This is a genomic window from Staphylococcus arlettae, assembly GCF_002902345.1.
Lineage (GTDB): Bacteria > Bacillota > Bacilli > Staphylococcales > Staphylococcaceae > Staphylococcus > Staphylococcus arlettae.
Genome location: NZ_PPQB01000005.1, coordinates 58,800 through 169,536, shown reverse-complemented (window position 1 = coordinate 169,536; position 110,737 = coordinate 58,800). Strand labels below are relative to the sequence as shown.

Sequence of the window (110,737 nt, the reverse complement as noted above, 5' to 3'; positions counted from 1 at the left end):
AGCAAAAGCAGAAGTTGATACTTCTTTAGCTCCGTCCATTAAACGTGCAAAGTCGTATGTTACAACTTTAGATGCAATTGTTTTTTCAATTGAATCTGTAATCTTATCTGCTGCTTCTTGCCAACCTAAATGTTCTAACATTAATACTGCACTTAATAATTCAGATGATGGATTTACTTTATTTAAATCTGCATATTTTGGTGCTGTACCGTGTGTTGCTTCGAAAATAGCATGTCCAGTTTCATAGTTAATGTTTGCACCAGGTGCAATACCAATTCCGCCTACTTGTGCAGCTAATGCATCTGATACATAATCACCATTAAGGTTCATTGTAGCTACTACGTCATGATCTGCAGGACGTGTTAGGATTTGTTGTAAGAAAATATCAGCAATTGAATCTTTAATAATAATCTTACCAGCTTTTTCAGCTTCTTCTTGAGCTGCATTTGCTTTATCTTTGCCTTCATCTTCAACGATTTGGTCATATTGTTGCCAAGTAAATACTTTATCAGCAAATTCATTATGTGCAACATCATAACCCCATTGTTTGAAAGCACCTTCTGTAAATTTCATGATATTACCTTTATGAACTAAAGTAACTGATTTACGGTTATTGTCTAAAGCATACTGAATAGCAGCTCTAACTAAACGTTCTGTACCTTCTTTTGAAACTGGTTTAACACCAAGACCTGATGTTTCTGGGAAACGAATATTAGTAGCACCCATTTCATTTTGTAAGAAATCTACAAGTTTTTTAACTTCAGGAGTACCTTCTTTAAATTCAATACCAGCATAAATATCTTCAGTATTTTCACGGAAAATAACCATATCTGTATCTTCAGGACGTTTAACAGGTGATGGTACACCTTTAAACCAACGTACTGGACGTAAACAAGTAAATAGATCTAATTCTTGACGTAATGCTACATTAAGAGAGCGAATCCCACCACCAATTGGTGTAGTTAATGGCCCTTTAATAGCAATTAAGTATTCGTTAATAGTATCTAACGTTTCTTTAGGTAACCATTCACCTGTTTCATCATAAGCTTTTTGACCAGCTAATACTTCTTTCCATTCGATTTGTTTTTCGCCATTGTATGCTTTCTCAACGGCTGCATCAATAACACGACTTGCCGCTTTCCAAATGTCTGGTCCAATACCGTCACCTATGATATATGGAATGATTGGTTGGTTAGGTACTGATAACCCGTCGTTATTTTTTACAATTTTGTCTCCTGCCATGTCAAAAAACCTCCAAATTTAGTGTGTATAATTTATTTTTATTATCGTTCTTCTATCGGTAAGTATGTTCTGTTTGTTTCTCCAATATATTGTGCACGTGGACGCATGATTCTATTATCTTGATACTGTTCAAGAATGTGTGCAATCCAGCCTGATGTTCTGCTTACCGCAAATATTGGTGTAAATAAATCATGATCGATATTTAAACTGTGGTACACTGTCGCACTATAAAAATCAACATTAGCAATTAAGTTCTTTTCTTGTTTCATTTTATCGGCGATTTTCACAGAAATATCAAACAATTCACTTTGGCCTGTTTCAGAAGTGATTTTTTTACTCATTTCTTTAAGGAATTTCGCTCTTGGGTCGCCATCTTTATATACACGATGACCGAAGCCCATTATTTTTTCTTTGTTTTGAATCTTTTTATCAATATATGAATCAACTTCATCCACTGATTTTACTTCAGATAACATACTCATTACACGTTCATTTGCCCCACCGTGTAATGGTCCTTTTAATGATCCTACTGCAGCAACGATACCAGAATACATATCTGATAATGATGATACAGCACATCTTGCTGTAAATGTAGAAGCATTAAATTCATGATCCGCGTGTAAAACTAACGCTTTGTTAAATGCTTCAACTTCGATATCAGTTGGAAGTTCTCCTCTTAACATGTATAGGAAATTGCCCGCATAATTTAAGTCTTCACTTGGTTTTACAGGTTCTTTTCCTTCTCGTACTCTTGCAAAAGCTGTGACTAAAGAAGCAATTTTTGCTTGAATTCGAATCGCACGCTCCATTGTTTGGCTTTCATCTTCCTCTTCAGCATGCTCATCAAAATGCGCAATATATGAAACAGAAGTTCTTAAAGCTGTCATAGGATGTACATCATCAGTCGCGTACTCTTGGAAATGATTATACACTCTAGGATTTAATGTCATATATTCAAATAATTTAGATTTTAGTTCACTAAGCTCTTCTTTATTTGGTAACCTATAGTGCCATAATAAGAATACAACTTCTTCAAATTCGGCATGATTAGCTAAATCATCGATGTCATAGCCCGCATATGTTAATTGACTATCAATGATTGAACTTACTTTTGTTTCGGCAGCAAGTACCCCTTCCAAGCCTCTTTGTATGTTTGCCATATTAAAATTCCCCTTTTCTATTTCATTATGAAATGGCTTACAAACATTATTATATCCAATCAAATACAATTTGTGAATACCCATGTTTGTATACTTGAGTAATTTCATAAGAAATTAGTTTTACATACTTACATCTTCAACTTTCCACAAAATAGTAGATTGCTATATCTCCATTTTAATAGTAATTACTGGTTTCTTCAATTTTTATAGGTTTTTAAATAGTTATCATCTTTGATAACAATAAAAAATGATTTACTAAAATGTAATTGCTACATACTTATAAAAACAGTTGTATTATTCGCTTTTGAGTAGCATAATTATAAACACAAATAAACTAAGGGAGTTTAAACTATGGCACAACAACTAAATAGAGAATTAAATAGCCGACATGTCCAACTTATTGCTATCGGGGGAGCGATAGGTACAGGCTTGTTTCTTGGCGCAGGTCAAACCATAGCATTAACCGGTCCATCAATTTTATTGACTTATATTATTATTGGTTTCATGCTTTTCATGTTTATGAGAGGCTTAGGCGAAATTTTAGTTTCAAATACCGGCTTTAAATCTTTTGCTGATGTTACGAATGAATACATAGGACCTTTTGCTGGGTTCGTCACTGGATGGACATATTGGCTATGCTGGATTATTACTGGAATGGCTGAAGTTACTGCAGTTGCTCAATATGTAAGTTTCTGGTTTCCTGAAATACCGAACTGGGTGAGTGCTTTATTCTGTGTCCTTGTGTTAATGGTTTTCAACTTATTAAGCGCTCGTTTATTCGGTGAACTTGAATTTTGGTTTGCCATTATCAAAATTGTGACCATTATTGCATTAATTATTGTTGGTATAGTGATGATTGTTATGGCTTATAAAACAGAATTCGGACATGCATCGCTGACAAACCTTTATAATAATGGGATTTTCCCTAAAGGTATTAGCGGTTTTATGATGTCTTTCCAAATGGCGGTATTCTCATTTGTTGGAATAGAGTTAATTGGTGTGACTGCAGGTGAAACAAAGGATCCAACTAAAACAATACCCAAAGCGATCAACAGTGTTCCATTACGAATTTTAGTCTTTTATGTAGGAGCATTAGCTGTCATCATGTCAATTATTCCTTGGGCGCAAGTTAATCCTGAAGAAAGTCCATTCGTTAGATTATTTGCTATCGTAGGTATTCCTTTCGCAGCGGGTATTATTAATTTTGTTGTCTTAACAGCTGCAGCTTCATCTTGTAATAGTGGAATATTTTCAAATAGTCGTATGTTATTCGGTCTATCTAATCAAGAACAAGCACCACCTATTTTCACTAAGACGAATAAAAACGGTGTTCCACACATCGCAATTATTGTTTCTTCAGCGTTATTACTAATTGCAGCGTTATTGAATTATATTGTTCCAAATGCAACAACAGTATTTACTTATGTAACAACCGTTTCAACCGTACTATTTATTGTTGTATGGGCATTGATTACTATCGCTTATATTAATTATCATCGTCACAACCCAGAACAACATAAAACAGCACAATATAAATTAAAAGGTGGTAAATATATGGGCTATGCAATATTACTGTTCTTTTTCCTTGTATTTTGCCTATTATTTGTCAATGTTGATACTAGAATAGCCGTATTCTTAACACCAATTTGGTTTATCATACTTGCATTAATGTATTTACGTTACAAACGAATGCTAAATCAATCTGCAAAATAAATTATAATTTGTCCCCTATACTTAGATCTTATGTTTGGTCTAAGTATAGGGGGTTTTTGTACAGTCCCTACTTTAATTAATAAGTCTATGTACATGTGCAACAAGACAATTTTCAACATAAATATAATATTTAATAAAAAAACGACTAATCCGCATTTAAACGGATTAGTCGTTTTTCAGTATGAGCTTTCAACTCAATTTTTCTCTTAATTAATTGTTAATTATAGTACGTTTGCGTAACCTTCAAAAAGTTTACCTTGGTTCGCATCTACAGTAACAAATGCATCATCTTGAATTTCAGTAGTTGCATTGTCAACACCTACAATTGTTGGGATTCCTTTTTCTAAACCAATAATCGCACTAGGTGAAGTAATACCATTTTCTTCTGTAATTAAACCAATAGCATTCTCTATATAAGGTACTAATGTTTCATCTACAGATTTCGTTACAATGATTTTATCAGACAAATCTTTACCTTCTAAATCACTTGCACTATTAACTACCAATGTATGTCCAACTACTGAGTTTCTACCAATACCTTGACCACTTGCAATTTCATCGCCTATTAAGTGTAATTTCATCATATTAGTAGTACCTTGTTCACCAGTTGGTACACCTGCAGTAATAATAATTAAGTCACCATTATTTACGCGTTCAGTTTCAACTGCAGTAGCAACTGCATTATTTAATAATGCATCAGTTGTTTTACGTCCTTCTTTAACTACAGGATAAACGCCCCATACTAAAGCACACTGACGAGCTGTAGATCCTTTTGGAGTTACAGCAATAATGTCTGATTTAGGACGATATTTAGAAATTGTACGTGCTGTTGAACCACTTTCAGTTGCAGCAACAATTGCTTTTACATTTAAGTTTAAAGCAGTGTGTGCCACAGAAACACCGATAGCATTAACTAATGACGTTTGTACTAATTTGGTACGGTCAGAAAGTAATTTTTTGTAGTCTTGTGCTGCTTCAGCTGAAACCGCAATATTTCTCATTGTTTTAACAGCTTCTTCTGGATAAGAACCAGCTGCAGTTTCTCCAGATAACATTACTGCATCTGTACCATCATAGATAGCATTTGCTACGTCACTAGCTTCTGCTCTTGTAGCACGTGGGTTACGTTGCATTGAATCTAACATTTGCGTTGCAGTAATAACTGGTTTACCTAATTTATTACATTTTCTAATTAAGTCTTTTTGCACCATTGGTACTGATTCAGGTGGGATTTCAACACCCATATCACCACGTGCAACCATTAAACCATCAGAAACTTCAAGAATCGCTTCGATATTATCGATACCTTCTTGGTTTTCAATTTTTGGAATAATGCTGATTGTTTCATTGTTATTATCTTCAAGTAATTTACGGATATCTAATACATCACTTGGACGGCGCACAAAACTTGCAGCGATAAAGTCAACTTCTTGTTGGATACCGAATACAATGTCTTCTGCATCTTTGTCTGTAATACCTGGTAAATTAACTTTAACACCTGGTAAGTTAACGCCTTTTTTATTTTTAAGTTCGCCAGTGTTTAACACATCACAAACTACTTCATTTTGATCTTTATTAATTTGTTTTACCTGTAATTCAATTAAACCATCATCTAATAGAATATATGAACCTTCGTCGACATCATTAATAAGATTATCATACGTTACTGAGAATTTTTCTGGTGTACCTTCTACTTCAGTCATACTAACAATAACTTCAGTACCTTTTTCTAATTCGATGCCACCATTCTTCATGTTGTGTGTACGGATTTCAGGACCTTTTGTGTCTAATAAAATTGCTACAGTTTTACCTAAACGTTTTGATACTCTGCGAATTGAATCGATTCTAGCTTGATGCTCTGCGTGATCACCATGTGAAAAGTTCAGTCTTGCAACGTTCATTCCTGCTTTCATTAGTTTTTCTAACATCTCTTCTGATTCAGATGCTGGTCCAATAGTACAAACAATTTTTGTTTTTCTCATTGTAAATGCCTCCCAAATAGTTAAATAGATAATTCTTTTGTTAGTTCATAAATATTATAGTCAAATTGATGTTCGTCCGCTCTGAAAATCTCATCAAACGGAGTACTTCTTAGTACGTTATCTCTAATACCTACGCCTCTTGCTGTTTCTCCTTGCATAAGTAAATCAATTGCATGACCACCTAAACGTGATGCCAATACTCTATCTTGCCCAGTTGGGCTTCCACCACGTTGGATATGTCCTAATACAGAAACACGTGCATCCACATTAACATATTTAGATAATTCTTGCGCACATGCTTCACCAGTCATACAACCTTCCGCAACCATAACAATGGAATGCTTTTTACCACGTTTTATACCATGGTCGATACGTTCTGCTACTTCTTTAATATCTGTTTCAACTTCTGGCACGATAATTGTTTCTGCACCAACTGACAAACCTGCCCACAGTGCTAGATCTCCACAATCTCGTCCCATAACTTCAATAATAAATGTTCGCGCGTGACTAGATGCTGTATCACGAATTTTATCTACTGATTCAATAATTGTGTTTAACGCTGTATCAAAACCAATAGTAAAATCTGTGCCATTGATATCATTGTCAATTGTACCTGGAATTCCTACTGTTTGAATTTCAGTGCATTCCTCACTTATACGTTGTGCACCTCGGTAACTTCCGTCTCCACCAATTACTACTAGACCTTCAATACCGTGTTTACGTAAATTAGCAATACCCTTTTGACGTACTTCAGGTTCTTTAAATTCTGGACAGCGGGCTGAGTACAAGAAAGTGCCTCCGCGCTGGATTGTATCCCCGACTGAACCTAATTCTAGTTTATGAATATCATCGTTAATTAAACCTTGATAACCTTGGTAAACTCCATAAACTTCGATGTTATTATATATCGCTTTACGCACAACAGCTCTAACTGCCGCGTTCATCCCGGGTGAATCTCCACCACTTGTTAAAACCGCAATTTTTTTCATGACGACATACCTTTCTAACTTAATTTCTTACTTTAAAAATACCATAATTTCACATAAGTCGCCATTAAAATAAGGTGTATCAATAAATGTAAACGTTTTAGTTACAATACCGTTGTCCAAAACAGAAGGAAGCGTTTTAAAAACAAATATAAAATTCATTTTTAAATTAATCAAATTGACCCTTATACACTTTACCATTAATTTAAAATTTTGAAACAATAAATTTAAAATTTTTACAATTAAAGCGCTATCTTTTTAATAAAACGCTTTCTTCGCACTAAAACGCTCTATGACAGTGCATAGAGCGTTTTAGTATACAATATTCTATTCATTAAACGAACCAATATTTCTAAATTTTTCATAGCGATCTTGCACTAAAGCTTGTTCATCTAAGTTACTTAATGCAGCTAAATGATTTTCAAATTTAGCTTTAATATTTGCTGCTTGCGTTGATACATCATGATGTGCACCACCAAGTGGTTCTGCCACAACATCATCAGCAATATTTAACTCTTGTAAATCTTTGGCAGTAATTTTCATTGTCTCTGCTGCAATTTTAGCTAAGTTGCTATCTTTCCATAATAATGCTGAAGCACCCTCTGGTGAAATAACGGAGTACGTACTGTTTTCAAGCATGAGCACTCGATTAGAAATACCTAATCCTAAAGCACCTCCACTACCACCTTCACCAATGACAATTGATATTACTGGAACTGTTAATGCTGCCATTTCAACTAAATTTTTAGCAATAGATTCACTTTGACCACGTTCTTCTGCAGCTTTACCAGGATAAGCTCCTTTTGTATCGATAAAAGTTATAATTGGTCTATTGAACTTTTCTGCTTGCTTCATTAAGCGTAATGCTTTTCGATAACCTTCTGGATGAGCCATGCCAAAGTTGCGATAAATATTATCTTTTGTGTCTTTCCCACGTTGTTGACCAACAATTGTTACTGCTTGCCCGTTTAAATAACCTATACCACCTATCATGGCTGGGTCATCTCTAAAATTACGATCACCATGTAACTCGATAAATGAATCAAAGATTAAAGGTATATAATCTAAAGATGTCGGGCGTTCTTGTAAACGTGCTAACTGCACACGATCCCAAGGCTTCAAATTTGTATATACTTTTTCTGTTTCTCGCTCAAGTGATGCTTCCAACATTTCGATTTCTTCAGATAAGTCGACATCGTTTTTCTCTTGCGATTCCTTTAATGAATCTATCTTATTTCTAATTTCAAAAAGTGGCTTTTCAAAATCAAGCATTCGTTTTCACCTCTTGATGCATTTTTAATATCGTGGTAAGTGTATCTTTCATTTCTTTTCGATGCACCACTTTATCTAATTGACCGTGCTCTAATAAAAATTCTGCTGTTTGGAAATCATCCGGTAATTTTTCATTAATCGTTTGTTCAATTACTCGTCTACCTGCGAATCCAATGAGTGCTTTAGGTTCTCCTATATTAATGTCACCAACAGATGCAAAACTCGCCGACACACCACCAGTTGTTGGATTAGTAATATAAGAAATGTATAACAATCCAGCTTCTGAATGACGTTTTAAGGATACACTTGTTTTACCCATTTGCATTAAAGAAATGATACCTTCTTGCATTCTTGCTCCGCCGCTTGCAGAGAACAAAATAAATGGCATACGATGTTCAGTACAATATTCAATAATTCGGCATATTTTTTCACCAACTACTGATCCCATACTGCCCATTCTAAATCTTGCGTCCATCACTGCAACGCCAAATGGCATACCATCTAATTCAGCTGTTCCGGTAACAACTGCTTCATTTAATTCTGTTTTTTGCTGGTCTTTTTGCAATTTTTCTTCATAGCTTGGAAAATCAAGCGGATTTGCAGAGGTCATACCTTTGTCAAATTCCGTAAATGTGCCTTCATCCGAAATTGCATCTATTCTTTTATATGCAGTTAGTGCAATATGATGGTCACAATTAAAACATACATTTAAATTTTCTGATAGTTCTTTTGTATACATGATTTTTTTACATTGCGGGCACTTAGTCATAATACCTGCAGGCACATCATTTTGTTTAGAATCAGATACTGTTACATACTTTTTCTTTTTACTACTTCTATTGAAAAAATCCTTAAACATTGGTAAACCTCCACTTAACCAGTGTTAATTACACTCCATTTATACTTCAATTTATGTCTACTTTGATTTAATTTAAATCCGTTAGCGACATTGTTTTGTTATATATATCGTCTGGGTCAACTTCAGTTCTAGCAACGCCAGATTCCATAGCAGCAACTGCAACTTCTCTTGCCACTGATGGCGCAACACGCTTATCAAATGGGCCAGGAATACAATAATCTGGGTTTAATTCATTTGGTTGAATTAAGTTCGCAATCGCCTCAACAGCAGCTTGCTTCATTTTTTCGTTGATATGTGTTGCTTCGACATCTAAAGCACCTCTAAATATACCTGGGAACGCTAATACATTATTAATTTGATTTGGGAAATCAGAACGGCCTGTACCTATAACTTTGGCACCAGCTGCTTTGGCATCATCAGGGTTGATTTCAGGATTTGGATTCGCCATAGCAAAAATAATAGGATCTTTTGCCATAGATTCAACCATCTCTTTAGATAATAAATCTGCTACTGATACACCAATAAAGACGTCTGCATCTTCTATTACATCTTCTAATTTACCGTCAGTTTTATCTCTATTTGTCCATTTAGCGACATATTCTTTCGTATCATTCATGCCATATGTTCTACCTTCATATATAGCACCTCTTGAATCACACATTACCATATTATGCACGCCATAAGAGTATAATAATTTTACTATTGCAATACCTGCTGCACCAGCACCATTTAATACTACTTTAATATCTGAAAGATCTTTTTCAACAATGCGTAAAGCATTAATTAATCCTGCAACTGTTACTATCGCAGTACCATGTTGGTCATCGTGAAATACTGGAATCTTCGTTTCTTTTTTTAAACGTTCTTCAATTTCAAAGCAACGTGGCGCTGAAATATCTTCTAAGTTAATACCTCCATAGTTTGGCTCTAATAACTTTACAGTATTAATAATTTCTTCAGTATCGGTAGTATTTAAAGCAATTGGAACGCCATCTACACCAGAAAAACTTTTAAACAATACAGCTTTTCCTTCCATAACTGGAATGCTAGCTTCAGCGCCGATATCACCTAAACCTAACACTGCTGTACCATCAGTCACCACCGCTACGGTGTTACTTTTCATTGTATAATCAAATACTTTGCGTGGATCCTCGTGTATTTCTTTACAAGGTTCAGCAACACCAGGTGAATATGCTAAACTAAGTTCTTCTTTATTAGTAACTTTGACTTTAGATTTAACTTCTAATTTCCCTTTATTACGCTTGTGCATTTCTAATGCTTCATCTCTTAATGTCATGTAATATCGTCCCCTTACATTTATGTAATTTATAAAGATATTATATATATTTTTATTATACTATATACTATATTACAACTAATTACTCTTTAAAAAAACAGTTTATTTGCAAATGCTCAAATTTGGAAATGCTTTAACATTACCTTTTACGTTCTAATAGCAAAAACTGATGATAACATTCCATATATCATCAGTTCACTATACCATAATTCAAGGTTGTATAAAAGCTATATAATACGGACATCATTTGGCGAAAAACTATCTATGAATGTTTCTATACTTTGTTTATCAATATAACCAAGGTTATTCATGCTTGATTGGGCTTCATTATAGTAGTTCACTGGTAGCATATTATTCGACTCATGTAATTTTAATTGTGCTTTGAGTTCGTCAATATCATACTGACCTCTTATCACGATTTGAGTAGCTTGAGCGATAACCGTTTGTTCATAGTTCACTACATCTAGCACTTCATTAACAATCAATTGTTGCTTATTGTTTCTTGTATCAAATTTACCATTGACGATAAACATTTGGTCTTCTACTAAATCAAATTCATACTTTTTAAATGTATCGGGAAACATTACACCATCAATAGTTGTAACACCATCATTTAATGTTAGAAATGCCATATTTTGACCATTTTTTGTACGTATTTTTTTAATAGTATCTACTTGAATTAAAATTGGTGATCTATTGCTCGCATTTCTCAATTTATAAATACCTAAATATTGCTTTTGCTCAAAGTATTTTTCAACTGGATGTTGCGACACATAGAAACCTAAATATTCTTTTTCATAATCACTTAATACCTTATCAGCAAGTTCTTCCGTTTCTTCATATGACGTTTTAGGTGTAAGTACATCAAAAATAAAATCGTCTTGTTCTATACTAGAAGAGCTATCAATCACATGATCAATCGTTTGTAGCAACGTCGCTCTATTTTTACCAAATTCATCAAATGCGCCTACTAATATAAGTGCTTCAAGTAGTTTGCGTGATTTAATTCTTTGCGGTATGCGTCGAGCAAAATCTATGAAGTCTTTAAAATTACCACGCTGTTTTCTTTCTTCAACAATCAACTTAACACTCTGATAACCCACGCCTTTAATAGCGCCAAGTGATAAATAAATACCTTCAGAAGTAGCTTTATAAAACCAGTGACTCAAATTAATGTGTGGTGGCTTAATGTTCAAACGTTGGTGTTTTGCTTCATCAATAATTGAGGCGGTCTTATTTTCACTGCCAATTGTATTACTTAAAATATTAGCATAAAAATAAGTAGGATAATGGGCTTTTAAATAAGTCATAATATAGGCAATTTTTGAGTAACTGACTGCGTGCGCACGAGCAAATCCATAATCCGCAAACTTTAATATTAAATCAAATATTTGTGTACTAAGTTCTTGTGGGTAACCTTTTTGCAGTGCCCCTTCGATAAAATGCTGTCTCTCATTTTCCAGTACTGCACGATTCTTTTTACTCATAGCACGTCGTAAAATGTCCGCTTCACCATAATTAAACCCAGCGAATTTACTAGCTATTTGCATAATCTGTTCCTGATATATTATAACACCATAAGTATTTTGTAATATGGGCTGTAAGTCCGGATGTAAATATTGTACCTTGGCAGGATTATGCCGACGTGAGATATATGTTGGTATTTCTTCCATTGGTCCTGGACGATATAATGATGTCACTGCAACTATATCTTCAAAATGCTCCGGTTGTAATTTTTTTAATACATTACGAATACCATCTGACTCTAGTTGGAAAATTCCTGTTGTATCCCCACTTGAAAGCAATTTAAATACAGCACTATCATTAAAAGGAAGTGCTTCAATATTAATATCAATATTTAAATCATACTTAACTTGCTTTGTAATTTGGTGAATAATAGACAAGTTTCTTAACCCTAAAAAGTCAATTTTAAGTAAACCTATACGTTCGACTTCGGTCATTGTCCATTGAGTCAATACTCCAGTATCCCCCATAGTTAATGGTGCAAAATCATAAAGGGGTTGATCATTAATAATAATACCAGCAGCATGCGTTGAAGTATGGCGAGGTAAACCTTCTAGTTTTTTACAAATGTCAAACCATTGTTCATGTCTATGATTTCTATGGACAAATGATTTAAAATCACTATTCTGATACGCCTCATCCAATGTAATACCTAATTTATGAGGTATTAATTTAGATACTTCATTTAATGTGACATCTTCAAAGCCCATTATTCTTCCAACATCTCTAGCCACTGCCCGAGCTAATAAATGACCGAACGTAACTATACCTGCAACGTGCATTTCTCCATACTTTTCTTGAACATATTGTATAACACGTTCACGTTTAGTATCTTCAAAATCAATATCAATATCAGGCATAGTCACACGTTCAGGATTTAAAAATCGTTCGAATAATAAATTATACTTAATCGGATCAATGTTAGTAATTCCTAACAAATAACTAACTAAAGAGCCCGCTGCAGAACCACGACCTGGTCCTACTAAGACATCATTATTTTTCGCAAATTGTATCAAATCACTCACAATTAAAAAATAATCTTCAAATCCCATGTTGGTAATAATGTCGTATTCATAGTGCAATCGTTCAACATAAGCGGTTTGATGTGTTAAGTCATACGCAGCTAAATTTTCTTGTAATTGTTGCAGTAAATATGCTTTAGAATCCATACCATTTGGCGTTTTAAATTTGGGCAACAATGATTGATGATACGATAGATTAGCTGTACATTGCTGGGCGATTTCTTCAGTTCTTTCTAATTGTTCAGTTGTCACATCAAGCTCAAGATGTTCAGAAGTACTAAACAAATGTGAGTGATAATTTGGCGCTTCATTTACTAAGTCTAACTTTGTATTATCACGAATTGCGTGTAAGGCACGAATAGTTGAAGCGTCTTCTTCGTTTAAGTAATTAGCACTTTGTATCCATACTGCAGGGATATCAGTAACCTGTTCACTTTGATGATCAACATAAACCATATCATGGTCAGCAAAAGCTTCCAACAACACCTGATGCTCATCGGTAATGCTTTTAAAAATAATAACTAAATCAGCTGCATATTTTTGTAGCCATTCAATTGTAGTTTCAGTTCTTTCTTTCATCTTAACAGCAGATGACAGTTTTAATAAGTCAGTTAGCCCTTGGTTATTGCGTGCTAACAATACCGTTTCCGTAGTAGTTAATCCATCAGTTAACCAAATGGTCATACCAAATATAGGTTTAATGTTTGCTTTTACACAGGCATCGTAAAATTGAGGGTACGCATACAATACATTCGTATCAGTAATTGCTAAAGCCGAATACCCTTCTTTAGTTGCCTTTGATACGGCATCGGATATTTTTAAACTCGAATTTAATAAATCATATGCCGAATGAATATTTAAATGCGCAACCATTTGATTTCACCTCTACTCCTACAGTTTTTTATTTAGCGCATTTGCCAAGTGTTCGAATGTCTCCCAACTATCTACAGATACTCCAGATGCATTGGGATGGCCGCCACCGCCAAAATCACTAGCGACATCATTAATCACAATGCCTTTCGAGCGAATGCGACATCTTATTTCCTCACCTTCATCTACCGCAAACAACCAAATTTTCAAACCTTTTATATCTGCAATAGTATTAACAAATAGAGAGGCTTCATTCGGTGCAATGTCGAATGTTTCTAACACGTCACTAGTAATTATTACCTTACAAAATCCTTTATCATTCAACTGAAAATTTTGTAAGACATAACCTTGGAATGGTAATAAACTTGGTTCTTTTTCTGCAAGTTGATTTAATTCATCATTATGATTAAATGGGAATTTCAATAATTCACTAGCAATCTCAAGCGTATGAGGCGTCGTATTATTGAATAAAAAGCGCCCCGTGTCTCCAACAATTCCAATGTATAATAGTCTTGCTACAGTCTCATCTATAATGGTTAAATCGTTAAAATGTATAATAAAATCAGTAATAATTTCACTCGTTGATGATGCTTGCACATTAACGAAATTAATATCACCATATTGGTCAATTGCTGGATGGTGATCAATTTTGATGAGTTTTTCACCTAAACTGAAACGTGAATCACTAATGCGTGGTGAATTTGCTGTATCACATACTATAACTAGCGCACCTTCATATGTACTATCATTAATGTCATCAAATGTACCGATAAAGTCTAATGATGGCTCGCTTTCACCAACGGCATATATTTGTTTAGTTGGAAACTTAGCTTGTAAATATCCTTTTAATCCTAACTGGGAACCATAAGCATCTGGATCTGGTCTTACATGTCGATGTATGATAACTGTTTCATATTTCTCTATTTCATTCATAATTTCGTTTTTAATTGCTTCCATATGCTATCTATTCCTTTCATTTTCAAACGTCGTAATAGTTATATATTAATCTATAATTTGGCACATAATCATCGCTTTAGCGACATTTTGAGCGCCGTTTTTCATAGTTACTTCTAATTTTGCAAAATTTCTACCCACATCTAACATATCATAATGCACGTCAATTTCAGATTCAATTTGAACAGTTTTGATATAAAAAATATTCAAGCTCTCTATCATTACTTCAATTTTTTTATACTTACGCATTTCATAACGCACAGTTTCTTCTATTATTGCAACGAATACAGCTTTACTTAACATGCCAAATTGATCAGTCAGTAAAGGTGTAGTTGTTACTTGTATAATATCATTTGAAATCGTTATATGTTTGGCAATTTGATCGTTAATGGTTTCCCCGACTTGTGGTTGTCTTCCAATTAATTGCATTGATTTTAGTACATCTTCTCTAGTTATAACACCAATAAGCTTTTTACTTATTGTCGTTACTGGTAATAATTCAATACCTTCCCAAATCATGATATGTGCACAGTTAGCGATTGTAGTTGATAATTGCACATTAATTGGGGACTTTGTCATAAATGTTGCTAACGTATCTTCATCCTGCATATTGATGATTTCTTTGCTTGTTACAATGCCTACAAGTTTCCATTCTTCATCAATTATCGGAAATCTTGAATGTCCAGTAGCTTGCGCTTTGATTTTATATTCAGTCAATGTCATATCATCAAAAAGTACAGTAGTATCATCGATAGGTTTAACAATGTCATCTACTACTAAGATCTCTTTACGTATCATTTGGTTGTACATTGCCCTATTAATAATATTAGCAACTAAATATGAGTCATAATTTGAAGAAATAATTGGTAAATCATGCTCATCTGCATATTTAATAATGTCATTAGTAGTAGTAAAGCCGCCTGTAATTAATACAGCACTACCTCGTTTTAATGCTTCTAATTGTACATCTTTACGGTTACCTACTATAAGTAAAGTGTGGGGACTCAAATATTTCACAACATCATTTAACTCCATAGCGCCTATAGCAAATTTAGTTAATGTCTTAATTAAGCCATTTCTCCCACCTAATACTTGTCCATCTATAATTTTAACAATCTCACTAAATGTAAGTTGTTCAATTTCTTCTCTATTCTTTTTTTCAATTCTTACAGTGCCTACACGGTCAATTGTAGCTACCAATCCAATTTGACCAGCATCTTTAATCGCTCTATAGGCTGTGCCTTCAGAAACTTCTAGATCTTTAGCAATTTTACGTACAGATATTTTTTGGCCCACAGATAAAGATTCAATATATGATAAAATTTGTTCATGTTTTGTCATACTACTGCCCTCATTTATTTGATAGTTTCTTAAATATTATAACTTTTTATGCGACAAAATGCGATGCAACAAATTCATTACTTTCTATAAATATTAGTTTTACTATACTTACTTAAGTAAATAATATTAAAAATTTTTTCATTAAACATTTAGATATCATTGCAAAATGCGCATATTATTGATTAAAATAGGAATGAAGGAGGGTGTAAAATGTATAAAAATATTTTACTAGGTGTGGATACAACACTTGAAAACGAAAAAGCTTTGGAGCAAGTTTCAAAAATTGCAGGTGAAGGTACTGTAGTTACAATTTTCAACGCAATCAATGAACAAGATGCACAAGCTTCTATTAAATCGGGCGTTCATTTAGACAAATTGATTGAAAAAAGAAGTAAGGGTTTAGCCAGTACACGCGAAGCTTTAGATGGTTATGGTATTAAATATGATGAAATTATTGTACGAGGAAACGCTAAAGTTGAATTAGTCAAACAAGCTAACAGTGGTAAATTCGACATTATCGTCTTAAGTAACCGTAAAGCTTCTGATAAGAAAAAAATTGTGCTTGGTAGCGTGAGCCATAAAATCGCTAAAAGAGCTGAGATACCAGTCCTAATTGTTAAGTAATTTCAAATTAGCGCTGGTATTAATAATGTATGTCTTAATATTTTTATTTACGTTCATAATAAAAAGTCTGGAACAACAATGTGTCCAGACTTTTGTTAACTAAAGTGATACTTCCTCACCCGGTTTTAATATTTGTACTTCCCCTACACTAACAGCTTCCTTGAAATCGTTCGGATCTTGTTCGATATATGGGAAAGTATCGTAGTGGATAGGTATACTAATTTGTGGTTTTATAAATTGGTTAATGGCGTAACTTGCATCATCAATCCCCATCGTAAAGTTATCGCCAATCGGTACGAAACAAATATCTACTGGGTGTCTATCAGCAATTAATTTCATATCGCTGAATAATCCTGTATCTCCTGTATGATAAATTGTTTTTCCTTCCAATTCTAAAATTGCTCCCATTGGCATACCTAAATAAACTGGAATACCATTATCATCTGTAAGACTTGAACTGTGGAATGCTTGTACAAATTTCAACGTTCCAAAATCAAAACTTACTTTTCCACCTATATTCATTGGTCGCACATTATCATAGCCTACATGAGTTGTTAAATAATCTGCTAATTCAGCTGTACCTATTACTGTTGCATTATTTTTTTGTGCGATTTCCACAGTATCACCAAAGTGATCACCATGTCCATGTGTTAAAATAATATAATCTACTTCCAAATTTGATACATCTAAATCAGACAATTCATTACCAGTAATAAAAGGATCGATTATCCCTTTTTTACCATTTGCTTCAAAATAAACTGTTGATTGTCCATGAAATGATAGTTTCATTAATAGTGCCTCCCATTTGCTATGTTTACTGTTATATATACCACATCTTTCTTTATCTATAACACTTATTCATTAAGAAATCCAAGTTTTCCACTAAAAAAGCGCATTAAATTCCAACATTAAAGTAGTTTATTTTTGAATATTAGAGTTAACTAACCTAAAATTAATATAAATGTATTTACTTACTAGGAGGCAATAACAAATGAAAACAGAGCAAATAATTACTGAAATTAAACATCAACAAGCTGATGCAGCTTGGATTACAACACCACTTAATATATTTTATTTTACGGGTTATTTAAGTGATCCACACGAACGTTTACTTGCATTATTAATCAAAGCTGATGGTACACAGGTTTTATTTTGTCCTCAACTAGAAGTTGAGGAAGTAAAAGCATCACCTTTTACAGGGGAAATTATCGGCTATTTAGATACTGAAAATGCTTTGGATAAATATCAATTCAGTGCAAATAATTTATTAGTTGAAGCGGAACACCTCACTTTGAAACGTCAACGTGAATTAACTGCGGCATTTGGAGTCCAACAATTTAATGACATTGATGCAACAGTTAAGTCCTTACGTAACATTAAATCTGCAGACGAAATTGCTACTATTCAAAAAGCATGTGAATTGGCAGATAAATGTATTGAAATTGGTGTTTCATACTTATCAGAAGGTGTAACCGAACGCCAAGTAGTTAATCATATTGAAAATGAAATCAAAGCTTATGGTGTACATGAAATGAGTTTTGATACTATGGTTCTATTTGGAGATCATGCTGCATCACCTCACGGTACACCAGGCGACCGAAAATTACAAAATAATGAATTTGTCCTATTCGACTTAGGCGTTATTTATAATAACTATTGCAGTGATATGACTCGAACGGTGAAATTTGGTACACCAAATGCTAAGGCACAAGAAATTTACGATGTTGTGTTAAAAGCTGAAACAGAAGCTATTGCAGCAATTAAACCTGGCGTGACAATTAGCGACGTTGATCACATTGCTAGAAACATTATCGCTGAAGCGGGTTACGGTGAATACTTCCCACATCGCCTCGGCCATGGTTTAGGTTTAGAAGAACATGAATATCAAGATGTTTCTAGCAGTAATCACAATCAATTTGAAGCTGGTATGGTCATAACCATTGAACCTGGAATATACGTACCAGAAGTAGCAGGTGTACGTATAGAAGATGATATTGTAGTTACTGAAGATGGACATAAAATAATGACAGGATATGACAAATGATTAAAGAAGCAGTTGTAGAAACGATCGAAGAAGTAGAAAGCGCCATCGCAAATGGTGCGGACCGTCTTGAATTATGTGATAACTTAGCTGTCGGTGGTACTACACCTAGTTACGGTATGGTCGAAATTACCGCAGAAATCTGTAAAGCCCATAAAGTTGAACTTGCTGTTATGATTCGTCCTCGTGGTGGGGATTTTGTTTACAATTTATATGATTTTGAAATTATGCAACGTGACATTAAACACTTTAAAGCGCTTCAAGTGGACTATTTTGTCTTTGGTTGTTTAACAGTGGACCATGTGTTGAATGAATGGCAAATGAAAACGTTGCGCAATCTCTCAGCACCTATACCTGTCGTATGTCACATGGCATTTGACCTTATTCATCAACATGGTCAAATTAAAGCTTTGCATCAATTGATTGATCTTGGCTTCACTCGTTTATTAACACATGGTGGCCCTAAAGAAAGTAATCTTTTTAATAATCTCAATCACCTAGGTAAATTAGTTGTCAATTCAGGTGGCAAAATTGAAATTATGCCGGGCGGCGGTTTAACTAAAGATAATTTGCCAGAACTATTGGAAGCTTTCCCTTTTCAAGAAGTACATGGCACAAAAATTGTTTAATATAGTTTACATTAAAACAGGACGATGCTTAAGCATCGTCCTGTTTATTATTTATTTTAATTGCTCTGCAATTGATGTATAAGGTATATTTAATGATTCTCCTACACCTTTATTAGTCAATTTACCATTAACTGTATTCAAACCTAGTGATAAAGGTTCATTATCTTGTAACGCTTTTAAATATCCTTTATTGGCGATTTGAATCGCATATGGTAACGTTGCATTGTTTAGTGCAATAGTTGAAGTTCTTGGAACTGCACCCGGCATATTGGCAACAGCATAATGCACAACACCATGCTTCGTATAAGTCGGGTTATCATGAGTAGTAATTTGATCGGTTGTCTCAAAGATACCACCTTGATCTATCGCAATGTCTACTATTACTGAGCCATCTTTCATTTGTTTGATCATTGCTTCACTTACAAGGTTTGGCGCTTTTGCACCAGGGATAAGTACTGCCCCTATAACTAAATCACTTTCTTTGACTGTACTTTCGATGTTCAATGGATTTGACATAATAGTATGTACGCGTCCTCCAAATTGATCATCTAATTGCTGTAAACGTTTTGGATTAACATCTAATATGGTAACATCTGCCCCTAAACCTAAAGCTATTTTAGCAGCATTTGTACCAGCTTGCCCGCCTCCAATAATTGCAACACGGCCTTTGGCAACACCAGGTACACCACCTAATAGTATACCCATTCCTCCTTTATATTTTTGAAGAAATTCTGCGCCAATTTGTGTAGACATTCGACCTGCCACTTCACTCATTGGAGTTAATAAAGGTAATGAACGGTCAGGCATCTGCACTGTTTCATAGGCAATACTCACTACATTTTTCTCTAATAAAGCCTCTGTTAATTTTTGTTCATTAGCCAAATGTAGATATGTAAATAATATTAGACCTTCTTTGAAGAATTTAAATTCTTCTTCTAATGGTTCTTTAACTTTCATTACCATATCCACATTCCATACTTCTTGTTGTGTTTTAACAATTTGTGCCCCAGCTTCTTGGTAATCAACATCTTCAAAATAAGAACCATATCCTGCAGCTGTTTCTACCAAAACAGTATGCCCTTGCTCGACCAAAGCGTGTACCCCACTTGGTGATAAACTTACTCTGTTTTCATTATTTTTAATCTCTTTTGGAATACCAATATTCATTCCATCCACCTCCATAAACATCGTAACGCGAAAGCAATGAAAGCGCAATCACAAAATTTACATATTTGTAGATAGTTAAATTGTACAAATATTCTGTTAATAATGGTATAATAAAATTAATTAAAAGTAAGGAGGTAATTGCGATGCTAACATATAAAAATATTTTAATCGCAGTTGACGGATCACATGAAGCAGAATGGGCTTTTAACAAAGCTGTAGATGTTGCAAAACGTAATGATGCACAATTAACAGTGGTAAATGTAATTGATTCTAGAACTTACTCATCTTATGAAGTATACGATGCACAATTCACTGAGAAATCTAAAAATTTCTCTGAAGATTTACTAAATGGTTATAAAGAAGTGGCAGCAAATGCAGGTGTTAAAGATGTTGTTACTCGCTTAGAATTTGGTTCTCCAAAAGCAATTATTCCTAAAAAATTAGCCACTGATGTTGGCGCTGATTTAATTATGTGTGGTACTTCTGGTCTTAATGCTGTAGAAAGATTTATTGTAGGTTCTGTATCAGAAGCTATTGTACGTCACTCACCATGTGATGTTCTAGTTGTTCGTACTGAAGAACTTCCAGAAGACTTCCAACCACAAGTTGCTACAGAAAAATTAAGATCACACTATAGTGCTCGCTAATCAGATAACGTGAAGCACGAAATTAAAAATACTTTATTAGTATAATATTTGATGAGAGATAGCATACCATAATATATGTATGCTATCTCTTTAAATACATAAAAGTTTAATCTCCGTACCCACCCTTTTACAAAAAATATAGCTCTAATTTAAACTCAATTCATATCTAACCTTTATCCTTAATATAGCATTTTAAAAAGGAGAAGATGACTCATGAACAAGCTTAAACAAACTGGCATCACATGCATAATTGCATTTAGTTTAACTACTTTCACCACTCTACATACAAACAATACTGACGCTGCCAACAATCAGTCAGACAAGCCTAAAACTGTAAATAATATCAAACTCATCGACAGCGAAACCATTCCACACAATACAAAATATAAAAATACTGTTGTCGGTGGATTGTCGGGAATTAGTTACAATCCTCAGAATAATAAGTGGTTACTTATTAGTGATGATCGTTCAGAACATAGTCCCTCTCGTTATTACGAAGCCAACATTAATTACAATCAACAAGGTTTTAACAACATTAACTTCAAAGACGTCAACACATTAAAACAACCAAATGGTTCAACTTATACTAATAAAAAGCAATATGATAAATCTTCAAAGAATATTGTGGCAGATCCAGAATCAATACGCTTCGATCCACTGAGCAACCATCTATGGTACACGAGTGAAGGTGATCGAACTCTAGGTTTAAACCCATTTATTCGCCAAGCTACATCTAACGGCACATTTATATCAGAATTACCTATACATAAACCGTTTAAAATGTCTGCCAATGACAAGCAAGGCTTTCGCAATAATATGGCACTAGAAGGCAGTACATTTTCTGCTGACGGTCAATCTTATTGGACTGCTATGGAAGGCCCATTATTACAAGATGATACTGTACCTACAATTAATTCTGGGTCAACTTCACGTATTACGCAGTATGATAGACAAGGTAATGTGTTAGCAGAATATGCTTATCCACTTGATGCCATACCTGAAAAACCAGGCAAAAATAAAGACGCCAATAACGGAATTACAGAAATTTTAGCAATTAATGATCACGAATTTTTAGCACTAGAACGTGCCAGCGTTCAAGCAGAAGATAATTCCTATACTAACCATGTTAAAGTCTATAAATATAGTACAGAGAATGCCACAAATATTAAAAATATGTCATCTTTAAAAAATCACAAAGTTCAACCATTAAAAAAGCAATTAGTGACTTCTCTCAATAAAACTGATCTTAAGCATATAGATAATGTTGAAGGTATTACATTCGGCAAAAAGTTGCCAAATGGTCATGACACACTTGTTCTTGTTGCAGATAATAACTTTAACAAAGAACAACAAACACAAATTATTGCTTTTGAAGTATTGCCATAAAATAGACAATATACTTACTATAACTAGCATTTATTTTGTTATGTTGTACATCAATGTAAAAAAGTGTCATAGTCGTAAAATAGCATTGACTATAAAAGATAATTGTCCCGATTTTGTAACGTGCTGACGCCCGTGGACTAGTATGAGTGAGAGACTACAGGCTCGAACCATACCCCAGGCAAGCATGCACGGTCAAAATCGAATACTTTTAAATATAAAGAGGACTAATCCTTATTAAAGATTAGCCCTCTTTTTTGAGTATAGGGAGTTATATCCCTATCTCTTTTAATTATTTTTATTAATCAACATTACCAAATTCAATAACATCACGTGCAATCATTACTTCTTCGTTCGTTGGAATAACAATTACTTTAACTGGTGAATGTGGATAGTTTATAAATCCTTCTTCGCCATGGATAGATTCATTTTTCTTAGCATCCCAATAAACACCCATAAATTCTAATCCTTCAAGTACTTTAGCGCGTACTGGATCAGAGTTCTCACCGACACCTGCAGTGAAGACGATAACATCAACGCCATGCATACGTGTAGCATAAGAACCAATATATTTGTGAATACGTGACGCAAAGACATCTAATGCAAGTTGCGCACGTTCTTTACCTTCTTTACTGTCTTCTATAATATCTCTTAAATCACTTGATGTACCTGAGATACCTAGTAAACCAGATTCTTTATTTAATGTATTTAATACTTCTTCTGCTGTTTTGCTTGTTTTTTCCATTAAAAATGGTATTAATGCTGGATCAATATTACCTGAACGTGTGCCCATTGTTACACCTGCTAAAGGTGTGAAGCCCATTGATGTATCAACAGATTCTCCTCCATCAATTGCTGCTATAGATGCACCATTACCAATATGACAAGAAATAATACGTAATTCTTCTATTGGCTTACCTAAGATTTCAGCTGCACGTTGAGAAACATATTTATGACTTGTTCCATGGAAACCATACTTACGGATTCCATAATCTTCATAATATTGATAAGGCAAACTATACAGATATGATTTTTCTGGCATCGTTTGATGGAATGAAGTATCAAACACTGCTACGTGTGGAATTTCAGGTAATAATTTACGGAAAGCACGAATCCCCATTAAGTTTGCAGGGTTGTGTAGTGGTGCTAATTCACTTAATGCTTCTATTTGTGATTCAACTTCATCCGTAACATATACTGATGTTGGGAACGTCTCGCCACCATGTACAACACGGTGTCCAGTTCCTTGTATATCATAAATACTATCAATAATACCGTGATGTTTAAAACTATCTAACATAATATTTACTGCATCTTCATGGTTTGCAATATCCGTTACTTCTTTAATTTTCTCGCCATTTACTTCTATAGTAAAGACTGAGTCTTTTAATCCTATTCTTTCGATTAAACCTTTAGTAATTATTTTTTCTTCAGGCATTTCAATAAGTTGAAATTTCAAAGATGAACTACCAGCGTTAATCGCCAAAATTAATTTTGACATAAGCTTTGGCCTCCATTTTCAATATAAGTTTATCCTTATCTATTTAACCATTAATACAGTTTAAATTCAAGAGTAATACAGTTTAAATTTCTGGGTGATTCTCTGTCATCCAAGTATTTAAGTCAGCTAAAAACCCTTGGAATTGCTGTGGATTTTTAAAGTCAGGAATATTTGCTAGCAAGACTTCTACAGGTTTTGTTACATTCACTTCTTTTTTCTGCACAATTAATATAGATTTTCTAGCTTTTTCATTTTTAAATAACGTTGCGGGTAAATTTAAAAATGCTTGCATTTCGGTTTCTGTAGCAATATAGTTTTGTAACTGTTTTACATTATCCCCTTCGAACAGATTACTTGGCACAATTAAAAATGCATAGCCTGATGGTTTTAATGCTGTAATCGCTTGTTCTATTAATAAATGATGAGAATAACTATGGCCTTCTTCAAACCCTAAACTCATTTCATGACTACGTTCATCAACAGGATAATAACCTATTGGTAAATCTCCAATTATGACATCCGCTTCTTCAAATGCTAGCGGCATTATGGCATCTTGTGGATATACATCAAAAGGAATCTCTAAAAAGTTTGCTAAATGTACGCTCACTCTTGATAGTACTGGGTCAACTTCTACTAAGTGATGCATGAGTGTAACATCAGTCATTACTTCATGTACTGAAGCACTTAAATGGCCTGCGCCACTAGCAATATCAGCAATATGCAATTCTGTTTGATTGGCCATAAATTGTTTCACTAAAAAACCTAATATTAAGCCTATTGAATCTGGTGTAATTTGATGATTTGCTTGAATTTCTTCATTTTGCAAAAGACTTAAATATGCAAATTGAAATGCTTTTCTTCTATCTTGTAAAGTCGCTTGCTCTAATAATTCTCGCTCATTTTTATATACATGCTCCATTGCTAGACCCAAGTTTTCAATAAAACTTTGCCCATTCTCTTCATTGAAAGCTTTTGCTTTTTCATCTAGCGTTTGGAATAAACGTTCCATAACTGTTTTTTCTTGAGTCATGATAATAATCCTTTCTAAAAAAACTGTTCATAATTTTTTTCAATAAGATACATTTTTATCTTAAATCACCAAATTATTATGAACAGTTTCATTTACAATGTCAACGATACTGTTTGTAGTATGATGACATTACCAATATATTTATTTTACTAAAATTAAATACTTCTATATGCTTCTAAGGCTTTTTCAAAATCTGGGAAATCAGTGCCTTCTGATACTATTTCTGTATATATTACTTTATCATTTTTATCTAAAACAAAAACTGAACGTGCTAATAAACGTAAACCTTCCATAACAACACCATAGTTTTTACCAAATGATAAATCTTTATGGTCACTTAGTGTAATAACATTATCTAAACCATTTGAAGCGCACCATCTTTTTTGTGCAAATGGTAAGTCTGCTGAGATAGTTAACACAACGCCGTCTTCTTGACTTGCTTCTTCATTAAATTTACGTGTTTGTTGATCGCACACGCCAGTATCAATTGATGGTACAACACTTATTAATTTCTTTTGACCTTCATATGTTGATAATGTAACTTCAGCCGTTGAATTATCTAACACTGTAAAGTCTGGTGCTTCTTGTCCTTCTTTAACTTGTTCGCCTAGTAATGTCACTGGCTCTTGTTTAAAAGTTATTTGTGTCATTGTTGACCCTCCTAAATATATGCTTCCATAGAAATTATAACGGTTTAGCTGTTAGAAATAAAATATTACATCTTAGCAAAATCACTATATTTACTTTTTGTAATATAAATATGCATATTTATTACGTATAACAACAGTATCTGCAAAGTAATCGTGTATTCCTTTATGCTTCACTGTGAACAAGGTAACTAAATAAGGTAAGTTACCGAAAGTACCACTAATGATGCGACCTATCCATTCACGAAATAGCACATCTTTCCATGTTAACGCTAATCTATCATCACGTTCTACCCGAATATTACAAATCATTTTACCCAACGTTTGTCTGAAGAATTTCGTCATTAATACAAAGTATAAATAAAATATTAGGGCGTCCAATAAATGAGCTACACTAAAATAATCAATCCATAATTTCTGTTTATCAATTTGTGCAAAGGCAAATATAGGTTTTAATAATAAACTATGAATACCAAATAAGATAAGTAAATCAATTATAAAGCTGACAAAACGTATGCCAAATCCCGCATATATCACCTTCATTATTTGTTTATGCACTAAATCATCAGTCTTTGGTGTATTGTCATTGTTTTCATTATTCATAGTTGGGCGAGCTGTTGTTTCATCCTCATTATATTGTCTGTTGTAGTTTGAGTCGTCATTCATCATTACTTATCACCTACCCTTCATACAAGTACATTGGACGAGCATCTGTATTATTCGTAAATATAGCTTTAACATCTTCGAGTTGATTACTTAATTGTGATGCTGCTGTCTTAGCACTATATAAAGAACCAAAGACACCTGACTGTCCATTATATTTAAATACTTCTGCATCTTTAGCTTTGATATCCTTTTTCAATGCTTTAATCGTTTCATCTTCGTACGCTATGTCGTCAATCAAACCATTTTTTTCTGCTTGTTGTGCACTATATAAACGTCCATCTGCAAGTTTACGGACTTTCTCCTCTGACATGTTTCTACCGTCTTTTACTATATTGACAAAACGATCGAAACTATCATCTAACATGGATTGCATAATATCTTTCTCTTCGTCCGTCATCTCACGAGAACCACTCATAATATCTTTGTGTGCACCTGATTTAATAACATTTTCTTTAATGCCTAAATTCTCTTGTAACTCAGAATAATCAATATTAGACATTATAACACCTATAGATCCCGTCATCGTTTGAGGTCCAGCATATATTTTGTCAGCTGGTGCCGAGATATAGTAGCCCCCTGAAGCAGCCATGCTTTCCATATGTACATATACCTTTTTACCACTTTGCTTTAGTTGTTGAATTTTTTTATAAATTTCATCACTAGGATATGTGCCACCACCCGGTGTATTCACAGTTAATAATACACCTTTAACCGTATTATCCTCTTTTACTGAATCTAGCTCTTTTAAAAACAAATCATGATTATAGCCCTCTTCACCAGAAAATAGGCCACCACCTGAACCTTCCATAATTTGACCATTCAATGTTAAATGAGCAATACGTTTAGCACTATCACCTTCTGATTCTACTTCTTCAGACATTAAGTTCATGTCTGCTGAATCAGATACAAATGATCCAACTACAGCTGCTATTGAGCTCATCACAATACCGCCTATAACGATAACTGCTGCTAAAATTATCGCAACTATTCTTTTTTTGGACATCTTCCACACTCCATTCCATTTAAAATTTATTGCTATAAATACTTTCTTGTTATCAATACTATAATAAATAAAACACAAAAAATAGAGGTAGTGTTAAATTTACAGTATTTGCCATATACAATACTGTAAATTTATACTACAACCTCTATATTACTTGATTGTTATAAAATATTTTGTAAATAATCATAAGCACTTTTCACAATTAAAATAGCAGTGACACTAACAAATAACACCTTAACATACCCAACACCTTTTTTAATCGCAAACATAGCACCAATATAAGAACCAACAATCATACTAGCTGCCATGATAAAACCATAAAAATAATCTACATGACCTAAGCTAATAAATAATACTAACGCACCTAAATTAGAACCAAAATTTAATACTTTAGCATTGCCAGCAGCGCTTAAAAAATCAAAACCAAACATCAATAATACAAATAGCATAAACGAGCCAGTTCCGCCACCTAAAAAGCCATCATAAAAACCGATTAAACTCATAAAGGCTGTAAATATAATCGCTTTCGGCACTGTTAATTTACTATACGTGCGTATACTACCCCAATCTTTTTTTATCAAAGTATAAATCATAACTATTGTTAAAACTACAATCACAATAGGCTTCAATAATTCAGCAGGCAAAAATGTAGCGAGGCTAGCGCCAATAATCGAAAAGATAAAAACAAATGGAAATAGCTTTGCAACTACTGCCAAATCTACTTTACCTGAACGCAAAAATCTAAAAGCACTCGTTGCTGAACCAAAAACACTCGCTAATTTATTCGTTCCTAAAGCAACAGCTGGAGGCATACCAATTGCTAATAAAGCTGGAATTGATATTAAACCTCCTCCCCCAACTACTGCGTCAATAAATGCCGCTAAAAATCCTAGTAAAATAATTATCAGTATAAGTGATATATCCCATTCCACCATTGTTTTAACCCCTTTTTATCTAGTCGTATTTCAATGTATTATTTAAAACAATTCATCTGCTAATTCACTCGTAGCTTTATCTTTTTCACTTTGATAATCTTTAGTAATTGTCAACGTTTCAATATTATCAACAGCGCGATCTATCATATCAGTGAAATCATATGCACTTTCATAATTCACAACTTTTTCTAAATCCGGTTCGGTAATTGGATTTTTGGGTGTGAAAATAGTACAGCAATCTTCAAATGGTTGAATTGAAATATCAAATGTACCGATTGTTTTAGCTTTAGTTACAATTTCTTCTTTATCTAATGTTAATAATGGTCTTAGTATCGGAGTAGAAGTTACATGGTTGATAGCATACATACTTTTTAGCGTCTGACTTGCCACTTGTCCTAGATTTTCACCATTAACAATAGCATGCGCTCCAATTTTATGCGCTAATTTATCCCCAACTTGCATCATCATTCTACGTGTTGATGTCATTGTATAGCGTTCATTTACTACTTTATTTACTTGTTTTTGTAATTCCGTAAATGGCACGATATGCAATTTAATTGGACCAACATGTTGTGACAAAATACGCGTTAATTCAATAACTTTTTCTTTTGCTTTTTCACTCGTGAATGGTGGACTATGAAAATGAATAGCTTCGATAGTTACGCCACGGCGCATAACTTCCATTCCTGCAACAGGTGAATCAATCCCACCAGATAACATAAGTAGCGTTTTACCACCTGTTCCAACTGGCAAACCACCTGCACCATATATTGTACGATCATAAACATATACTGCATCTAATCGCACTTCTACTTTAATAACATGATCAGGATTTTTAACATTTACTACAACCTGTTCATTATTTTTAAGTACAGCTCCGCCTACTTCCTTTTGTAATTGATACGTATCATACGGAAATTGTTTATCCGAACGTTTTACGTCAATTTTAAATGTTTCACCGGCATTATAACTTTGGGCAAATTGAATCGCTTGCGCATTAATAGCTTCTATTGTTTTATCTATTTTCAGTACTGGACTTATTGAATGGATGCCAAACACATGGCTCAATCGTTCCATAATTTCTTCTATCTCAGCATTGTCATCTAATTCAATATACATTCTATCTCTATTTGCTTTGACTTTATAACCCTGTAACGGCATTAAGGCACGTTTCACATTACTGCGTAATTGACTTACAAATACTTTGCGGTTGGCACCCTTTAACGTTAACTCACCATACCTTACTAAAATATGATCGTATATCATTTTAACAACTCCTTAATTTCTTCATACACTTTTATAAATTGCGCTTTAAAATCTTCAATATCTTCAACTGTCGTATGACTGCCTAATGAAAGACGGATACTACCTTCAATTCGTTTTTCAGTTATTCCCATAGCTAGTAATACTTCATTTAAGCTCGCTTTTTTGGACGAACATGCACTCGTCGTCGACAGCATAACATCATACTTGGAAAAGGCATTAACCAATACTTCTCCTTTAACTCCCGGGAAAGCAATATTAATTATGTGAGGAGAACTACCTTCCGGAGAATTCAAATAAACACCTTGAAACTCTTCTATAAATGAAATCAATTGTGTTTTTAATGTTTGTAGCATATTAAATGTTGATGCTTGATTTAATACAGCTGATTTCATTGCTTTTACTATGGCAATATTCGTTGGTAGATTGACTGTACCACTACGAATACCGAATTCTTGTCCGCCACCATACATTATTGGAGCGAGTTGATGTATATTTCTAACAAATAGTACTCCTTGGCCTTTCAAACCATTAAATTTATGACCACTCAGGCTAATACTATCTACTTGATTAAAATATAATGGTATTTTACCAATTGCTTGCACTGCATCAACATGAAAATGTGCCTTTGGATACTGTGACACTATTTCTGCAATTTCTGGGATGGGTTGTATTTGTCCCATGATATTATTTACGTGCATACATGTAACCAAACCAACCCTATCAGACATCATTGAAGCTAAATGGTTTACATCTACTTGCCCTTCAGCAGTAATGTTTACATACTTCACACAAAAACCTTCGTCTGCTAAAGCTCTGACAACTTCTAATACTGATGGATGTTCAAGTACTGAGGTAATAATTTCTGGAGCAAACGCTTTTTTCTTACGTGCAATACCTTGTAATGCAATATTATTTGATTCTGTCGCACCACTAGTAAACAACACTTCAAAAGCATTATTTAACTGCAATAACTCCTTTATTTCACGTTTCGTTTGTTGTAATAGTTGTTCTGCTTGTAATCCTGCTTTATGAGGACTATTAGGGTTAAAATATAAGCTTTGATTCACCTTCACAAATGTATCTAACACATCTTGGTTAGGTTTAGTAGTCGCCGCGTTATCTAGGTAAATCATTTTGACACTCCTTTAGTTTCCTTCATATTTCATATACATGTTAGATATATCAATGACTTAATTATTAATAGTGCATTTCGTATTATAATCTACTAAAGCATTATACTATTTTTTGACAAAAATGAAAGATGAGAGTAAGAATGACCTCAAATAATTTTAATTTGAGGTCATATCTCACTCTCACCTTAGTTCTATACAATATCAAATAGCATATTTTTTGGCGGTTTTACAACTAAATTGTTAGCTAATGTTTAACTAACGATTAAACACTTTCTTTAGTAACATTATCTTCAATTTGTTGTGTAATTCCCGGCTCAACACTTTCTAGTGCTTGCTCAGCAATTTCGATTGAGCGTTTATATCTATTGTTTTTAAATAAACGTTCTGCTTCATTTAAGCTTTTATCAACGTTAGAATAATCTTTTCTATAACGATTACCATATTGAATAAGTCTTTCTGCATATACTGCGTTTACGAGCACATCAGTAGCTTCATCTTCAAATTTGTTCATTTGTAATACTACTTTAGACACTTTGTCTTTCAAGTGTTTGACGTGAATTGGTCGTGATTCAAATTTATCATTTACTTCACGAACTTCATTGTCAATTTCATTTTTCATAATAATGAAGCGTTCTGGTACACTTGGCAAGTTGGAAGCTAATAATTTTCTATAAACTTCTTCTTTTTTGCTTTGTATACGAAGGATATTATCTTCTGCTTCCGCTTCATCTTCTCGTAGTTGAATTAAATGATTTTGTAGTTTCTCTTGTTTGTCATTAATAACAGTTACGTGTTCTTCAATATATTTCAAATTGTCTTCAACTTCACTATATCGAACTGCTGATTTTGAAGTTTCACGTAAAATATCATCATATACTGTAATTAAATTTTGGATTTCATTTTCAAATTGTCTTATGTTTTGAACATCACTTTCATTGATATAGTAGTTTTCACGCACATAATCAATTTCAGTTTGAATCGTATAGTTCATATCTTTCGCTCTGAATAAATTATCAGTAATCGTTTCTTTTGTTTCTTCAACTGTATTTTTTGCTTTCACTTCATGTTCAATCAAATCATACATTTCATCTAAACGATCGTTAATACTGATTAATTTTTCATTAGCTTCATCTAACTCTAAACGACTAATCATTGGCTCAACAAAACTTAATTCCGTTTTCAATGTTTGTAAAGAACTATCGATTTTAACATGATCTAAATCATAACCTTCAACTTTTAAATCTCTACAACCATATTTCAAATCTTGGAATTGTCCCGGTAATTCTTTTTGTGCTTCACGAATTAAATCAGGAATTTCTGACATATCCTTTTTCAAGAAGTTCATATCTTCATGTAATGTATTGATATGTTGATATGCTTGGTTATAATTACCTTCTTCTTTCATCGTCTCATACGTTTGCATTTCAGGTTCAAAAGACTCGATTTCATTTTCTAAAGGTGTTGCAGCCTCGCCAAATTGATGTCTATTCGCAAGTACATCTCGTTTCATTTCACGATAATCATTCTTGCATTCTTCATACAATTTATCACTTTTCTTATGTATGTTTACAATTTCATCTACTTGCGTATTAGTTTTTTCATAATTTTGCTCATATTGATCCATTAACTCATGCGCTTCATCAATTTCTGATTGAGCTTGAGCAAATTTAAATTTGCCAAGTAAACCTTCAGCATTATGAATTTTCTCATCTACTGGTGCGAGGTATTGGTTATTACTTTGTTGTGATGATGCCTTTAAGTCGTCATATGTACTTTTTGTTTCACCTGTTAATTTTAAATCTGATAGTTTTGATAAACTCTCATTATAAGGTAATTGCTCTACTTTTAATTTTCGTTCTTCAGCTTTTTCAATGATGTGGCTTTTATTTGAACGCATATAGAATAATACACCGATTATTATCAGTATAATGACAATAATTGCTAAAATAATATATAGTGCCATATATTTTCTCCTCCTATTTTATCATTTCAATTATAACGTAATTTGGTTTGACATTAAAATAGAAATCAGTTAAATTTGCAGATTAATTTTACATTTTTCAACTTACCTACCAAAAAACACATTATTCCAAGTTCAAGCACTTGAATCTTTTAATTACTTACTATACCATTTGTCATTATATTATTCACAATATTTGAAGCGAGGTTTATAAAATATGGTAGAAATAAAACAAACAAATTACAATATGGCTCAAAAACAACTTAAATCGTTAATTGAAGATGAGCATAACTTAATTGCTATCTTAAGCAATGCCTCTGCATTAATCAATGATAATTTAGATCAAGTCAATTGGGTAGGTTTTTACTTAATGGAGCAAGATGAATTGATTTTAGGACCATTTCAAGGCCATCCGGCATGTGTACATATAGCGGTTGGAAGTGGTGTTTGTGGTACAGCCGTTGCTGAAAATCAAACACAAGTAGTAGCAGATGTAAATGCCTTCCCAGGTCATATTGCCTGTGATGCAAACAGTAAATCTGAAATCGTTGTACCTATACATCAAAATGGGAAAGTTATTGGTGTGCTTGATATAGATGCACCAATTCATAATCGTTTTACTGCTGATGATAAAATCGAACTTGAAGAAATGGTTAAAATTATAGAAGAACAACTAAACTAATCAATTACTTTCAATTTCTGAGAAGAAAGTATTGACACTTCGTAATATGATGTTACAATGAACTTTGTGTGAATAAACGAAAGTAGCAGTTACATATTAGTTGGCTCTATGTTATTCCCAACGAGGACGTGTCGCGTAACCAGCGCTATGAGGTGAAGACACATAAAATAATATATCCAAATAAGCATGTAACACTCTTTTTTGTTTTTTCATAACTACAAAAAAGAAAAAGGAGGAGTCTTAATATGGCTCGATTCAGAGGTTCAAACTGGAAAAAATCTCGTCGTTTAGGTATCTCTTTAAGTGGTACTGGTAAAGAATTAGAAAAACGTCCTTACGCACCAGGACAACATGGTCCTAACCAACGTAAAAAATTATCAGAATATGGTTTACAATTACGTGAGAAACAAAAATTACGTTACTTATATGGCATGACTGAAAGACAATTCCGTAATACTTTCGAAATTGCTGGTAACCAACACGGTGTACACGGTGAAAACTTCATGCAATTATTAGCAGCTCGTTTAGATGCTGTTGTTTATAGCTTAGGTTTAGCTCGTACTCGTCGTCAAGCACGTCAATTAGTTAACCACGGTCACGTTGAAGTAGATGGCAAACGTGTTGACATCCCTTCATACACTTTAAAACCTGGTCAAGAAATTTCAATTCGTGAAAAATCTCAAAAATTAGATATTATCGCTGAATCTGTAGAAATTAATAACTTCGTACCAGATTATTTAGAATTCGACGCTGATAACTTACAAGGTAAATTTGTTCGTATCCCTGAGCGTAGTGAATTACCAGCTGAAATCAATGAACAACTTATCGTTGAGTACTACTCAAGATAATAGCTTTATTGTTACTAAACCAAGAAGATCTCTTAGTAGACTTCTTGGTTTTTTTTACTTTATTTCCAATTTTATATAAAATATAGGAAAGGAGTGGGAAAATGATTATCCGAGCATTAGAAGCTACTGATTTAAAATTTGTCCATCATTTAAACAATGAATATTCTATTATGTCTTATTGGTTTGAAGAACCCTATCAATCTTTAAGTGAATTACAATCTTTGTATCAAAAACATATTTTAGATGAATCCGAACGTCGTTTCATTATCGAAGAAGATTCTAAACGCATCGGGGTTGTCGAACTTGTAGAAATTAACTTTATACATCGTACATGTGAGATTCAAATCATAGTAGATCCACAATACAATGGTAAAGGTTATGCAAAATCCGCGTTTAAGATGGCTATTGATTATGCATTTTTAGTATTAAACTTAAACAAAATATATTTATTCGTTGATACTACCAATGATAAAGCGGTACATATCTATAGCAGTCAAAATTTTGAAATTGAAGGTACTTTAAAAGAACATTTTTATACTCGCGGTCAATATAGTGACTGTTACGTTATGGGGTTACTCAAACGAAATTGGTTACACTAGACTAATAATGATGTAACTAACATTAATATCACAAAAATATGCTATTCAATATCAAATTACTCGATATTGAATAGCATATTTGGTGCGTCAGAAATAATACCGTCAACACCTGCAGTTAATAGTTGGTCTTTAGTTGTTAAGTCATTCACAGTGTATGGAGCAACTAAAAGCTTATGTTCATGTGCTTGTTGCACAAATTCTGCAGTTGCCAACTTAAAGTCTGGGTTTGCAAAAGTAGCATATTCGGCCAGTGCCTTGAAGTCAGGTTTTTGATACCAGTATCTTTTTCTACTTAACAACACACCTAATTGATGTCCTATTGTAAGTGAGGCAATATACTTCATACTTTTTTTATCGAAAGACTGAATTACTACATCTTCTGTAGCTATTTTGTGTTCTGTTAACATTGATATTAACAAATCCTCTATGCCGGGATATTGTTTAGGCTTTTTCACTTCAATAAGTAACTTTTGATTATATTGCACAACCATATCTAAAACTTCCGTCAACGTTGGAATAGTTAAACCTGCAAATTCCTCCCCTTTCCAACTTCCAAAATCATACTTTTTTAACTCCGCTAATGTATAATCTTGTATTCGACCACTACCATTAGAAGTACGATCAATTGTATCATCATGGATCACTACCAACTCATTGTCTTTCGTTTTATGTACATCTATTTCTAAAAAATCGATATTTAATTGCAACGCTGCTTCAATGCCTTTTAAAGTGTTTTCAGGATAAGTTGCCGCCAAACCACGATGGGCAATTACTAAACATTCATTAGACCCCATGTTTCAAGTCACTCCTCTTTCTTTCTATTCATTTATCGCCTACACTAAAAATATCATATCTTTTATGGAGGTAACATCAATATGGTTAAACATGATTTTAAAGTCACTACTACTTGGGAAGGCGGAAGAGAATCAGTTGGTAATACTGAGGGAGATGTCATCAATGCCCCTATCTCTATTCCAGCTGGATTAGGTGGTAATGGAACAGGTACTAATCCTGACGAATTACTAGTTTCTGCAGCTTCATCTTGTTATATCATTTCTTTGGCTGCTGTATTAGAACGTTCCGGTTTTCATCAAATCGCCATAACTCAAGAATCAATAGGCACTGCCATTTTCGAACAAGGAAAATTCAAAATGGATACAATTACACATTATCCTATTATTGATATTGATGATTCAGAAAAAGAAATGTTGAACAATAAATTATCGAAATTACTAAAGATTGCAGACAATAATTGTATGATTTCAAACTCAATACGAGGGAACGTTGCTGTGAAAATAGAATGTTCCGTCAAATAAAATAAAAAAATATTTTTAATTTCACAAACGTGTAAACCATCACAATGTAACCCCTTTCAAAGCCTCTTTTTTAGGGGTTCTTTTCTATTAATGTTCACTTTTGCACTTTTATATTGTCTGAAAATTTGCTAAACTTGAAAAATCTTGAGTATTGGGGGAATTTGAAATGAAACAATATCATCCATTGTTACTAACACCAGGTCCTACACCTGTACCTGATGAAATACTACATGCAACACAAGAACCAATGGTCGGTCACCGATCAAGTGATTTCGAAGCAATTGCACAAGAAGCATTTCAAGCAATCAAACCTGTTTTTGGCACAGAGAACGAAGTGATGATTTTAACATCAAGCGGAACGAGTTCATTAGAGGCAAGTATGTTAAATATTGCTAATCCTGATGATCACATCGTTATTATTGTTTCTGGTGCATTTGGCAACCGCTTTAAACAAATTGCCGAAACATATTACCAAAACGTACATATCTTTGATGTTGAATGGGGACAGGCTGTTGATGTTCCTGCATTCATCGATTTCATAACAGAACTAAACGTCGATATTACTGCTGTTTATTGTCAATACTGTGAAACATCTACCGCGGTATTACATCCAGTCGGTGAACTGGGCGCAGCACTTAAATCATTTGACGAGAACATTTATTACATTGTTGATGGTGTCAGTTGTATTGGTGCTGTTGATGCTAATATTGCTCGTGACAATATCGACGTCTTAATATCAGGTAGTCAAAAAGCCATAATGTTACCTCCGGGACTAGCATTTGTTGCATATAATAACAGAGCAAAACAACGATTCAGTGAAGTGACAACACCTAGATTTTATTTAGACTTTAATAAGTATTTGAAATCTTTGGCCGACAACTCCACACCTTTCACACCTAATGTTGCATTATTCAGAGGCGTTAACGCATATGCACAACTTGTTGAACAAGAAGGCTTTGATAATGTAATTGCTCGTCATTATGCCATTAGAGACGGTTTAAGAAGTGCGCTTAAGGCATTAGATTTAGACTTACTAGTAGAAGATCAATATGCTTCCCCTACTGTCACAGCTTTTGTACCACAAAGCAAAGATGAATTAGCATATATTAAAAATGAATTGAAATCTCGTTTCTCAATTACTATTGCAGGCGGACAAGGCCATTTAAAAGGACAAATATTACGTATCGGTCACATGGGTAAAATTTCACCTTTCGATATTTTACAAGTTGTCTCTGCATTAGAAATTATCATTTCTGAATATAGAAATACATCATTAATTGGTAAAGCATTAACACAATATATGGAGGTAGTAAAAGCATATGTATAAAATTTTAGTATCTGATCCAATCTCACCAGAAGGTTTAGCTAGTTTACATGAACACTCTAATTTTGATTTAACTACTGCAACAGATTTAACTGAAGCACAGTTAATAGATGAAATTGGAAATTATGAAGCTTTAATTGTACGTAGTCAGACTCAAGTCAATGCACAAGTAATTGAAGCTGCCAAAAATTTAAAAGTTATTGCACGTGCAGGTGTCGGTGTAGATAACATAGATATTGATGCTGCAACAAAAAATGGGATTATTGTAATCAATGCTCCTGATGGTAATACTATCTCAGCTACTGAACATTCCATGGCAATGATTTTATCAATGGCTAGAAATATCCCTCAAGCTCATAAATCATTGCAAGAAGGTAAATGGGATCGTAAAGCGTATCGCGGTACAGAATTATACACAAAAACTTTAGGTGTTATAGGTGCTGGTAGAATAGGAATAGGTGTGGCCAAACGTGCTCAAAGCTTTGGTATGAAAATTTTAGCTTTTGATCCATACTTATCTGAAGAAAAAGCTAAAGAGTTAGAAGTTACGCGTGCTTCTGTTGATGAAATAGCCGAACAAGCCGATTTTGTTACGGTGCATACTCCACTTACGCCTAAAACAAAAGGTATCGTTGGTAAAGCATTCTTTGATAAAGCTAAGCCGAATTTACAAATTATCAATGTTGCTCGTGGTGGTATCATTGATGAAGCAGCTTTATTAGATGCACTAAATAATGATCAAATTCAAAGTGCAGCACTAGACGTATTTGAAACAGAACCTGCTACAGAGTCACCTTTCGCAAATCATGATAAAGTTATTGTTACACCTCATTTAGGTGCTTCAACAGTCGAAGCGCAAGAAAAAGTTGCAGTATCAGTAGCTAATGAAATTATTGATATTTTTGAAAATGGTAATGTCTTACATGCTGTAAATGCACCACGCATGACATTTGATGAAACACATGAAGAAGTAAAACCATTTATTGAATTAAGTAAATTAACTGGAGAAGTTGGTATTCAATTATTAGATAAAGCTCCACGTGAATTACACATTAAATATGAAGGTGATATAGCTTTAGATGATACTAGTCTAATCACGCGTACTTTAGTAAGTTCAGTATTAAGTCAAGACTTAGCAGAACGTGTTAACTTAATCAATGCTCTTGTTTTATTAAATGAACAAGGTGTCTCATATAATATAGAAAAAAATACCAAACGTCATGGCTTTAGTAACTATATAGAATTAACTTTAACTAATAATGATACTCAAATAAAAATTGGTGCCACAGTGTTAAATGGTTATGGCCCACGCATAGTTAGAATTAACGACTATCCTGTCGACTTTAAACCTGAAAAAAATCAATTAATTGTTAATCACACAGACCGTCCAGGTATTGTCGGTAAAACTGGTCAAATTCTAGGTGAATATGGCATAAATATTGCTTCAATGCATTTAGGCCGTACAAACCAAGGTGGAAATGCTTTAATGATTTTATCAGTAGACCATCCAGTCAATGAAGAAATAATTAATGATTTATACCAAATTGAAGGATTTAATTTAATCCGTAACGTACAATTAGATTTGCAACACAGCACTAATTATTCTATTTAATCATTATATTTCGGTAATCAAAAAACTATTTAAATAAGTTATTCCACTAAAAAGACTGTGACATAAATACGCATTCTCAAAATAAGAGGACTAATCCTTAATCTGGATTGGTCCTCTTTATATTTGAATGCTAAAGATTTAGACTTTGCATACTTGTCTGATGTATAGTTCCAGACTGTAGACCCTTACATTTACTATTCCCCTGGGCGACAGCACATTACAAAATCAGTATACTTTTGAAAGTAAAATAAGACCCTTCATATAATTAATGAAGGGTCATTTTTCTTGAGTTTATATTCACACTATCACTATAAAGTTCGTACTTATATTTACACTTTATAATAAAATATTTCTAACTTCACCTACATGGTTAATAATATAATCCGCTTCATAAGCTTCTAACTCTTCACGTGCATTTTGGCCTTTCAACCCTGTAAGTGGCCCAATAAATGTCGCGCCAATTTTTTTAGCACTCAGTAAATCTGCCAAGGAATCCCCTACTATATAAACATCATCTTTATTTACGCGATTCTCTTGATTAGAAGCATAATGTTGATATTTAGATTGATCGTTACCTTCTAGTGTTGCTAAATAACTAAATGGATTGGGTTTACCTAATGGTTTTAATTCTGGATATAAATCTTCTGCGATTAGTACTTCACTCGCAGTTACAATATGTTCATCATCAAATAATTCCTTTATGTGAATTGTTTCAAAGGGAACGATAGTTTCAGTGCGTGGACGTCCTGTAGCAATTGCAATTTGATAGCCCGCCGTTTTTAAATCCTCTAATAATGTTTTAATCTCATCGAGAGGGCGTAAAACGACTTCATTATAAATATACCCTTGCTTGTAGTCCGTACGATTAGTTTTTTGTTCAACTTCAGCAAATAACTTATAACCGAGATACCATTCTTGATAGACTTCTTGTGCTAATGTCCAAAACGCACTTTTTAATTCAAATAAAGCAGTTTTAGACGTATGTAAAGTAGTAGCAGCATGTTCTATTAATGCTTGATAAATAAAATCTTTTCCTGGTTGCACCTTATCTAAAAATGTGAGTGGTGCTGAATAATCTAGTGTGACGTCAGAAACAGCAGAACCAATACTTTGTAATGTAGTTTGGTTAAATTTTTGATCATCTAGCACTTCTGCTAATTGTATACTTGTTAACTGTTTGCAGACATCAATAAAATGTAATGCAGTTACAACAAAAAGCATATCCCAATTTGAATTAAGTCCTAATGATTTCAACTTTTCTAGAATCTTGTCGTTATCAAATATTTTACTTCTTATGTCTTGAATATTATCGTCAGTTAATGTCTTAAAATCAACTGATGGATCAAGACCTAAAAACGCGTCATCCATTAATATTTCATATACAGTTAACGCTGAAACATCAAAGCACCTTTCTTCACTTAGAAAGACGCCATCAACATCAAACAATACTGATTTCATCTTACTCACTCTCCTAATTCAGAAAATTCTGATACCACACAATTTTACTATTTTATACATAGAAGAGCAAATGAATTTAATCATTTGCTCTTCTTTAAATTATGCTATTTATTGTTCCATCTTCATTTCAATTTCATCTGCGACTTGCTGCACATGAGTACCGATAATGACTTGTACATTATGCTTTCCACTTTTTGTAACACCTACTGCACCTGCAGCTTTAATTTTAGATTCATCAAGTACATCATTATCATTTAGTTCCATACGTAAACGTGTTGCACAGTTTGTTAAAGAAGTAATATTTTCTTTACCACCAAGTCCTTCAATTATTTGTATAGCTGTTTGACTATATTTACGGTCATTTGAGTTTGTGTTTTCATCTGCTTGCTTTGCATCTGTTTCACTCGTTGGATCTGCTAAAAGATTATCTCCTCTACCAGGTGTATTAAGTTTCAATACTTTAATTGCTACTCTAAAGACAACATAATAAATAACAAAAAATACAATACCTTGTACTAACAACATCCATGGTTGATTAGCATTCGGATTAATTAACGATAAAACATAGTCTATTAATCCTGCACTAAAGGTGAAGCCGGCAGTCCATTGGAATAATGCTGCAATAAATAATGACAGTCCTGTTAAAAAGGCATGTATAACAAATAATATCGGAGCAACAAACATAAATGAAAATTCAATTGGTTCTGTCACACCTACAAAAAACGCTGATATGGCCCCTGCGAACATCAAGCCATACACACGCTTTTTCTGCTTACTTTCAGCAGTATGGTACATAGCTAATGCAGCGGCAGGCACACCGAACATCATAACTGGGAAGAAACCAGCCATATATCGTCCTGTTTCACCTTTTACTGCACCTTCACCCGTTTGGAACTTAGCCATATCATTGATACCTGCTAGATCAAACCAAAATACTGAATTTAAAGCATGATGTAGTCCTGTAGGTATTAATAATCTATTAAAGAAGCCGTAAATAAATGCACCAGTAGGACCAAAGCCCATAATCCACATACCAAATGCTACGATTGCATTATAAATATATGGCCATGCAAACAACAACACTACAGCTAAAATAATACTAAAGAAAGCTGTCATAATTGGCACCAAACGTTTACCACTAAAGAACGATAAAGCTGTAGGTAATTCTGTTTGGCTAAATTTATTATAAGCATATGCTGCAACTAGTCCTACAATTAATCCTATAAAAACATTCGCATTATTCATTTGCTCAAACGCTTTATCAACGCCCGTTTCTTTAACACCTAATAATGGTGCCAATTTGGCAGGACTTAATACGACTGTCGTTAAAAAGAAACCTACGACAGCTGCTAAAGCTACTGCTCCATCATTTTTCTTAGCCATTCCTAATGCTACACCGACCGCAAATAAAATACCCAATTGTTCAAGTATCGTCGACCCTGCATTCGTAAAAAATGTGGCAACATGTGGTAAGATGCCAATTGCCGCTAGCGCATTCCCTATACCTGTTATTATTGCAGCTGCCGGTAACACAGCAACAGGTAACATTAACGACCTACCTAAACGCTGGAAGAAATTGTACATAAAATCCCCTCATTCCTCTATAATTATCTTTTCCCCAAAAAAGACCACGTGTACAAATTTAACACGTGGTCATGATGCATTTAATACATAATTGTACAATTTCATAATAACACAATTAAATTCAAAATCGCACCATCTTCATAATTTTAATTTTATTAATGAAAATTATAACTTACTTTTGGTTTACATATTCATTTAATTCATTTTGTAATTGTCTTGTTCTATTTTCTAATTCTTTTGTTAAATATTCTAATTTTTCATTACGTTTCATTGATTTAGGTAAATTTTTCGTTTCAATAGGTTCACCAAATTTAATATGTGCTGTATCCGTAATCAGCCCTTTAATTTTTTTAGGTCCTACATAAGCAGCTGGTAATATAGGTGCTCCACCCATCATAGCAATTGTCACTGCACCTCGCTTTAAGGGAGCGTCTTCAGTAAACTCTGCACGTTGTCCTGTTGGAAAAATACCTACTGTTTTATTTTCTTTTAATAGTTTAATCGGTCGTTTTAACGTACTTGGTCCTGGATTTTCTCTATCTACAGGAAATGCATTTAGTGATTTTAAAAACTTTCCAAACCATTTATTTATAAATAATTCTTTTTTTGCCATATAATGAATTTGATTTGGGTAAATAGACATACCTAACATAATTACTTCATTATAGCTTTCATGCGTACAAGTGACTACATATCTATGTAATTGTGGTATATGTTCTTTACCTTGTACAACAAGTGATTTACTAATTTTCACTATAATCCAATATAAAATTGAACTAATAAATTTATACATGCTTTCACCTACTCTTTTTGCCTTATACTTCCTTATAGATTTTATCACTTAGTTATGTTTCAAACAAGAAAATATCTAAATCAGTCTAAAGTACGATAGCAATATACTAGAAAAAAAGCAATATACCTTTCATAATATAGTTATAGTGTATGATTCAGGAGGTAAAATATGTCAGATTTTTATAACAGTCATGAGCAAAAAAATAATAATAATCAAACTAATTCATCAGCAGAACATAATAACTATAATTATCAACAAATACAGCCAAGAAAACCAAAATTCCCATGGTTCAAAACAATTATAGTAGCATTAATCGCTGGTGTTTTAGGCGCTTTATTAGTCCTTGGTATTGGAAAGATTTTTAATGGGACAATTACTAATCATGATGGTGCAACTGTAGAAGAAACATCTAACAGTAAAGGTGGCAATACCTTAGATGGTAAAAGCGATAAATATAATTCTGTTAATCAAATGATTAATAATGTGTCGCCAGCAATCGTAGGTGTAATCAATATGCAGAAAGCACAAAACCTCAATGATTTGTTACAAGGTAAATCATCTAAATCACAAGAAGCTGGTGTAGGTTCTGGGGTTATTTATCAAAAAAGTAATGGTTCTGCATATATAGTAACTAATAATCACGTTATTGATGGTGCCAGTGATATCAAAGTCCAACTACATAATTCCAAACAAGTTAATGCGAAATTAGTAGGTAAAGATGCACTTACAGATATCGCAGTGTTAAAAATCAATGACACTGAAGGCACAAAAGCAATAAAATTCGCTAATTCCTCAAAAGTAAAAACAGGTGATAGCGTATTCGCAATGGGTAACCCACTTGGCCTAGAATTTGCTAATTCGGTTACGTCAGGTATCATTTCTGCAAGCGAACGCACAATTGATACACAAACTTCTGCTGGTAATAACAAAGTAAATGTACTACAAACAGACGCCGCTATTAATCCAGGTAATTCAGGTGGTGCCTTAGTCGATATCAACGGTAATCTTGTAGGAATTAACTCAATGAAGATTGCTAGCGAACAAGTTGAAGGTATTGGCTTTGCTATACCAAGTAATGAAGTCAAAGTAACAATTAAAGAGTTAGTCGAAAAAGGAGAAGTTGAACGCCCATCAATTGGTATTGGCTTGCTCAATTTAAGTGATATTCCAGAAGAATACAAAAAAGAATTAGAAACCAATCGTAAAGATGGTGTCTATGTTGCAAAAGTCGATGGAGATAACGGTCTAAAAGAAGGCGATATTATTACTAAAATCGATGATCAAGACGTCAAAGAAGATACTGATTTAAAATCTTACTTATATCAACATAAAAAACCTGGAGACGAAGTAACAATTACCATCGAACGTAAAGGTAAGACACAAACTGTAGATATTACATTAAAAGAACTTAACACTTCTAAAGATTCTTCAAAAGAGTCCAATTCAAGTCAAAGTGGCGACAGTAGTTTAATGCCATAAATATAAACAGGCTCAAACCTATATATAGGTTTGAGCCTTATTTAATGTCTATAAAATAATATGTTAGAGAGAAATTTTATTTGTAATTTACCATAAAGTATTTCTTTTTGCCTCGACGTATAATAGTGAATTCATTATCAATTTTATCTGCTGCTGTAAATGTATATCCTACATCTTGTTGACGTTCCCCATTTATATAAATGGCACCATTCGTAACATCTTCACGAGCTTGACGTTTTGAAGATGAAATACCACTTTCTACAATAGCTTCTACGATATTTGTTGTATCATGGCTCAATGTTACTTGTGGCACATCTTTAAAGCCTTCTTTTAATTCTTGTGATGATAAAGATTTTAAATCGCCACTGAATAATGCTTGTGAAATACGAATGGCATCATTTAATGCATCTTCACCGTGAATAAATGCTGTCACATTTTCAGCTAAGGCTTTTTGTGCTTCTCTTAAATGCGGTGCTTCTTGCAATGATTGCTCCAGACGTTCGATTTCAGAGTGCTCTAAAAATGTAAAGTATTTTAAGAACTTAATGACATCATCATCTGAAGTATTGATCCAAAATTGGTAAAACTCGTAAGGACTTGTTTTAGCTGAGTCTAACCAAATAGCTCCTCCTTCAGATTTACCAAACTTTTTACCATCAGATTTAACAACTAATGGAATTGTTAAACCATATGCTTCTGTTTGACCATACATACGTCTCATTAATTCGATACCACTAGTTATATTGCCCCATTGATCAGATCCCCCTACTTGCACTTTACAGTTGTAAGTTTGATTTAAATGACCAAAATCAATGGCTTGTAATATAGTATATGTGAATTCGGTAAATGATATACCATTTTCTAAGCGTGATTGAATTGAATCTTTTGCTAACATATAATTGACGCCGACATGTTTACCGTAGTCTCTTAAAAAGTCGATTAAAGAAATCTTTCCTAACCAATCTTTGTTATTTACGAGTTGCGCACCTTTTTCTGTCTCAAATTCAAATAATTTGTGCATTTGTTGTGCAATGCCAGCAACGTTTTGCTCCACCTGTTCTTCTGTTTGTAAAACACGTTCTTCGGATTTACCTGACGGGTCTCCAATCATTCCAGTACCACCACCAAGTAAAACTATTGGTCGATGACCATGATTTTGGAAACGGCGTAACGTTAAAAATGGTAATAAATGACCAATGTGTAGACTATCAGCCGTTGGGTCAGCGCCACAATATAATGATACTTGCTCTTTATTTAATAACGCTTCTAAATTTGCTTCATCAGTCTGTTGGTATATTAGACCTCGCCATTGTAAATCTTCAATTAATGCATTTGCCATGATAAACCCTCCTATTAATATCTTATTATTTTTGAATTAAGTTTTATAACCAAAAAAATACGCCCTTACGAAATGTAAGGGCGCATATGCACGGTACCACCAAACTTTAAGTCCATCAACTTTATTAATGATACGTTCATTAACTCAAACGTTGGATTATGTTTGTAAACAAGCAAGGTGTATTCACTCAATAACAAACGATAGTTCACAGCGACCACTATCTCTCTGAAGATTATTAATCAGCTACTTCTCCTTTAATCCAAAAATAATATCGAATTGAATCTTATTATAAGTAACTCAATTTTAAAAGTCAATAATATTCTATGTTATAATGTATACAATATAAGGAGGTAGCTAATGAAACAGAGTCACACAGATCATAAAGTAAATACACATAATGATCATGTTCATAAAATGGAACAGTTCGAAAAACTTTATAAAAAACTCAAGTATTTGTTTATAGGTACTTTTATTATCATGGCTTCAATTTCAATCATTTTATTAGCTGCCTCAGTCATTTATTTTGATCATATTACCAAAGAAGCATCACATATGACGGACCACGAATTAAAAACACAATTACTTGATTTTCCTGGTAGTGAAGCACTAGATTTTAAGAATGATTCTGTGTTAGCTGCATATAATAATACAACTAATACTTTGATCGTTGGCCCAGCTCATGTCAATGAAAATGTCATTAAAGCTTTAACATCATCAGAAGATAGTTTATATTTTAAACATAATGGTATTTTACCTAAAGCATTATTACGTGCGGTGGGTCAAGATATTTTCAATACAGAAATATCATCTGGTGGAAGTACCATTACCCAACAATTAGTAAAAAATCAAATCTTATCCAATCAAAAAACTTACAATAGAAAAGCGAATGAGTTAGTACTGGCAATGCGCACAGAACAACTATTAAGTAAACAAGAAATCTTGTATACCTATCTTAATATCGTTCCATTTGGCAGAGATAGCCACGGTGCTAATATAACTGGTATAGCGTCTGCGTCTTTTAGTTTATTTGGTAAATCTTCAAATAATTTAACTGTGGCAGAATCAGCTTACATTGTAGGTTTGTTACAAAGTCCATACTTATACACGCCCTATCAAGAAAATGGCCAGTTAAAGTCCAATGACGAATTACAAATAGGTTTAGACCGTCAACACTATGTGTTAAAACGAATGCTTGTTGAAGACAAAATTTCAAAAGCAACGTTTAATAAAGCAGAACAAGAGAATTTAAAACAGAAATTACAAAGCTCTGAATAAGAATTAAAGTAAAAGGTAGAACTGAACCTACATTGTGTAGTGTTCAGTTCTACCTTTATTATGAATAACATATAACAAGTTATAGCTTATCGTTAGAATAAGCCTTGGGCATGTCCATCGTCTGTAACATCCATATTTAATGCTGCTGGTTTTTTAGGTAAACCTGGCATAGTCATAATTGCACCAGTTAGTGCAACAATAAATCCAGCACCAGTTTTGGCTTCTAATTCACGAATCGTAATTTCAAAGTCAGATGGTGCACCTAATTGTGTTTGATCATCTGTAAATGAATATTGTGTTTTTGCCATACAAATTGGATAATTATCCCAACCATTATCTTTAAATGATTGTAATTGTTTTTGGGCTTTAGATGTAAATGTCACTTTACTACCACCATAAATTTCTTTCACAATTGTTTCAACTTTTTCTTCTAATGGTAAGTCTAAATCATACAAATGTTTAAATGATTGAGGCTCTTCGATAACCTCTAAGACATTTTGTGCTAAGTCAATTCCACCTTGACCGCCTTTTTCCCATACCTCTGTTAATGATAAGCGTACGCCTTTCTCTTTCGCCCAGTTAATAACAAACTCTGTTTCAGCTTCGGTATCATGAACAAATGCATTTAATGCAATAACAGGTTCCAGACCATATTTTTTCACATTATCTACATGTCGTTCTAAATTGACAATACCGTCTTGAAGCGCTGATACATTTTCATTTTTCAACTGATCTTTAGCTACACCACCATGCATTTTTAACGCTCTTATTGTAGCTACTACTACTACTGCTGACGGTTCGAAACCTGCTTCGCGTGCTTTAATATCGATAAATTTCTCTGCACCTAAGTCTGAACCAAATCCAGCTTCAGTTACTACAATATCCGCTAAATCTCGAGCTGTTTCTGTTGCTAAGATTGAATTACATCCATGTGCAATATTAGCAAATGGTCCACCATGTACAAGTGCTGGTGTACCTTCAATTGTTTGTACTAAGTTTGGTTTAATGGCATCTTTAAGAATCATAGCTAAGGCACCTTCAACTTTTAAATCAGCTACTGATACAGGTTTACGGTCTTTAGTATAGCCTATTGTAATTTTGCTAATTTTTTCTTTAAGATCCTTAATGCCAGTCGCTAAACATAATATTGCCATAATTTCAGATGCAACAGTTATATTAAAGCCATCTTCACGTGGTACACCTTGTGTTGGTCCACCTAGACCGACGATAATTTGACGTAGTGCTCGATCATTCATGTCTAAGACACGTTTCCATTCGATTCTACGTTGGTCAATATCTAATTCATTTCCCTGATGGATATGATTGTCTATAAATGCAGATAATGCATTATTTGCTGTTGTAATTGCGTGAAAATCACCATTAAAGTGTAAGTTAATATCTTCCATAGGTAAGACTTGAGCATATCCGCCGCCAGTAGCGCCACCCTTAATACCAAATGTTGGACCTAACGCTGGCTCTCTTAATGCCACCATTACATTCTTTTTCAATTGGTTAAATGCATCTGATAGACCAACAGTCACTGTTGATTTACCTTCTCCTGCAGGTGTTGGGCTCATCGCTGTAACTAGTACAACTTTGCCTTTGTCTTTTTTATCAATCTTGTTAATATCAACTTTCGCTTTGTAATGACCATATTGCTCTAAAGCGTCAGCAGGTATACCTGCCTTTTCAGCAATATCACCAATTGGTTTTAATGTTGATTGATTTGCAATTTCTAAATCAGATAAATGTGCCAACTAAATTCGCCCCTTTTAACAAATTAATTCGATGGTATCACAAATGAGTATCATCTAAAAAGTTCTTCCATATTTATATTAACGAACTTAAGCAATATTGTCGACAATTTAAGATAGCGCTTACATTAATTTCCTTTTTAACACCTAATGTACAACATGACAAAAGACTAGAACAGCAATGCCATTCTAGTCTTTTTTATTAAAAATAATTGCCACTTTTTTATTTAAAAAGCGATGTCAATTTTAATCTTCCATTGTGCTTAAATCACCAGCTGGTAAATCTAATTCCCAAGCTTTTAATACACGTCTCATAATTTTACCAGAACGTGTTTTTGGTAATTTATCTTTAAATTCAATTTCTCTAGGCGCCGCATGTGCTGCTAATCCTTCTTTGACAAATACGCGAATATCTTCTTTTAGTTCATCTGAAGGTTCTTGACCTGGAATTAATGCAACAAATGCTTTAATAATTTCGCCCCTTACAGGGTCAGGTTTGCCGATTACACCAGCTTCTGCTACAGCTTCATGTTCTACTAATTTTGATTCAACTTCAAATGGTCCGACACGTTCACCTGCTGTCATAATTACATCATCAACACGACCTTGGAACCAAAAGTAACCATCTTCATCCATATAAGCTGAGTCACCAGATACATACCAATCTCCAATGAAATAAGATTCATATTTTTCCGGATTCTTCCAGACAGCCGTCATCATTGATGGCCAGCCTTTTTTAATCGCTAAATTCCCCATTCTGTTCACAGGCAATTCATTACCTTGATCATCAATAATAGATGCTTCAATTCCTGGCAATGGTTTTCCCATAGAACCTAATTTAATATCCATTGATGGGTAATTTACAATCATATGGCCACCTGTTTCAGTCATCCACCATGTATCCAATACGCGTTTACCAAATACATCATAAGCCCATTTAATAACTTCTGGGTTCAATGGTTCACCGACAGATAAAATACTTTTCAGCGATGACAAATCGTATTTTTTAATTACATCATCACCTGCACTCATTAACATACGTAATGCTGTAGGCGCTGTATACCAAATTGTGACCTTAAATTCATCAATCATGCTATACCATGCTTCAGGAGAAAAACGTCCCCCTGCTATACAGTTTGTAACACCATTTAGCCATGGACTAAAGATACCATAAGATGTACCCGTCACCCATCCAGGGTCAGCTGTACACCAATATACATCATCTTCTTGCATATCTAATACGTATTTACCTGAAATATAATGTACTAGCATAGCTCTTTGTACGTGTAACACGCCTTTAGGCTGACCAGTTGAACCAGATGTGTAGTGTAAAATAAGACCATCATCTAAGTCTAACCACTCTGTTTCTATTTGATCACTTGCTGATTTTAATTCCTTATTAAAGTCAACATAACCATTTTCTACTTCTTCATCCACAACAATAATAGTTTCAAGATTAGGTAACTTTTCTTGCGGGATTCTAGGTAACAACGCATTCGTGGTTACAATTACTTTGGCATCACTATTATCTAAACGATCAGCCACTGCCTTTTCCATAAATGCTTCGAATAATGGACCAACAATTGCACCTAATTTTAAAATACCAAACAATGCAAAGTATAACTCAGGTGTTCTAGGCATAAAGATAAACACTCTGTCCCCTTTTTCTACATTAGCTTTATCTTTAAGCACATTAGCTGCCTTATTTACATTTGATTTCATTTCGTTAAAAGTATAACTTTCTTTTCTCTTATCGTCCTTATAATGTAGAGCAATTTTGTCGCCCTTGCCATTATCAACATGGCGGTCTATACATTCATGCGCCATATTTACTTTACCAGAGTCATACCAAGAAAACTCTTTTTCAACATCTTTCCAGTCAAAATTGTTGTACACTTTGTCATAGTCTGTAAGGTTAAAGTTTCCTTGATCCCCTTTATATACTTCTACTTTCATTGTAAATCCCCCTCTAAATGAAATCGCTTTCTAATACTGTAGTGTAATTATATCTAATATAGACACAATTTTCAAAAATATCTGACATAAAAATAATTACTGTGTTAATTTATGTTATTTTCAATTATAATCAATATAAATAATGCCTTAAATCTATTTTAAGTTTGAAGGTGGAGTGAGTTATGGAACACAAAAAAACTTATATCTCAAAACAGTACTCAATTGATGATGTTGAATATATCATTGAAGGTCCTGTCTCGAAAGCACAACTGGATTTAATGAGTTTTGACCAAGGTTTAACTGCTTTCCGATATCCAGATGAACAATTTGAAGCTATCAAGGAAATATGCACACTAGATGAAGGCCGCATCTTTATCTTAAAGCAGCAGTCACATATTATTGGTTATGTCACTTTTCACTATCCAGATCCATTGGAACGTTGGTCTACAGGGGAGCTAGAATATTTAATCGAATTAGGGGCGATTGAAATTAGTTTACCTTATCGCAAACTGCATTTAGGTAAGGAGCTTATTCAAACTAGTCTTGCGAGCGATGAAATTGAAGATTATATCATACTCACAACAGAATATTATTGGCACTGGGATTTGAAAAATTCTGGTCTCGATGTATACGAGTACAAAAAACTCATGCAAAAATTGATGGGATACGGGAACTTAGAAATTTTCGCAACAGATGATCCTGAAATTACTAGTCATCCAGCTAACTGCTTAATGGCAAGAATTGGCAGTAGAATTACTATCGATCAATTACAAGCTTTTGATGACATACGTTTTATGAATCGCTTTTTCTTTTAAAGGGGAGAATTTTATGATTACTGAAAACAAAACGGGATATGTGTATGCACATGAATTATTACAATATCGTTTTAAAAATGACCATCCATTCAATCAAATGCGTTTAAAATTAACAACAGAATTACTCGTTGATTTAAACGCATTACATAACCATCATCTTATACAACCGAGACTTGCATCAGACGAAGAAATTGCCCTAATACATAGTTATGATTATATACAAGCTATGCACCATGCATCACATGGTATTTTAAGCGATGTTGAAGCCCGAAAATATGGTTTAGATGGTGAAGATACTATGCAGTTTAAGCATATGCATCAACACAGTGCTCGTATTGTGGGAGGAGCTTTGAATTTAGCTGATGCAATTATGACTAATAAAGTTACTAATGGATGCCATTTAGGTGGAGGCTTACATCATGCTCTGCCTGGTAGAGCAAATGGATTTTGTGTATATAACGATGTGGCAATTACTATTGCTCATCTAATACAAAAATATAATAGTAGAGTATTATGTATCGATACAGATGCGCATCACGGAGACGGTACACAATGGAGTTTTTATACGAATGATCATGTGTTAAATTATTCAATACATGAAACTGGTAAATTTCTCTTTCCGGGTTCTGGACACTATACAGAACGAGGTAGTGAACAAGGATTCGGCTACACCGTTAATTTGCCTTTAGAACCATTTACGGAAAACGATTCATACTTAGAATCTTTTAAACAAACGATTGAACCGGTAATTAAAACATTTAAACCTGATATTATTATTAGCGTCCATGGGGTCGATATTCATTATTTAGACCCACTGACACATATGAGTTGTACACTTGATGCGCTATATGAAATCCCATACTATATTAAAATGCTAGCGGATAAGTATACAGATGGGAAAGTACTGATGTTTGGTGGCGGAGGATATAATATATGGAAAGTTGTACCTCTTGCTTGGTCACACGTATTTTTAGCACTTATTGGTGAGCCAAAACAACAAGGTCCTTTACCACAAAAATGGCTTACTAAATGGCAACAATATGCACCCTGTTCCTTACCAAAAACTTGGTCCGATGAATGTACAGATTATCCTTATATTCCTAGAACAAAAGAAATATCAGCACTAAATACGAAACATGCAAAACAAGTAGCTTCATGGTTTGAATAACAATTAAAGTATAATTTGACTCAAGACCGTCATTTACAATGCTTTGAATTCTACTTATATATAATAAAAAAGCTGTCACATGTTGAATGTGTCAGCTTTTTATAGTGTCTTATTTTGTTGTACCACGATATTCAATTCTATGAGGTAAAATAACATTCGGTTCTTCGATTTCTTCCTCATTCATGTATTTTGTAAGCAATCTCATGCCTACTGCACCAATATCATATAATGGTTGAATTACACTTGATAATTGTGGTCTTACCATTTCCACTAGACGTGTGTTATTAAAACTAACTATTTGCAAGTCATCAGGAATACTCACACCTTCGTCTTGTGCACTGTGCACTAAACCAATGGCTTGTTCATCACTGATTGATAAAATTGCATCTGGTTTTGTTTTATTTAATGCTTCAAAAGCACGTACCCCATCTTTATACGTTTCATTACCATTAAAGATGTTGTCTTCATTTAAATTTAATTGGTGTTTTGCCAATACTGTTTTTAAACCTGCTAATACGTCATCTTGTGCTTTTTTAGAATAATTACCGCCAACAAAAGCGAATTCTTTTGCACCATTTAAAATTAACTGCTCTGTAATTTCTTGTGCAGCTGTTTCAAAATCAATATTAACTGAAGCGATACCTGCATCTTTACCGTTTGTACCTGAAACTACAACCGGCACAGACGACTTAGTAATTAAATCTTTAATTTCTTCAGAGATAGTACCTCCTAAGAAAATAATTCCATCTACTTGCTTACTTAATAAATTATTAAAGATTTCTTTTTCTTTGACTGGATCATTGTCAGAATTTGAAATAATTGAATGATATTTGTACATTGTCGCAATATCTTCTAATCCACGTGCAAGTTGCGAATAATAAACGTTAGAAATATCTGGTATGATTACTCCTACTGTTGTTGTACGTTTACTTGCTAAACCTCGTGCTACTGCATTCGGTCTATAGTTTAATTTCTTGATTACTTCGTTAACTTTATCTCGCGTTTCTGGTTTCACGTTTTGGTTGCCATTCACAACACGTGATACTGTTGCCATTGATACTCTAGCCTCACGCGCTACGTCATAAATTGTAACAGTCATAGTTTCCTCCTTGTAAGCGGTTTATTTGTCATTATAACCCGTTTTCATTACATTTTCAAAGTTTATCATATTTTATTGTCTAGGAAAATAATTTTGTTTCAATGTCACAATTATGTCATATATCACAAGCGTAGCGAGCTATGTTATTGCTTTAAAAATCATAAAAAACCTCTTATGTTCACTACTATAGATATCGATATCCCATGGATAATACAATATCTAATTTCTGTAGTTAAAAACACAAGAGGTTTTTATCATATAACTACTATTATTTTATTTTTTTGCTATTGTACATTTGTGCTAAAGGATTTATTTCATTGTAGAACTTATCAAATTCGTTTAAATCCATTTGTTGTCCACTATCACTTAATGCTACAGATGGATCTGGATGTACTTCAGCCATAATACCGTCAGCGCCTACTGCTAAACCAGCTTTTGCTGTTGGTAACATAATATCTTTACGTCCAGTACTGTGTGTAACATCAACCATGACTGGTAAATGTGTACCTTGTTTTAAGATTGGTACTGCTGAAATATCTAAAGTATTACGTGTAGCTTTTTCATAAGTACGAATACCGCGTTCACATAAAATGATATTATTATTACCTTGTGAAGCAATGTATTCTGCTGCATAAATAAATTCTTCAATTGTTGCAGATAAACCACGTTTTAATAATACTGGTTTGTTAGAACGTCCTGCTTCTTTTAATAATTCAAAGTTTTGCATGTTACGTGCACCAATTTGGAATACGTCTAAGTATTCATCAGCTACTTCAAAGTCTGCTGGATTAACGATTTCACTAACAACGTTTAAGTTGTATTTATCTTTAGTATTTTTTAATATTTTTAAGCCTTCAACACCCAATCCTTGGAAATCATATGGAGATGTACGTGGTTTGAATGCACCACCACGAATAAATTTTTCACCTTTGGCATGTAAATCAGCAGCCACTGCATCTACTTGTTCTTGAGACTCTACAGAACATGGGCCAAACACGAATGATTTATTGCCATCACCAATTATGCCACCGTTATCAAATTGTACAATTGTATCTTCAGGTTTTAATTTTCTAGACACATATAAATGTTTTTCATTTTCTGATTTTTGTAAATCGGTAGAGGCTTTAAAAATTTCTTTGAATAATTGCTTAATGACATTATCATTAAACGGTCCCTCATTTTTATCTAAAAGAATGTTGATCATTTCTTTTTCACGTTGTGGATCATAAACCGTAGTACCTTGTTTACTTTTTTCTTCTCCAATTTGTTGTGCTAATTCGCCTCTTTTAGATAATAATTTTAAAATTTCATCATTAATTTCAACTATTTCATCTCTGTACGCTTGTAATTTATCCGTCATTTTATTCACCTCTATGAAGATTTTAAAAACTTATATTTTATTCTGCTTTAAAGCGATAAAATATTTGTTAAAAGTAATTCTAACAATAACTGACGTTAAGTTCAAGTCATGAATGTAAATTTATCTTGTTTAAAATAGAATAACTCTAATACTAACTGAATTTTCTGTCATTTGCTAGGGTAAATTTCACACTATTCTAAAATTAAAGTTAATTAAAAATTAAACAGGATAGAAATCAAGACGTTAGTTTGACTTCTATCCTGCGCTTAACATATGTGACTAGTTTTAACTTTAAACAATTAATTTTTTATTTTAAGTTTTACTTGTCGAAGGTTCTTTTTTCAATTTTACTTTTAGCTTTTTCTTCACTTGTTCTTTGTGAAGTTCTATTTTTTTTATAGTTCACTGTTGAAGTTGAATCTTCCGTGTTTTGATCATTAGTTAAATTATTCGTAGCTTTATCATGAACAATGTGACCATTTTCAAATGATACTGATTCATGAGTTTGCGTAACTCTCTTTTCAGCTGATGGCTGTTCAGTTGAAGTTGATTGCTCTGAAGTTGATTTGTTTTCTGTATGTGCTTTCTCATTCTCACTAGTACTTGCAACTGCTCCACCAGCTAATACAGTACCTCCTGTCACTGCGCCTGCAATGTTCGCATTGTCTTTATCACTTTGCTTAGTAACAAGGTTAGGTACAGTGTTAAATTTTTGAGTAGTTTGCGGTGCTTCTGGTTCAAGCAAGTTAGCTGTGTTTTGTGCGCGTGTGTCGTCGTTTTGTAAAGCATGGTTTTTATTCTGTGCAGCTTGTGCTAAACCTTCAGCAGTTACTTTGTTAGAAGTATCTTTAGTATTTTGTACTTCTGCTGATGCTTCTTCTGATGAGCTAGCATTATCCCCATCATTATTTGTAGCTGCTGCACCCGTTGCCGCTACTGCACCCGCGCCAGCTACACCTGCAGCTCCAACTGCTGCTTTACCATTTTGGGAACCATTTTCATTTGATTGTCCAGGTTCAGCTAAATTATTTTCTGAAGCCTCTTCTTTAATTGCTTCTTGTTGTGCTGCTCTTTCTTTTTGAGTAGGCTCTACATCATTACTAGATAAAGTGCTTTGCTCTGTGTCAGCATTATTGTTATCGTCTTGTGCAAAAGTTGCTGCTCCTGCTGCTCCTGTTACTGCACCTACGCCAGCTGCACCAGCAACACCTGCTGTATTACTCTTATTCGCATCGTCATTATCTGTTTGATCTGACGTATTATTCTCTAATGATGTATCTGCTTCTTGAGCTTTTGGAGACGTATTTGCTAAATCATGAGACGCAGACTCTTGTTGGATAGCGACTTTTTGTGCATCACGCTCAGATTGACTCACAGTAGATTTAATATTATTTACTTCTGTGTCTGCTTGTTGTTTAGCATTTTGGGATTGTGACGTAATACTGGATTTAAAATCACTAGTTGTTTCTTTTTTAGTGTTTTTAGATTTAGATTTAGTAGTAACTAGGCCGACTGCTGTACCAATTACTGCTCCAACAACAAAACCATAGACAAAATTATTTCTTTCTTCATTATTGTTATACTCTTCAGGAACTTCATAACTTTCTAAGTTTTTTTCATAGTTATCACGATTATAATACGCCATAATATTTGCCTCCTATAGCAAATGCACTTAAATAAAGTAACAACCCCATTTAAGTGCATTTGTGTAAGTATATTTATTAATTATTTATTATCTACACGTGTAGTATAGCTATGATTTGTGTCACCAGCTACACTGCTCGTTTTGTAGTTTGCACTTTCTCTACGACCTCTTCTATTTTGCCATTTGTCAGCAATTTCCATTGCCACATTTGACCATTGTACAACTTGAGAAATTTTGTCTTCATTTTGAGAAATATTGTGCGTAATTGAATTAGTCACGCGGTCAACTGAACCGTTTAATGTTTGTACTGAATCACCAATACCTTTAACAGCATCAACCACTGAATTCAATCGATCAGATTTACCTTGAATATCTTCAGTTAAGCGGTTTGCTTTATGAAGTAAATCTGTTGATTCACGTGTAATACCTTGAATTTGTCCTTCAACACCATCAAGAGTTTTAGCTACGTGATCTAAATTTTTCTTCACTGAAATTAAAACCACAACGATTCCAATAACTAAGATAAGAAAAGCTATCGCTGCAATAATCCCAGCAATGGGTAAAATCCATTCCATTAAAAACGCCTCCTAATAAACATATGTTGTTATTTTATTTAAATACCCAACTCATTTTAACATAAACATACTAAAATTCGTTAACAACGCCAAGATTATCCATATATGCACGTTGAACTTTTTGAATATCACCTGCACCCATGAATAAAATAACTGCATCGCTATGTTTTTCTAATATGTCTACACTTTCTTCATCTATCAGTGTAGCACCATTTATTCTTTGAAGTAAATCTTGAATTGTTAAATTTCCAGTATTTTCTCTAATTGAGCCAAAGATTTCACATAAATACGTGTGGTCTGCTTTATTTAAACAATCTGCAAATTCTTCAAGAAAGGCTTTTGTTCTACTAAATGTATGTGGTTGAAATACAGCAATAACCTCTTTGTTCGGGTATTTTTTTCTTGCTGTTTCAATCGTAGCACTAATTTCTCTTGGATGATGCGCATAATCATCAACTAACACTTGATTGGCTACTTTAGTTTCATTAAAACGACGTTTAACGCCACCAAATGTTTCTAATGCTTCTTTAATATTGTCGACATTAAGAGATTCTAAATAGCTTATAGTAATTACTGCTAAACTATTTAAAATATTATGGTCGCCATATTGTGGTGATAAGAATGTGTCATAGTACGTGTTATTGATATACACATCAAATGTAGTGCCATTTTCATTGAATTGTACATTAGCTGCATATACATCATCATCTTGTGAAAAACCATAATAATAAACAGGTACATCTGCTTTAATATTACGTAAATGTTCATCATCACCCCAAGCAATGATTGCTTTTTTGACATTGCGAGACATTTCTTGGAATGCATCAAAAACATCATTGATGTCTTTGAAATAGTCTGGATGATCAAAATCAATGTTAGTCATAATAGCATAATCTGGATGATAACTTAAAAAGTGTCTTCGGTATTCACACGCTTCAAAAGCAAAATATTCGCTAGCTGGTATACCTAAACCAGTACCATCACCAATTAAAAATGACGTTTTTTTATCGCCGTTCATTACATGTGATAATAATCCAGTAGTTGACGTTTTACCATGAGCTCCTGTTACTGCTACAGAAGTATACTGATTAATGACATGCCCTAAAAAGTCATGGTAACGAATTACTTCTAAATTTAAATCATGCGCTTTTGTAACTTCTTCATGTGTGTCTGGAAAGGCATTGCCTTGAATTACTACCATATCTTTCTTGATATTATTGGCATCAAACGGAAGTATGTTTATACCTTTATTTTTTAATGCAACCTCTGTAAAAACATAACTTTCGATATCAGAGCCTTGTACTTCATGGCCAAGATCATGCATGATTTGTGCTAGTGAACTCATACCAGCGCCTTTTATACCGACAAAATGATAATGTGTCATACGAACACTCCCTTTTATATATATTAAATTTCATTTAAATCAGTTTCTGTTAAATAAACATCTCTAGGTTTAGAACCATTAGCTTCTGATATATATCCAAGTTGTTCTAATTGATCAACTATTCGAGCCGCACGATTATAACCTATTTGGAAATGTCTTTGTATTAATGATGTTGAAATATGGCCTTCTTGCACCATAAATTGACATACATCATCAAATAAATCATCTTGTGGTGGACTTTCTGTTTTTTTCAATAATTCATTTTCTTCAAATAAATATTCTGGTGGACGTTGTTGTTTAATATAATCTACAACATCATCGATTTCTTCGTCTGAAACAAAAGTACCTTGTACTCGGATAGGTTTATTCATACCGCTACCAAGATACAACATGTCGCCGTAGCCTAATAATCTCTCAGCACCACCGCTATCAAGAATAGTTCTTGAATCAACGCTTGAAGATACCATAAAGGCAATTCTTGTCGGTATATTCGCTTTAATTAAACCTGTAATTACGTTAACAGATGGTCGCTGTGTTGCTACTAACATATGAATACCACAAGCACGTGCTTTTTGAGCAATACGCGCTATAGATTGTTCTACATCTTGTGGTGCCATCATCATTAAATCGGCTAACTCATCAATAACTATAACAATTTTAGGTAACCTATCTTCATATGCTGCTTTCTTGTTAAAAGCAGTAATGTTTCTAACGTGATATTGTGCAAATAATTTATATCTGCGCTCCATCTCTTCAACAGCCCATTTAAGACTTTGTGTTGCTGCTTTGACATCGGTAATAACTGGCGACACTAAATGAGGTAAATCATTATATGGTGCTAATTCTACCATTTTTGGATCAATTAAGAGTAATTTTAGCTCTTCCGGATGATTTTTATATAAAAGTGATAACAATATGCTATTTATGCATACCGATTTTCCTGAACCAGTTGCCCCTGCAATTAGCGCATGTGGTGTTTTAGCTATATCCATTAATAATGGTTGATTATTAATTCTGTAACCCATAGCTACAGTTAATTTTGATTCGGCATCATTAAACTGCTCACTGTCAATTATTGATTTTATATTCACTTTAGTTGGAGATTGGTTTGGTACTTCAATTCCAACCAAGCTGGTACCCGGAATTGGTGCTTCAATTCGAATATCTTTAGCTGCAAGTGCCATTTTAATATCATCTTGTAATGCTGTAATTCTAGAAACCTTGACTCCTTTTTCAACAGAAAGTTCAAAACGAGTTACACTTGGTCCTTCAGTAACAGTTTGTACTTCGGCAGGTACGTTAAAGTAGTAAAAAGCATCGTTTAATTCTTGCTTTTTCTCCTCGATCCATGCATCATCTACTTCTTGTTCCTCTGGTGATTCTAGTAAAGCCACATCAGGTAATTTTACGCTTGGCCCTCTACGAATTGTACGTGTTGCTTGTGGTTGCTCTTTACTTTCATGTTGTTCTGTATCTTGTGTCGTTTCAGTTACATCATTTTGTTGAGTGCTATGCTCTATTGTTTGGTCATGTGTTGCACCCTGCTTAGTATGATGTTCACTCGTCGAATCTACCGCACTTGCAATATTATTTGTTTCATTTGTAACTGTGGCACTATCTGAATTTTCCTTCGTCTGATTAGATTGGTCAGATGTAGGTTTAAGTTCAGGTACATTTACTGATTTTGAAGAAGTTGTTGTACTAGTACTTACTTTTTTTGCTTTATTAGCATCCATCATACGTTTTTTATCAGAAGGTGTCATAACTACATTAAATGGTTTACTACCTTTAGCAATAGGACGTTTTACTGTAGATTGCGATTGCTGAACAGTTTTCGTTTGTTGTTCCGCCTTTTCATCCACATTGTTTTCTATTGCTGTGTTACTAGCCGTATTTTGTGCTTCAGATGAATTATTGTGTACTGAATCATCTGTTTCGGCATCTTCTTCTGTATTTAACGTAGCAGCTTCATACTGTACATTTTCCTGATTAATTGTCGTGTCCTCATCGTTAACGTGTTCAGTAGCATCATTCGAGTCTAAATCATTATGTTGATTTTCATTAAATTCTGTAGTTGCATCATCGTGATCGTCAGAGCTATCTTCAACATTTGTAGTTACATTAGCTGTAGAAGCGTCTTCTGATAATTCTTCTTGTTCATTTTCATTAATGGCTTCCGTTGTTTCTTCAACTTCCGCTTCTTCATTTAGAATATCTTGGTCAAAATTTTGTTCATGTGATGTTTCTTCGAGGTCATTCGTAGACGCTTCCGATATTTCTCTATAAGTTGCATCTGCTATTGCTTCATCAGCTGCTGATTGCTCTACTGAATCTTCATATGTACTTTCTGTAGTACTTGGTTCTATAGTAGATGCTTGTTGTTCTGTATCTTCAATAGACGTTTGGTCATCATCTACATACTGTACATCACTAATATTATCTAAATTTACTTCTTCATACATAAAGTTTTCTGATTCAGTAATATCAGTAGCGCTACTCTCATTATCAAATGCATGCTCTGTGTCTTGTTGATGCTGTTGTTCGGTATTTGATTGGTCTTTTGACAAATCATCACTATCTACTTCATCTAGCGAACTTTCTCCAACATATTGTTGTGCTTGTTTGGCATACATTTCATCGATAGCTTTTTGGATATTATCTTTAGGACTATCTTCATGTGATTGGCGTTTTTGTTGTAAAGCTTTTTTAAATTGTTTCTTTTGTAAAACTTTACGTTCTCTTTCACGTCGAATCTCTTCGACAATTTGTGATGCATAAAAGTTTTCAATATTAACAGTGTTATCCTTTTTCACTTGCTTTTGCTCAGCTGTGTTTTGTTGGTCTTGGCGCTTATCACCTTTTCTAAGCAAATCATCATTGTAATAACTTTCATTATCTTTAACATTGTTTTCAATTGAAGTTTGATGTTGCGCAGAATCTGACTGCTTCACTTCATGAGCATTCATCATTGTTTGGTTTGAATTTGATAACTCATTTGTATCTGTATCAGATGTTAGTTCTTTATTTGTGATAACACCATTTTCTAATTTGTGTCTCTTTTGAGTACCAAAAATTGCCGAAGGTACTTCACTCGCTTTAAAATCGCTTTTATGATAATGCGGTTTTTCTGAAGATGGTGTTGAATATTGTGCTCTCAAGACCTCTGTTTGAATACGAATTCTCTTATTATTTTGCTTATTATCTGGTCTTTCTGCTTGCTTATATGAATGAGTCGTTGATGTTGATTCTGGTTGTCTATCAATATTTTGTTCATAGGCAGAATTTCTGCGTCTTCGAGAACGCTGTCTCCCATCATTTGTAACTTCATTAAATTGTTGCTCATTAGAAGATGACTTGTGCTCATTGCTAGTTGAATGATTGGCGTCGGTATCTTCTATACCACTCATTGGAAACCTAAATTTACCTCTAGGTCGCTCGTATACATCATTATTTTGAGGAAGTAATGAGTCTTTATCATTTTGATTTTGTTTGGCTTTGTGACGACGTTGATTTCTTTTAGCTAAATAATCGTCTTGTGAGTCGTTCTCTTCACCAAATAATTTATCGAACCAGCTCATACGCTCATCCTCCTTTTTTATTCTTCAAAAAATGCTTGTCCAACCGTATAACTATCATCTAACACCATGATACCTTTTTCGGCTGGCGCGTTCGGTAAGTCTAATTCTTTCATTGAGCACACCATTCCACTAGAAGCTACTCCACGCAGTTCCGCATCTTTTATTACCATTCCGCTAGGCATAACCGCACCAACTTTTGCAATCACTACTTTTTGACCTGCTTCTACGTTTGGTGCTCCGCACACAATTTGTAATTTTTCAGTAGCTACATCTACAGTTAATACACTCAATTTGTCCGCATCAGGATGTTTATCTTTACTTTCAACGTAACCTACAACGAATTTTGGAGACAAGTCCGCGTTCAACTGTTGAGTGAACCCTGCCTCAACAATAGCGTTTTGTAACGCATCGATAATAGATTCAGTCAATTTAACATGACCATTATCTGTAATTGTTACTTTATCTGCTATTTTGAAAACATTGTATCCTACTACTTTATTATCCGCAGTAATTTCTACAACATTCCCCTTTGTTTCATAAGAGAACGGCCCTTCATGTGGCTCGATTTGTAAAAATGCTACATCTCCAACTTTTTCTTTATTGTAAAAAAGGTTCATACTTAAAACTCCTTATTTTTTATCTTTATTTTCATATTGCTTTCTTGTTGCTTCTAATCTTTGAATAACGTTTGGATCACGTTTTTGTTTATTATTTTTACCCAAAATGAATATTGGTTCAAAGTGACCACTTTCGTAACCGAAGGATAATGAAGTAATTGGCACTAGTCCTTTAGTAAAAAACTCCATAGTTAAATGGGCCATTACATCATAACCCGTTTTGTTTCTTATATCTGCGACAATCAACACATCCTGATGTGGAATTGCTACTAGCATTTCGCCTTCACATTGTTTTTCAAATTCATTTAAAAATGAAGTGTTTAAAATTCTACTAGCATCATAACCATCATTGGAATTAATAAAGTAAAATAAATTACCTTTTACTTCATCTGTTGTATATTTGTTTTCTAATTTTCGGACATTAAATAATGCCATTTCTTTTAATTGTTGTTTAGAAATATTTAGTTGTTGAAACAGTTTTTCATCTATTAAGCGATATGATTTTCCCAAATCAACTGCATAATAAATATTAGTTTCAGCTGTATGCTCATCTATCACAAATGGTACGCCATCTTTGTTTTCTTTTGCAAAACTTGGTGCACGTAACACCGGCATAACATTAACTTGCTCTAAATCTGCTAATGAGTCATCCTTCATTTGGCCGATTGCTTCTTCAACATAATAAACGATTTCATCTACAATTTTTTCTTGTTGTTGTTTGTATTTTGCAACAATCGCGTTCAATTTAATTGTTACGCCTTTTCCATTATCAACTCTATATATACGTAACGTTTCATCGTCACGATTAAAACTAAATTTTACATCTAATTGCTTTAAACGTTCTTTTAATTTATCTCTCATTTGAAAGACATTCATTGATTAACACTCCTATATTCGTGCCTTTATACAGTTTACAATAAATATACCCTTTAGAACAGAAAAAATATACGTTCAAAGGGTATAGTTTTATCATTTTACAATACTCGTTCTCACTATCTATTTATAGTGAAGCAATAAAGTCATCAATTTGTTCAATTGATTTACGTTCTTTTCCAATATAACTACCCAATAATTCACCGTCGTTATAAACTAAAAAACTTGGAATACCCATAATACCATGGTCAACACAAATATCCATAAATTGATCTCTATCAACAGAAATAAAATTAAAATCATTATATTTTTCTTCTAACTGTGGCAAATCAGGTTCGATGACTTTGCAATCAGGACACCAATCTGCGGTAAATAAAAATACAGTTTTGGCTTGTTTTAATTCTTCAAATTGTTTTTCACTTTCTAAACTTTTCATGTTTATATGCTCCTTAATTAACTATATTGTAAATGTTCGATTTGTGAACTAGTCAAATCCTTAATTGAAGTAAATAACAACGCTCTGGCAGCTGTATAATCTCGAATATCAAATACAGCATTGGTACTATGAATGTAACGTGCACAAACACCGATAACAGCAGTTGGTACACCTTGGTTAGCTTTATGAATTTCTCCTCCATCTGTGCCACCGGGTGAAATGTAATATTGATGTTTAATATTATGTTCTTGTGCTTTATTTAATAAAAAATCTCTAAATGTAGGTTTGAGAATCATAGTACCATCTTTAATACGAATTAGAGTCCCCTCCCCTAGTTCGCCTGAAAGGTTTTGTTTACCTTTCATATCGTTAGCTGGTGAGCAATCGACGACAAAAGCTACATCTGGCTCAATTAATTCAGCTGCTGATCTTGCACCACGTAATCCAACTTCTTCTTGAACATTTGCGCCAACATATAAATCCACATCTAACTCCATATCTTGTACTAATTCTAATAACTCTATGCCAATAAGACAACCATAACGATTATCCCATGCTTTACTCACAAAACGATGTTCAGATAATTGTGTAAATGGCGTTTCTGGTACGATAGTATCACCAATTTCTATCCTTCTTGACGATACTTGCTCAGAATTTTCACAACCAATATCTAGCAGCAAGTCTTCAATTTTAGGGGCACCTTCATTACCAGTGCGAAAATGTTTCGGTATATTTGCAACAATGCCTAATATTTCTTCACCATTTCGTGTTTTAACTTTTAAACGTTGGCCTTGCCAAATGTCATTAGCTATTCCGCCTAGATTAGTAAATTGGAGTAAACCGTTTGAAGTAATATTGGTAATCATAAAACCAACTTCATCCATATGTGCTGCAACCATCACTCTTTTGGCATCAGCTGATTTTGAACGTTTCACACCGTATATTGCTCCCATGCGATCTTGTACAAATTCGTCGACAAATGGTGCCATCTCTTCTTTAAGATAATTTCGTACATCACTTTCAAATCCTGGAGCACCGTGTAACTCCGTTAATATTTTCATTCGTTCTAAAGTCTTATTTTGATCTAAATTCAAGTTTACTCACTCCTTAATAGTTATTATATCATCATCATTATGGTAAACTAATAATATGAATTCGTTGGGGGTAGATGATATGATGTTTAACAAAAAAAATTGGTGTATTATTGCAGCAATATCATTTATTGTAAGTATTGGGATGTTTTATTTAATTAAACGACTCTATAATAAGCGCACTGTAAATCCAGATAAAATACTTAGTGAAGTAAAAACGTATTTCATGCACGTTGCTGGTTCATATATTGTTCAGCAACCATTACAGTATAATAAAGCTGGTCATGATTATATTGTTTATCAAGGTGGTATCACTACAATTAAAAATGATACATGTACATATTATGATTTTTATGCAGATGCACGTACTGGTGAAATTTTAGATATAATTGAGAATTAAATAACATCAAAGAGGCTGGGACAATATAGATTGTCCTAGTCTTTTTTCATATGGGCAGTAGCTGACTGCATTGAAAATGCGCTTTAAACCAAGCTTGTTTCAACGCTAGTCATCCTTGCCGGGGTGGGACGACGAAATCTTTTTTTCAAAATCAGATTTCTGTCCCACTCCCTATTTTCTCGATACAGAATCGACAATATTCTTTTTGTTATCATATTTTACCGCGAAGTAATTTTCATCATGATAAAATAAAAACCAATAATTTTGATGAATAAAATACGGAAATAAGCGCTCTTTTTCTCTAATAGACTGCATAGGATAGTCATCATAAGCTGTCACCCAAAGTGGATTCGTATGTGCCGTCGTTGGGAAAATATCTCCTAAATGCACCGCTTTTTCCCCTTCACTTTCTATAATTATAATGGAATGTCCAAAACTATGACCTCCAGTATGTTGCATACGTATGCCTGGACATATTGCTATTTCTCCATCAAACAAAATAAGTTGGTCTTTAAATGTTCCATTATTCTTTTCCCAGTAGGTTGATTTACTTCTAATATTTGGACTTTGAAATTCATGCCATTCATCTTGTTGTATATAATGTACAGCATTACTAAAAATTGCATTTCCTGCATTGTCAGTTAAACCAGAAGCGTGATCAAAATGCATATGAGTCATCAAGACGATATCGATATCTGTCAGTTGTAAATTCAATTTGTTCAATTCTACTTCGATTTGACTTTCATAATCCACACCAAAATTACGTCGCTCTTTTTCCGTCAATTTACTATTTCCGATACCCGTATCTATTAAAATATGTTGATTATTTGTTTGAATTAAAATTGGATGCGTAGGTAAGGCAATTTGATTTTTATCATTTACATTATAACGTTTTGTCCATAATGCTTTTGGTACAACACCAAACATTGCGCCACCATCGATATTAGTAATGCCTCCATTGAGTTGATGAATCGTAAATTGTCCTAATTGCATAATATTCCTCCTTGATATGGAACTCTTATTATCATTATAAACATTTTACAAATAAATATAAATTTTCACAAAAAAACGTTGCTCAGTATATGAACAACGTTAGTTTGAATGAAATTGTGCTTCCATGCGATAAATTCTCGAACCTTTATCCGAAAATTTTCTTTCATATTCTGTTTCAATATTATCTTCATCGTCTTCTTGATGAAGATTTAAATTTATTTTTGTAAAATACATACCGAATTGCGACATACTTTCAAGACTATAAGCAAACAAGCCTCTATTATCAGTTTTGAAATGAATTGCGCCATCATCTTTTAAGATTTCTTTATACAACTTTAAAAATGATGCATATGTTAATCTGCGCTTTGTATGTCTACGCTTTGGCCACGGATCTGAGAAATTCAAATAAATTCGTGATACCTCATTTGGCATGAAATATTCGGTTAGCTCACCCGCTTCGTTACATATTAGCTTGATGTTAGTTAAATTGTGTTCTAAAACTTTATCTAAAACTTTGACCATGACATTTTTTTCTCGTTCTATAGAGATAAAATTAATGTCAGGATTTTGTATAGCTAATGTTGTAATAAATTGCCCCATGCCAGATCCAATTTCGATATGAATGGGTGCATCATTATCGAACCACGCTTGCATTTTACCATTATGCGTACCATCAACATCTACAATACTTGGGTGAGATTTCAAATAATCTTCTGCCCAAGGTTTATATCGCATTCTCATTACTTATACTCCTTAAATAAATGCATTATTCGTCATAACTTCATTTAAAAATTTCAACCACGTATTCATATCTTTATAACGCTTTTGTTCTTCGTACCATTGTACCATACCGATTGATTGAATGACTGTATACCACTTCATTCGCTTCTGCAATTCGATAGTGTCATTCGCACCATAAATATTTAGCCACTCTGACCATTGTTGCTCAGGAACGTAGTTATATAGGAGCATACCTATGTCAATCGCAGGGTCGGCAATCATAGCACCTTCCCAATCAACTAAATAAAGTTCATCCCGATCTGACAATAACCAATTATTGTGATTTACATCGCCGTGAACAACAGTAAAGAACCGAGAATCTAGTATTGGTAAATGCTCTTCTAAATACGTTAACGCTTTTCGTACAACATGATGTGTTAGAACTTCTCGAGATAATGAGGCATTGATTTTGCGTAACATAATTGTAGGAGTTATAGGTTCCATTTCCATACGCTTCAACATATTAAGTAGCGTTTTAGAATTATGAATTTTCTTCAATAACTGTGCAACTCTTTTTTGATGCATTTCCTTGAATGACAATTCACGACCATTTTTCCAATGCTGAGCTGTTACCACTTCACCAGTTTCAATGCGTTTCGTCCAAACTAGTTTAGGCACAATACCTTCTGCAGATAATGCAGCTATAAAAGGATTCGAATTACGCTTTAAAAATAATTTTTGGCCATCTTGTTCAGCCATATATGCTTCACCTGAAGCACCGCCTGCAGAATCTAGCGTCCACCCTAATTGATAAAATTGCTCCACCACGTTCACCTCACTTTCAATAGAAAATGGCTCTAGAAAGTTATTTTCAAGAGCCATATATAACAATTGTTAACAAAAAATGTACGAAACCTCGTAATTAAACGTAATTATTTACGTATTTGTCCCATTACGTTTTAAGTTCATACTATGTACTTATTAGCTTTTTTATATAATCGTCCACGTCTCTCTTGCTAATAAGAATATCGTTTCTGTTTTATGAAATTGCTTGTTCAATTTCAAGACTCATAAAAGATTTTATAATGTTTGGGTATTTATTTCAACCAAAAATGAGAAACAAAAAGTCACTTTTTACTTCCTATGTAAGATATGATTCATAAAATAGCGTCAGTTGAAATTATACCACATTTCAACTGACATAAATATGTTAAATTATCTTTCAGCTTCTAAAGGAACTGCACTTTCATTCTCAATATAATGTGTAAAACCTTCTTGTAATTTTCGTGTAATTGGGCCAACTTTACCGTTTCCAATAGCTTCACCATTTAAATTAACAACTGGCATAACCTCAATTGAAGTACTTGAAACAATAACTTCATCCGCATTTTTCAAGAAATCTACGGTAAATGCTTCCTCTTTAAAAGGAATATTATTTTGTTCAGCAATTTCTTTAATTACTTGTCTTGTAATACCATTCAAAATCAAATTATTAATTGGATGCGTATAAATTGCACCGTCTTTTATAGCGTATGCATTACTAGATGATCCTTCAGTAACTTGTTCGCCTCGGTGTTGAATCGCTTCTTGTGCATTATATTTAACTGCGTATTCTTTAGCCAAAACATTACCTAATAAATTCAAACTTTTAATATCACAACGTAACCAACGAATATCTTCAGTTGTAATTGCATTAATACCTTCATCTAAGGATTTATATGGTCGGTCATAACTTTTTGTGAATCCCATAATATTTGCTTTTACAGAAGGTGTCGGAAAGGCATGATCACGAGGAGCAGCACCACGTGTCACTTGTATGTACACGCCACCATTAATAATTTTGTTTGCGACAATTAATTCTTGTACTAAATCAATAAGACCGTTAACTGTGTAGTTAAGTTCTAAACCAATTTCTTTGGCACTTCTTAATAAACGTTCAAAATGTGGTTTCGCAGTAAATAATTTATTATTATACACACGTACATATTCATAAATACCGTCTCCAAAAGTATACCCTCTGTCGTTATATGGTACGTTTGCGTCATGTTCTTCAACTAACTGTTCATTAATTAAAACTTTAGTCATAGTTATCCCTCCACACATAATTTATATAATGCCTCTAAGTAAATACTAGTTGCATCAAGTAATTGCTTTTTAGTCATATATTCATTTTTTTGGTGCATTAAGTCTTCAGTGTCTTTGAACATAGCACCAAATGCTACGCCTTTATCTAAGTTGCGCGCATAAGTGCCACCACCAATAACATATGGTTCACTATGATCACCTGTTTGGTTTCTATAAGTTTCCACTAAACTTTGCACAAATGGGTCATTTTTATCTACATAATGCGGTGACTGATTTTTACCTAATTCGATATCAAATCCAAGTGCATTAATTTCTTCTTCAAAACGTGTCAGTGCTTTAGTAAATTCAAACCCTTCAGGATAACGTAAATTAATACCGAAACTACCACCTTCTTGGTTATTATAATTAATAACACCAATATTAGTAGTGACGTCTCCCATCACATCAGTATGGAATTTCATACCCATTTTTTCTCCAAAGTCTGATTTAAACAAATAGCGTTCGCTAAATGCTACAAAGTTAGATGCTGTTTTATCTAATTTTAAGTTTGCTAAAAAGTTTAATAAATATAACCCTGCATTCGTACCTTTTGATGGATCCATACCATGAACTGCTTTACCAAAAACTTTTAATTCTAAAACACCACTATCAACTGTGCTTGTACCATCTAGTTGATTTTGCTGTAAGTAATTTTCAAAGCTTTGAATGACATCAGTCATATTTTCTTTCACTAAAACTTTGGCAATTGCCTCATCTGGTACCATATTATATCGCTGACCTGATACAAAGCTATACAATTCATAATCAGGTTCATCAATGTCTTCAGCTTTTACTGTTTGGATGACATCAAACGTACTTATACCTTTTTCACCGTGTATCGCTGGAAACTCTGCATCAGGTGCAAATCCTAATGTTGGCATTTCTTCTGTTTCAAAATAACGATCAGTACATTTCCAATCAGATTCTTCGTCGGTTCCAATAATGATATGTATACGTTTTTTCCAGTCAACGTTCATTTCATTTAAAATTTTAACTGCATAATAAGCAGCAATTGTTGGTCCTTTATCGTCTAATGTGCCACGTGCTATTATTTTATCGCTCGTTACAACTGGATCAAAAGGATCTGTGTCCCAGCCATCACCAGCTGGAACGACATCAACGTGACATAAGATGCCAAACACATCTTCGCCAGCACCTGCTTCTATTCTTCCAGCAATATGATCAACATCATGTGTCCCAAAACCATCACGTTCAGCAATTTCATACATATAATCTAATGCCTTGCGTGGCCCAGGGCCAACAGGATATGCATCTGATGCTTTACTATCATCTCTAACACTCTCTATTGCTAATAAGCCTTTTAAATCATCAATAATTTGTGATTCATAAGCTAGAACTTTGTCTTTCCACATTTACGATCCACTTCTTTCTTAAATACTAGTTTAAAATATATTTTACATGATGTTACGCATAAACTACAGCGAGATGACAATATTATTTTGATTTTTTTACTGTAACATTAATACAAAAACAGTTGAGTCTTGTTATAGCAAGTAATATCGCAACTGTTATATTTTAATTAATATATTAAAAAAACCTAACTCATTTATACGTGAGTTAGGCTTTTAGTTAATAACTGTTATTTTTCATCGTTGTCAAATTTATTTTTGTTGTTTTTTAATTCTTCTTCAGTGACAACTCTTAAGTTGTTAGATGGATCAGCTGCACCTTCATCCGTGAAACGAGCTTCATCAATTTGATCTTCATCTGAAGATTTTACATTTTTAAAACGATTTTTTTGGTCATTGATATAGCCTTTAGGATCTTGTTTCACTTTGTTGACATATCCTTTAGGGTCTTGTTTTACTTCATTAACAGTTTCACCTGCTTTACTGCTAATTTGACTTGCTATATCTTTAGCATTTTGTTTGTAAGATTCTGGGTTTGACTTATATTTGTCGTATTCACCTTTCAACTTATCTCTATTTTCTTTTTTAGAAAGTACGACAGCTGCTGCTGCGCCCCCAATACCTACAACTGCTTTTAATAATCTTGACATAAAATTACACCTTCTTTAATTATTTTATTCCTAATTGTTCAAAATCTTGCTCTTTTAAATGACGATATTCGCCGACAGCTAACTGTTCATCAAGTTGTAAATCTCCTATTGAGATTCTCTTTAACGCAAGTACTTCATTGTTTATAGCATGAAACATGCGCTTAACTTGATGATACCTTCCTTCGGTAATAGTTACAAATGATTTCCTTTCTTCTTGTGCTTTTACCAAAGTAGCAGGCTTAGCTAATCCATCATGTAACTCAATACCCGTTTTAAATAATTCTATATCATTATTTGTAATACTTTTTTCTGATAAGACTTCATAAGTTTTGGACACATGTTTATTAGGACTCATTAACTGGTGGCTAAAATCACCATCGTTTGTAATAAGAAGTAGACCTTCAGTATCTTTATCTAATCTTCCTACTGGAAAAATATGAAAATCTTTATAGTCTTTAAATAAATCTATTACAGTTTGATGTTGATTATCTTCAGTAGCGCACACATAACCTTGTGGTTTATTTAACATCAAATAAAGCTTGTCAATATAAACAATATGGTTATTATCAACAGCAATGTAGTCTTCTAACGCATTGACATTCGTTTTTGCTGACTTTTCAACAGTACCATTCAATGTCACTCTACCTTTTTTCAATAATTGTTTAACTTCAGTACGTGTTCCGACACCCATATTAGCTAAAAATTTATCTATTCTCATTTAATCACACCTAGTTTACGACGTATTTTATTTGGTATTTCACCTAAAAATTGGTCTGCTAAATGTGTTTTCATCGTAATTATGCCATAAACTAAAATACCTACTATTACACCTACTACAACTATTATCAATGCTCCCATTTTACTTTCTGGAGAAACTATAAATTGTAAAATGAAGTAAGTTAATTCAACAGCTAACATCATGATAAAACCGAATAAAAAGATTTTTGCAAAATGTAACCAAGTTTCACTGAAGTTGAATTTCGCATATTTTTTAAGAATTACAAAGTTACAAATATTAGCAAAAAGCAACGCGATCGCTGTACTTAAAATAGCACCTGATGTATGGAACATATATATTAGCGGTGTATTTAATACAATCTTAATCACTACAGCAGCAAGAATTACAAATACCGTAAGTTTTTGCTTATCAATACCTTGTAACATTGATGCTGTAACACTTAATAATGCTATTAATATTGCTACAGGTGCATAGTAGAAGAGTAAGTGGCTACCTTCAACATTGTAACTATAAAAGACATTATATAACGGCAATGCTAATGCCATGATACCTAGACTAGCTGGCACCGTAATGTACATTAAAACACCTAATGACGTTCTGATTTGTCTATGCATATTGTCTAATTGTCCAGTAGCATATGTTTTCGTAATAAATGGTATTAAGCTGACAGCAAAACCAGATGCTAGTGACGTTGGAATCATAACTATTTTATTTGTCGTCATATTTAACATAGTAAAGAATTGGTCATGTAATTCTTGTGGTACGCCTGCCAAACCTAAGGCATTGTTATGTGTAAATTGGTCGACTATATTAAATAATGGAAAATTCAAACTAACAATAACAAATGGAATACTGTACGAAATTATTTCTTTGTACATTTTGCCATAAGATACCGTGATACCCGTATCATCAGTGGCTACCATTTTCTCAATATTTGGTTTACGTTTACGCCAGTAATACCATAGCGTAAAGATACCCATAATGGCACCAATTGCTGCAGCAAAAGTTGCCACACCATTTGCAAGTAATACTGAACCATTCATAATGTTTAACACTACATAACTACCAATTAGAATAAATAATATTCTCGCAATTTGTTCTGTTACTTCTGACACTGCAGTAGGCCCCATAGACTTATAGCCTTGGAACACACCACGCCATGTAGCTAATAATGGAATAAAGATAACTACAACACTAATTATTCTTATAATCCAAGTGATATCAGCAACAGACCAACCTCCTGAGTCTTTTGAATCTTGTGCTAATGTGATAGAAGCAATTGTCGGTGCTAAAAAGTATAGTACGGCAAAACCTACTATTCCAGTTACGGTCATCACTATAAAACTGGATTTATACAATTTTTGACTGACTTTATATGCACCTAACGCATTATATTTTGATACATATTTTGAAGCTGCTAACGGAACACCTGCAGTTGCTACAGCAATTGCAATATTATAAGGTGCGTAAGCATAGTTAAATGGTGCAAGGTTTTCTTCTCCTCCAACTATTGCATAGAATGGAATGATAAAAAGGACACCTAAAACTTTAGTAATTAAAATACTTAATGTTATGAGAAAGGTCCCTCGAACCAATTCTTTACTTTCACTCATTTATATCTTCCTATCTCAATTTAATTTTAAAATCATAACTTCAATGATAACGTTATACACACTTTTTTTCAAAGTTATACATATATAAAAATAACACAGATAAATATATAAGTGTTCATTACTTTGACTAGTTATAACTATTTTTTAAAAGCGTGTTTACAAATTCAACTTTCCCTTATGTTGCAATTCATACAAACGTTTGATGTTATATTGAAAAATCTATATTATCATGTTTTTAAACATAAAATAAGTCATATTATGTAGTAATACAAACATATTAATAATAAGGAAATATAAATATGAAAAAGGAGTGGGACAGAAAGATTTCGTCGTCGCACCCCGGCATAGATGACTAGCATTGTAAAAGATTGATTTGAAGTGTATTTTCAATACAGTCAGCTCTTATCAATGTGAAATGAGACTAGGACAAATTAATATTATCCCAGCCTCCTAAATTTATATGAATAATGCATGTTTTATTAGCGATAATTTTAACAACATAATAAAATCAGCAGTTATGTATTATTATGATAATATCTTAATGAAGAAATTACCACGACATTAAGATTGTATAGCATTATCAATCTTTTGAGATAATTGCTTGAGGTAATCAAAATTCAACTTAAAGTCATAGCTTTCTTTAACATCAGGCGTTTTATAATCTTCCAAAAATTGTTCCGGTGATTTCATAAATACACTTTTAAAATTTTTTGAGAATGTAGAATATGATTTATAACCATAATTTCTCCACAAATCTTTAGTTGTATCCATTGTTAACATTTCTACGGCTAAGCGATAAATTTTAACTTTAATAATGTACTTAGTGATAGAAATATTCATTTCTTCAGAAAAAACACGCGATAAGTAACTCGGATTAACATAAAAAACCTTAGAAATTTTAGATAATGTTATATTTTCTTTGTGATGTTCAAAAATATATTTCAAAATCGTTTTGATCAAATTATTATTAATCCCTAAGTTATCTTGTGAATAGTATTGCGCAGCCCTAATATAGTTAATAAGTTTAACTACATTAATATCGGCATTAAAGAAATCCTCTTCATACAAATAAATAACTGTGTCTAAAAATTGTTTCTTTATTGCTAAATCTAATTGTTGACTTTCGACATCCAACTGCCTCATTTTATACAACGAAAAACGGTTAAAACTAAATTTATTAATGCTTATTTCCATCACAATGCCAGTAGTAACTAAAAGTTTCGGAGAGGTATAAGGCTCAATAATCAAAAATTCATTCTCTTCAAAATGTTCAACTGAAATTTTATCATGTAGTTCTGCCTTACCTGATAATATATATATCACTTTAACTTCATCTAAATTTTCATTAATTTCAACATTTTTTTCATGAATTTTATAGCTATAATCCATAATATCCCTCTTTTATTTTTAAAATTTCTATAAATATATTCAACTAATTAATAAGCTCTTAATATTAAAGTACAATTTAAATTATTTAATATTATAACTTCTAATACTATGTAATAACAGTAAATTTCTAATAAATATATAAATATTATCTTACTGTATCGATTGCTTAACTGTTCAATCTCTTTGCCAGTAATTGTGTTTATATACATTAAATCTACCTCAAAAAAATTAATAAATCATTAAGATTTATATATATGTTGTCAAACTCACTTTATAAATATAATATTAGAATAATTTTATATAATATTACTAGGCAATTTCACTACTTAGTAAATATTCAGCTTCAAAAAGTAAAAAATTTAAAACGAATTTAACTTCATTAAATTAATTACACATAATCATTCAATACACTCATTGTGATTATTTCGATTCATCGCTCTTTTTTTACTTTAATTAATCTATTTTTTTCTGCTTTTTTAAATTAGCTACATTAGCGATTAATATTTGATAATATAAAGAAAGTTCTCCAATAGCGAAATATAATACATTTTGCGAAATAACTATATTTAATGACTGAAAGCCACCTATAACTAGGTGGCTTTGTTGTGTTGCTATTAATAATATAACGTTAACTTTAAATAAAAATGCCCTATTTAAAGGACTATAACAATGTTTATAAGAAACTCCTTCAGAGATAGCAATCATTTCATATTAATCTTTTTATCAATTGCTTTATTTAACATAATAAACAGCAACAGTGTTGAATTTATATAATATTGGCAGTGCTTTGGGCCGACTCCTGCGGGAATCGCACTCGCCGAAGACTACAGGCTGAGACAGTGCCCGCCGAAAGCGTGCACAAAAAACTGCCAACAAAGTCAGAAGATTTGTTGATAGTCTCTTATTATATTGTCAGTAAATAGACTTTAGATATTAGTCCTCCTAAGGTCTTTTCTATAATATTGGCAGTGACTTGGGCCGACTCCTGCGGGAATCGCACTCGCCGAAGACTACAGGCTGAAGCAGTGCCCGCTGAAAGCGTGCACAACAAAACTGCCAACAAAGTAAAAACTTTGCCGACAGTTTGAAAGACACTATTTAAAGGCCTTTTTATTATGTTAGAAATTGGTCAAAACATAATTAGACAATTAGAAAAATATGTAATGATATAATCACCTATCATTACGTTATAACAGTACGACACTTTAATATAAATGTATATAGCATACAATTACTGTGTAAAATAAATCAATACTTAAGTAAAATTAAACTTAAATTAGTAAAGTACGTAAACCATTGTAACAATTATTATCTTCTAAATATAATTCTATTAGTTCATTTAACATATAAAATAATAAGAAATCAAAATTCATTGTGTTTAACACAGCTAAGTTTATATACCTAATTGCTGACAAAGCAAGTAAACATCATTAGTTCACTAGCTTCCAAACATATATTGCTTTAAAATAAACGTATATTCTAATTGGAGGCTAACTAATGTATCAAACAATAATTATAGGCGGTGGCCCTAGTGGCTTAATGGCAGCTGCTGCAGCTAGCCAAAACCATGACAAAGTACTATTAATAGAAAAAAAGAAAGGGTTGGGTCGAAAATTAAAAATTTCTGGTGGTGGCCGTTGTAATGTTACAAATAGACTGCCCTACGAAGAAATAATTAAAAACATTCCCGGCAACGGAAAGTTTTTATATAGTCCCTTTTCAATTTTTGATAATGAATCGATTATCGAATTTTTTGAAAGTCGTGGCGTCAAATTAAAAGAAGAAGATCATGGACGTATGTTCCCAGTATCTAATAAAGCACAAGATGTTGTTGATACACTCGTTAATACATTACATCGCAATAATGTTGAAATTCTAGAGGAAAGTGTTGTTACAGAAATTACAAAAAATGCTAATGATCTATTTACAGTTCAACTTAATGACAACAAATCATTTACGAGTCATACAGTTATTATTGCTACTGGCGGGACAAGCGTACCTCAAACAGGGTCTACAGGCGATGGTTACAAATTTGCCAAAGCATTAGGTCATCAAATTACAACACTGTTCCCAACCGAAGTACCAATAACGTCACCTGAGCCATTTATTAAAAGTAAACAGCTAAAAGGTTTAAGTTTAAAAAATGTAGGCTTAAGCGTGTTAAAAAAGAATGGTAAGCAACGTATTACGCATCAAATGGATATGATTTTTACTCACTTTGGTGTAAGCGGACCAGCAGCATTACGTTGTAGTCAGTTTGTCTATAAAGAACAACAAAATCAAAAGAAAACTGATGTTGCTATGGAACTTGATGTTTTTCCTAATTTGTCAATTAACGCAGTAACAGAAAAAATACAATCACTATTAGCTGATGAACCTGATAAACAGATAAAAAATAGTTTACATGGAATTATAGAAGAACGCTATTTGTTATTTATGTTGGAACAAGCAGAAATTCCATCTGATATTACCGCTCATCACCTTTCCAATAAACAACTGCTGACATTAGCAAATTTATTTAAAGGGTTCACGTTTACCGTAAACGGCACACTACCTATAGATAAAGCCTTTGTGACAGGTGGTGGTGTTTCATTAAAAGAAATACACCCGAAATCTATGATGTCCAAATTGAATTCAGGTTTATTCTTGTGTGGTGAAGTGTTAGATATTCATGGTTATACAGGTGGTTATAATATCACGAGTGCATTAGTTACTGGCCATGTTGCCGGTTCAAATGCTGCCCAATTTAACATATAAATGTAAAAAGCTTTTGACCGTCTTAAAAACGATCAAAAGCTTTTTTAACTTAAATACTATTAATTTCTAGACCATCTGAACCCCAAGCATTCATACCGCCTTCAACATTCACCGCATGAACACCATTTTCTTCTAGATATTGAGTAACTCTTTCACTTCTTGGACCTGCTTTACAAATAATATAATAAGTGTCATGGTCATTGAAATAATTTAAATTCTCTGGAATTTGATTCATTGGAATTGTTTTAGCATTTGGTATAATACCCATTGCCGTTTCTTCATCAGTTCTAACATCAACTATATGAACTGGATTTGAATCAATAATCTTACTCTTTAATTCTTCAATAGTTATAGTTTCCATTATTAAAAACTCCAATCTATATTATTTAGCTACAATATTCACTAATTTTTGAGGAACTGTGATAACTTTTTTAATATCTTTGCCTTCAACTTCAGCTTTAATTTGAGCATTATCAAAAGCAAGAGCTTCCATTTGTTCCTTCGAAGTATCTTTAGGAATATTTAACTTCGCACGTACTTTGCCATTAACTTGAACAACAATTTCAACTTCATCATCGATAAGTAGTGATTCATCAAAATTTGGCCATGGCTGATAAGTAATTGTTTCATTATATCCAAGTTTCGACCATAATTCTTCACCAATATGTGGTGTAATCGGCGCTAACATTTTTACAAACCCTTCAATATAAGGACGATATAATTCATCAGCTTTATAACAATCATTAATGAACACCATTAATTGACTAATTGCTGTATTAAAATTTAATGAGTTGAAGTCTTCCGTAACTTTTTTAACTGTTTGATGATAACTTTTATCTAACGATTTATCATTTGTATCGACAATTTTTGTTGTTAAAGTACCATCTTCGTTAACTAATAAGCGCCAAACACGGTCAAGGAAACGACGAGAACCATCTAAACCATTTTCACTCCAAGCAATTGCAGCATCTAATGGCCCCATAAACATTTCATATAAACGTAATGTATCGGCACCATGACTGTGTACAATATCATCTGGATTAATGACGTTACCTTTAGATTTACTCATTTTTTCGTTACCTTCACCTAAAATCATACCTTGGTTATATAATTTTTGGAAAGGTTCTTTAGTTGGTACGACTCCTAAATCATACAGTACTTTATGCCAAAATCTTGCATATAATAAGTGTAACACTGCATGTTCAACACCGCCAATATATAAATCTACTGGTAACCAATGTTTTAATTTTTCAGGATCTGCTAGCATTTTATCATTATGTGGATCAATATATCGTAAATAATACCAACAGCTACCAGCCCATTGTGGCATAGTATTTGTTTCTCGACGGCCTTTCATACCTGTTTCTGTATCTACAACATTAACAAATTCATCTATATTTGCTAATGGTGATTCACCAGTTCCAGATGGTTTAATTTCATCCGTCTCAGGTAATAATACTGGTAATTCTTCTTCTGGCACTGTTGACATTGAGCCATCTTCCCAATGAATTACTGGAATTGGTTCACCCCAATATCTCTGACGACTGAACAACCAATCTCTCAACTTATAGTTGATTTTTCTTTCGCCAGCTTGTTGTCTTTCTAGTAATTCAATTGCTTTTTCAATTGCCTCTTTATTGTATAAACCATTTAGCTCACCAGAATTCACGTGTGGGCCATCACCTGTGTAGGCTTCTTTTTCAAGATTACCGCCCTCAATTACTTCTTTAATTGGTAAATTAAACGTTTGTGCAAATTCATAGTCACGTTGGTCACCACTTGGTACTGCCATTACAGCACCAGTACCGTAAGTAGACAATACATAATCTGCAATCCACACAGGAATCTGTTCACCTGACAATGGATTAACAGCAAAGGCACCTGTAAATTCACCAGATTTTTCTTTAGATAAACCTGTACGTTCCAAATCAGATTTTTTAGCTGCTTCATTTTGATAAGCTGTTACAGCATCTATTCTATCTTCTGTCGTAATTTTATTAACTAATTCATGTTCTGGACTTAAAACTAAGAAAGATGCTCCAAATGTTGTATCCGGACGTGTAGTAAATACTTCAATAGTGTCATTGAAGCCCTCCACGTCAAAACGAATTGATGCCCCTTCTGAACGACCAATCCAATTACGCTGCATGTCTTTAATTGATTCTGGCCAATCTAAGTCTTCTAAATCTTCTAATAAACGATCAGCATATTCAGTAATTTTCAATACCCATTGCTTCATTGGTCGTCTATAGACTGGATGTCCACCTCTTTCTGATACACCGTCTATAACTTCTTCATTTGATAACACTGTACCTAATGCTGGACACCAATTTACTGCAACTTCATCAACATATGCTAAACCTTTATTGTATAGTTGAATAAATATCCATTGTGTCCATTTGTAATATTCAGGATCAGTGGTATTAATCTCTCTATCCCAATCATAACTGAAGCCTAATTCTTTAATTTGACGTTTAAATGTATCTACATTGTGTTGTGTAAACTCTCTAGGGTTGTTACCTGTATCTAATGCATATTGTTCCGCTGGAAGACCAAAAGCATCCCATCCCATTGGATGCAATACATTGTATCCTTCCATACGTTTGTAGCGAGAAATAATATCAGTTGCAGTATAGCCTTCTGGATGACCAACATGTAAACCTGCTCCTGAAGGGTACGGGAACATATCTAAAGCATAAAATTTCTTTTGACCTAAATTATCACTAGCCTTAAATGTTTTATGCTCTTCCCAATATTGCTGCCACTTTCTTTCAATCTCGTTATGATTGTAATTCACCATGTTTCCTCCTATTCAATAAAAAAACACCTCAAACTATGCTTAATTTTCAAGGGACGACGTTAGCCGCGTTACCACCCTCATTCACTTTCGTGCACTCATTTCATTAAGTAGTTAGAGATGTTATTAATCCATTATTTATTACGTTGGTAAGTTCACTCATCACTTTACACTAGTTCACACCATCCTAGCTCTCTGTAGAAAAGTTAGATAAGTTACTACTCCGATACATTACTAATGATATTTGAAATTGGGTTGATTTTCAAGTGGAAAAATCAACAGTTACTCGCATTATAGAAATAATATTAGTCATTTTTTACATATTTAGCATCCGATTTTCCAAACAGATAGACAAATCCAAGCGCAATAAATAACAATGCCATCATGGCTAAAAACATAATTTGCATATTAAAAGTATCTACAATAACGCCTCCAAAGACTGGCCCTATTGCTTTCCCTATAGTTGATGCTGAATTTACATACCCTTGATAAGCGCCCTCTTTACCTGTCGGAGCTAATTTGTGCGCAATAGCGGGAACTGCAGGCCATACAAACATTTCACCTAGACTTAATATCACCATACCAATCATGAAAATAGAAAATTGCTGTGCAAAACTTGTTACAAAAAAGGAAAGGATAAAAATCGCTATACCGATATACATTTGATATTTTAAATTGCCTTTTAACAATCGTATAATTGGTGAAATTAAAGGTTGAGCAACGAGTATCAAAATACCATTAACTGTCCACAACAAACTATATTGCCCCATTGAAATATTAATTTGTTGCGTAAATGACGCAATAGTACTTTCCCATTGAATATATGCAATCCAGCAAATACTAAACATGGCGCAAATAAGTAGTAAAGATAATAATTGTGGTCGATTTTCTTTTGCAAATAACGTTAGACTGTCATTAGGTTTAACTTTTATTTCAAGGTTAATATTAAAATTAAAAATCGCAACAATAGCAAATAAGATATACATGCATAAGTTTGCAATAAATATATAATTAAAACTCAACTCAGCAACAAATCCGCCTAGTGCAGCTCCCAAAGCTACACCTATGTTTTGCGCTAAATAAATAGCGTTGAAAGTCTGACGTCCACCGTTTGGCCAAACAGCACCAGCCATAGCATAAATTGCTGGAATGATTAGTCCACCTCCGAAACCTAGCAACACTAACCATACAGCGTACCATGGCCAACCATGAAACAGGTTTAATAGAGTTGTGCTAAACAAACAAATAGCTGTGCCTAATAATATAGTTTTATAGCCTCCTAGCTTGTCAAAAAGCGTACCGCCAAGTAAATTACCGGCAACCATACCCATGGAGTTAATCAATAATACCAAACCAGCTACAGTTAAACTTTTGTTTAATTCTTCATTCATATAAATCGTATTTAATGGCCATAAAAAACTTGAGCCTGTTATATTTAATGCCATACCAATAACGAGCCACCACACTGATTTAGGCATATTCATACATAAAGCCCCTCTCTAATTATAAAAATCTACTCATACAGTAAACAATATAACACTAAAATATGTTAAAATCTTTAACTAGAATGATTTTAGAAAGGAAAATGTAAAATGGGTAATTATTTCCCTTATGCCTTTGAAGACAAAAGATATCATACATGGAACTATCATTTAAAAAATAAATTTGGACAAAAGATTTTTAAAATTGCGATAGACGGCGGTTTTGATTGTCCTAACAGAGACGGCACAGTAGCATATGGAGGCTGTACATTTTGTTCAGCAGCAGGCAGTGGTGATTTTGCTGGAAATAGAGTTGATCCAATCGAAGTACAATTTAAAGAGATTAAAGATAAAATGCACGAAAAATGGCATGAAGGTCAATATATTGCATATTTTCAAGCTTTTACCAATACCCATGCACCTGTCGAAGTTTTACGTGAGAAATACGAAACAGCATTAAAAGAAGAAGGTGTCGTTGGTTTATCAATCGGTACTAGACCAGATTGTTTACCTGATGACGTGGTAGAATATTTAGCTGAGCTCAATGAACGAACTTATTTATGGGTTGAACTCGGTTTACAAACTGTACACCAAGAAACATCTGATTTAATAAATCGTGCACACGATATGCAAACATATTATGAAGGTGTTGCAAAATTGAGACGTCATAATATCAATGTATGTACACATATCATAAACGGTTTACCAGGTGAAAATTATAATATGATGATGGAAACAGCCAAAGAAGTTGCACAAATGGATGTTCAAGGAATTAAAATTCACTTACTACATTTATTAAAAGGTACTCCTATGGTTAAGCAATATGAAAAAGGCATGTTGGAATTCATGTCTCAAGAAGATTATACAAATTTAGTTTGTGATCAGTTAGAAATTATTCCTAAAGAGATGATCGTACATCGCATCACTGGAGATGGCCCAATTGATTTAATGGTTGGACCAATGTGGAGCGTAAATAAATGGGAAGTATTAAATGAAATCGACAATGAATTAGCACGTAGAAACTCATACCAAGGTAAATATTTTGAAAAAGTGACACAACCATGAAACTAGAAAGAATATTACCTTTTGCTAAAACATTATTAGAATCGCATGTCACACCTCAAAGCATTGTCATTGATGCAACTTGTGGCAATGGCAATGACACTCTATTTTTAGCTAACTTAGTGCCTCAAGGTCATGTCTATGGCTTTGATATTCAAGAACAAGCACTGGCAGCTACTAGTGCTAAAACAGAAAATTATCATAATGTTACGCTAATAAAGGATAGTCATGCCAATGCGTCAAAACATCTTACATCCAAACATAACGGTACAATTGACGCAGCGATATTTAACTTAGGTTACTTACCAAATGGCGACAAGTCAATAGTGACTAAGCCGTCATCTACAATAGAAGCTATTAATTCAATTTTTAATATGTTAGCCACTGAAGGCATCATAATTTTGGTTATTTATTCTGGTCATGAAGAAGGCGCTGTCGAAAAAGATGCGCTTATGAAATATTTACATGATTTTAATCAACAGCAAGCACATATCTTACAATATCAATTTATAAATCAACAAAATAACCCACCTTTTATATGTGCCATTGAAAAAAGATAATAAAAAGCCTCAGAACATTGTTCTGAGGTTTTTTATTGCTCTAAACATTTAAGATAGATTTTAAACTAGACTGTAAACTAGTTTCTTTAGCTGCAATTTCATCTTTAATGAAGTCTAAAAGAGCTTCCCTTTTCTCTTTTAAATCTTCATTAAAATGAATAATTACTGTACGTTCATCATTTTGTGGACGTTCTTTCAAAATCCACGTTTTTTCAACCAAATCATTATACGTACGTGTACGTTTATATGATTTGATATGAACGAAATCATCCATTTGCTTTAGTGTCATTGAACCTTCTTTCCATAAAGTAAGCAATATTAAGACTTCTTCTTTAGACATCTTATATTCCTTCTTTATACTGTCAAAGATTGCTTCAACATCATTTAAAAGTTGATTTAAGCTTAAGATGCCTTCAACTTTATTTTGAAGCGCCTTTCCCATAATAATAACCCCCAATAAAAATAATAATAAAACATGAAAAAATTAATTTTATTAATTTTGGTAAGTATTCTTTTTGAGAACAACTTTCACTGATTGAATATTACATTTTTTAATAAAATTAATCTTATACACATTTTAAATTCAATCAAAGAAATATGCAATCAAGTAAGCTTTATTTTTGACTGCATTTCTTTTAAAATTTCAGTTGAATCATTAAATAATAATTTTTCATGATCATTTAATGGTGTTTCTATGACGTTTACTGCCCCATTTCTATTTAACAACGTTGGTACACCAATATATACATCATGTTGATTATATTCACCTTCTAAATAACTAGAAGTAGTTAGCACAATATTTTGATTTTTTAAAATGGCTTGAGTAATATGAACCAAGGCTTGAGCAATCCCATAATACGTTGCTCCTTTAGCTTGGATAATCTCATATGCTGCATCTCGTGTATTACAAAATAGTGTGTCTATCAATTGTTTGTCTCGTGAATTATTATTTAATATTTCAAGTATAGGTTGACCTGCAATATGCGCCTGTGACCATACTGCAAGCTCAGAATCTCCGTGTTCACCTATGATATTTGCATCAATGTTAGCTGGGGCAACATCTACATATTTTGAAATCTGATGCTTTAATCTTGCTGTGTCTAACACTGTACCAGAACCAATTACTTGATTTTTCGGTAAGCCAGAGGTCTTATACGCAACATAACTTAAAACATCAACTGGATTTGAAGCTATCAAAAATATCCCATTAAATTGATACTTCATTATTGTAGAAACAATCGACTTTATTATTTTAGCATTTTTTTCTACTAAGTCTAGTCTAGTTTCTCCTGATTTTTGAGCTGCACCTGCTGTAATCACAATAATATCAGCATCTGCACAATCTTTATAATCACCTTTTTTTATATTTACTGTTGTTGAACTATAAGGAGCCGCATGGTTTAAATCTGCAACGTCTCCAGTTACCTTTGTCTCATCTAAATCAATAATCGTTAAGTCATCTGCTATACCTTGTACTACCATAGCAAACGCATAACTAGAACCGACAGCACCATTTCCAACTAATACTACTTTATTTCCATGTTTAACATTCATAACCATCTCTCCTATACAGTAAGATAATGTGATTTTTTTCACATTTAAACTATATCAAATCGATCACAAACTTTCAATATTTTTGTGATTCTTTTCACATATATTAATAAAAAAACGATTTAATCTATATTCAATATAAATTAAACCGCTTTGTCATAACTTTATATTTTAATGTTTACGATACATTATTTTCATCGTTAACGATAAAACCCATAGTACTCGCACTATTGTTTAAAAACGATAAAATATAACGCATGACTTCATCTCTTTCTGGCTCATTATGAATTTCATGATAAAATCCTGGCCAAACTTTATAATATAACTCGTTTGTTTTAACTTTATCTTTCAGCATTTCCGTGACTTTAATATCACTTATTTTATCTTCACTGGCAGACATAACTAGTGTAGGTATAGGATCAATATCTTGCAAATGCTGCACAGTTTCTTTCATTACTTCGACAATCTGTTTATACCAATTATAACTCACTTTACTTAACATCAATTGATCTTCTTTAGTTTCTTGTATAACTTCTTCGTTTCTAGTTAAGTCTTCAATTTCTATACCCATATTAAAGCGAGTATCTTTAACTAATCTTCCAATATTAGAAATTACTTTACCTTTTCTAACTTTATTGTTCTTTTTGAATTCCAATAATGGTGAAATTAACATTAACCCTTCTACAGGTACCTCTACTTTTTCTAATAGATTTAAAACAATTAATCCTCCAAGACCAACGCCTAAAATGTATGTAGGTATTTTATATTCATTAGCAATCCTAATCCAATCTAAAATATGTTCATGATAGACATCAAAACTTTCAATTTGACCTTTATTTGATCTCGCAGTTTGACCTTGACCAGGTAAATCGCCCATTATAACGTGATATCCATTTCGGCGAAGCATAGTGATTAAATAAGCATATCTACCTGTGTGTTCTAACATATTATGTGCAATAACAACTACACCTTTTGCTTCATTCTCTGTTTCCCACTTCCACATGTCAATACTTCCCCTTCTCAATAGAATTCATTATATTAATTGTATCAAATACTGCTATAAAATTTCCATTTTAATGTGTATCATCTTCAACTTTACACCTATAAAATAGAAAAATAACACCAACATTTTTATTGTTACTTAATTTTGTGTATTAAGTAAATAATTTTGTATAAAATCAACTTGTAAACGATTTCTTCCCTAATAAATTCATGATACACTTAAATAGAACTAAATATAATTGTGAGAATGGAGGAATACATATGCCAATCATTAAAAATTTTTTCATTGCTTTATCAAACAACAAGGCCTTAAACAACACTGCTAAAAAACTAGGACCCATGTTTGGTGCTAATAAAGTTGTTGCAGGCAACACCATTCCAGCTTTGGTAGAAACCATTTCCCGACTAAATGAAAAAGGTATCGTCGTGACTGTTGATAACCTCGGAGAATATGTCTCTACTGAAGGAGAGGCAATCATGGCTAAAGACCAAATCTTAGAAGTCATGTATGCCATTAATAATTATAATTTAGATGCACATATGTCTATAAAAATCAGTCAATTAGGAGCTGAATTTGACTTAGATTTAGCTTATCGCAATTTAAGAGAAATTTTGCTAAAAGCTAATGAATTTAAAAATATGCACATAAATATCGATACTGAGAAGTATGATTCTCTACTCGATGTTATTCAAACAGTTGACCGTTTAAAAGGTGAATTTAAAAATTTAGGTACTGTAATTCAAGCATATTTATTTAAAGCAGAAGCTTTAATAGATAAATACCCTGAGCTGCGTTTACGCTTAGTTAAAGGCGCATATAAAGAAAATGAATTCATCGCATATCAAACAAAAGATGAAATTGATCGAAATTATATAAATATTATTGAAAAACGCCTTCTTAATTGTAATCACGTTACATCAATAGCAACGCATGATAATCAAATAATAAATCATGTTAAACAATTTACTAAAGACAATAACATAGATAAAGAACAATTTGAATTTCAAATGCTATATGGTTTTCGTACAGAATTAGCTGAAGAAATCGCTAAACAAGGCTATAATTTCTGTATTTATGTCCCATATGGTGATGATTGGTTTAGTTACTTTATGCGTAGATTAGCTGAACGACCACAAAACTTAGTTTTAGCTTATAAGGAGTTTACTTCTCCTAAAATGCTTAAAAAACTAGGTATTATCGCTGGTGCTACTGTAGCTGTTGGATCGCTATTAAGTATCATCACTAAAAAGGCAAAATAATTTTTGCCACTGATGCTAAAGGTGCTAGAATATTAATATTATTGACTAATTTATTAACGTCAATTTCTATTTTAATACGATAGAAATTGACGTTTTCTTTTACTGTAAGCACTAAGTTATATATTTTGTGACGAAATTTTACGGTAATATTTTAATATAAAAAAGGCGAATCCATTGTCATATGAATTCGTCCTTTTCATTCGAGAATTGGTTGTTGATAACCCAAACTCTTAATAATTTATAAATTATGCATCTATAGATTTTAATAAATTAGCCATTTCAATTGCACTGATAGCCGCTTCAGAACCTTTATTTCCAGCTTTAGTACCGGCTCTTTCTACTGCTTGTTCGATATTATCTGTTGTTAACACACCAAAAATAACTGGCGTATTTGTTACATCATTAGCTCTTGAAATACCTTTTGAAACTTCATTACAGACATAATCATAATGTGATGTTGAGCCTTTAATAACACAACCTAATGTAATAACTGCATCATATTTCTCTTTTTCAGCTAACTTTTTAGCAACTAATGGGATTTCAAACGCACCTGGTACATATGCTACGTCAATATTATCAGCATTTACTTCATGTCTGATTAATGTGTCTTTAGCACCTTCTAATAAACGTCCAGTGATAAAGTCATTAAATCTACTCACTACAATTGCTACATTTAAATCCGTGCCTATTAATTTACCTTCAAAATTCATAATTAAATCCTCCTATATTAAGTGACCCATTTTTTCTTTTTTTGTAACCATATAACTATGGTTGTGTTCGTTTTCTGGTACAATGATTTCTACGCGTCGTGCAATGTTCACGCCATAATCTTCTAAACCAGCAAATTTTGTTGGGTTATTACTCAACAAATTCACATTTTCTATACCAAAATATTTTAAAATTGCTGCCGCATCTTTATATTCTCTTAAATCATCTTCAAAACCTAATGCTCGATTAGCTGTTACAGTATCATAACCTTGTTCAATGAGCTCATAAGCTTTTAATTTATTAATCAATCCAATGCCACGACCTTCTTGCGGTAAATATAAAATCACACCCCCGTGCTCATTAATATATTTCATTGATTCTGCCAACTGTTCACCACAGTCACAACGTTGACTATGAAAAATATCACCAGTCATACAAGAAGAATGAATACGCACATTTTCAGTTTTTCGAGGCTCACCTTTGATGATTGCTACAATTTCATCTCTTGAACTAGCAGTTGTGAAACCTATCATATCAAAATCACCATATTCAGTAGGCATTTGTACTTTAGCACGTGCTTCAATATGTGATTCAGTATGTTTTCGATATTCAACTAAATCTGCTATAGAAATCATTACTAATTGGTGTTGCTCACGAAAGGCTTCTAAAGAATCACCTTTAGCCATAGAACCGTCGTCATTCATTATTTCACAAATTAACGCTGCAGGTTTGGCACCTGTTAATCGTGCTAGATCAACCGATGCTTCTGTATGTCCTGTACGTACCAAAACGCCATCATCTTTCGCAATTAGTGGAAAGAGATGTCCAGGTCTATTAAATGTTGCGGACGTTGTAGATGTAGCAATAAGTGCTCTTGCAGTTAACATTCTTTCGGCTGCGCTAATACCCGTTGTTGTATCGACATGATCGATACTAACTGTAAATTGCGTGCCATAGACATCCGAATTATCAGAAACCATCGGATGTAATTTTAATTTTTCAGCGATATCTGAACTTACAGGCGCACAGATCAATCCTCTTCCATGTTTCGCCATGAAGTTTACTGTGTTATCTTGCATCCATTCAGTTACAGCTACAAGATCACCTTCATTTTCTCTATCTTCATCATCTACTACAATAATACTTTTACCGAGCTTCAGTGCTTCTAATGCTTCTTCAATTCGATTTAATTGCATAGTATGCCCCTCCTTTAAAAACCGAAAGCTTTTAATTTATCTGCAGTTAAAGTTGTTGATTGCTTACCAACTATTTTATGCACATACTTGAATAGCATATCAGTCTCCAAATGCACATAATCACCAACTCGTTTATCATTCAAGATCGTTGATTTTCTTGTTTCAGGGATTAAATGAATATCGAATTCTTTGTCACCCAGTTTGAAAACTGTCAAACTTACACCATCAACAGCGATTGAACCCTGCTGTACCATCTCATCAAGTATGTGACTCGGTGGCTTGATTGACACTATTTTTGAATTATCAGACGTTTGTATGCGTGTAATTGTCGCTACTTCGTCAACATGTCCTAAGACAAAATGTCCACCAAAACGACCCTGTCCACTCATCGCACGTTCTAAGTTTACTTCCTTACCTTGTTTCAGTTGATTTAAATACGTCTTTGCTTCTGTACCTTCAATTACTTGAACAGTAAAACCGTGGTTAGTAAAGTCAGTAACTGTCAAACATGCACCATTTACACTAATGGAATCTCCAATGTGCATATCTTCAAGGATAGTTTGACATGTGATAGTTAATTCAACTACAGCATTACTACTTTGACTACGTTCGATTGTACCGACTTCTTCAACAATTCCAGTAAACATCTTTGCTCACTTCTTTCGCAGTTCTAATTTGATATTTTGCTCAAGCAACTCAGAATTAACAATTTCAAAATTCGGAATATCTGATAATTCAAGAACATTATCTGTTTGATAAAATTGATACTTACCAGAACCACCTATAATTTTCGGGGCATAATATAAGATGAGTTCATTTACCAAGCTAGATTGGAGAAACTCAGACGTCACGGTCGGACCAGCTTCTACTAGCAATTTACCAATACCTCTTTGATATAAATCACTTAAAATATTATTTAAGGAACAATCATCGAGAACTATTACTTCTACATTAGATGTTTGTGAACACAATTTATTATTTTCTGTATAAATCCATACTTTAGATTGTGGATCTGTAAAAATATCTAACCCCATATCAATCGTACCTGATTTAGATAAAATAACTTTAATAGGATTTTTACCATTCTCAATACGTGTAGTGTATTGTGGATTATCATGTTCAATAGTATTTCTACCTGTCAGTACCGCATCATGTCGATGTCTCAAATTAAAAACATCTTGCTTAACCTGTTTGTTAGTAATCCACTTACTTTGTGCGCTATCCGTAGCTTGCTTACCATCTAAACTACAAGACACCTTTACAGTTACTTCAGGAAGTTGTTCATTTTTAGCTGTAAAAAAATCTTTATATAAATTTTCTGCATCTTCTTGAAAGCGATAGTCCACATCAATACCTGCATTAGTTAAAATTTCATCACAATTTGAGGTTAATGTAGTATCTTTCATCGCATAAACAACTTTAGTAATTCCATATTCTATAATTTTATTAACACATGGCGGTGTAGTGCCAAAGTGAGTACATGGTTCTAATGACACATAAATCGTTGCATCTTTGGCTAGGTCTTTGGCCATTTCCAAAGCTTGAACTTCAGCATGTTTATCACCATGTTGCAAATGTGCGCCTAAGCCAACAATTCGACCATCACGTACAACTACGGCTCCTACAGGTGGATTGACTCCTGTTTGACCTTGTACCATGTGTGCTAAATTTATTGCATAATTTAAAAATTGACTCAATTTATCACCTCTTAAATAAAAAAACGCACCTGAAAAACATGAGTTTTCAGGTGCGGGATATATTTATATAACATTTGTGTAACTTAAATAATGACATACCTCTATCGTAAAATGGCATGACCAAATAAACACTATAGTAGTGTTGTGTTATATCTTCATTCTTTCTCCCATCCAGACTTTAACTGTCGGCTCTAGAATCAAACTAGATCAGCCATAAATACTAAACATTTATGGGTCGCAGGCTTTTATACTGCCGGTTAGGAATTTCACCTTGCCCCGAAAGAATTACGTATGAAATTGTTAATGATGTTTGAGTCAAGTAACTTTATGTTAAGTTACATGAATTATAATACACTATTTATACAGTAAAAACAATCCATATTATTAAAGTCGGGTTTATTTTTTATTTTTACAAGCTATGCTTTCGATTGCTGTAGAAGCAACTTCACAACATCTACTGCTTGTTTAACTATCATATTAACGCCATTCCGTGATTGGTTAATGCCATTTGTAAGTTGGCCTAATGCAAACATATGGTGTAATGTGCCATATCTAGGACTAATTACTTGGTTAGTCTCTGGTACTATTTGAATACCACCTAAAGGATGGGCTTGTATTACTTGCCTATTTTCTAAATTTAGCACGAGTTGATCATCCCCATCTAATTCAGATAAATGTGACTTTGAGCCAGTAGCATTAATAATGACATCATAGTATTCACAATTGTTCTTGTCTTCACCATATGATATACAAAAATGTTGCCCATCATATGTAATATTTTGTAAATTAGCTTTAATCACTATGTTGTGATTCTCAATCTCAGCAATAAGTAATTCAGCTGTTCTCGGAGGCATCGGATTAGAATTTTCTTTGAGTATATGTTGATAATGATTTAAAAACTGTTCTTGATCTTGTCGATTAAAACTATTCCAAATCCAATTCATATTTTCTTTAATTCCTTCGAGTAAACTTTGTAACGTACCTAATTCCTCAGCATGCGTTAAATCAAATTGGAGTTGTTCTACGTGGGTGCGATTTTCTTTGCTCAATAGTTCAGTTAAGGAAATACCAAAATGTGCACATTCTTGTTTAAATAATGCTATCGCCTCTGTTAACGGCATATTTCCAAAATGTCGTTTTTTAATAGTATTAAAATTTTCAGGTGTAATGTATTGAAATTGCAATTCTGGCATATTGCCACGCACACGCGGTAATTTTGCACTTCTACTAGTCACTGTTAAAGGTAAATTAGGATGGTGTTCAGCTACGTAGCGTATTACATCTAAACTAGCTAAACCAGTTCCAATCACTGCAATGTTATCTGTGTCTTTCACTTCATCTAAGGTGTTATACGTTGGATACGGAGTTTGAATATAACCGCTTGTGCCTTTTAAATTATATGGATCGTGATAAGACAATGTTCCAATTGTTAAAAATACGCAATCATAAGTTCGACAACTTGTCATATCCATACTAGTACACACGCTATATGAAACTTGTGTATCTCCAATATCTGAATTAATAAATACTTCCTCAACCTTTTCTGAAATTTTATTAATATTGTCAAATTGATTTAAATAATAGTTTAAATAAGACTTCATATAATGGCCAAAAATAAATCTCGGCAAATATTCTGGATTATCAAATTTAAAAACATTTTGTTGTTGATACCAATCGAAAAATTCTCGTTGATTTTCGATATTAATAGACATTTCCTTAGCAGGTAAATTAATTAACAATTGATCACTGTCATTTTGAAATGGGACGCCCTTCCCCATATTTTTAGGTGTATCATATACATCAACGTACCAATCTTTAAACTTTTCATATTTAACCATTTCTCTTAGTACTGATACACCGGCTGTACCAGCACCAATAATTGCTACTCGCATATGACCCCTCCTGTAATTGATTACTGATAAATTTAACAATACTATATTCTATAAATAATTTCATTATACAACAATTTTTCATAGCTCTTGTTAATTATTTCTTTCAACTATGATACTCTATTTACATACAAAAAATTAATTTTAATAAAGTAATTTAAATGGGACGGTAATCAATGAAACGATTAAAGTATTTTGCAATATTAATTATATTAAGCTTTTCTATATTAGCAAGTTGTGATTTACCCGGTTTAGGTGGTGGCAATAACCAAAAAAATATCAAAATCTCTGCTTTGGCTACGAGTGAATCACAAATCATGGCATACATGTTAAAAGAACAAATTGAACATGATTCAAATGGTGAATACTCTGCTTCTATTATTAATAATTTAGGTTCAGCTACAATCCAACATAACGCAATGATCAATGATGATGCTGACATCTCTAGCACACGATATACTGGCACTGATTTAGTTGGTGTACTAGAACAGCAACCTATTAGAAACCCTCAAAAGGCAATGTCAATTACACAAACATTGTTCAATAAAAAATTTGATCAAACATTTTTTGATTCTTATGGGTTTGAAAATACTTTCGCTTTCATGGTCACTAAAGAAACAGCACAGAAATATAATTTGCGTACTGTTTCAGATCTGAAAAAGATTAAAAATAAAGTAAACGTAGGTACAGATTCAACTTGGATTAAACGTGGTGGCGATGGTTATAAACCATTTAAATCATTTTACGGTTTTGGCTTCAATAAATTAAAGCCTATGCAAATTGGTTTAGTCTATGATGCCCTTAAAAATAAAAAGTTAGATGTAGCATTAGGTTATACTACCGATGGTCGAATTTCTGCCTATGATTTAGTTGTGTTGAAAGATGACAAAAATTTCTTCCCTCCATACGATGCAAGTGCAGTTGCACCTAATGATTTTCTACAAGACAATCCGAAAATCAAAAAATCTATTGCCAAATTAAACAATAAAATTTCAACACAAGATATGCAAAAATTGAACTACCAAGCAGATGGTAAAAGTCTTGAACCTGCTGTCGTTGCCAAGAATTTTTTAGAAAAACATCATTATTTTGAAGAATAGTTATTTTGTTTTATAACATGTATAATAGGCAACGCTAGTATTTAGAGTAGGATGTGATCACATGAAGCTTATTTTCAAAGTATTTATTTCGACACTTTTATTATTATTACTTATCTCTAGAAAAAATAAAGTTTATTAACAAAAATCACGAGATCGGACATAAATCTGATTGGAAAAAGCGTCAAGTTCTATTCAAAATATATAGAATTTGATGCTTTTTTACCTTTTGAACAACAAAATATAATTTGTTCGATGATGTAACGTGCTGACACCCGATGGAATAGTAAGAAACTATATGTTTGAAACATACACCAGGCAGCCTTTGTTCAAAATAAAAGACTTAAAATATAAAGAGGGAGTGGGACAGAAATCCCATTTTGAAAAATGATTTCGTCGTCCCACCCCGGCAAGGATGACTAGCGTTGAAAAAAGCTTGGTTTGAAGCGCATTTTCAATGCAGTCAGCTACTGCCAACACGAAAAAAAGGTTTCGACTAAAACATGAAGTGGGACAGAAATCTGATTTTGAAAAAAATGATTTCGTTTTCCCACCCCGGCAAGAATGACTAGCGTTGAAACAAGCTCGGTTTGAAGCGCATTTTCAATGCAGTCAGCTACTGACAATATGAAAAGAGACTGGGACGAATCAATGTTGTCCCAGTCTCCTCTTATTTTGAAAACGGAGATTTATATCTCAGCTTTCTAGTTTTTATTATTGCGATTTATGTTTGTCATCATCTTTATAGACAAAATATTTGAAATACTTACCTTCAGTTTTCATATCTTTATAAAAGTTGGCCATTAAACTTGCATTACTTTCTGCCCATTTAATGTCTGTTGCATATTGATGTTTACCTGGATTTTGTGGGTTCCATCTCATACTATATAATGTATTTTGTTCTTTTTTAGATAAGAAATGATCATGGATAAATGCCGCTCCACCTTCAATGGCTTTACTTGGCGTATCCCAACCATGCTTTTTAGCGTATTTAGCGCCTGTATTAACAGGATCTTCGTCAAGTGCGCCTACACCAAAGAAATTATAGTATTTTTTGCCATCAATTTCCACACCACTTGCTAATTCACTTTTAGCAGAGCCAGTTTCTAGCAATGCATGTGAAATTAAGTATACTTCATTTACATGTTTATGTTTTGCTGCTTTAATAAAATCGTCAGAGTGTTTTAATAAAGTAGGATTATCAATCAACATTCTCTTAATTCTATTTTCATCGATTCCTTGATAGCGATCAAGTTCTAAAAATTGATATTTTTGAGTATCGCTATCAATTAATTTACTACTATCCATCGCAGCTTTAATTTCTCCAGATGACGCATCTCGCCAGTTTTTATTATCTTTACTAGACACTTGTTGACTAGTATAGTTATGAATTTGTTTTTTCGACGCCTTTTCTAAAGAAACTTTGAGATTTTCTACCTTTTCTACTTCTTTAACATCTTTAAAGAAGATTTGATCAGAAATCATTGAAAAGACGATACTCACAACGACAGCTAATATTACCAATAAACCAATAATTGATAATATAGAGCCTTTACTATGCTTTGTCATGTTCACACCTCTAAGGTCAAAATTATCGTATTTAATTATAAGACTTCGATAATAAAGTCTAACACTTTACTGTAAAATAGACAATTTAATACCTAAGTTGTCACAAATTCATAAAAAAAGTAATGAAATTTTAATTTCATTACTCTTGACTTCTATAATAATCCATCATAATAAAGCTAACTGCTTGAGATCTATTTTTATAATAATAGCGATTCAAATCAATCGTACCTTCAATATCTCCATCACGATATAACATTTCGTTGGTCGTATTATTTATCATTACAAAATCTGATTTATCTTTTATTATGTCTAGGTCATCATGTCTAGAGAAAAAATGCTCTAAATTTAAGTGTGCGTAATCCATTATGAAACCTCCCTATTTATACAAAAATTAAGATAAAATGTCATATCTTTGAGTTAATCATGTATTCAATCGCTATGTTGTTTATTTATTCTATCTACTACTAATATTTAACACCTATTTATCTAATTAAGCAAATGAAAATTTCTATTAATCGTAATAAAATCTCTATATCCGGAAATTCAAGTTGTAATTACAACCTTAAAGGAACTATAATGACAATTTCAATCGAATTGCAAAAGCAACAACAGTTAATACACAAACTATTAAAACGATATAAAATCACGTATAATTATGATGAATATTTTCAAATATTATTTATTCACTTATGGCAATTACTCGTAAATTATAATCCCCAGCATTCCAACTCATTAGAGTCATATTTATATATCAGATTACGTTTCCATTTGATTGATCAATTTCGCTCCAAACATCTTAAATATCACTTTGTCGATATCAATCTGTGCCACTTAGAAGCTCCGAATAATTTCTCCTCTATTGAAGCCTCCATTTTGTATACACAGTTTAGCAATCAATTATCTCACAAAGAACAACAATGGTTCTTGCTATCTTTACAAGGTTATAAGCAATATGAAATTGCTAATATTATGCAACTATCATTATCTACAATTAAAAATTATAAAAAGGCTGTACAAGTGAAATATTCAAATTATTTTAAAATATGAAAGGAATATGTTCATATGCATTCTTCAGCAAATATATTATATTTACACACTCAAAAAAGTACACAAACAAAAACACTTTGTCAACATTTAAACCATTACTACATTTATCCAACAACGCCTTACAATGTAGTAAAATATTTATTAGAAATCAATAATAAATCTTTAACTGTACAACTCAAACATGCCAAAGCCATGCTTAAAATTAATAAGTTAGTACCTATCTTCATCCACGACACTTTAATTCTATTTCCACTAAAACCTAAACGCGCACCGATACAATATTATATCAATGCGCATTCGATAAGTGGAGTAAAAACAAAAGGCTCCGCTTCAATTATTCAATTTAATAACAGTCATTTTCTGACTATCGATGAACCCTATCATCTGATTCTAAAAAAATGGCAAGAAAGTATTGTCCTTATCCATTTATTTAAACAAACTTATAATTAGCTGTCAGTTATAATTTCGAATTATGTTTATATTCCAATAACTTTTTAGTAAAGTATGCAGTAGCAACCTTAATAAAATATAAGCTCAAAATAACTAATAAAATTGAACCTATCAGTGTTAAAATAACTACCAGAGGAGATAACGACACTTCCGGTTTTATAAAATATTGGACTGCAGTCAAACTTGTAATAAAACCAAATAAAAACACACCAATTAAAATAATATAGGCAAACAAAATACCAATTAATAAAGGAAACAATGTCGTCACTGAAACGACTTTTTCTTGAAAAATAAACTCTTTTAAAAATTGGTTAGAAAACCTTACTGGGCGTTTTAAATCAACCTCTGAATCTTTTGAAGTTGCTTCCTCTAAAACTTTATGTAAAGTACGTTTTTCTTTTTTATTCAAAAACCACAGCTGTTTTTTCACTTTCTGTTGAAAAATATTCGAACTCATGTACTATACCTCGCTCTATTTCGTTCATTTCAATTTACCATTAAAGTTTATAGTAAATAACACAATGATTCAATAGTAGAATCTTTTATCTTAAAAGTACATTATCCTTGATAACAGCTATATCATTGTCTGACATTCATTTGTTTATTTAAAAACGTTCAATTTTGACCGTGCTAGCTTGCCTGGGGTATAGTTCGAGCCTGTAGTCACTCTCACATGCTATTCTCCCGGGTGTCAACACATTACAACATCGGGCAAACTATATTTTGTCATTCAAAAAATAAAGAAAACGTCAATTTCTATATCTTTTCAATAGAAATTGACGTTTATATTAAAGTCTGAGCTATTTATATCCCGGACTCAATCTATTTCATTATAAAATAGATAAGCCAGATGATTGAATATCTTTAGCGAAACCTTGAACTGTATCAACTGACAGTTCTTCGATATCTCTGCCTAAATTAGTATTTACTTTTTTAACAACGTCTGCAGGACAAGTAATAATATCTGCACCTAATTCATCTGCTTGAATTACGTTAATTACTTCTCTACAACTTGCCCATAATAATTTAACGCCTGCTTTACTATGTGCAATTTCAACTGATTCTTTAACCATTGGTACTGGATCTACGCCAGTATCAGCGATACGTCCAGCAAATACAGAGATATATGTTGGCACACCTTCTGTTACAGCATCAGTAATTTCTTTAACTTGATCTAAAGTATAAACAGCAGTAATGTTTAAACGTACATTATCAGCTGATAATTTTTTAATTAAAGGAATTGTTGTTTCACCTTTAGTATTAACAATAGGAATTTTAACAAAAACATTGTCACCATATTGTTTTAAGATTTCAGCTTCTTTTTCCATCGTTTCTAAATCGTCACCGAATACTTCAAAAGAAATAGAAGCATCAGGAATTTCACGTACAACTTCTTCTGCGAAAGCTTTATAATCCGTTACGCCTGCTTTGGCCATTAGACTTGGGTTAGTAGTAAAACCATCAACCTCTTTATTTTTATAAGCAGCTTTCATTTGTTCAATATCTGCACCATCTGCAAACACTTCAACATTTAATTTTGTCATTACATATTCCTCCTGACTAATATAAACAATTCTCTTCGAATTGTCTTAAAGCTATTAAACCATACATTTCATTTATACCACCATTGCCATAAAATTTCTAATTTTTTGCCTATACTTTATATAATTTCATTATTTAAAACATATTAATTCCATTCTTATACCTACAATTTATAATTACTCAACTATAGTATGAGTATGTATTACAGAGAAATCACTAATACTATTAACTTTTTGTAAAAGTGTGTTATTATTATCAAATGATACGCTATAGGAGGTAAATATGGCACGCTCAAAACTTTATTTTTATTTATCTGGGCTATTAATATTAGTAAGTTTTTGTTTCAATACTTACAACCCTTTGCTAGATCAGATATTTGATTCTATGATTAAATTAATTTTTGTCTGTAGCTTTATTAACGCAATAATTTTAATTGCTGCTATTATTCTTTCAGATAAATCAATCAAGCATTCAAAAGAACGCACGGATTGGGTTAAAAAAGCAAGCAAGCTACTACCATTCATCTTATTAATCGTGATTATTATACATATTTTATCTTCACTTGCTACTTTTGGCATCATTTTTTAATTAATTATAATTGTGTAAGTAAGACTACATAAATGTATATTTCACATTAAATCAACACAAATTAAGTAACATGTATACATCCATAATAAAATGAAGAAGTAAACATGTCACATCGTGAGAGCGGGTATACGAATTCCAAGTGTAATTTGTTTGGGTTCTTTCTCGCTCTATTTTTTATGTTAGGAAGGTAATATACTATGCAGTATTTATATATTTTTATAGGCGGCGCGTTTGGTGCGGCGTTACGCTATGGATTATCTTTGTTTAATAACAATTCGACAGCATTTCCTATCGGCACTTTACTAGCAAATTTAACAGGTGCTACGTTAATGGGATTATTAGGTGTACTATCGTTAAATTATTTTCGAAATAATCCACACTTAAAAAAAGCTGTTACTACTGGATTTTTAGGTGCCTTAACAACATTTTCGACCTTTCAATTTGAATTAGTTACTATGCTTAATCATCAAGCGATCGTTCATTTATTTATATACGCTATTATAAGTTATGTATTAGGCATTTTATGTTGCTACTTAGGTGTCAAAATTGGGAGTTGGTTAAATGCTTAATTTATTATGTATTATGTTTGGAGGAGGCTTGGGTGCAGTAGTTAGAGGTGCCATTACAAATTATTGTAATCGTCACTTTGTATCCCGTATACCTATTGCTACTTTATTCGTCAATCTTGTCGGGAGCTTGCTAATTGGAATTATTATGAATCAGACGTCAGATAACTTAATATTATCACTAACCACTGTTGGATTTTTGGGTGGCTTAACGACTTTTTCGACTTTAGCATCAGAACTTGTACAATTTATTGACAAAGAAAGAAATTTGTTTCATTTCACTTTATATTCTGTATTGCAATATCTTGGTGCTTTTATAGCTTGTCTTATAGGCTATACTATTAGTTAAAAAATGAAAAAATCCCTAGTGTAATTACCTACACTAGGGATTTTATTATCAGTTTATTGCCCACTAAACTCATCCGGATTAGGACCAATACGTTTATCTTCATTTAAAGCATTTAATTTTTCAATTTGGGCAGTTGTTAAACTAAAGTTAAATACATCTAAGTTTTCATCAATTCTTGATGGTGTAATTGATTTAGGGATAACAACGACATTATTTTCTATATTCCAACGAATGATGACTTGTGCAGGAGTTTTGCCTACTTCTTCTGCCACAGCTTTTACTACTTCATCATCCAAAATTTGAGCATTCATTAATGGTGACCAAGATTCAGCCACTATATTTTGAACTTCTAAATAACGGCGAAGTTCATCTTGTACTAAGTACGGATGAAACTCAACTTGGTTAATTACAGGTTTGATAGATACTTGTGCTAATAAAGCTTCTAAATGACTAACAGTAAAGTTACTTACACCAATATTTTTAACTTTGTCATCTTTATATAAATCTTCCATACCTTGCCAAGTATCAATCATTACAGCTTCATCTAACCCTGGCCAATGCATTAAATATAAATCTAAGTAATCTAATCCAAGTTTTTTCAAACTTGTTTCGTATGCTGCTTGAACATTTTCACGACCGTAGTCAGCTAACCACAATTTAGATGTAATAAATAATTCGTTTCTTGCAATTCCAGCTTCAGCTAAGCCTTCTGCAATACCTTCTCCAACTTTTGATTCGTTATCATAAATCATTGCAGTATCGATGCTTCGATAACCATTAATGATGGCATGTTTTACAGCCTCTTTACAATCATCATTATTTTCAACACGGAATGTACCTAAACCAACTACTGGCATTTTATTACCATTATAAAATTCTACTGTTTCCAAATTAATACCCCTTCCAACTTAAGATAGTCTAATCATATAAAAATTACTAAAAATAACAAAAGATTATGCTTAAAAGTGTAAAATATACAAAAACTGAGCGTCTATTATTTTGACGCTCAGTTTTGTATATTAATTAAATGATTCAATTTTATCCATAACTTGCTGTAAATCTTCAACATTATATTGAATTCTACCGTGGAAAACAAATTTATTAAAGTACTCATCAAGTTGTTCTGGTCCAACTAATACTTTACTATTAGCAGTTTGCGCAAAGTTAGAAATAGTAACCCCACCATCATTTTTAGGATTGAAATATAAAATTGTTGTTGGTGTATATTTTAAATTCAATTCATTTTGTAAGTCACCAGCTAACTTTTCAACAGCTTCCAAATGATTAGAATAATTAACTACTGATAATGACTGTGTATCGTCATTTTGATCCAACACTAATACTTGAGGATCCTTCTTATCTAAGTCTAATGTATCAAATACTTGTGACATCATTGGCGTTTCTTCAAACTGAGCACCGCTTATACCATTATATACATGACCTTTTAATAATTGTGAATCAATAATATAAAGTCCTGTTCGTGTTAAAACTAAATGGCTAATACGTTGCACATCACTAAACTCATTTCGAGGTAAAAAGATATTTGCCATAATATGCATGTCTTCTGGTCGAATACGTTTTTCATTCACCAAACGCTCACGAATACCAATCAACCTCATATCAGTGACATATTCACTATGATTTTTCGAGAAAAGTTTTAACGCATCAATTTCACGATTTTTGGAGTTTACAGTGTGATCGTAATCTTCCTTTTGTTTAGTTACAGTTTTCTTATTTTCAATTCTTTCTTTTTCTAATTCCTCAGCATAAGAATCCTGTAATTGCTTTTCTTTTTTTTGATAATGCTCTTCTGCTTTTTGTTGTGCTTTCTTCTTACTTTTAAGTGTAACTAAAAATAATATCAAGCAAATGACTGCTACGATCACAGCTACAATCAAACCAATTTCAATTGGTCCAAATGAATTCATAACAATTTCGCTCCTTTTTTCTTCAATACTTACATTATAATAGAAAACTGTTTATCATTCGACGGAAAACTCACATATTTTTGAAATTGTTATTATGCTTGTACCGAATCTTTCAATAAATTAACTTTATCCAGTTTTTCCCATGGTAACAATACATCTGTTCTACCAAAATGACCATAAGCTGCTGTTTGTTTATAGATTGGTTGTTTTAAATCTAACATTTTGATTATGCCTGCCGGACGTAAGTCGAAATGATTTCTTACTGCTTCAACTAATTGTGCTTCGCCTACTTTACCTGTTCCAAAAGTATCAATTGCGATAGATACAGGTTCAGCTACACCAATAGCATATGCCAATTGAACTTCACATTTGTCAGCTAATTCAGCAGCAACAATATTTTTAGCAACATATCTAGCAGCATATGCAGCAGATCTATCTACTTTGGTTGGATCCTTACCACTAAAGCATCCCCCACCATGTCGTGCATAACCACCATACGTATCAACAATAATTTTACGGCCAGTTAATCCAGCATCACCTTGTGGCCCTCCAATTACGAAACGACCTGTTGGGTTAATATAAAATTTAGTCTCTGCATCTAATAATGCTGTCGGTACAGTTGGTTCAATTACATGCTGTTTAATATCTTGTTCAATTTGTGTTAATTCAACATCTTCTGCATGTTGTGTTGATAAGACAATTGTGTCTATACGTTTTGGTTCATCTTGCTCATCATATTCCACTGTTACTTGTACTTTTCCATCTGGTCTTAAGTAATCAAGTATTTTGTCTTTTCTAACATCTGATAAGCGTTTTGCAAGTTGGTGTGATAAAAAAATTGGTAACGGCATATATGTATCCGTTTCATTCGTAGCATAACCAAACATTAAGCCTTGGTCACCTGCTCCAGTTGCTTCTATTTCTTCTTCCGAAATATCATTACGATACTCTAATGCAGTATCTACACCTTGTGCTATATCTGATGATTGTTCATCTATTGCTGTTAAAACAGCCATTGTTTGACTATCATAACCAAATTTTGCACGAGTATAGCCAATTTCTTTTATTGTTTCTCTGACAACTTTCGGAATATCGACGTAAGTAGATGTAGATATTTCTCCTGAAATAAGTGCCATTCCTGTTGTTACTGTTGTTTCACATGCCACTCTTGCATTTGGGTCATCCTTTAAAATTTCATCCAAAATTGCGTCAGAAACTTGGTCTGCAATTTTATCTGGATGTCCCTCTGTTACAGATTCTGAAGTAAAAAGTCTTCTATTGTAAGTCATAATGTGCTCCTTTAGCTTTAAATTACGAAAATTCTCTATCTGTTGAGCTTAATAAAAAAGAGCCTTCATCACTATATAAATAGAGAGAAGGCTCTGTACGTCCATTCGCTCTTATCGTTCAGACAATATAGGTCTGCAAACGGTTTGGCACCTTCCTTCAATTAAGAAGAGGTTGCTGGGCTTCATTGGGTCCATGTCCCTCCGCCACTCAGGATAAGAGAATCCGTTACTAATATAGTAACTAATCTGGCATCTTATGTCAATTTAACTTTTATTCAAATTTTATCGAAAATTGGTATGGATTAATTATGTAATTATGTTATACTCGTTAACTGTAAGGGCTTACATTAAAATAACGATGGAGGGATTAAGTATGGCGATAGACACGTATACTTACACTAATAAACTACAAAACATTTTAAGAAAAAACACTTCCTTATTTCAATTATCAACAACAGAATTAAATTATAAAATCATTGATAATAATGAAGGTGAACTAACAGAACTAGGCGCAATAAACGCAAGAACAGGTAAATATACAGGTCGATCACCAAAAGATAAATTCATCGTTTCTGAACCATCATATAAAGATGATATCGACTGGGGAGAAATCAATCAGCCCATTGATGAAACAACTTTCCTTAATTTATATGATAAAGTATTAGATTATTTAGATGAAAAAGATGAGCTATACATCTTTAATGGTTATGCAGGTAGCGATGAAGATTCACAGTTGAACTTAACGGTAATTAATGAATTAGCATGGCATAACTTATTTGCTCAAAACATGTTCATTAAACCTAGCTCAAATGAAGAAGCAGAAGACATTAAAGCAGATTTTACAATCGTTTCTGCACCAAGGTTCAAAGCTGATCCTACCATCGATGGCACAAACTCTGAAACATTTATTATTACATCATTTAAACACAAAGTCATTTTAATCGGTGGCACTGAATATGCCGGTGAAATGAAAAAAGGTATTTTTTCTGTAATGAATTACCTATTACCAAAAAGTGACATTTTAAGTATGCACTGTTCTGCAAATGTTGGTGAAAAAGGAGATGTCGCGTTATTCTTTGGTTTATCAGGTACCGGTAAAACTACATTGTCAGCAGACCCTACAAGAAAACTTATCGGTGATGATGAGCATGGCTGGAACGAAAACGGTATTTTTAATATCGAAGGTGGTTGCTATGCTAAAGCTATCAATCTATCACAGAAAAAAGAACCACAAATATATGATGCTATAAAATATGGTACTGTATTAGAAAATGTAGTTGTTGATAATTACGGAGATGTTGATTTCGATGACAATTACTATACCGAAAATACTCGAGCTGCTTACCCTATTGATCACATAGATAATATTGTTAAACCATCAAAAGCAGCGCATCCAAATACAATTATCTTTTTGACTGCTGATGCTTTCGGTGTATTACCACCAATCGCTAAGTTAACAAAAGATCAAGCTATGTATCATTTCTTAAGTGGTTTTACAGCTAAATTAGCTGGTACAGAACGTGGTGTTACTGAACCTGAACCATCATTCTCTACATGCTTTGGTTCTCCATTCTTACCACTCAATGCTACTGTATACGCTGATATTTTAGGTGAACTTATCGACGAGCACGAAGTAGATGTGTATTTAGTTAACACTGGATGGACTGGTGGTAAATATGGTGTAGGTAGAAGAATTAGCCTAAACTATACACGCCAAATGGTAAATCAAGCTATCACAGGTCAATTGAAAGATGCTGAATTCAAGAAGGACGATACTTTCGGATTAAGTATCCCTGTTGAAGTAGATGATGTGCCACAGACAATTTTAAACCCAATTAATGCTTGGAGCGATGCTGCTGCATATAAAGAGCAAGCACAAGACTTAATTAATCGCTTTAATGAGAATTTTGAAAAATTCGGTACTGAAGCACAAGAACTCGCAATCAAAGGCGGATTTAAACAATTATAATAATATGAAAAGAGGCTGGGACATAAGTAATTTGTCTCAGCCTCTTTGTAATTTATTCTATTGCATAATCATCTTGAATCGTTTGGTGTTCAACATCTGACATCCACTGTTGTATCTGATTCAAAACAGGTGACAAGGCAAACGGTCTTGGCACATGCCCTTCTTGTTGTTGGTATACGGTGCGGTAAGTTAACGAGATATCGTTCAACGCTTGAGCTAAATAATACGCTTGATGAATACCTACTTGGTGATCTTGTGCACCATGGACTATTAATATAGGTGGGCTTGTTGGTGTAATATATTGCATGGCATCACGCAACTGGTAAGCAGCTGCTTGTTTTTTAGGGTGACCAATCATACGCCGCAACATTCCTCTCAAATCCACGCGCTCTTCATACATTAGTTTGATATCAGACACACCACCCCAAATTATAAAACTGGATACTGGTAAGTCATAGTATGTCAGGAGCCCCTGTAATCCTCCACGCGAAAATCCTATCATGTGAATTGCTGCATCTGGATATTGTGTGTGTAATAGCTTCACTAAGGTCGTCACATCTTTTAAATCTTCACCGTAGAAATCGTCTTTTCCCTCGCTACCATTATTGCCTCGATAATAAGGGCCTACTACTAACGTTTCAGCATTGGCAAATTGCAGTAATCTGCCTGTTCTCACCTTCCCTACTTGACCTTTACCACCACGTAAATAAACTACGATACGTTTAACACGCTGATACGGTAATAATAATAGCGCTTTAACTTGTAAATCATCCACTAAATATGTAATCTCATAACCACTGTGATTGCGAACATCTATAGGCATTTTCTTTGTTTTAGTAATAGCCAAGATTCATCATCCTATCTACACAACTTAATATTGCATCATCTTTTAGCAAAAAGCTTTTATCAGTGTCAGGAATTTCTTCAATTGTTGCAAATAAAACAGGTCCTGTTGTTTCTAAATAGTCCTCTTTTTCTTCGATAAAATCAACTAATACAACATAAACATCTTTATTGAAACTAGGTAAGTCACTTCGAGCAACATGGTATTGCGCTATATAATGCATTTCCTTAACTGTGGCACCTGTTTCTTCATGCAATTCCCTAATAGCAGCTTCTTGTGATGTTTCATTTACTTCCACTTTGCCCCCTGGAAACTCTATACCGCGTTTTTTATGTTGTGTAAACAACAATTTATTTGTATAAATAGGAATTGTAAGTACGTGTGTTGCATCAGCAAAATCATTTTCTTCTTTGAACTTTAATAGTACATCATTATTATCTCTATCTTTAAACTTTATACTCATCTGACACCTCTTATTTATGTTAAAATTATCATGTTTACAAATACGTTGGAGGCTATAATATGAAAAAACTGTTTTTAGGAGTTATCTATCTATATCAAAATTTTATTTCACCACTTACTCCACCAACATGCCGATTTTATCCAACTTGTTCAGCTTATACAAAAGAAGCTATAGAAGTTTATGGAGCATTCAAAGGCAGCTGGCTAGGCATTAAGAGAATTTTAAAATGTCATCCGTTACACAAAGGAGGATTCGATCCAGTTCCTCTAAAAAAGAAAAACAAAAAACATTAAAGCACTGGGGTCAATTGTGTTAAATCTATAACGGGAGGATTAAATTCCAGTCTTCCATTATTTAACAAACCTGAATCCTTCACAATATCTTGCTGAAAATAATAACCTGCTGGTGTGATGTCGCCCGGGTAAGTTGCATATTGAGCGAGCATTGCTGTAAAGTAGCGACTCAAACCATATTCATACATGCCACCGATGACCGTTTTAACATTATACTGTTCAAGTTTTTGAATAAGTGAAAGCACTCTGTCCAATCCGCCTAAACGGAATGGTTTTAAAACTACTACTTCAACATTATAATTATTTACAATATCTAAAATTGCTGTAGTTGATATAGCTTTTTCATCTATAGCTAATGGCAGATTCGGCACTTGGTTAAATGTTGTTAAATTATAAAACGGTTCTTCAATATAAAGGATATCATCAGCATACAATTGCGTTAAGCGCGCAGCATCATTTTTAGCAATACTTTCATTCCCATCTATAACGAGATTCGGCCTATGTGCCAAAGCTATTAGATGTTGTAAATCAGCTTTTATTGTATTAGACCATTTCACCTTTACTCTTTTCGGTTGTGTATCTCTAAGTTGTTGTAATCTTTCTGCAGTCAACCCACTAACGGTCGCACCGTAATCGACAGTAATATTATATAGCTTATAAAACATTTGATATGTTGCCATAATAATTGTACTACGAGTCGCTGGATACGCTTCTAGCGAAATAACCATCTGCTGGATATCTTCAAATGTTGAAAATGCTTTATACTTATTAGCCTCAAACCATTGCTGTAATTGCTGTTTTACTACCTCGATCGTTTCGTCAAAATACCAGTCTGTGTCAAACGCATTACATTCCCCAAAATAGTGTGAATTATCATCAGTAACCAATTCTAAAATAAGTGCTTGTCTTGTAGACAGTGTAATTTTCGGCGTCACAATAGGCGCTTTAAAAGGTAACTCAACAGTATATAGTTTCATATCTACTATTTTCATCATAAGTCACTCCTATTTTACAAATGTTGACGCTGTAATTTTCCAGTAGAGGTGTATGGTAACGCTGATACGCGCTTTAAATACTTTGGAACTTTATATTTTGCTAAATGATTTTGTAAATAGTCTTGTAATTGTGACTCTTTCACAGTACCTTTAGCTACATAATATAAATATGGTACTTCTCCCCAAATATCATCACCCGTACCGACACACATTGCATCTTCCACATCTTTGCATGCTTTTGCCACAGATTCAATTTCAAATGGATATATATTTTCCCCACCACTAATTATTAAATCTTTTCTCCGATCATATACCATTACAAAACCTTCATCGTCTATTTCAGCAATATCTCCAGTATTAAAATAACCTTGTTCATCAATAGCGTTCAACTCATTAGGATATAAGTACCCTTCCATAACGTTATTACCTTTGATCACTAATTCTCCATGACCTTTATTATCTGGTCGTACAATTTTCACTTGTACATTATCACTAGGTTTACCAACTGTGTCTGGACGATGCTCCAACATTGTCGGTGAAGCAGTCAAAAATTGTGAACAAGTTTCAGTCATACCAAATGAATTGTAAATTGGTAACTTATTGGACAATGCTTGGTTGATTAAAGCAGCAGATAACTTCGCACCGCCGAGTAAAATTTTTTCTATGTTATATGGCTGAGTTAACCCCGCATCCATTAACCATTTTAATGTTTGTGGTACTAATGACACATGTGTCGGTGATTCTTCAGAAATGATGTGCAATATTTGCTGTGTATTAAATTTTGGCTCTATTCTTACAGTGAATCCTGCAATTAATGCACGCAAAATCACACTAAGACCAGATATGTGATAAATAGGTAACACTGACAACCATTTTGTATTGGCATCAAAACCTAGACTTTGTTCACAACCTATAGCACTAGCATAATGATTGGCAAATGTTTGAGGTACTGCTTTTTGAGGACCCGTTGTACCAGAAGTAAACATAATTGAAGCAATACGATTAATGTCAAAAGGTGCTTCATATGATTGTTCTTCAGCACAAGTTATTAAATACGCATAAGTATAAATATCAAAGCCATCTAAAGTTAAATCTGAAGTTGTCAAAATGACTTCGACATCGATTGAATGCATCTGATTTTGCATCTCTGTTTCTGTCAAACGTGTATTCAACATTGCAATTTCTACCCCAGCGAGCCAAGCAGCTTGAATAAGTATAATTGATTCTATACTGTTATCGATGTACATACCTACACGTTTTTGATTTAAATTATGAATACTGTAGGCAAGATGTGTTGCACGTTGATAGCAACTGTTAAAGGTTAATTTTGTCTTCCCATTGTCTATAAACACCGCATCCCCATTACGATTTGCTTGTTGTTTCAACCAAAATTCCACGTCACATTCCTCCATCTCATATTATCTATTATAACGAAAGAAGTTATTTTTTGGCACACATTTTAATTATCATTAACTGCTAATAATTTCGTCATACAAACAGCTAGGACAAATTAAACTATTTTCTCTCTTTTGCATATACCTATCATTTCGTAGTTTCTTCTTCATTCACAACACAAAAATGCACACGACTGAAATGAATCAAGTCGTGTGCACATTTTAAAACTCAGGCTAATTTTCTACACAAAATTCGCTTTTTGTTTATGTTAAATGATTGAGTGAGGCAGTTTATATGGATGCACTACCTATACTTATGTTAGTCATTACACTCTGATTGTAACTAACAAAAAGAATATTAATTAAACAAATAGTTTAGGAGAAAGCAAGTGTGTTTGAGGTAAAACACGTCTGTGGATGATGTATTAATAACAAATAAAATGTTATTAATTCTAGCTGTATGTGCCGTACCTCATTACATATAGTATGATATTTTGTTAATGTATAGCTCATTTTAACCATTAGTAAAAAATGCCTCTATTTAAGTAAAAAAACTGTTTGTTTATAACTAATAAAAATAGGAAGAAGTAAATAATTTGCACATAATTTACCTCTTCCCATCTTATTAGGGAATATATTTTATGAAAAATTTTATGTGTTTATTTATCACACAAGTTTATTATAGCACTTCTATAATAAACTATAGTGCATTCAAAATATGTAGTAAAAATTGATAACTATATAGTAAAAATCAAAAGTGCTGTTGTTTATTAATTTGGAAATTATTTATGCTATTTCTCCAAATTCATTATTAGCTAACATAAGTATATATTCACGTATATAGAATCACCAACAATAATTATATTACTAATTAAATTTTTA

Annotated in this window: 98 protein-coding genes and 2 riboswitches; of the genes, 29 read left to right on the top strand and 69 right to left on the bottom strand. The window is 33.1% G+C overall.

What is annotated here, in order from left to right; all coding sequences use genetic code 11:
• The coding region (gene icd, locus CD036_RS00980) for an NADP-dependent isocitrate dehydrogenase (protein WP_103388011.1) at positions 1-1,242 on the bottom strand (1,242 nt) is incomplete at its 3' end.
• A gap of 41 nt (positions 1,243-1,283) precedes the next feature.
• The gene (locus CD036_RS00975) at positions 1,284-2,402 is read right to left on the bottom strand and encodes a citrate synthase (protein WP_103387821.1); all 1,119 of its coding nucleotides are present in this window, start codon (positions 2,400-2,402) and stop codon (positions 1,284-1,286) included.
• 351 nt (positions 2,403-2,753) lie between these two features.
• Here CD036_RS00975 and CD036_RS00970 point away from each other — a divergent pair, with 351 nt between their 5' ends.
• Positions 2,754-4,115: an amino acid permease gene (locus CD036_RS00970; protein ID WP_002510247.1), complete on the top strand. Its 1,362-nt coding sequence runs from the start codon at positions 2,754-2,756 to the stop codon at positions 4,113-4,115.
• Between the two features lie 221 nt (positions 4,116-4,336).
• Here CD036_RS00970 and pyk read toward each other — a convergent pair whose 3' ends face one another.
• The 8 genes from pyk to CD036_RS00930 form a co-directional block, all read right to left on the bottom strand.
• A complete protein-coding gene (gene pyk / locus CD036_RS00965; RefSeq protein ID WP_002510246.1) occupies positions 4,337-6,097 on the bottom strand; it encodes a pyruvate kinase in 1,761 nt (586 codons plus the stop codon).
• Between the two features lie 20 nt (positions 6,098-6,117).
• Complete coding sequence (gene pfkA / locus CD036_RS00960; RefSeq protein ID WP_103387820.1) at positions 6,118-7,086, bottom strand: 6-phosphofructokinase; 969 nt, start codon at positions 7,084-7,086, stop codon at positions 6,118-6,120.
• Positions 7,087-7,410: 324 nt separating this feature from the next.
• A complete protein-coding gene (locus CD036_RS00955; protein ID WP_103387819.1) occupies positions 7,411-8,355 on the bottom strand; it encodes an acetyl-CoA carboxylase carboxyltransferase subunit alpha in 945 nt (314 codons plus the stop codon).
• Positions 8,348-9,214, bottom strand: a complete 867-nt coding sequence (gene accD / locus CD036_RS00950) for an acetyl-CoA carboxylase, carboxyltransferase subunit beta (protein ID WP_002510243.1) — start codon at positions 9,212-9,214, stop codon at positions 8,348-8,350. The genes CD036_RS00955 and accD overlap by 8 nt, the downstream gene beginning before the upstream one ends.
• A gap of 67 nt (positions 9,215-9,281) precedes the next feature.
• Positions 9,282-10,511: an NADP-dependent malic enzyme gene (gene ystJ / locus CD036_RS00945; protein ID WP_002510242.1), complete on the bottom strand. Its 1,230-nt coding sequence runs from the start codon at positions 10,509-10,511 to the stop codon at positions 9,282-9,284.
• A gap of 227 nt (positions 10,512-10,738) precedes the next feature.
• Positions 10,739-13,930: a DNA polymerase III subunit alpha gene (locus CD036_RS00940; protein WP_103387818.1), complete on the bottom strand. Its 3,192-nt coding sequence runs from the start codon at positions 13,928-13,930 to the stop codon at positions 10,739-10,741.
• An 18-nt stretch (positions 13,931-13,948) separates the two neighbouring features.
• On the bottom strand, positions 13,949-14,884 hold the full coding sequence (locus tag CD036_RS00935) for a DHH family phosphoesterase (RefSeq protein ID WP_103387817.1): 936 nt from the start codon (positions 14,882-14,884) through the stop codon (positions 13,949-13,951).
• Positions 14,885-14,929: 45 nt separating this feature from the next.
• Positions 14,930-16,222 (bottom strand): DRTGG domain-containing protein, encoded by a 1,293-nt coding sequence (locus CD036_RS00930; RefSeq protein WP_002510239.1) that lies wholly within the window; start codon positions 16,220-16,222, stop codon positions 14,930-14,932.
• Positions 16,223-16,432: 210 nt separating this feature from the next.
• Here CD036_RS00930 and CD036_RS00925 point away from each other — a divergent pair, with 210 nt between their 5' ends.
• Positions 16,433-16,846, top strand: a complete 414-nt coding sequence (locus tag CD036_RS00925) for a universal stress protein (protein WP_002510238.1) — start codon at positions 16,433-16,435, stop codon at positions 16,844-16,846.
• 99 nt (positions 16,847-16,945) lie between these two features.
• Here the strand turns inward: CD036_RS00925 and CD036_RS00920 are convergent, their stop codons facing one another.
• Positions 16,946-17,635 carry a metal-dependent hydrolase gene (locus tag CD036_RS00920; RefSeq protein WP_021459789.1) on the bottom strand — a complete coding sequence of 230 codons (690 nt, stop codon included), beginning with the start codon at positions 17,633-17,635 and terminating at the stop codon, positions 16,946-16,948.
• A gap of 202 nt (positions 17,636-17,837) precedes the next feature.
• Here CD036_RS00920 and CD036_RS00915 point away from each other — a divergent pair, with 202 nt between their 5' ends.
• Positions 17,838-18,890 carry a M24 family metallopeptidase gene (locus CD036_RS00915; RefSeq protein ID WP_002510236.1) on the top strand — a complete coding sequence of 351 codons (1,053 nt, stop codon included), beginning with the start codon at positions 17,838-17,840 and terminating at the stop codon, positions 18,888-18,890.
• Positions 18,887-19,516, top strand: a complete 630-nt coding sequence (locus CD036_RS00910; protein ID WP_021459790.1) for a copper homeostasis protein CutC — start codon at positions 18,887-18,889, stop codon at positions 19,514-19,516. Before CD036_RS00915 ends, CD036_RS00910 begins: the two co-directional genes overlap by 4 nt.
• 51 nt (positions 19,517-19,567) lie before the next feature.
• On the opposite strand, the gene ald is transcribed toward CD036_RS00910, so the two are convergent.
• Complete coding sequence (gene ald, locus CD036_RS00905; RefSeq protein WP_021459791.1) at positions 19,568-20,683, bottom strand: alanine dehydrogenase; 1,116 nt, start codon at positions 20,681-20,683, stop codon at positions 19,568-19,570.
• 143 nt (positions 20,684-20,826) lie between these two features.
• Between ald and CD036_RS00900 the strand changes: the two genes are divergently transcribed.
• Positions 20,827-21,330, top strand: a complete 504-nt coding sequence (locus tag CD036_RS00900; RefSeq protein ID WP_002510233.1) for a universal stress protein — start codon at positions 20,827-20,829, stop codon at positions 21,328-21,330.
• A gap of 213 nt (positions 21,331-21,543) precedes the next feature.
• Positions 21,544-22,716: an esterase-like activity of phytase family protein gene (locus tag CD036_RS00895; RefSeq protein WP_103387816.1), complete on the top strand. Its 1,173-nt coding sequence runs from the start codon at positions 21,544-21,546 to the stop codon at positions 22,714-22,716.
• Between the two features lie 298 nt (positions 22,717-23,014).
• Here CD036_RS00895 and CD036_RS00890 read toward each other — a convergent pair whose 3' ends face one another.
• The 9 genes from CD036_RS00890 to ezrA form a co-directional block, all read right to left on the bottom strand.
• Positions 23,015-24,214 carry an acetate kinase gene (locus CD036_RS00890; protein WP_002510231.1) on the bottom strand — a complete coding sequence of 400 codons (1,200 nt, stop codon included), beginning with the start codon at positions 24,212-24,214 and terminating at the stop codon, positions 23,015-23,017.
• Between the two features lie 82 nt (positions 24,215-24,296).
• Positions 24,297-25,244 carry a class I SAM-dependent methyltransferase gene (locus tag CD036_RS00885; protein ID WP_002510230.1) on the bottom strand — a complete coding sequence of 316 codons (948 nt, stop codon included), beginning with the start codon at positions 25,242-25,244 and terminating at the stop codon, positions 24,297-24,299.
• Positions 25,245-25,399: 155 nt separating this feature from the next.
• On the bottom strand, positions 25,400-25,894 hold the full coding sequence (tpx, locus tag CD036_RS00880) for a thiol peroxidase (RefSeq protein WP_002510229.1): 495 nt from the start codon (positions 25,892-25,894) through the stop codon (positions 25,400-25,402).
• Between the two features lie 90 nt (positions 25,895-25,984).
• Positions 25,985-26,557, bottom strand: a complete 573-nt coding sequence (locus CD036_RS00875) for an RDD family protein (protein WP_233689158.1) — start codon at positions 26,555-26,557, stop codon at positions 25,985-25,987.
• A gap of 13 nt (positions 26,558-26,570) precedes the next feature.
• A complete protein-coding gene (sppA, locus tag CD036_RS00870) occupies positions 26,571-27,560 on the bottom strand; it encodes a signal peptide peptidase SppA (RefSeq protein WP_021459794.1) in 990 nt (329 codons plus the stop codon).
• 161 nt (positions 27,561-27,721) lie between these two features.
• On the bottom strand, positions 27,722-28,495 hold the full coding sequence (locus CD036_RS00865) for a sulfite exporter TauE/SafE family protein (protein ID WP_037579998.1): 774 nt from the start codon (positions 28,493-28,495) through the stop codon (positions 27,722-27,724).
• A 42-nt stretch (positions 28,496-28,537) separates the two neighbouring features.
• Positions 28,538-29,761 carry a tRNA uracil 4-sulfurtransferase ThiI gene (gene thiI / locus CD036_RS00860; RefSeq protein ID WP_002510225.1) on the bottom strand — a complete coding sequence of 408 codons (1,224 nt, stop codon included), beginning with the start codon at positions 29,759-29,761 and terminating at the stop codon, positions 28,538-28,540.
• Positions 29,758-30,894 carry a cysteine desulfurase family protein gene (locus tag CD036_RS00855; protein WP_103387815.1) on the bottom strand — a complete coding sequence of 379 codons (1,137 nt, stop codon included), beginning with the start codon at positions 30,892-30,894 and terminating at the stop codon, positions 29,758-29,760. The genes thiI and CD036_RS00855 overlap by 4 nt, the downstream gene beginning before the upstream one ends.
• A 262-nt stretch (positions 30,895-31,156) precedes the next feature.
• A complete protein-coding gene (gene ezrA / locus CD036_RS00850; protein ID WP_002510223.1) occupies positions 31,157-32,857 on the bottom strand; it encodes a septation ring formation regulator EzrA in 1,701 nt (566 codons plus the stop codon).
• 214 nt (positions 32,858-33,071) lie between these two features.
• Here ezrA and msrC point away from each other — a divergent pair, with 214 nt between their 5' ends.
• The 3 genes from msrC to CD036_RS00830 all read left to right on the top strand — a co-directional run bounded on the left by msrC (position 33,072) and on the right by CD036_RS00830 (position 34,983).
• Positions 33,072-33,536 carry a free L-methionine (R)-S-oxide reductase MsrC gene (gene msrC, locus CD036_RS00845; RefSeq protein WP_103387814.1) on the top strand — a complete coding sequence of 155 codons (465 nt, stop codon included), beginning with the start codon at positions 33,072-33,074 and terminating at the stop codon, positions 33,534-33,536.
• 245 nt (positions 33,537-33,781) lie between these two features.
• Positions 33,782-34,384, top strand: coding sequence for a 30S ribosomal protein S4 (gene rpsD, locus CD036_RS00835; RefSeq protein WP_002510221.1), 603 nt, complete (start codon positions 33,782-33,784; stop codon positions 34,382-34,384).
• Positions 34,385-34,485: 101 nt separating this feature from the next.
• Entirely contained in the window at positions 34,486-34,983 is a 498-nt protein-coding gene (locus CD036_RS00830) for a GNAT family N-acetyltransferase (RefSeq protein ID WP_002510220.1), read from the top strand.
• A 56-nt stretch (positions 34,984-35,039) separates the two neighbouring features.
• Here the strand turns inward: CD036_RS00830 and CD036_RS00825 are convergent, their stop codons facing one another.
• Positions 35,040-35,777 (bottom strand): glycerophosphodiester phosphodiesterase, encoded by a 738-nt coding sequence (locus CD036_RS00825; protein WP_103387813.1) that lies wholly within the window; start codon positions 35,775-35,777, stop codon positions 35,040-35,042.
• Between the two features lie 81 nt (positions 35,778-35,858).
• On the opposite strand from CD036_RS00825, the gene CD036_RS00820 reads away from it, so the two are divergent.
• From CD036_RS00820 to serA, 3 genes are all read left to right on the top strand, one after another.
• On the top strand, positions 35,859-36,299 hold the full coding sequence (locus tag CD036_RS00820; RefSeq protein ID WP_002510218.1) for an SACOL1771 family peroxiredoxin: 441 nt from the start codon (positions 35,859-35,861) through the stop codon (positions 36,297-36,299).
• 166 nt (positions 36,300-36,465) lie between these two features.
• Entirely contained in the window at positions 36,466-37,626 is a 1,161-nt protein-coding gene (locus CD036_RS00815; protein ID WP_002510217.1) for a pyridoxal-phosphate-dependent aminotransferase family protein, read from the top strand.
• Positions 37,619-39,235, top strand: a complete 1,617-nt coding sequence (gene serA / locus CD036_RS00810) for a phosphoglycerate dehydrogenase (RefSeq protein WP_002510216.1) — start codon at positions 37,619-37,621, stop codon at positions 39,233-39,235. Before CD036_RS00815 ends, serA begins: the two co-directional genes overlap by 8 nt.
• Before the next feature lie 336 nt (positions 39,236-39,571).
• On the opposite strand, the gene CD036_RS00805 is transcribed toward serA, so the two are convergent.
• The 3 genes from CD036_RS00805 to CD036_RS00795 form a co-directional block, all read right to left on the bottom strand.
• Positions 39,572-40,693 carry an HAD family hydrolase gene (locus CD036_RS00805; RefSeq protein WP_103387812.1) on the bottom strand — a complete coding sequence of 374 codons (1,122 nt, stop codon included), beginning with the start codon at positions 40,691-40,693 and terminating at the stop codon, positions 39,572-39,574.
• 108 nt (positions 40,694-40,801) lie between these two features.
• Positions 40,802-42,277 carry an N-acetylglucosamine-specific PTS transporter subunit IIBC gene (nagE, locus tag CD036_RS00800; protein ID WP_002510214.1) on the bottom strand — a complete coding sequence of 492 codons (1,476 nt, stop codon included), beginning with the start codon at positions 42,275-42,277 and terminating at the stop codon, positions 40,802-40,804.
• A 172-nt stretch (positions 42,278-42,449) separates the two neighbouring features.
• Complete coding sequence (locus CD036_RS00795) at positions 42,450-43,070, bottom strand: lysophospholipid acyltransferase family protein (RefSeq protein ID WP_103387811.1); 621 nt, start codon at positions 43,068-43,070, stop codon at positions 42,450-42,452.
• A gap of 168 nt (positions 43,071-43,238) precedes the next feature.
• Here CD036_RS00795 and CD036_RS00790 point away from each other — a divergent pair, with 168 nt between their 5' ends.
• Entirely contained in the window at positions 43,239-44,549 is a 1,311-nt protein-coding gene (locus tag CD036_RS00790) for a S1C family serine protease (RefSeq protein WP_103387810.1), read from the top strand.
• Positions 44,550-44,625: 76 nt separating this feature from the next.
• Here CD036_RS00790 and tyrS read toward each other — a convergent pair whose 3' ends face one another.
• Positions 44,626-45,888 carry a tyrosine--tRNA ligase gene (gene tyrS, locus CD036_RS00785; RefSeq protein WP_103387809.1) on the bottom strand — a complete coding sequence of 421 codons (1,263 nt, stop codon included), beginning with the start codon at positions 45,886-45,888 and terminating at the stop codon, positions 44,626-44,628.
• Positions 45,889-46,245: 357 nt separating this feature from the next.
• Here tyrS and CD036_RS00780 point away from each other — a divergent pair, with 357 nt between their 5' ends.
• Positions 46,246-47,163 (top strand): biosynthetic peptidoglycan transglycosylase, encoded by a 918-nt coding sequence (locus CD036_RS00780; protein WP_021459805.1) that lies wholly within the window; start codon positions 46,246-46,248, stop codon positions 47,161-47,163.
• A 92-nt stretch (positions 47,164-47,255) separates the two neighbouring features.
• On the opposite strand, the gene CD036_RS00775 is transcribed toward CD036_RS00780, so the two are convergent.
• Both CD036_RS00775 and acsA read right to left on the bottom strand, forming a co-directional pair.
• Entirely contained in the window at positions 47,256-48,920 is a 1,665-nt protein-coding gene (locus CD036_RS00775; RefSeq protein ID WP_002510209.1) for a formate--tetrahydrofolate ligase, read from the bottom strand.
• 243 nt (positions 48,921-49,163) lie between these two features.
• Positions 49,164-50,873 (bottom strand): acetate--CoA ligase, encoded by a 1,710-nt coding sequence (gene acsA / locus CD036_RS00770; RefSeq protein WP_002510208.1) that lies wholly within the window; start codon positions 50,871-50,873, stop codon positions 49,164-49,166.
• 182 nt (positions 50,874-51,055) lie between these two features.
• Here acsA and CD036_RS00765 point away from each other — a divergent pair, with 182 nt between their 5' ends.
• Together CD036_RS00765 and CD036_RS00760 are read left to right on the top strand one after the other, a co-directional pair.
• Positions 51,056-51,688 (top strand): GNAT family N-acetyltransferase, encoded by a 633-nt coding sequence (locus CD036_RS00765; RefSeq protein ID WP_103387808.1) that lies wholly within the window; start codon positions 51,056-51,058, stop codon positions 51,686-51,688.
• Positions 51,689-51,701: 13 nt separating this feature from the next.
• Positions 51,702-52,856 carry an acetoin utilization protein AcuC gene (locus CD036_RS00760; protein ID WP_002510206.1) on the top strand — a complete coding sequence of 385 codons (1,155 nt, stop codon included), beginning with the start codon at positions 51,702-51,704 and terminating at the stop codon, positions 52,854-52,856.
• Between the two features lie 109 nt (positions 52,857-52,965).
• Here the strand turns inward: CD036_RS00760 and ccpA are convergent, their stop codons facing one another.
• The 10 genes from ccpA to CD036_RS00710 all read right to left on the bottom strand — a co-directional run bounded on the left by ccpA (position 52,966) and on the right by CD036_RS00710 (position 65,484).
• Positions 52,966-53,955: a catabolite control protein A gene (gene ccpA / locus CD036_RS00755; protein WP_002510205.1), complete on the bottom strand. Its 990-nt coding sequence runs from the start codon at positions 53,953-53,955 to the stop codon at positions 52,966-52,968.
• 268 nt (positions 53,956-54,223) lie between these two features.
• Complete coding sequence (locus CD036_RS00750; protein WP_103387807.1) at positions 54,224-55,315, bottom strand: bifunctional 3-deoxy-7-phosphoheptulonate synthase/chorismate mutase; 1,092 nt, start codon at positions 55,313-55,315, stop codon at positions 54,224-54,226.
• A gap of 319 nt (positions 55,316-55,634) precedes the next feature.
• Positions 55,635-56,960: a hypothetical protein gene (locus CD036_RS00745; protein WP_103387806.1), complete on the bottom strand. Its 1,326-nt coding sequence runs from the start codon at positions 56,958-56,960 to the stop codon at positions 55,635-55,637.
• 80 nt (positions 56,961-57,040) lie between these two features.
• Entirely contained in the window at positions 57,041-57,535 is a 495-nt protein-coding gene (locus CD036_RS00740) for a DUF948 domain-containing protein (protein ID WP_002510202.1), read from the bottom strand.
• A 70-nt stretch (positions 57,536-57,605) separates the two neighbouring features.
• Entirely contained in the window at positions 57,606-58,919 is a 1,314-nt protein-coding gene (gene murC, locus CD036_RS00735) for a UDP-N-acetylmuramate--L-alanine ligase (RefSeq protein WP_103387805.1), read from the bottom strand.
• Positions 58,920-58,942: 23 nt separating this feature from the next.
• Positions 58,943-62,497, bottom strand: coding sequence for a DNA translocase FtsK (locus CD036_RS00730; RefSeq protein WP_103387804.1), 3,555 nt, complete (start codon positions 62,495-62,497; stop codon positions 58,943-58,945).
• A gap of 17 nt (positions 62,498-62,514) precedes the next feature.
• On the bottom strand, positions 62,515-63,114 hold the full coding sequence (gene ytpR / locus CD036_RS00725; RefSeq protein WP_103387803.1) for a YtpR family tRNA-binding protein: 600 nt from the start codon (positions 63,112-63,114) through the stop codon (positions 62,515-62,517).
• Positions 63,115-63,126: 12 nt separating this feature from the next.
• A complete protein-coding gene (locus CD036_RS00720) occupies positions 63,127-63,990 on the bottom strand; it encodes a DUF1444 domain-containing protein (protein ID WP_002510198.1) in 864 nt (287 codons plus the stop codon).
• Positions 63,991-64,114: 124 nt separating this feature from the next.
• Complete coding sequence (locus tag CD036_RS00715) at positions 64,115-64,423, bottom strand: thioredoxin family protein (RefSeq protein ID WP_002510197.1); 309 nt, start codon at positions 64,421-64,423, stop codon at positions 64,115-64,117.
• 17 nt (positions 64,424-64,440) lie between these two features.
• Entirely contained in the window at positions 64,441-65,484 is a 1,044-nt protein-coding gene (locus CD036_RS00710; protein ID WP_371861083.1) for a M42 family metallopeptidase, read from the bottom strand.
• Between the two features lie 112 nt (positions 65,485-65,596).
• Here CD036_RS00710 and CD036_RS00705 point away from each other — a divergent pair, with 112 nt between their 5' ends.
• Positions 65,597-65,914, top strand: a complete 318-nt coding sequence (locus tag CD036_RS00705) for a PepSY domain-containing protein (protein WP_002510195.1) — start codon at positions 65,597-65,599, stop codon at positions 65,912-65,914.
• 171 nt (positions 65,915-66,085) lie between these two features.
• Here CD036_RS00705 and CD036_RS00700 read toward each other — a convergent pair whose 3' ends face one another.
• The 9 genes from CD036_RS00700 to CD036_RS00660 form a co-directional block, all read right to left on the bottom strand.
• Positions 66,086-66,907 carry a YtnP family quorum-quenching lactonase gene (locus CD036_RS00700; RefSeq protein WP_002510194.1) on the bottom strand — a complete coding sequence of 274 codons (822 nt, stop codon included), beginning with the start codon at positions 66,905-66,907 and terminating at the stop codon, positions 66,086-66,088.
• A gap of 99 nt (positions 66,908-67,006) precedes the next feature.
• Positions 67,007-67,648: a tRNA (guanosine(46)-N7)-methyltransferase TrmB gene (gene trmB, locus CD036_RS00695; protein ID WP_002510193.1), complete on the bottom strand. Its 642-nt coding sequence runs from the start codon at positions 67,646-67,648 to the stop codon at positions 67,007-67,009.
• 12 nt (positions 67,649-67,660) lie between these two features.
• Positions 67,661-68,452 carry a phosphotransferase family protein gene (locus tag CD036_RS00690; protein WP_002510192.1) on the bottom strand — a complete coding sequence of 264 codons (792 nt, stop codon included), beginning with the start codon at positions 68,450-68,452 and terminating at the stop codon, positions 67,661-67,663.
• 390 nt (positions 68,453-68,842) lie between these two features.
• A complete protein-coding gene (dat, locus tag CD036_RS00685) occupies positions 68,843-69,712 on the bottom strand; it encodes a D-amino-acid transaminase (RefSeq protein WP_002510191.1) in 870 nt (289 codons plus the stop codon).
• Positions 69,713-69,714: 2 nt separating this feature from the next.
• Positions 69,715-71,124, bottom strand: a complete 1,410-nt coding sequence (pepV, locus tag CD036_RS00680) for a dipeptidase PepV (protein WP_103387801.1) — start codon at positions 71,122-71,124, stop codon at positions 69,715-69,717.
• A gap of 227 nt (positions 71,125-71,351) precedes the next feature.
• Positions 71,352-71,771: a YtxH domain-containing protein gene (locus CD036_RS00675; RefSeq protein ID WP_002510189.1), complete on the bottom strand. Its 420-nt coding sequence runs from the start codon at positions 71,769-71,771 to the stop codon at positions 71,352-71,354.
• 19 nt (positions 71,772-71,790) lie between these two features.
• A complete protein-coding gene (locus tag CD036_RS00670) occupies positions 71,791-72,489 on the bottom strand; it encodes a pseudouridine synthase (RefSeq protein ID WP_002510188.1) in 699 nt (232 codons plus the stop codon).
• Complete coding sequence (locus tag CD036_RS00665; RefSeq protein WP_103387800.1) at positions 72,486-74,123, bottom strand: putative polysaccharide biosynthesis protein; 1,638 nt, start codon at positions 74,121-74,123, stop codon at positions 72,486-72,488. Before CD036_RS00665 ends, CD036_RS00670 begins: the two co-directional genes overlap by 4 nt.
• 561 nt (positions 74,124-74,684) lie before the next feature.
• Positions 74,685-75,512 carry a helix-turn-helix domain-containing protein gene (locus CD036_RS00660; protein ID WP_002510186.1) on the bottom strand — a complete coding sequence of 276 codons (828 nt, stop codon included), beginning with the start codon at positions 75,510-75,512 and terminating at the stop codon, positions 74,685-74,687.
• A 1,497-nt stretch (positions 75,513-77,009) separates the two neighbouring features.
• On the opposite strand from CD036_RS00660, the gene CD036_RS00650 reads away from it, so the two are divergent.
• On the top strand, positions 77,010-78,269 hold the full coding sequence (locus CD036_RS00650; protein ID WP_002510590.1) for a BaiN/RdsA family NAD(P)/FAD-dependent oxidoreductase: 1,260 nt from the start codon (positions 77,010-77,012) through the stop codon (positions 78,267-78,269).
• Between the two features lie 49 nt (positions 78,270-78,318).
• Here the strand turns inward: CD036_RS00650 and CD036_RS00645 are convergent, their stop codons facing one another.
• The 3 genes from CD036_RS00645 to CD036_RS00635 all read right to left on the bottom strand — a co-directional run bounded on the left by CD036_RS00645 (position 78,319) and on the right by CD036_RS00635 (position 82,550).
• Entirely contained in the window at positions 78,319-78,630 is a 312-nt protein-coding gene (locus CD036_RS00645; RefSeq protein ID WP_002510589.1) for a rhodanese-like domain-containing protein, read from the bottom strand.
• A 21-nt stretch (positions 78,631-78,651) separates the two neighbouring features.
• On the bottom strand, positions 78,652-81,069 hold the full coding sequence (leuS, locus tag CD036_RS00640; RefSeq protein WP_103387799.1) for a leucine--tRNA ligase: 2,418 nt from the start codon (positions 81,067-81,069) through the stop codon (positions 78,652-78,654).
• Between the two features lie 302 nt (positions 81,070-81,371).
• Positions 81,372-82,550 (bottom strand): MDR family MFS transporter, encoded by a 1,179-nt coding sequence (locus CD036_RS00635; RefSeq protein ID WP_002510587.1) that lies wholly within the window; start codon positions 82,548-82,550, stop codon positions 81,372-81,374.
• A gap of 108 nt (positions 82,551-82,658) precedes the next feature.
• Between CD036_RS00635 and mnmL the strand changes: the two genes are divergently transcribed.
• Positions 82,659-83,612, top strand: coding sequence for a tRNA modification radical SAM protein MnmL/YtqA (gene mnmL, locus CD036_RS00630; protein WP_021459814.1), 954 nt, complete (start codon positions 82,659-82,661; stop codon positions 83,610-83,612).
• A complete protein-coding gene (gene mnmM / locus CD036_RS00625) occupies positions 83,609-84,169 on the top strand; it encodes a tRNA 5-(aminomethyl)-2-thiouridylate-methyltransferase MnmM (RefSeq protein ID WP_103387798.1) in 561 nt (186 codons plus the stop codon). The genes mnmL and mnmM overlap by 4 nt, the downstream gene beginning before the upstream one ends.
• Positions 84,170-84,209: 40 nt before the next feature.
• On the opposite strand, the gene CD036_RS00620 is transcribed toward mnmM, so the two are convergent.
• From CD036_RS00620 to CD036_RS00610, 3 genes are all read right to left on the bottom strand, one after another.
• Entirely contained in the window at positions 84,210-84,611 is a 402-nt protein-coding gene (locus CD036_RS00620) for a transcriptional regulator, SarA/Rot family (RefSeq protein WP_103387797.1), read from the bottom strand.
• 161 nt (positions 84,612-84,772) lie between these two features.
• The gene (locus CD036_RS00615) at positions 84,773-85,723 is read right to left on the bottom strand and encodes an L-lactate dehydrogenase (RefSeq protein ID WP_021459816.1); all 951 of its coding nucleotides are present in this window, start codon (positions 85,721-85,723) and stop codon (positions 84,773-84,775) included.
• A gap of 175 nt (positions 85,724-85,898) precedes the next feature.
• Positions 85,899-86,723, bottom strand: coding sequence for an alpha/beta fold hydrolase (locus CD036_RS00610; protein ID WP_103387796.1), 825 nt, complete (start codon positions 86,721-86,723; stop codon positions 85,899-85,901).
• Positions 86,724-86,983: 260 nt separating this feature from the next.
• Here CD036_RS00610 and CD036_RS00605 point away from each other — a divergent pair, with 260 nt between their 5' ends.
• Positions 86,984-87,982 (top strand): proline dehydrogenase family protein, encoded by a 999-nt coding sequence (locus CD036_RS00605; RefSeq protein WP_103387795.1) that lies wholly within the window; start codon positions 86,984-86,986, stop codon positions 87,980-87,982.
• Between the two features lie 245 nt (positions 87,983-88,227).
• On the opposite strand, the gene ribH is transcribed toward CD036_RS00605, so the two are convergent.
• From ribH to CD036_RS00580, 5 genes are all read right to left on the bottom strand, one after another.
• Positions 88,228-88,692 carry a 6,7-dimethyl-8-ribityllumazine synthase gene (ribH, locus tag CD036_RS00600; protein WP_002510580.1) on the bottom strand — a complete coding sequence of 155 codons (465 nt, stop codon included), beginning with the start codon at positions 88,690-88,692 and terminating at the stop codon, positions 88,228-88,230.
• A gap of 12 nt (positions 88,693-88,704) precedes the next feature.
• A complete protein-coding gene (locus tag CD036_RS00595; RefSeq protein ID WP_002510579.1) occupies positions 88,705-89,886 on the bottom strand; it encodes a bifunctional 3,4-dihydroxy-2-butanone-4-phosphate synthase/GTP cyclohydrolase II in 1,182 nt (393 codons plus the stop codon).
• A gap of 14 nt (positions 89,887-89,900) precedes the next feature.
• Positions 89,901-90,533, bottom strand: a complete 633-nt coding sequence (ribE, locus tag CD036_RS00590; protein WP_002510578.1) for a riboflavin synthase — start codon at positions 90,531-90,533, stop codon at positions 89,901-89,903.
• Between the two features lie 6 nt (positions 90,534-90,539).
• A complete protein-coding gene (gene ribD / locus CD036_RS00585) occupies positions 90,540-91,583 on the bottom strand; it encodes a bifunctional diaminohydroxyphosphoribosylaminopyrimidine deaminase/5-amino-6-(5-phosphoribosylamino)uracil reductase RibD (RefSeq protein WP_002510577.1) in 1,044 nt (347 codons plus the stop codon).
• A 155-nt stretch (positions 91,584-91,738) separates the two neighbouring features.
• Positions 91,739-91,871: riboswitch (FMN riboswitch) on the bottom strand.
• 128 nt (positions 91,872-91,999) lie between these two features.
• Entirely contained in the window at positions 92,000-93,475 is a 1,476-nt protein-coding gene (locus tag CD036_RS00580; RefSeq protein WP_021459818.1) for an FAD/NAD(P)-binding protein, read from the bottom strand.
• Positions 93,476-93,648: 173 nt separating this feature from the next.
• Here CD036_RS00580 and CD036_RS00575 point away from each other — a divergent pair, with 173 nt between their 5' ends.
• Entirely contained in the window at positions 93,649-94,572 is a 924-nt protein-coding gene (locus CD036_RS00575; protein WP_002510575.1) for an osmoprotectant ABC transporter substrate-binding protein, read from the top strand.
• A gap of 711 nt (positions 94,573-95,283) precedes the next feature.
• On the opposite strand, the gene sagB is transcribed toward CD036_RS00575, so the two are convergent.
• Positions 95,284-96,138: a peptidoglycan release complex glucosaminidase SagB gene (gene sagB / locus CD036_RS00570; RefSeq protein WP_002510574.1), complete on the bottom strand. Its 855-nt coding sequence runs from the start codon at positions 96,136-96,138 to the stop codon at positions 95,284-95,286.
• 139 nt (positions 96,139-96,277) lie between these two features.
• Positions 96,278-96,502: a hypothetical protein gene (locus CD036_RS00565; protein WP_002510573.1), complete on the bottom strand. Its 225-nt coding sequence runs from the start codon at positions 96,500-96,502 to the stop codon at positions 96,278-96,280.
• Between the two features lie 212 nt (positions 96,503-96,714).
• On the opposite strand from CD036_RS00565, the gene CD036_RS00560 reads away from it, so the two are divergent.
• Positions 96,715-97,185 carry a sigma-70 family RNA polymerase sigma factor gene (locus CD036_RS00560; RefSeq protein WP_021459819.1) on the top strand — a complete coding sequence of 157 codons (471 nt, stop codon included), beginning with the start codon at positions 96,715-96,717 and terminating at the stop codon, positions 97,183-97,185.
• A gap of 15 nt (positions 97,186-97,200) precedes the next feature.
• The gene (locus CD036_RS00555; protein ID WP_021459820.1) at positions 97,201-97,635 is read left to right on the top strand and encodes a competence protein ComK; all 435 of its coding nucleotides are present in this window, start codon (positions 97,201-97,203) and stop codon (positions 97,633-97,635) included.
• Between the two features lie 7 nt (positions 97,636-97,642).
• On the opposite strand, the gene CD036_RS00550 is transcribed toward CD036_RS00555, so the two are convergent.
• Positions 97,643-98,092, bottom strand: coding sequence for a hypothetical protein (locus CD036_RS00550; protein WP_002510570.1), 450 nt, complete (start codon positions 98,090-98,092; stop codon positions 97,643-97,645).
• Between the two features lie 373 nt (positions 98,093-98,465).
• Entirely contained in the window at positions 98,466-99,179 is a 714-nt protein-coding gene (locus CD036_RS00545; protein WP_002510569.1) for a transaldolase, read from the bottom strand.
• 280 nt (positions 99,180-99,459) lie between these two features.
• Between CD036_RS00545 and CD036_RS00540 the strand changes: the two genes are divergently transcribed.
• The 3 genes from CD036_RS00540 (at position 99,460) to CD036_RS00530 (ending at position 100,680) form a co-directional block, all read left to right on the top strand.
• The gene (locus CD036_RS00540; protein WP_002510568.1) at positions 99,460-99,765 is read left to right on the top strand and encodes a hypothetical protein; all 306 of its coding nucleotides are present in this window, start codon (positions 99,460-99,462) and stop codon (positions 99,763-99,765) included.
• A 197-nt stretch (positions 99,766-99,962) separates the two neighbouring features.
• Positions 99,963-100,334: a fluoride efflux transporter CrcB gene (gene crcB / locus CD036_RS00535; RefSeq protein ID WP_021459821.1), complete on the top strand. Its 372-nt coding sequence runs from the start codon at positions 99,963-99,965 to the stop codon at positions 100,332-100,334.
• Positions 100,327-100,680 carry a fluoride efflux transporter FluC gene (locus CD036_RS00530; protein ID WP_002510566.1) on the top strand — a complete coding sequence of 118 codons (354 nt, stop codon included), beginning with the start codon at positions 100,327-100,329 and terminating at the stop codon, positions 100,678-100,680. Before crcB ends, CD036_RS00530 begins: the two co-directional genes overlap by 8 nt.
• Positions 100,681-100,733: 53 nt before the next feature.
• Here the strand turns inward: CD036_RS00530 and CD036_RS00525 are convergent, their stop codons facing one another.
• From CD036_RS00525 to metK, 3 genes are all read right to left on the bottom strand, one after another.
• Positions 100,734-101,570: an aldo/keto reductase gene (locus tag CD036_RS00525; RefSeq protein ID WP_002510565.1), complete on the bottom strand. Its 837-nt coding sequence runs from the start codon at positions 101,568-101,570 to the stop codon at positions 100,734-100,736.
• Positions 101,571-101,699: 129 nt separating this feature from the next.
• Positions 101,700-102,608 (bottom strand): nuclease-related domain-containing protein, encoded by a 909-nt coding sequence (locus tag CD036_RS00520; RefSeq protein WP_002510564.1) that lies wholly within the window; start codon positions 102,606-102,608, stop codon positions 101,700-101,702.
• Positions 102,609-102,700: 92 nt separating this feature from the next.
• The gene (metK, locus tag CD036_RS00515) at positions 102,701-103,897 is read right to left on the bottom strand and encodes a methionine adenosyltransferase (RefSeq protein ID WP_002510563.1); all 1,197 of its coding nucleotides are present in this window, start codon (positions 103,895-103,897) and stop codon (positions 102,701-102,703) included.
• A gap of 108 nt (positions 103,898-104,005) precedes the next feature.
• Positions 104,006-104,117, bottom strand: a riboswitch (SAM riboswitch).
• A gap of 153 nt (positions 104,118-104,270) precedes the next feature.
• Between metK and pckA the strand changes: the two genes are divergently transcribed.
• The gene (gene pckA, locus CD036_RS00510) at positions 104,271-105,866 is read left to right on the top strand and encodes a phosphoenolpyruvate carboxykinase (ATP) (RefSeq protein WP_021459822.1); all 1,596 of its coding nucleotides are present in this window, start codon (positions 104,271-104,273) and stop codon (positions 105,864-105,866) included.
• Positions 105,867-105,918: 52 nt separating this feature from the next.
• Here the strand turns inward: pckA and CD036_RS00505 are convergent, their stop codons facing one another.
• Together CD036_RS00505 and ytkD are read right to left on the bottom strand one after the other, a co-directional pair.
• Positions 105,919-106,713, bottom strand: a complete 795-nt coding sequence (locus tag CD036_RS00505) for an alpha/beta hydrolase family protein (RefSeq protein WP_002509985.1) — start codon at positions 106,711-106,713, stop codon at positions 105,919-105,921.
• Entirely contained in the window at positions 106,700-107,173 is a 474-nt protein-coding gene (ytkD, locus tag CD036_RS00500) for an RNA deprotection pyrophosphohydrolase (protein WP_021459079.1), read from the bottom strand. The genes CD036_RS00505 and ytkD overlap by 14 nt, the downstream gene beginning before the upstream one ends.
• Before the next feature lie 59 nt (positions 107,174-107,232).
• On the opposite strand from ytkD, the gene yidD reads away from it, so the two are divergent.
• A complete protein-coding gene (yidD, locus tag CD036_RS00495) occupies positions 107,233-107,466 on the top strand; it encodes a membrane protein insertion efficiency factor YidD (protein WP_021459078.1) in 234 nt (77 codons plus the stop codon).
• Here the strand turns inward: yidD and menC are convergent.
• Positions 107,463-108,458 (bottom strand): o-succinylbenzoate synthase, encoded by a 996-nt coding sequence (gene menC / locus CD036_RS00490; RefSeq protein ID WP_103387794.1) that lies wholly within the window; start codon positions 108,456-108,458, stop codon positions 107,463-107,465. The two genes, yidD and menC, sit on opposite strands and share 4 nt — an antisense overlap.
• Before the next feature lie 17 nt (positions 108,459-108,475).
• On the bottom strand, positions 108,476-109,858 hold the full coding sequence (gene menE / locus CD036_RS00485) for an o-succinylbenzoate--CoA ligase (RefSeq protein WP_103387793.1): 1,383 nt from the start codon (positions 109,856-109,858) through the stop codon (positions 108,476-108,478).
• Positions 109,859-110,737 lie beyond the last annotated feature (879 nt).

Coding starts and splice junctions, on each gene's coding strand:
- CD036_RS00565 (WP_002510573.1), bottom strand. CDS start 96,502: ATGGATTACGCACACTTAAATTTAGAGCATTTTTTCTCTAGACATGAT.
- CD036_RS00605 (WP_103387795.1), top strand. CDS start 86,984: ATGCCAATCATTAAAAATTTTTTCATTGCTTTATCAAACAACAAGGCC.
- CD036_RS00710 (WP_371861083.1), bottom strand. CDS start 65,484: ATGAAAATATTAACGGAGTTACACGGTGCTCCAGGATTTGAAAGTGAT.
- CD036_RS00575 (WP_002510575.1), top strand. CDS start 93,649: ATGAAACGATTAAAGTATTTTGCAATATTAATTATATTAAGCTTTTCT.
- CD036_RS00730 (WP_103387804.1), bottom strand. CDS start 62,497: ATGAGCTGGTTCGATAAATTATTTGGTGAAGAGAACGACTCACAAGAC.
- CD036_RS00795 (WP_103387811.1), bottom strand. CDS start 43,070: ATGTATAAATTTATTAGTTCAATTTTATATTGGATTATAGTGAAAATT.
- mnmM (WP_103387798.1), top strand. CDS start 83,609: ATGAAACTAGAAAGAATATTACCTTTTGCTAAAACATTATTAGAATCG.
- CD036_RS00820 (WP_002510218.1), top strand. CDS start 35,859: ATGGTTAAACATGATTTTAAAGTCACTACTACTTGGGAAGGCGGAAGA.
- CD036_RS00660 (WP_002510186.1), bottom strand. CDS start 75,512: ATGGATTATAGCTATAAAATTCATGAAAAAAATGTTGAAATTAATGAA.
- CD036_RS00750 (WP_103387807.1), bottom strand. CDS start 55,315: ATGACGGATAAATTACAAGCGTACAGAGATGAAATAGTTGAAATTAAT.
- CD036_RS00670 (WP_002510188.1), bottom strand. CDS start 72,489: ATGAGAATAGATAAATTTTTAGCTAATATGGGTGTCGGAACACGTACT.
- CD036_RS00675 (WP_002510189.1), bottom strand. CDS start 71,771: ATGTCAAGATTATTAAAAGCAGTTGTAGGTATTGGGGGCGCAGCAGCA.
- accD (WP_002510243.1), bottom strand. CDS start 9,214: ATGTTTAAGGATTTTTTCAATAGAAGTAGTAAAAAGAAAAAGTATGTA.
- CD036_RS00885 (WP_002510230.1), bottom strand. CDS start 25,244: ATGACTCAAGAAAAAACAGTTATGGAACGTTTATTCCAAACGCTAGAT.
- CD036_RS00635 (WP_002510587.1), bottom strand. CDS start 82,550: ATGAATATGCCTAAATCAGTGTGGTGGCTCGTTATTGGTATGGCATTA.
- CD036_RS00765 (WP_103387808.1), top strand. CDS start 51,056: ATGGAACACAAAAAAACTTATATCTCAAAACAGTACTCAATTGATGAT.
- CD036_RS00645 (WP_002510589.1), bottom strand. CDS start 78,630: ATGGAAACTATAACTATTGAAGAATTAAAGAGTAAGATTATTGATTCA.
- dat (WP_002510191.1), bottom strand. CDS start 69,712: ATGACTAAAGTTTTAATTAATGAACAGTTAGTTGAAGAACATGACGCA.
- CD036_RS00925 (WP_002510238.1), top strand. CDS start 16,433: ATGTATAAAAATATTTTACTAGGTGTGGATACAACACTTGAAAACGAA.
- tpx (WP_002510229.1), bottom strand. CDS start 25,894: ATGACACAAATAACTTTTAAACAAGAGCCAGTGACATTACTAGGCGAA.
- acsA (WP_002510208.1), bottom strand. CDS start 50,873: ATGAAAGTAGAAGTATATAAAGGGGATCAAGGAAACTTTAACCTTACA.
- metK (WP_002510563.1), bottom strand. CDS start 103,897: ATGACTTACAATAGAAGACTTTTTACTTCAGAATCTGTAACAGAGGGA.
- sppA (WP_021459794.1), bottom strand. CDS start 27,560: ATGTCCAAAAAAAGAATAGTTGCGATAATTTTAGCAGCAGTTATCGTT.
- ytpR (WP_103387803.1), bottom strand. CDS start 63,114: ATGAACCTTTTTTACAATAAAGAAAAAGTTGGAGATGTAGCATTTTTA.
- CD036_RS00915 (WP_002510236.1), top strand. CDS start 17,838: ATGAAAACAGAGCAAATAATTACTGAAATTAAACATCAACAAGCTGAT.
- murC (WP_103387805.1), bottom strand. CDS start 58,919: ATGACACATTATCATTTTGTCGGTATAAAAGGCGCTGGTATGAGTTCA.
- CD036_RS00700 (WP_002510194.1), bottom strand. CDS start 66,907: ATGCAATTAGGACAATTTACGATTCATCAACTCAATGGAGGCATTACT.
- CD036_RS00555 (WP_021459820.1), top strand. CDS start 97,201: ATGCATTCTTCAGCAAATATATTATATTTACACACTCAAAAAAGTACA.
- leuS (WP_103387799.1), bottom strand. CDS start 81,069: ATGGTGAATTACAATCATAACGAGATTGAAAGAAAGTGGCAGCAATAT.
- CD036_RS00895 (WP_103387816.1), top strand. CDS start 21,544: ATGAACAAGCTTAAACAAACTGGCATCACATGCATAATTGCATTTAGT.
- ribE (WP_002510578.1), bottom strand. CDS start 90,533: ATGTTTACTGGAATTGTTGAAGAAGTCGGTACAATCGAACGTAGTCAA.
- CD036_RS00740 (WP_002510202.1), bottom strand. CDS start 57,535: ATGGAATGGATTTTACCCATTGCTGGGATTATTGCAGCGATAGCTTTT.
- CD036_RS00610 (WP_103387796.1), bottom strand. CDS start 86,723: ATGTGGAAGTGGGAAACAGAGAATGAAGCAAAAGGTGTAGTTGTTATT.
- CD036_RS00650 (WP_002510590.1), top strand. CDS start 77,010: ATGTATCAAACAATAATTATAGGCGGTGGCCCTAGTGGCTTAATGGCA.
- CD036_RS00780 (WP_021459805.1), top strand. CDS start 46,246: ATGAAACAGAGTCACACAGATCATAAAGTAAATACACATAATGATCAT.
- CD036_RS00805 (WP_103387812.1), bottom strand. CDS start 40,693: ATGAAATCAGTATTGTTTGATGTTGATGGCGTCTTTCTAAGTGAAGAA.
- CD036_RS00760 (WP_002510206.1), top strand. CDS start 51,702: ATGATTACTGAAAACAAAACGGGATATGTGTATGCACATGAATTATTA.
- CD036_RS00955 (WP_103387819.1), bottom strand. CDS start 8,355: ATGCTTGATTTTGAAAAGCCACTTTTTGAAATTAGAAATAAGATAGAT.
- CD036_RS00900 (WP_002510233.1), top strand. CDS start 20,827: ATGCTAACATATAAAAATATTTTAATCGCAGTTGACGGATCACATGAA.
- rpsD (WP_002510221.1), top strand. CDS start 33,782: ATGGCTCGATTCAGAGGTTCAAACTGGAAAAAATCTCGTCGTTTAGGT.
- CD036_RS00910 (WP_021459790.1), top strand. CDS start 18,887: ATGATTAAAGAAGCAGTTGTAGAAACGATCGAAGAAGTAGAAAGCGCC.
- ystJ (WP_002510242.1), bottom strand. CDS start 10,511: ATGACATTAAGAGATGAAGCATTAGAAATGCACAAGCGTAATAAAGGG.
- CD036_RS00830 (WP_002510220.1), top strand. CDS start 34,486: ATGATTATCCGAGCATTAGAAGCTACTGATTTAAAATTTGTCCATCAT.
- sagB (WP_002510574.1), bottom strand. CDS start 96,138: ATGACAAAGCATAGTAAAGGCTCTATATTATCAATTATTGGTTTATTG.
- menC (WP_103387794.1), bottom strand. CDS start 108,458: ATGAAAATAGTAGATATGAAACTATATACTGTTGAGTTACCTTTTAAA.
- serA (WP_002510216.1), top strand. CDS start 37,619: ATGTATAAAATTTTAGTATCTGATCCAATCTCACCAGAAGGTTTAGCT.
- CD036_RS00705 (WP_002510195.1), top strand. CDS start 65,597: ATGATGTTTAACAAAAAAAATTGGTGTATTATTGCAGCAATATCATTT.
- CD036_RS00595 (WP_002510579.1), bottom strand. CDS start 89,886: ATGCAATTAAATCGAATTGAAGAAGCATTAGAAGCACTGAAGCTCGGT.
- ald (WP_021459791.1), bottom strand. CDS start 20,683: ATGAATATTGGTATTCCAAAAGAGATTAAAAATAATGAAAACAGAGTA.
- CD036_RS00935 (WP_103387817.1), bottom strand. CDS start 14,884: ATGGAAGCAATTAAAAACGAAATTATGAATGAAATAGAGAAATATGAA.
- CD036_RS00745 (WP_103387806.1), bottom strand. CDS start 56,960: ATGGCGTATTATAATCGTGATAACTATGAAAAAAACTTAGAAAGTTAT.
- pckA (WP_021459822.1), top strand. CDS start 104,271: ATGGCGATAGACACGTATACTTACACTAATAAACTACAAAACATTTTA.
- CD036_RS00540 (WP_002510568.1), top strand. CDS start 99,460: ATGGCACGCTCAAAACTTTATTTTTATTTATCTGGGCTATTAATATTA.
- ribH (WP_002510580.1), bottom strand. CDS start 88,692: ATGAATTTTGAAGGTAAATTAATAGGCACGGATTTAAATGTAGCAATT.
- yidD (WP_021459078.1), top strand. CDS start 107,233: ATGAAAAAACTGTTTTTAGGAGTTATCTATCTATATCAAAATTTTATT.
- CD036_RS00825 (WP_103387813.1), bottom strand. CDS start 35,777: ATGGGGTCTAATGAATGTTTAGTAATTGCCCATCGTGGTTTGGCGGCA.
- ccpA (WP_002510205.1), bottom strand. CDS start 53,955: ATGACTGTTACAATTTATGACGTAGCGCGTGAGGCTAGAGTATCAATG.
- ytkD (WP_021459079.1), bottom strand. CDS start 107,173: ATGAGTATAAAGTTTAAAGATAGAGATAATAATGATGTACTATTAAAG.
- CD036_RS00620 (WP_103387797.1), bottom strand. CDS start 84,611: ATGGGAAAGGCGCTTCAAAATAAAGTTGAAGGCATCTTAAGCTTAAAT.
- CD036_RS00940 (WP_103387818.1), bottom strand. CDS start 13,930: ATGGTTGCGCATTTAAATATTCATTCGGCATATGATTTATTAAATTCG.
- ezrA (WP_002510223.1), bottom strand. CDS start 32,857: ATGGCACTATATATTATTTTAGCAATTATTGTCATTATACTGATAATA.
- CD036_RS00975 (WP_103387821.1), bottom strand. CDS start 2,402: ATGGCAAACATACAAAGAGGCTTGGAAGGGGTACTTGCTGCCGAAACA.
- CD036_RS00815 (WP_002510217.1), top strand. CDS start 36,466: ATGAAACAATATCATCCATTGTTACTAACACCAGGTCCTACACCTGTA.
- CD036_RS00665 (WP_103387800.1), bottom strand. CDS start 74,123: ATGAGTGAAAGTAAAGAATTGGTTCGAGGGACCTTTCTCATAACATTA.
- CD036_RS00875 (WP_233689158.1), bottom strand. CDS start 26,557: ATGAATGACGACTCAAACTACAACAGACAATATAATGAGGATGAAACA.
- CD036_RS00560 (WP_021459819.1), top strand. CDS start 96,715: ATGACAATTTCAATCGAATTGCAAAAGCAACAACAGTTAATACACAAA.
- mnmL (WP_021459814.1), top strand. CDS start 82,659: ATGGGTAATTATTTCCCTTATGCCTTTGAAGACAAAAGATATCATACA.
- CD036_RS00920 (WP_021459789.1), bottom strand. CDS start 17,635: ATGAAACTATCATTTCATGGACAATCAACAGTTTATTTTGAAGCAAAT.
- thiI (WP_002510225.1), bottom strand. CDS start 29,761: ATGATATACGATCATATTTTAGTAAGGTATGGTGAGTTAACGTTAAAG.
- tyrS (WP_103387809.1), bottom strand. CDS start 45,888: ATGGCAAATGCATTAATTGAAGATTTACAATGGCGAGGTCTAATATAC.
- CD036_RS00715 (WP_002510197.1), bottom strand. CDS start 64,423: ATGAAAAGTTTAGAAAGTGAAAAACAATTTGAAGAATTAAAACAAGCC.
- CD036_RS00855 (WP_103387815.1), bottom strand. CDS start 30,894: ATGATTTACCTAGATAACGCGGCGACTACTAAACCTAACCAAGATGTG.
- CD036_RS00520 (WP_002510564.1), bottom strand. CDS start 102,608: ATGAATTCATTTGGACCAATTGAAATTGGTTTGATTGTAGCTGTGATC.
- msrC (WP_103387814.1), top strand. CDS start 33,072: ATGGTAGAAATAAAACAAACAAATTACAATATGGCTCAAAAACAACTT.
- CD036_RS00970 (WP_002510247.1), top strand. CDS start 2,754: ATGGCACAACAACTAAATAGAGAATTAAATAGCCGACATGTCCAACTT.
- pepV (WP_103387801.1), bottom strand. CDS start 71,124: ATGTGGAAAGACAAAGTTCTAGCTTATGAATCACAAATTATTGATGAT.
- CD036_RS00790 (WP_103387810.1), top strand. CDS start 43,239: ATGTCAGATTTTTATAACAGTCATGAGCAAAAAAATAATAATAATCAA.
- CD036_RS00580 (WP_021459818.1), bottom strand. CDS start 93,475: ATGCGAGTAGCAATTATTGGTGCTGGTACAGCCGGTGTATCAGTACTA.
- CD036_RS00865 (WP_037579998.1), bottom strand. CDS start 28,495: ATGGTGGAATGGGATATATCACTTATACTGATAATTATTTTACTAGGA.
- CD036_RS00930 (WP_002510239.1), bottom strand. CDS start 16,222: ATGACAAAACATGAACAAATTTTATCATATATTGAATCTTTATCTGTG.
- CD036_RS00545 (WP_002510569.1), bottom strand. CDS start 99,179: ATGACAAAATTAAATGTTGAAGTGTTTGCAGATGGTGCAGATATTGAA.
- CD036_RS00615 (WP_021459816.1), bottom strand. CDS start 85,723: ATGAATGTTAAACATGGAAATAAAGTAGTATTAGTTGGAAATGGTGCT.
- CD036_RS00890 (WP_002510231.1), bottom strand. CDS start 24,214: ATGTCAAAATTAATTTTGGCGATTAACGCTGGTAGTTCATCTTTGAAA.
- trmB (WP_002510193.1), bottom strand. CDS start 67,648: ATGAGAATGCGATATAAACCTTGGGCAGAAGATTATTTGAAATCTCAC.
- CD036_RS00530 (WP_002510566.1), top strand. CDS start 100,327: ATGCTTAATTTATTATGTATTATGTTTGGAGGAGGCTTGGGTGCAGTA.
- nagE (WP_002510214.1), bottom strand. CDS start 42,277: ATGTACAATTTCTTCCAGCGTTTAGGTAGGTCGTTAATGTTACCTGTT.
- CD036_RS00550 (WP_002510570.1), bottom strand. CDS start 98,092: ATGAGTTCGAATATTTTTCAACAGAAAGTGAAAAAACAGCTGTGGTTT.
- CD036_RS00720 (WP_002510198.1), bottom strand. CDS start 63,990: ATGAATGTCTTTCAAATGAGAGATAAATTAAAAGAACGTTTAAAGCAA.
- pyk (WP_002510246.1), bottom strand. CDS start 6,097: ATGAGAAAAACAAAAATTGTTTGTACTATTGGACCAGCATCTGAATCA.
- pfkA (WP_103387820.1), bottom strand. CDS start 7,086: ATGAAAAAAATTGCGGTTTTAACAAGTGGTGGAGATTCACCCGGGATG.
- crcB (WP_021459821.1), top strand. CDS start 99,963: ATGCAGTATTTATATATTTTTATAGGCGGCGCGTTTGGTGCGGCGTTA.